Source organism: Paenibacillus helianthi (assembly GCF_001909055.1).
Classification (GTDB): Bacteria; Bacillota; Bacilli; order Paenibacillales; family Paenibacillaceae; genus Paenibacillus_AQ; species Paenibacillus_AQ helianthi.
In genome coordinates this window covers 1-115343 of the sequence record NZ_LVWI01000039.1, presented here as the reverse complement: position 1 = coordinate 115343, position 115343 = coordinate 1, and the positions used below count along the sequence as shown (strand labels likewise).

Annotated in this window: 107 protein-coding genes and 1 pseudogene; 4 read left to right on the top strand and 104 right to left on the bottom strand. The window is 48.3% G+C overall.

Features of this window, described 5'->3' with window-relative positions:
- Positions 1–151 precede the first annotated feature (151 nt).
- On the top strand, positions 152–1030 hold the full coding sequence (locus A3844_RS14320; protein ID WP_074107720.1) for a glycosyltransferase family 2 protein: 879 nt from the start codon (positions 152–154) through the stop codon (positions 1028–1030).
- A gap of 101 nt (positions 1031–1131) precedes the next feature.
- Here the strand turns inward: A3844_RS14320 and A3844_RS14315 are convergent, their stop codons facing one another.
- Positions 1132–2028 (bottom strand): LysR family transcriptional regulator, encoded by an 897-nt coding sequence (locus tag A3844_RS14315; RefSeq protein ID WP_074107719.1) that lies wholly within the window; start codon positions 2026–2028, stop codon positions 1132–1134.
- A 119-nt stretch (positions 2029–2147) separates the two neighbouring features.
- Between A3844_RS14315 and dapA (A3844_RS14310) the strand changes: the two genes are divergently transcribed.
- On the top strand, positions 2148–3023 hold the full coding sequence (gene dapA / locus A3844_RS14310) for a 4-hydroxy-tetrahydrodipicolinate synthase (RefSeq protein ID WP_074107718.1): 876 nt from the start codon (positions 2148–2150) through the stop codon (positions 3021–3023).
- Positions 3024–3159: 136 nt separating this feature from the next.
- Here the strand turns inward: dapA (A3844_RS14310) and A3844_RS14305 are convergent, their stop codons facing one another.
- The 97 genes and pseudogenes from A3844_RS14305 to A3844_RS13825 form a co-directional block, all read right to left on the bottom strand.
- Positions 3160–4671 (bottom strand): DEAD/DEAH box helicase, encoded by a 1512-nt coding sequence (locus A3844_RS14305; RefSeq protein ID WP_074107717.1) that lies wholly within the window; start codon positions 4669–4671, stop codon positions 3160–3162.
- A 247-nt stretch (positions 4672–4918) separates the two neighbouring features.
- On the bottom strand, positions 4919–10573 hold the full coding sequence (locus tag A3844_RS33750) for a rhamnogalacturonan lyase family protein (RefSeq protein ID WP_074107716.1): 5655 nt from the start codon (positions 10571–10573) through the stop codon (positions 4919–4921).
- Positions 10574–10993: 420 nt separating this feature from the next.
- Positions 10994–11566, bottom strand: coding sequence for a phosphate propanoyltransferase (gene pduL, locus A3844_RS14295; RefSeq protein ID WP_074088217.1), 573 nt, complete (start codon positions 11564–11566; stop codon positions 10994–10996).
- Between the two features lie 174 nt (positions 11567–11740).
- Entirely contained in the window at positions 11741–12706 is a 966-nt protein-coding gene (locus A3844_RS14290) for a dipeptidase (protein ID WP_074107715.1), read from the bottom strand.
- A gap of 196 nt (positions 12707–12902) precedes the next feature.
- A complete protein-coding gene (locus tag A3844_RS14285; RefSeq protein WP_036656334.1) occupies positions 12903–13163 on the bottom strand; it encodes a stage V sporulation protein S in 261 nt (86 codons plus the stop codon).
- Positions 13164–13363: 200 nt separating this feature from the next.
- Positions 13364–14158: a TIGR00282 family metallophosphoesterase gene (locus A3844_RS14280; RefSeq protein ID WP_074088234.1), complete on the bottom strand. Its 795-nt coding sequence runs from the start codon at positions 14156–14158 to the stop codon at positions 13364–13366.
- Positions 14159–14211: 53 nt separating this feature from the next.
- The gene (rny, locus tag A3844_RS14275) at positions 14212–15753 is read right to left on the bottom strand and encodes a ribonuclease Y (protein ID WP_074088215.1); all 1542 of its coding nucleotides are present in this window, start codon (positions 15751–15753) and stop codon (positions 14212–14214) included.
- Between the two features lie 309 nt (positions 15754–16062).
- Positions 16063–16797: a regulatory protein RecX gene (locus A3844_RS14270; protein WP_074103351.1), complete on the bottom strand. Its 735-nt coding sequence runs from the start codon at positions 16795–16797 to the stop codon at positions 16063–16065.
- A 123-nt stretch (positions 16798–16920) separates the two neighbouring features.
- A complete protein-coding gene (recA, locus tag A3844_RS14265; protein WP_074088213.1) occupies positions 16921–17985 on the bottom strand; it encodes a recombinase RecA in 1065 nt (354 codons plus the stop codon).
- Between the two features lie 298 nt (positions 17986–18283).
- Positions 18284–19573, bottom strand: a complete 1290-nt coding sequence (locus tag A3844_RS14260) for a competence/damage-inducible protein A (RefSeq protein WP_074107714.1) — start codon at positions 19571–19573, stop codon at positions 18284–18286.
- A 55-nt stretch (positions 19574–19628) separates the two neighbouring features.
- On the bottom strand, positions 19629–20216 hold the full coding sequence (gene pgsA, locus A3844_RS14255; RefSeq protein ID WP_074088211.1) for a CDP-diacylglycerol--glycerol-3-phosphate 3-phosphatidyltransferase: 588 nt from the start codon (positions 20214–20216) through the stop codon (positions 19629–19631).
- A 151-nt stretch (positions 20217–20367) separates the two neighbouring features.
- Entirely contained in the window at positions 20368–20859 is a 492-nt protein-coding gene (locus A3844_RS14250; RefSeq protein WP_074088209.1) for a YajQ family cyclic di-GMP-binding protein, read from the bottom strand.
- A 181-nt stretch (positions 20860–21040) separates the two neighbouring features.
- The gene (locus A3844_RS32790) at positions 21041–21205 is read right to left on the bottom strand and encodes a hypothetical protein (RefSeq protein WP_167374677.1); all 165 of its coding nucleotides are present in this window, start codon (positions 21203–21205) and stop codon (positions 21041–21043) included.
- A gap of 83 nt (positions 21206–21288) precedes the next feature.
- Positions 21289–22299, bottom strand: coding sequence for a RodZ domain-containing protein (locus A3844_RS14245; protein WP_074107713.1), 1011 nt, complete (start codon positions 22297–22299; stop codon positions 21289–21291).
- A gap of 26 nt (positions 22300–22325) precedes the next feature.
- A complete protein-coding gene (locus A3844_RS14240) occupies positions 22326–23093 on the bottom strand; it encodes a DUF3388 domain-containing protein (protein ID WP_074088204.1) in 768 nt (255 codons plus the stop codon).
- 179 nt (positions 23094–23272) lie between these two features.
- Positions 23273–23533, bottom strand: coding sequence for a DUF3243 domain-containing protein (locus A3844_RS14235; protein ID WP_074088202.1), 261 nt, complete (start codon positions 23531–23533; stop codon positions 23273–23275).
- 119 nt (positions 23534–23652) lie between these two features.
- On the bottom strand, positions 23653–24420 hold the full coding sequence (gene ymfI, locus A3844_RS14230; protein ID WP_074088200.1) for an elongation factor P 5-aminopentanone reductase: 768 nt from the start codon (positions 24418–24420) through the stop codon (positions 23653–23655).
- Complete coding sequence (gene yfmH / locus A3844_RS14225; protein ID WP_074107712.1) at positions 24420–25700, bottom strand: EF-P 5-aminopentanol modification-associated protein YfmH; 1281 nt, start codon at positions 25698–25700, stop codon at positions 24420–24422. The genes ymfI and yfmH overlap by 1 nt, the downstream gene beginning before the upstream one ends.
- Before the next feature lie 2 nt (positions 25701–25702).
- Positions 25703–26980 carry an EF-P 5-aminopentanol modification-associated protein YfmF gene (yfmF, locus tag A3844_RS14220; RefSeq protein WP_074107711.1) on the bottom strand — a complete coding sequence of 426 codons (1278 nt, stop codon included), beginning with the start codon at positions 26978–26980 and terminating at the stop codon, positions 25703–25705.
- 215 nt (positions 26981–27195) lie between these two features.
- Entirely contained in the window at positions 27196–28044 is an 849-nt protein-coding gene (gene sleB, locus A3844_RS14215; protein WP_074107710.1) for a spore cortex-lytic enzyme, read from the bottom strand.
- A gap of 195 nt (positions 28045–28239) precedes the next feature.
- Positions 28240–30897: an FtsK/SpoIIIE family DNA translocase gene (locus A3844_RS14210; protein WP_074107709.1), complete on the bottom strand. Its 2658-nt coding sequence runs from the start codon at positions 30895–30897 to the stop codon at positions 28240–28242.
- Between the two features lie 129 nt (positions 30898–31026).
- Positions 31027–31242, bottom strand: coding sequence for a YlzJ-like family protein (locus A3844_RS14205; RefSeq protein ID WP_074088191.1), 216 nt, complete (start codon positions 31240–31242; stop codon positions 31027–31029).
- Positions 31239–32018 (bottom strand): ClpP family protease, encoded by a 780-nt coding sequence (locus tag A3844_RS14200; protein ID WP_083606846.1) that lies wholly within the window; start codon positions 32016–32018, stop codon positions 31239–31241. Before A3844_RS14200 ends, A3844_RS14205 begins: the two co-directional genes overlap by 4 nt.
- A 333-nt stretch (positions 32019–32351) precedes the next feature.
- Entirely contained in the window at positions 32352–34031 is a 1680-nt protein-coding gene (locus A3844_RS14195; protein ID WP_074088188.1) for a ribonuclease J, read from the bottom strand.
- A gap of 593 nt (positions 34032–34624) precedes the next feature.
- A complete protein-coding gene (gene dapA, locus A3844_RS14190; protein WP_074107708.1) occupies positions 34625–35497 on the bottom strand; it encodes a 4-hydroxy-tetrahydrodipicolinate synthase in 873 nt (290 codons plus the stop codon).
- A 16-nt stretch (positions 35498–35513) separates the two neighbouring features.
- Entirely contained in the window at positions 35514–36734 is a 1221-nt protein-coding gene (gene dapG, locus A3844_RS14185; protein ID WP_074088185.1) for an aspartate kinase, read from the bottom strand.
- A 189-nt stretch (positions 36735–36923) separates the two neighbouring features.
- Positions 36924–37520, bottom strand: a complete 597-nt coding sequence (locus tag A3844_RS14180; protein WP_074088183.1) for a dipicolinate synthase subunit B — start codon at positions 37518–37520, stop codon at positions 36924–36926.
- Positions 37521–38417 carry a dipicolinate synthase subunit DpsA gene (gene dpsA / locus A3844_RS14175; RefSeq protein WP_074088181.1) on the bottom strand — a complete coding sequence of 299 codons (897 nt, stop codon included), beginning with the start codon at positions 38415–38417 and terminating at the stop codon, positions 37521–37523.
- A 279-nt stretch (positions 38418–38696) separates the two neighbouring features.
- Positions 38697–39143, bottom strand: coding sequence for a dUTP diphosphatase (gene dut, locus A3844_RS14170; protein ID WP_143186278.1), 447 nt, complete (start codon positions 39141–39143; stop codon positions 38697–38699).
- Positions 39121–40386, bottom strand: coding sequence for a M16 family metallopeptidase (locus tag A3844_RS14165; protein ID WP_074107707.1), 1266 nt, complete (start codon positions 40384–40386; stop codon positions 39121–39123). Before A3844_RS14165 ends, dut begins: the two co-directional genes overlap by 23 nt.
- Positions 40387–40463: 77 nt before the next feature.
- The gene (locus A3844_RS14160; protein WP_074088172.1) at positions 40464–41450 is read right to left on the bottom strand and encodes a polysaccharide deacetylase family protein; all 987 of its coding nucleotides are present in this window, start codon (positions 41448–41450) and stop codon (positions 40464–40466) included.
- 334 nt (positions 41451–41784) lie between these two features.
- Positions 41785–43887 (bottom strand): polyribonucleotide nucleotidyltransferase, encoded by a 2103-nt coding sequence (gene pnp / locus A3844_RS14155; protein ID WP_074101808.1) that lies wholly within the window; start codon positions 43885–43887, stop codon positions 41785–41787.
- 460 nt (positions 43888–44347) lie between these two features.
- Entirely contained in the window at positions 44348–44617 is a 270-nt protein-coding gene (gene rpsO / locus A3844_RS14150; RefSeq protein WP_019910460.1) for a 30S ribosomal protein S15, read from the bottom strand.
- A gap of 150 nt (positions 44618–44767) precedes the next feature.
- Positions 44768–45715 (bottom strand): bifunctional riboflavin kinase/FAD synthetase, encoded by a 948-nt coding sequence (locus A3844_RS14145; protein WP_074088169.1) that lies wholly within the window; start codon positions 45713–45715, stop codon positions 44768–44770.
- Positions 45716–45754: 39 nt separating this feature from the next.
- A complete protein-coding gene (gene truB, locus A3844_RS14140; protein WP_074107706.1) occupies positions 45755–46669 on the bottom strand; it encodes a tRNA pseudouridine(55) synthase TruB in 915 nt (304 codons plus the stop codon).
- Positions 46666–47643 carry a DHH family phosphoesterase gene (locus A3844_RS14135; RefSeq protein ID WP_074088166.1) on the bottom strand — a complete coding sequence of 326 codons (978 nt, stop codon included), beginning with the start codon at positions 47641–47643 and terminating at the stop codon, positions 46666–46668. The genes truB and A3844_RS14135 overlap by 4 nt, the downstream gene beginning before the upstream one ends.
- 21 nt (positions 47644–47664) lie before the next feature.
- Positions 47665–48018 carry a 30S ribosome-binding factor RbfA gene (gene rbfA, locus A3844_RS14130; RefSeq protein WP_020434078.1) on the bottom strand — a complete coding sequence of 118 codons (354 nt, stop codon included), beginning with the start codon at positions 48016–48018 and terminating at the stop codon, positions 47665–47667.
- A gap of 17 nt (positions 48019–48035) precedes the next feature.
- Positions 48036–50699, bottom strand: coding sequence for a translation initiation factor IF-2 (infB, locus tag A3844_RS14125; RefSeq protein ID WP_074088165.1), 2664 nt, complete (start codon positions 50697–50699; stop codon positions 48036–48038).
- Positions 50697–51015: pseudogene (locus tag A3844_RS32785) on the bottom strand (YlxQ family RNA-binding protein); the annotation flags it as partial. The gene infB and the pseudogene A3844_RS32785, both read right to left, overlap by 3 nt.
- A complete protein-coding gene (gene rnpM, locus A3844_RS14115) occupies positions 51008–51316 on the bottom strand; it encodes an RNase P modulator RnpM (protein WP_019910454.1) in 309 nt (102 codons plus the stop codon). The pseudogene A3844_RS32785 and the gene rnpM, both read right to left, overlap by 8 nt.
- A gap of 35 nt (positions 51317–51351) precedes the next feature.
- A complete protein-coding gene (gene nusA / locus A3844_RS14110) occupies positions 51352–52449 on the bottom strand; it encodes a transcription termination factor NusA (RefSeq protein ID WP_074088162.1) in 1098 nt (365 codons plus the stop codon).
- A gap of 26 nt (positions 52450–52475) precedes the next feature.
- Positions 52476–52943 (bottom strand): ribosome maturation factor RimP, encoded by a 468-nt coding sequence (gene rimP / locus A3844_RS14105; protein ID WP_074088160.1) that lies wholly within the window; start codon positions 52941–52943, stop codon positions 52476–52478.
- 244 nt (positions 52944–53187) lie between these two features.
- Positions 53188–57513, bottom strand: a complete 4326-nt coding sequence (locus A3844_RS14100) for a PolC-type DNA polymerase III (protein WP_074107705.1) — start codon at positions 57511–57513, stop codon at positions 53188–53190.
- Between the two features lie 181 nt (positions 57514–57694).
- On the bottom strand, positions 57695–59143 hold the full coding sequence (gene proS / locus A3844_RS14095) for a proline--tRNA ligase (protein WP_074107704.1): 1449 nt from the start codon (positions 59141–59143) through the stop codon (positions 57695–57697).
- Positions 59144–59281: 138 nt separating this feature from the next.
- Complete coding sequence (gene rseP / locus A3844_RS14090; protein WP_074088155.1) at positions 59282–60556, bottom strand: RIP metalloprotease RseP; 1275 nt, start codon at positions 60554–60556, stop codon at positions 59282–59284.
- 146 nt (positions 60557–60702) lie between these two features.
- Positions 60703–61842: a 1-deoxy-D-xylulose-5-phosphate reductoisomerase gene (locus A3844_RS14085; RefSeq protein ID WP_074101801.1), complete on the bottom strand. Its 1140-nt coding sequence runs from the start codon at positions 61840–61842 to the stop codon at positions 60703–60705.
- Between the two features lie 21 nt (positions 61843–61863).
- The gene (locus A3844_RS14080; protein ID WP_074101800.1) at positions 61864–62667 is read right to left on the bottom strand and encodes a phosphatidate cytidylyltransferase; all 804 of its coding nucleotides are present in this window, start codon (positions 62665–62667) and stop codon (positions 61864–61866) included.
- Positions 62668–62688: 21 nt separating this feature from the next.
- Positions 62689–63459 (bottom strand): isoprenyl transferase, encoded by a 771-nt coding sequence (locus tag A3844_RS14075; RefSeq protein ID WP_074088149.1) that lies wholly within the window; start codon positions 63457–63459, stop codon positions 62689–62691.
- A 78-nt stretch (positions 63460–63537) separates the two neighbouring features.
- Positions 63538–64092, bottom strand: coding sequence for a ribosome recycling factor (gene frr / locus A3844_RS14070; protein WP_074088147.1), 555 nt, complete (start codon positions 64090–64092; stop codon positions 63538–63540).
- Positions 64092–64820 carry a UMP kinase gene (gene pyrH / locus A3844_RS14065; protein WP_074088146.1) on the bottom strand — a complete coding sequence of 243 codons (729 nt, stop codon included), beginning with the start codon at positions 64818–64820 and terminating at the stop codon, positions 64092–64094. The genes frr and pyrH overlap by 1 nt, the downstream gene beginning before the upstream one ends.
- Before the next feature lie 98 nt (positions 64821–64918).
- Complete coding sequence (gene tsf, locus A3844_RS14060; protein ID WP_074088145.1) at positions 64919–65569, bottom strand: translation elongation factor Ts; 651 nt, start codon at positions 65567–65569, stop codon at positions 64919–64921.
- 133 nt (positions 65570–65702) lie between these two features.
- Entirely contained in the window at positions 65703–66404 is a 702-nt protein-coding gene (rpsB, locus tag A3844_RS14055; RefSeq protein WP_020434093.1) for a 30S ribosomal protein S2, read from the bottom strand.
- Between the two features lie 188 nt (positions 66405–66592).
- Positions 66593–67237 carry a hypothetical protein gene (locus A3844_RS14045; RefSeq protein ID WP_074107703.1) on the bottom strand — a complete coding sequence of 215 codons (645 nt, stop codon included), beginning with the start codon at positions 67235–67237 and terminating at the stop codon, positions 66593–66595.
- Entirely contained in the window at positions 67234–67809 is a 576-nt protein-coding gene (locus A3844_RS14040) for a hypothetical protein (RefSeq protein WP_083606845.1), read from the bottom strand. The genes A3844_RS14045 and A3844_RS14040 overlap by 4 nt, the downstream gene beginning before the upstream one ends.
- Before the next feature lie 35 nt (positions 67810–67844).
- Positions 67845–68156 (bottom strand): hypothetical protein, encoded by a 312-nt coding sequence (locus A3844_RS14035; protein ID WP_074101797.1) that lies wholly within the window; start codon positions 68154–68156, stop codon positions 67845–67847.
- A 79-nt stretch (positions 68157–68235) separates the two neighbouring features.
- A complete protein-coding gene (locus A3844_RS14030; RefSeq protein ID WP_074107701.1) occupies positions 68236–69639 on the bottom strand; it encodes a DUF342 domain-containing protein in 1404 nt (467 codons plus the stop codon).
- Between the two features lie 27 nt (positions 69640–69666).
- Positions 69667–70455, bottom strand: a complete 789-nt coding sequence (locus A3844_RS14025; RefSeq protein ID WP_074088136.1) for a FliA/WhiG family RNA polymerase sigma factor — start codon at positions 70453–70455, stop codon at positions 69667–69669.
- A gap of 50 nt (positions 70456–70505) precedes the next feature.
- Positions 70506–70925 (bottom strand): hypothetical protein, encoded by a 420-nt coding sequence (locus A3844_RS14020; RefSeq protein WP_074107700.1) that lies wholly within the window; start codon positions 70923–70925, stop codon positions 70506–70508.
- A 2-nt stretch (positions 70926–70927) separates the two neighbouring features.
- Positions 70928–71425: a chemotaxis protein CheD gene (locus tag A3844_RS14015; RefSeq protein ID WP_074088133.1), complete on the bottom strand. Its 498-nt coding sequence runs from the start codon at positions 71423–71425 to the stop codon at positions 70928–70930.
- Positions 71418–72011, bottom strand: coding sequence for a chemotaxis protein CheC (locus A3844_RS14010; protein WP_371915998.1), 594 nt, complete (start codon positions 72009–72011; stop codon positions 71418–71420). The genes A3844_RS14015 and A3844_RS14010 overlap by 8 nt, the downstream gene beginning before the upstream one ends.
- 36 nt (positions 72012–72047) lie before the next feature.
- Positions 72048–72509: a chemotaxis protein CheW gene (locus A3844_RS14005; protein WP_074088129.1), complete on the bottom strand. Its 462-nt coding sequence runs from the start codon at positions 72507–72509 to the stop codon at positions 72048–72050.
- Between the two features lie 28 nt (positions 72510–72537).
- Positions 72538–74616, bottom strand: a complete 2079-nt coding sequence (locus A3844_RS14000; protein WP_074088127.1) for a chemotaxis protein CheA — start codon at positions 74614–74616, stop codon at positions 72538–72540.
- Positions 74617–74650: 34 nt separating this feature from the next.
- Positions 74651–76051, bottom strand: a complete 1401-nt coding sequence (locus tag A3844_RS13995; protein ID WP_074088125.1) for a protein-glutamate methylesterase/protein-glutamine glutaminase — start codon at positions 76049–76051, stop codon at positions 74651–74653.
- 35 nt (positions 76052–76086) lie between these two features.
- Positions 76087–76968: a MinD/ParA family protein gene (locus A3844_RS13990; RefSeq protein ID WP_074088124.1), complete on the bottom strand. Its 882-nt coding sequence runs from the start codon at positions 76966–76968 to the stop codon at positions 76087–76089.
- Positions 76965–78386, bottom strand: a complete 1422-nt coding sequence (flhF, locus tag A3844_RS13985; protein ID WP_074107699.1) for a flagellar biosynthesis GTPase FlhF — start codon at positions 78384–78386, stop codon at positions 76965–76967. The genes A3844_RS13990 and flhF overlap by 4 nt, the downstream gene beginning before the upstream one ends.
- Complete coding sequence (gene flhA / locus A3844_RS13980; RefSeq protein ID WP_074088122.1) at positions 78383–80416, bottom strand: flagellar biosynthesis protein FlhA; 2034 nt, start codon at positions 80414–80416, stop codon at positions 78383–78385. Before flhA ends, flhF begins: the two co-directional genes overlap by 4 nt.
- 21 nt (positions 80417–80437) lie before the next feature.
- On the bottom strand, positions 80438–81532 hold the full coding sequence (flhB, locus tag A3844_RS13975; RefSeq protein ID WP_074088120.1) for a flagellar biosynthesis protein FlhB: 1095 nt from the start codon (positions 81530–81532) through the stop codon (positions 80438–80440).
- A gap of 21 nt (positions 81533–81553) precedes the next feature.
- Positions 81554–82339, bottom strand: coding sequence for a flagellar biosynthetic protein FliR (gene fliR, locus A3844_RS13970; protein WP_074088119.1), 786 nt, complete (start codon positions 82337–82339; stop codon positions 81554–81556).
- A gap of 10 nt (positions 82340–82349) precedes the next feature.
- On the bottom strand, positions 82350–82619 hold the full coding sequence (gene fliQ, locus A3844_RS13965) for a flagellar biosynthesis protein FliQ (RefSeq protein ID WP_074088117.1): 270 nt from the start codon (positions 82617–82619) through the stop codon (positions 82350–82352).
- A gap of 22 nt (positions 82620–82641) precedes the next feature.
- Positions 82642–83406 carry a flagellar type III secretion system pore protein FliP gene (gene fliP, locus A3844_RS13960; protein ID WP_074088115.1) on the bottom strand — a complete coding sequence of 255 codons (765 nt, stop codon included), beginning with the start codon at positions 83404–83406 and terminating at the stop codon, positions 82642–82644.
- A complete protein-coding gene (locus A3844_RS13955) occupies positions 83403–83933 on the bottom strand; it encodes a flagellar biosynthetic protein FliO (RefSeq protein WP_074088113.1) in 531 nt (176 codons plus the stop codon). The genes fliP and A3844_RS13955 overlap by 4 nt, the downstream gene beginning before the upstream one ends.
- Before the next feature lie 9 nt (positions 83934–83942).
- Positions 83943–84308, bottom strand: coding sequence for a response regulator (locus tag A3844_RS13950; RefSeq protein WP_019910416.1), 366 nt, complete (start codon positions 84306–84308; stop codon positions 83943–83945).
- 27 nt (positions 84309–84335) lie between these two features.
- Positions 84336–85631, bottom strand: a complete 1296-nt coding sequence (fliY, locus tag A3844_RS13945; protein ID WP_074107698.1) for a flagellar motor switch phosphatase FliY — start codon at positions 85629–85631, stop codon at positions 84336–84338.
- Positions 85621–86619: a flagellar motor switch protein FliM gene (fliM, locus tag A3844_RS13940; RefSeq protein ID WP_074088109.1), complete on the bottom strand. Its 999-nt coding sequence runs from the start codon at positions 86617–86619 to the stop codon at positions 85621–85623. The genes fliY and fliM overlap by 11 nt, the downstream gene beginning before the upstream one ends.
- 38 nt (positions 86620–86657) lie before the next feature.
- Positions 86658–87125: a flagellar basal body-associated FliL family protein gene (locus A3844_RS13935; protein WP_074088107.1), complete on the bottom strand. Its 468-nt coding sequence runs from the start codon at positions 87123–87125 to the stop codon at positions 86658–86660.
- Positions 87122–87346, bottom strand: coding sequence for a flagellar FlbD family protein (locus tag A3844_RS13930; RefSeq protein WP_074088105.1), 225 nt, complete (start codon positions 87344–87346; stop codon positions 87122–87124). Before A3844_RS13930 ends, A3844_RS13935 begins: the two co-directional genes overlap by 4 nt.
- 121 nt (positions 87347–87467) lie before the next feature.
- Entirely contained in the window at positions 87468–88286 is an 819-nt protein-coding gene (gene flgG, locus A3844_RS13925; protein ID WP_074088103.1) for a flagellar basal body rod protein FlgG, read from the bottom strand.
- 120 nt (positions 88287–88406) lie between these two features.
- Positions 88407–88790 carry a TIGR02530 family flagellar biosynthesis protein gene (locus tag A3844_RS13920; protein WP_074088101.1) on the bottom strand — a complete coding sequence of 128 codons (384 nt, stop codon included), beginning with the start codon at positions 88788–88790 and terminating at the stop codon, positions 88407–88409.
- Positions 88787–89272, bottom strand: a complete 486-nt coding sequence (gene flgD, locus A3844_RS13915) for a flagellar hook assembly protein FlgD (protein ID WP_074107697.1) — start codon at positions 89270–89272, stop codon at positions 88787–88789. The genes A3844_RS13920 and flgD overlap by 4 nt, the downstream gene beginning before the upstream one ends.
- 24 nt (positions 89273–89296) lie before the next feature.
- Complete coding sequence (locus A3844_RS13910) at positions 89297–90808, bottom strand: flagellar hook-length control protein FliK (RefSeq protein WP_074107696.1); 1512 nt, start codon at positions 90806–90808, stop codon at positions 89297–89299.
- A gap of 25 nt (positions 90809–90833) precedes the next feature.
- Entirely contained in the window at positions 90834–91781 is a 948-nt protein-coding gene (locus A3844_RS13905; protein WP_244169767.1) for a MotE family protein, read from the bottom strand.
- Between the two features lie 18 nt (positions 91782–91799).
- Positions 91800–92243 (bottom strand): flagellar export protein FliJ, encoded by a 444-nt coding sequence (gene fliJ, locus A3844_RS13900; RefSeq protein ID WP_074088097.1) that lies wholly within the window; start codon positions 92241–92243, stop codon positions 91800–91802.
- A 6-nt stretch (positions 92244–92249) separates the two neighbouring features.
- Positions 92250–93575 (bottom strand): flagellar protein export ATPase FliI, encoded by a 1326-nt coding sequence (gene fliI / locus A3844_RS13895; RefSeq protein ID WP_074088096.1) that lies wholly within the window; start codon positions 93573–93575, stop codon positions 92250–92252.
- Complete coding sequence (locus A3844_RS13890) at positions 93556–94407, bottom strand: FliH/SctL family protein (RefSeq protein WP_074088095.1); 852 nt, start codon at positions 94405–94407, stop codon at positions 93556–93558. The genes fliI and A3844_RS13890 overlap by 20 nt, the downstream gene beginning before the upstream one ends.
- Positions 94400–95416, bottom strand: coding sequence for a flagellar motor switch protein FliG (gene fliG / locus A3844_RS13885; RefSeq protein WP_074088093.1), 1017 nt, complete (start codon positions 95414–95416; stop codon positions 94400–94402). Before fliG ends, A3844_RS13890 begins: the two co-directional genes overlap by 8 nt.
- A gap of 4 nt (positions 95417–95420) precedes the next feature.
- Entirely contained in the window at positions 95421–97010 is a 1590-nt protein-coding gene (gene fliF / locus A3844_RS13880) for a flagellar basal-body MS-ring/collar protein FliF (RefSeq protein WP_074088092.1), read from the bottom strand.
- A gap of 34 nt (positions 97011–97044) precedes the next feature.
- Positions 97045–97353 (bottom strand): flagellar hook-basal body complex protein FliE, encoded by a 309-nt coding sequence (fliE, locus tag A3844_RS13875; RefSeq protein ID WP_074101793.1) that lies wholly within the window; start codon positions 97351–97353, stop codon positions 97045–97047.
- A gap of 33 nt (positions 97354–97386) precedes the next feature.
- Positions 97387–97836, bottom strand: coding sequence for a flagellar basal body rod protein FlgC (flgC, locus tag A3844_RS13870; protein ID WP_074088089.1), 450 nt, complete (start codon positions 97834–97836; stop codon positions 97387–97389).
- Between the two features lie 6 nt (positions 97837–97842).
- On the bottom strand, positions 97843–98250 hold the full coding sequence (flgB, locus tag A3844_RS13865) for a flagellar basal body rod protein FlgB (RefSeq protein ID WP_074101792.1): 408 nt from the start codon (positions 98248–98250) through the stop codon (positions 97843–97845).
- Positions 98251–98628: 378 nt separating this feature from the next.
- Positions 98629–100029 carry an ATP-dependent protease ATPase subunit HslU gene (gene hslU, locus A3844_RS13860; protein ID WP_074088086.1) on the bottom strand — a complete coding sequence of 467 codons (1401 nt, stop codon included), beginning with the start codon at positions 100027–100029 and terminating at the stop codon, positions 98629–98631.
- A 32-nt stretch (positions 100030–100061) separates the two neighbouring features.
- Complete coding sequence (gene hslV, locus A3844_RS13855) at positions 100062–100604, bottom strand: ATP-dependent protease subunit HslV (RefSeq protein WP_074088084.1); 543 nt, start codon at positions 100602–100604, stop codon at positions 100062–100064.
- 115 nt (positions 100605–100719) lie between these two features.
- A complete protein-coding gene (gene trmFO / locus A3844_RS13850) occupies positions 100720–102078 on the bottom strand; it encodes an FADH(2)-oxidizing methylenetetrahydrofolate--tRNA-(uracil(54)-C(5))-methyltransferase TrmFO (RefSeq protein ID WP_074101791.1) in 1359 nt (452 codons plus the stop codon).
- A gap of 24 nt (positions 102079–102102) precedes the next feature.
- A complete protein-coding gene (gene topA / locus A3844_RS13845; protein WP_074107695.1) occupies positions 102103–104199 on the bottom strand; it encodes a type I DNA topoisomerase in 2097 nt (698 codons plus the stop codon).
- A 32-nt stretch (positions 104200–104231) separates the two neighbouring features.
- Positions 104232–105350 (bottom strand): DNA-processing protein DprA, encoded by a 1119-nt coding sequence (gene dprA, locus A3844_RS13840; RefSeq protein ID WP_074107694.1) that lies wholly within the window; start codon positions 105348–105350, stop codon positions 104232–104234.
- Positions 105351–105553: 203 nt separating this feature from the next.
- Positions 105554–106483, bottom strand: coding sequence for a succinate--CoA ligase subunit alpha (gene sucD, locus A3844_RS13835; RefSeq protein WP_074101788.1), 930 nt, complete (start codon positions 106481–106483; stop codon positions 105554–105556).
- Positions 106484–106513: 30 nt separating this feature from the next.
- On the bottom strand, positions 106514–107671 hold the full coding sequence (gene sucC, locus A3844_RS13830) for an ADP-forming succinate--CoA ligase subunit beta (RefSeq protein WP_074107693.1): 1158 nt from the start codon (positions 107669–107671) through the stop codon (positions 106514–106516).
- A gap of 351 nt (positions 107672–108022) precedes the next feature.
- Entirely contained in the window at positions 108023–108487 is a 465-nt protein-coding gene (locus A3844_RS13825; RefSeq protein ID WP_074088073.1) for a MarR family winged helix-turn-helix transcriptional regulator, read from the bottom strand.
- A gap of 147 nt (positions 108488–108634) precedes the next feature.
- Here A3844_RS13825 and A3844_RS13820 point away from each other — a divergent pair, with 147 nt between their 5' ends.
- Positions 108635–109063 (top strand): organic hydroperoxide resistance protein, encoded by a 429-nt coding sequence (locus A3844_RS13820; RefSeq protein WP_074107692.1) that lies wholly within the window; start codon positions 108635–108637, stop codon positions 109061–109063.
- 98 nt (positions 109064–109161) lie between these two features.
- Here A3844_RS13820 and A3844_RS13815 read toward each other — a convergent pair whose 3' ends face one another.
- The 6 genes from A3844_RS13815 to A3844_RS13790 form a co-directional block, all read right to left on the bottom strand.
- Positions 109162–110832 carry a YifB family Mg chelatase-like AAA ATPase gene (locus A3844_RS13815; protein ID WP_074107691.1) on the bottom strand — a complete coding sequence of 557 codons (1671 nt, stop codon included), beginning with the start codon at positions 110830–110832 and terminating at the stop codon, positions 109162–109164.
- A gap of 199 nt (positions 110833–111031) precedes the next feature.
- Complete coding sequence (locus A3844_RS13810; protein ID WP_074088067.1) at positions 111032–111541, bottom strand: metallophosphoesterase; 510 nt, start codon at positions 111539–111541, stop codon at positions 111032–111034.
- A gap of 45 nt (positions 111542–111586) precedes the next feature.
- Entirely contained in the window at positions 111587–112003 is a 417-nt protein-coding gene (locus A3844_RS13805; protein ID WP_083606844.1) for a hypothetical protein, read from the bottom strand.
- A 132-nt stretch (positions 112004–112135) separates the two neighbouring features.
- Positions 112136–112522, bottom strand: a complete 387-nt coding sequence (locus A3844_RS13800) for a YraN family protein (RefSeq protein WP_074107690.1) — start codon at positions 112520–112522, stop codon at positions 112136–112138.
- A complete protein-coding gene (locus tag A3844_RS13795; RefSeq protein ID WP_074088061.1) occupies positions 112519–112821 on the bottom strand; it encodes an EscU/YscU/HrcU family type III secretion system export apparatus switch protein in 303 nt (100 codons plus the stop codon). The genes A3844_RS13800 and A3844_RS13795 overlap by 4 nt, the downstream gene beginning before the upstream one ends.
- Positions 112818–115034 carry a hypothetical protein gene (locus tag A3844_RS13790; protein ID WP_074107689.1) on the bottom strand — a complete coding sequence of 739 codons (2217 nt, stop codon included), beginning with the start codon at positions 115032–115034 and terminating at the stop codon, positions 112818–112820. Before A3844_RS13790 ends, A3844_RS13795 begins: the two co-directional genes overlap by 4 nt.
- Before the next feature lie 104 nt (positions 115035–115138).
- Between A3844_RS13790 and A3844_RS33110 the strand changes: the two genes are divergently transcribed.
- Positions 115139–115343 (top strand): hypothetical protein (locus A3844_RS33110; RefSeq protein ID WP_208619398.1); only part of this gene is annotated, 205 nt, incomplete at its 3' end.

The window sequence follows — 115343 nt, the reverse complement described above, 5'->3', positions numbered from 1 at the left end:
CCTCCTGCATCATTTACTATATTTAATTACACAGAGAGAAAAGGGTTTGGACTGTAAGGCCTATATTCAGGCGAATTAGTCAGATATGCAGGTCATGCACCTCAAATCTCACATACAATAATTTTAGAAAAGAAGATGGGCGGTGTAGATATTGACCAAAATATCCGTTCTTATGCCAGTTTTTAATATGGCCCCCTATATTGAAGAATCTATTTGCAGTATTTTAACTCAAACGTATACAGATTTCGAATTACTAATTATGGATGACGGATCTACGGATGGAACCTTAGATATTATTAGAAAATTTGATGACCGTAGAATTAAATTGATTACACATTCAAGAAATGTTGGATTAATCGAGACGTTAAATCAAGGCATCGATTTATGTACAGGGGAGTACATTGCCCGTATGGATGGAGATGATATCGCATTGCCTCACCGCTTTGAACGCCAAATGAATTACATGGACATCCATCAGGACTGCGGCGTTTGCGGCTCTCAGGTTTATTTGTTAGGTTTAGATGCTATTACCACGAAACCGTTACATCATGAGGAGATCAGATGCTGGCAGTTATTCCAATGTACGATTGTGCATCCAACGGTGATGATCCGCAAATCCGTACTAGAGGACCATGGGATCAAGTATTTGAATTATGTTCATGCTGAAGATTACGAAATATGGAACCGATTATCGGCAGTTACACAGGTGGTTAATCTTCCTGAAGTGTTGCTCATGTACAGACAACATTCCAATCAGATTTCCAATACTCACCAACAAGTGCAAGTCATACAATCAGAACGCATCCGCAGAGATCAATTACGTCTGCTCGACATTGAACCCACCGCTGAGGAGTACCAGACTCACTTGGATTTTTGCAATTTTAGAATACGGGTGCATGAACCTGCTCATTACTATACATGCTTGGCATGGGCTCACAAGATTTTGGAAGGCAACTTACGCAGGCAAAAATATGATCACGAAACCCTAAATTCAGTATTATCGCAGTGTTTCAGTCTATCCCGATATTAAACCAGCGAAGACAAAAAAGGTTGGAAAGACTCCTGAGTCTTATCCAACCTTTTTTTGATATATACCCTAGCCAGACTATCTTCACTTACCTACCCACAATCTCACAACGCTACAGCCTTCGCCTGAGCATCCGCTAGCAGCATCTGTATCAGGGATTGCAGCGGCAGCGATTTCCACTTCTTCGGATGGATAAGCAGCTGCAGATCGAAGTGGATTTCGGGATGCACAAACGGAAGCTCGGCCAGCGTTCCGCGTTCAATCTCTTCTTCAGCTACGATTCTCGGAAGCAGGGCAATACCGAGCCCATTGCGTACGCAGCGCTTAATGGCCTCCAGATTGGACAGCTCAAAGCCGATACGGAAGTTTATTCCATGCTCGCGCAGCAGATTCTCGAACAGACTGCGGTAGATACAGCTCTCCTCTGAGACGATCAGCTCGCATTTATTCAAATCCTGCAGTGTCACTTGGTCCAGTCTTGCCAGCGCGTGCCCCTTTGGTGCCACCAGCACCAGCGGCTCATCCCTGATGATCATACGCTCAAGCTGCGTATCTGCTGTGCTGCGGTCCAGCATCAAGCCGATATCCACCTCGCCATCTCTAATTTTGGCCACCAGATTGGCTTCCTGTTCGGTTTGCAGATGAATATTTAACCCCGGAAACGTTGTCCGAAGCTGCTGTAGAAAAGGTGGCAGGTAAAAGGCGGCCAACGAATCTATCGTCCCAATCGTCAAGGTTCCTCCAATCTGCTGGGCAATCGTTTCTTTGGAGCGGTCATATAAATCCAGAATCTCCACGAACAGCTTGAGCAGCTCTTCTCCAGGTGGGGTCAGGCGTAGTACCCGCCCATGCCGCTCCATCAGCGGAACCCCGTATTCCTTCTCAATCTTCTGGATCTGCATGGTCACACTGGACTGTGCGTAACCCAGCTCTTCAGCCGCCCGGGTAAAGCTTTGCCGCTTTGCGACCTCACGAAAGGTCCGCATATATGTTAAATCCATAAGTTCACCCCAACATCAATATTATTGATAACCCACATCATTTATTATAGCTAACGCCGATGGAATATTCCATGCTACAGTAAGATAAAAGGATTTCAACATTTTGGAGGCCGATATTCATGTTAACAGAAGAACAGATTTATGGAATCTATGTTCCCGTGGTAACCCCGTTCAATACAGCTGGAGAGATCGATCTGGAATCGTATCAGCGCTATGTGAACAACATCATCAAGAACAGTATTCATGGTCTGGTCGTCAATGGAACCACTGGAGAATCGCCGACAGTCAACATACAGGAGCTACAGACCCTCGTGAACACTTCAAGAGAGCTATTGAAATCGAGCTCGATTCCACTGGTTATTGGCACAGGGACCAATGACACCGCATCCACGGTAGCCCGCACCGAAATGGCCGCAAACTCCGGCGCTGATGCTGTACTGGTTGTAGTACCCTATTACAGCCGCCCTTCCCAGCAAGGCATTATTGAGCATTTCCGCAAAGCTGCCGAGGTAGGTATACCTGTCATGGCTTATGATATTCCGGGCCGCGCTGGAGTCGGTATGACCATCGATACGGCACGAACAATCCTGGAAATGAATAATGTTGTCGGTTTAAAAGATTGCTCTGGTTCGCCGCTGCTCGTCTCTGAGCTGTCCCGCCTGGGCTCGAAGCCGGTGCTGTGCGGTGATGACCTCCATTTCTTCGAGATGCTGGGCTGTGGAGCCGCCGGTGGTATGTTGGCCTCGGCCAATGTCCATACTGCGAAGTACCTGGGGATCTACGAGCAGTTCCGAAATGGAAAGATTGAAGAGGCCAGAGCAGAATTTGACAGGCTCATCCCGCTGATGAAGCTTCTCTTCAAGGAATCCAATCCCGCTCCGATCAAGTGGCTGCTTAATGCCTATGGAGAAATCTCCTCGGATACACTCCGCCTGCCAATGACCCCAATCAGCTCCGAGCTGCGTGAGGAATTGGGAGCTTATCTGGCCGGGTAGCACTTGTTCGATAACTGATATAATATGCCGCACAACAAGAACCGCCAAGGACAGTCTCTGACTGCACCCTGGCGGTTCTTGTTGGTATTTGTGCCTCCGTTAGGAGAGGCTTATATTGTATTCGCAAGGCCGCAGTTTATTGCGATCTGCCTGCTTTGGCAGCAGGTCTGCTGCTTGGACGGTTGCTGTGGTTGTTGCCTGATCTGCCAGCCTGACCGGTTGCAGGTCTGCTGCTCTGACCGGAGCCGTTCCGCTCGCCCGGTCTGCCGTTATAACCGGCTCCGCTGGCGGCAGCACTTCCAGGTCTTGCTCCTGCTGCTGATTTGCGGCCCGCATCCGCGCTTGGTTTGCTACCCGCACTGCTCTTACTTCCACCGGAACTGTTACCCGGACGGTTACCTTGCGTGAACCACTCCGACTTCGGCTTGCGCGCCGGATTGGTCTTCGGCTTGGCCGCCGGTTTCGCCGGGGCTTTGGCCGGGCGTTCATTCAGCAGAGCCTGAGCACTTTTGGACATTGGGTACGCATGGTCCTTCACTTCCGGAATCGTCTTGCCGATCAGCTTCTGGATATCCTTAAGGTACGGGATTTCTTCGGCTTCGCATAGAGAAATGGCAATTCCGCTCATACCGGCACGGCCGGTGCGGCCGATACGGTGAACATAGGTTTCCGGAATGTTCGGCAGATTGAAGTTGATGACATGCGACAGCTCATCAATGTCAATCCCGCGGGCGGCAATGTCCGTAGCAACAAGCACGCGTGTAGCCCCGCTCTTGAAGTTGCGCAGCGCATTCTGGCGGTCATTCTGGGACTTGTTACCATGAATCGCTTGGGCGGTAATGTTAATTCGGGTCAAATCGCGGGTCACCCGGTCAGCTCCGCGTTTTGTGCGGGTGAAGACCAGTGCAGACACAATCGATTTGTCCTGCAGCAGACGGTTCAACTGATTCTGCTTATTGCCGTTCTCCAGCAGATAGATCGACTGCTCAATTCTATCCACAGTGGAGGAAACCGGGGTTATTTCGATTTTCACCGGGTTCACCAGCAGTGTTTTGATCAAATTCGAAATTTCTGTCGGCATCGTAGCCGAGAAGAACAGGGTTTGTTTTTTGGCTGGCATTTTGGCAATAATCCGCTTCACATCATGAATGAAGCCCATGTCGAGCATGCGGTCTGCTTCGTCCAGTACAAGAATCTGCACATATTGCAGATCGACATGCTTCTGGTTGATCAGATCGATCAGCCGTCCTGGTGTAGCAATCAGAATATCTGCACCCTGGCTTAATGCGCGCTCCTGCGCTTTTTGCGATACACCGCCGACAATAGCTGTTGAACGGATGCTGGTGAATTTGCTATAGGCCTGAATATTTTCCGAGATTTGCAAAGCAAGCTCTCTGGTAGGTGTGAGAATCAGCGAACGAATCCGGCGTTTGCCGCCAGTTACAGAAGGCTGCTGGCTTAACAACTGGATAATTGGCAATGAGAACGCGGCTGTTTTGCCTGTTCCGGTCTGTGCACAGCCAAGGACGTCTCTGCCGGCCAATGCCGCAGGGATGGACTCCTCCTGAATTGGGGTGGGGGATGTATAATTTTCCTGGCTCAAAGCCTTGAGGATCGCGGGGATCAAATTCAAATCATTAAAAGTCATGTTGTCTCCTTAATTATCAATACATATATTTTCAGTTCATGAACGAACAGTATTCAGCTTATTCCTGCGTCTCCACATAGCGCAGTTGTAAGTCATAACACATAATGATACCACATATCCGCATATAAAATAACCCCGCCCATTGAGGTTATGGAATTGGAGCTAATTTAGAGGAACTCTTGTTTCATGTTTGTTACAAAAAAAGAACCTCCGCATCCTATCGATGCTGGAGGTCCATATGATCCTTCTATTGGACCGTAACCTTCATAATTACACTCTCGCTTGTGCCAGAGCTGTTGACCAGCTCCGCACGATATTCATACACGCCTGCTGTGCGGTTCAATACAGATGTCACGGCTGACTGGGCATTTGGCGTATTTGCGCTTAGAGGCTGCGTATCGACCAAGACACCATTTTCATAAAGACGGTAAATTGTCGCATTCATTCCCCACCATAGATTCATAGTCACATTATAATTCCCGTCACCATCCCAATTATCATTTGATAACACCGGAACGCCAGGAGCCGCGTCTTTCACCGTTACCACAAGCGGACTGGAAACCGTTGTTCCCCAAGAATTGATAAGCTCTGCAGTGTAGGTATAAGTCCCGTTTGCTTTTCCAGTCAGATTGGTCACCGCATTTTGCGCCTCCGGGGAGTGATCGGCAAAAGCCTTGACATCAATCAACTTGCCGTTCTCGTACAGCTTATAGCTGGTTCCGTTGTTGCCCCACCACAGATTCATTGTGATTTGGTAATCGCCATCCTGCAGTCCGGTGTCATAACCGCTATTGCTGGACAGCACCAGCTTCCCGGGTACACCCGTCGCCTTCTGCGGACCGCCTACGATCTGGATAGCCGGTGCCGGTGGCGCCTCCATTCCCGTCCCCAGATAAAAGCCCGGATGCGGCGGCTGATTATAGCCTACGTTCTGCCAGGCCACCGCCAGGCGGTAGACCGGATCTTGCATCAGCGTACGGATCCGGTAATCGGTCAGCATTGTGGTGGTGTATATCCGCAGATCCGTGCTATCGGCGGAACGCCACATGATTTCCTCGCGCCAGTCGCCATACAGGTCTGCTTGCAGGCTGGGATTGGCTTTTGTCCCGTTGTTCGAGGCCGCTCCCACGGCTTTTAACAGATTGCCTGTCGTCTGATTCGCATAGTCCCATTTATCCACCCGGTTGTCATCCATCAGCTCCCGCAAAAGATCGCCATCCCACCATACCCCGAAGTTCGTTGAAGAAGGCAGCGTATTGCTTATCAGTTCCCCCTTGGCGCTGTATATTCCGGTGACCGGAATTTGCTGCCCGTTAGTAATGGTTGCCGCCCAGACCTCTTCTCCCAAATGATTCGGATCAATGTCTGCCGACATCCCCCGGCCTGTATCAATACCTGTATACACACCCCACAGCGCTTCGCCGGTTGCCGCGTCACGCATTTCTATGCCATATTTGGAATCTACATGCTCATGTACATCAAAAACCTCCAGGCCCGGTCTTGCCGGGTCCAGATCCCCGAAGTGAATGGCATCGCCATGACCGAGCTTTGTGTTATACAGCGGCTGGCCGTCATCATCAATCGCCATGGCCCCGAACGTAATTTCATCCTTGCCGTCCCGGTCCACATCACCTATGGATAAGTTGTGGTTGCCCTGGCCCGTGTATTCCCCATTCCCTTCGTCACTAGAATCAAACCGCCATACCTTGCTCAGTTTACCATCCTTGTAGTTATAGGCAGCCAGCACCGTCCGCGTATAATAACCACGGCTAAAAATCACACTGGGGTGCTCACCGTCCAGATAGGCCACCGCCGCCAAAAACCGGTCCACACGGTTGCCGTATGCGTCGCCCCATCCGCTCACATCGCCGCGTGGCGGGTCATACTCCACCGTATCTACTGCCCGGCCCGTCATCCCATCGAATACGGTCAGATATTCATTCCCGAGCAGCACGTAACCGCTGCTGTTACGGTAATCCGCCGCGGCATCACCAATCACTGCACCTTGGCCATCGATCGTGCCGTCTGCGGTTTTGAGCATCACCTCTGCACGGCCGTCACTGTCCAGATCATAGACCATGAACGGGGAATAATGGGCCCCAGCACGGATATTCCGTCCAAGGTTAATCCGCCAGAGACGGGTTCCGTCCATTTTGTAGGCATCCATATAGACAATGCCTGTGTAGCCTGCCTGAGAGTTGTCCTTGCTGTTCGAAGGTGACCATAGCATGACAATCTCATATTTCCCGTCACCATCCAGATCCCCTACACTCGCGTCTCCGGCATTGTAGGTGTAAGGCTGGCCGTCCTTCGTATAATCATCTGCAGGCTTCTGGAGCGGCACAGACAGATACTGCTGCTGCCATACACCGAATACTTCCGAAGCGGATTGCTCTGCACCATTTAATACGGCTTTTAATATATATTTGGAGTCCACTGTTCCCTTCGCATCAAGCAGATTCGTACTGCTTGTCAGCGGTTTTACATTTACTTTTTTTCCATCACGGTACACATTGAAAGCTATCGAATCGGGATCAAGCCCCAGCATCCGCCAGCTGAGATACATTCCTTCATTCGTCTTGACCGCAACCGCCGCACGGTCCAGGTTTTCCATATTGCGGAAGAGTGTGGTTACAATCGGGGTCTCCAGCATAGCGGACAGCCCGGAAATTCCACCCGCATTGACGGAGGCCACTTTATAATAATAGGGAATCGTACTTAGAATGGTACGGTCCGTATAAGACGCCATCTTCGTCTTGCCAATCAGGACATATTCGCCGCCAGCGGATTTTGACCGGTACACATTGAACATTTTGGCATCCCCAGCTTGGTTCCAACGGAAGCTAACATCATTTTTGTGTACGGCCTGCAGCTCCAGACCGCTTGGAACAGCAGCTTTGGCTACGGATGGGTCAATCATTGATACCAGCAGAAGGTTGGAAGCCACCGACTCCAGTCCGGTGCTGTCCAGCGCAGTAACGGAGTACTGGTAATCCATCCCAATATCGGCTGTAGAGTCTGTAAAGGTCAGACTAGCTGTTTCCCCCAGAAGCTCTGCACTCTCAGCTACTGTGGCCTTTCGGTACACCCTATATTTAGCGGCCCCGTCGATACCTGCCCAGGAAAGGGTTGTTGTTACCGGATCATGGTGAAGATCCAGCTGATCCAGCTTGAGATTCGCCGGCGCCAGCATTAGTGGTGTAATCTCTACTCCGTTAAGATGAGCGGTCGTACCACTGAACACCAGATTCATCTGGCCGTCTTTGATGGAAATCTGGCTGTACTCCTTCTCGGCTATACTCCCTTTACCGGAAGAAATGGTTCCATAATCTTTCCCTTCGATCGATACGTTTGTTTTGGTAGATCCGGTCCAGTCACCGGTATATGTCTTGACGGAGTAATAACCATTCGGCATATCTACCTTGAATTCATAGGACCCGCCAAAATAAATGACGAAATCCCGGCGCAGCGCATCCGTCCCTTCCCCACGGTCACGGTCGCTCATCCCGGCGCTTGAAGTCAGGCCATAACCCAGCTCCGGCGTATAAAGTACGCTTCGGTTCACTTCAGTGTAACCTGCAGCGACTGGTGAACCGGCAGGTCCAAAATCATAACGGTACCGGGACTGCTTCGTAGTAAGTGTCAGCGGATCGGAGGGTTCCGATTCCCCCCGTCCGTTGACTGCTGTCACTCTCACTGTATAGCTCTGGCCTTCAGCCATCCCGCCTACTGAAATCGATGAAACTGTGGCAGAGCCAATCATGGTATAAGCAGATGGATCGGCTGAAGCCAGTTTGCGGTAGATTTTGTAGATATCTGCCCCTTCTACTGCATTCCATTTCAATACGGCACCTGCATTACTGACACTGCCGGCCGCCAGGCCTGTGGGCTTCACCGGAACTGCAGCAGGGGGTTCACTCTCCCGGACCTCTCCAGATAACGGGATGTCCAGAGCCGCGATGCCTCCGGCAATCAGGCGGGCCATTTGAATGGCCCCATATTCCTGGAAATGGGTATTGTCACTCGATCCAGCCGGAAAAGCCGCATAAACACCCGGGTCCGTATATAGGAATACAGCCCGCGTAGCTTCAAATCCGATTGAGTTGTAATAAGCCACACTGCGCGAGCTTAGATCTACCAGCTCTACGTTAAGCTCAGTGGCGACCTCTTTCATCGCCTGCACGTATTCCAGGAAGCTGACATTAAATTGGCCCTTCTCAGCGTTATAATCCCGGCGGCCCATTGGCGTCAGCAGAATCGGCGTAGCCCCACGCTGCCTGGTGCCTTGAACGTAGGTTTTCAGATAATTTTTGTAATCAGCTGGTGAAGCATAACGATCAGGCACGCTGATCGTAGAATCGTTATGTCCAAACTGTACGAGAAAATAGTCACCCGGCTTAATCTCCCGGAGTATCTCATCCAACCTGCCTTCCACAATGAAGGACTTCGAGCTGCGCCCCCCAATGGCATGATTATTGAACTCAACCGCTGTGGTAAAAAATTTGCCAAGCATCTGACCCCAGCCCGCCTGTGGCTTCCAGTACGGATCATAGGTCTGTACAGTAGAATCCCCGGCAATGTATACCGTAGGCTTCTCACCGGCTGTGCGTTCAGGCTGTTTTTTGATCACAAGCGCATTGAGTACGGGTCTCGTGCCGGTAAATACGAAATTCATCTGTCCGTCGACCAGCGCAATATCGAAGCTCATTTCCAAATACTCTCCCGCATTCTTGCTGGTAAGCTGTACTTTCTGCATGTTTTCTACACGGATAGCCACATTCGTACCGCCGCCGCTGTCACCGGCAATCAGAGATACCGTATAATCACCATTCGGCACATCGATATTGAACCCTGAGTCCTTAACGACTACAAAATCCGTTCTTAAAGCATCCGCCGTGCCTCTGTCAGCTCCGCTTACTTTGGACGTATCCGTGAATCCATATTTGCTGTCCTCGGAGTAGGCAGTCCCGACCTCGACCTTCAAATAACCGTCTGCTGCGGCACCCGGCCCGAAATCAAGGGCATATTCGTTTCCCTGCGGCAGCGGGGCAGGCGGTGTGTCATTCGTGCTCTCCACAATGACCGGACCACTAAGTTGCGACTCCACGCCTTTATCATTAATAGCGGTTACAAAATAGGAGTAGTGACCACCTTCAACAACTTCTTTGTCCGTATAACTTGTATCCGCCGTCGATCCCAGCTGCTGAACCGCACTGCCTGTCTCGCCGCTTCGATAGACCTCGTAATAGACCGCATTCGTAACGGTGTTCCAGTGAAGCGAGACGCTTGATCCGTCCACAGCAGTAACCGTAAGTCCTTCCGGTGCCGAAGGGGGCTGAGCACTCGCCTTTTGAATAACAAGACCGTTTAAATACCCGCCAGCCCCCGTTCCTGACACCCCTAAGGTCAATTGCCCATCGAGCACTGTGGTATGGTAGTCCGACTGATTCACCTTCTGCTTACTGGTAATCGTTCCGGCCGCGGCTCCTTCCAGGGTAAACGTGGTTTGGGTAGTGCTGGTACCCGTAAGCATATCCCCGGAATAGACAGTGACATCATACTCTCCGTTCGGCACATCTACCAGAAAAGAGTAGGACGTACCCAACACAAAATCATTGCTTAACCCGTCACCCCCCGAACTGTTTCTGGAGGCCACAGCCTGGTCTAGACCATATCCCAGCTCTCTGGTGTACAGCAAAGCTTCATGAACAGCAGTGTATCCTTCCATTACCGGACTTGATGCCGTACCAAAATCATACCGTAGCTCCAGCTGCGAGGCCTGCACCGATGCACTATCCCCCTGCTCAGCCCCATACACAAGCGCCGGAAACAAAGTGGAACATATCATCACCCATGATAAAAGAAGCATCACCGTATGGTTGCTCTTACGATTTCTACTCATCTTCTGTGATTCACCCGCTTTCAATTTTTAAAAGCCTTTGGATCACTCGCTCGAAGTGTAACCGCTTTCCAAAAACAAACCAGATGCTTCTTCTTTTGCTACTCCAGCTACGAAATTCCTACTGCTTACACTCCCCGCTGCACCCGCTCCCTTCGAGATCCAGTTCAATTGAGCTCTATGAAATGTTTTACCAGAAAGTTACAGCTTCAAATCGATACTACCATTTGCCGGTACCCCTGAACATTTAAAAATCCGATCTTTTCATACACTAAACCGATCTGTTTGCGGCCGCTCAGGACGTTTGGCTCAGCGTTGAACACAGACTTAGGCCATTGGATTCACCCATTTTCTAGTGGTGTTGCAGCACAAAAAAAGCGGAGGAATTCTCCCCCGCTCCTTCACTCTTATGAAAGTTTAAGACTAATCTACAATTTCAGCAGTATCGCCATTATTGGCACCTGCAGCATTAGCTTCGTCGGTGTCGATATGCATGTCAAGCTTGAAGTTATCGGATACGCGTGCAAGCACGTTCTCAAGTACCAGACCACGTTCGCCGCCAAGGCGTACCTTCAGCAATTGCTTGTCGGCAATGCCCCAAGCTTCAGCTTCAGAAGTATGGAAGTGGATGTGGCGTGCTGCCACGATGACGCCTGTTTCCAGCTCAACTTCGCCGGCAGGTCCTTTGATCGTAATTCCTGGGGTGCCTTCAATGTGGCCGGATTCGCGGACAGGGGCTTTCACGCCAAGGCTGAATGCATCTGTGCGGGAAACTTCCAGCTGTGATGCTGGACGGACAGGGCCAAGAATTCTGACTTTGTCAAATTTTCCTTTGGTTCCAATCACAGCTACTTGCTCGTTTGCTGCAAATTGTCCGGTTTGGGAAAGCGATTTGAACTCAGTCAATTGATAGCCTGGGCCAAATAACGCTTCTACATGCTCCTGCGTAAGGTGAATATGTCGGGCCGACACACCTACGGGTACAGTCTTGCTCATTGTAATGTCACTCCTTGTATTTTCTCTAGTATCTGTACAAGCCATTGAACATTATACATCTATTTCTTTGAAAATAAAAAGATCCGCTTCACAAAGAGAGATCTTTTTTCAGCATTTTGCGATATTGGAACAGGATTGTCAAAAAATCGCCACTTACCGGCTGAATCTTGCAGTTCAAGGGTGGCTTGGTTTCGACGGCAGATTTGTTGCAAGAAATGTCAGTGCATTCCCGTGCAGCCACCCCCGTACGTCTTCCTCAGGATAATGTGCCAGCAGCAGCTCGGCGAATTCTGCATATTTCCCCGGATGCTCAAGGCCTTCTACCCAGGCATCAATGCCGTCAAAATCCGACCCGAACATAATCTGCCTGGAACCGCCAAGAGAACAGACATGCTCGATATGACGCAGCACATCCTCAGCCTTCGCTCCTCCTCCATCCCGGACAAACCAAGGAACAAAAGTCAGCCCGATCCGCCCGTCCATAGCCACCAGCGCCCGAATCTGCTCGTCACTCAAATTGCGCGGATGTCCACATATTGCAGCAGCGTTGGAATGCGAAGCAATAAAGGGGCGTGTATTCCGCTCCGCAAGCTCCCAGAAACCAGCTGGCGCGAGATGCGATACATCCAGCAGCATGCCGCTCCTGTTGCACCATTCAATCAGCCTGCGCCCCTGTTCCGTAAAACCGCCATTCCGTGGCTCCAGTACGCCGTCCGCCGCCCAATTTGCATAATTCCAGGTTAGGCCCATAAAACGCACACCCAGCTCAAAGCATAACTGCGCATAGAATAGGTTGCCCTCCAGACCGTCCACGCCTTCCAGTGAGAGCATTCCCCATCCTGTGGGTCTATCAGCCATTTCCGTTGTCTCCTCCTTCCAGCGAAGCCACTGCAGGCCGCCTGGAGTGGCCACTTGTGCCCGGAACGATTCAATTTGTCCCAGAATTCGTTCAAAGCTCACTTTTTCCCGCTGCGCTGATAAAAAGATTGCAAAAATCTGCAGTTCGACACCACCCGCCAGCAAACGTTCCAGAGTTACATCCAGCCGGCTGTCCTTCGTAAAGTCGATATCCGGAGATGCCTGCAGCTTGCTTAGCACATCACAGTGAAAATCCGCCACTTTCATTTTCCTGTTCCTCATCCCTGTATGAACCTCGCTTTCGCTTTGGCTATAGGTCTATTACAAAGCACTATTACAAAGCATATGCTGCAACAATCCATCCTCCGACTTGGAATCCTAAATTAATTATATACAGCAAAAAACCTGCTTACCGAAGTAAACAGGTTCATTCCAAAAGTTCACGAGGATGGTTAATCCCATCCCTTAAGACTATTTATTATCTGGGTTCTACAATCAGTTTAATCGCGGTCCGATCCTCTCCATCAATCACTATGTCTGTAAAAGCTGGGATGCAGATTAAATCTACACCGCTAGGTGCAACAAATCCCCGGGCAATGGCAACTGCTTTGACGGCTTGGTTCAGTGCTCCGGCTCCAATGGCTTGCAGCTCGGCCGTTCCTCGTTCACGAAGAACACCCGCTAACGCGCCGGCGACGGAATTTGGATTGGATTTAGCTGATACTTTTAATACATCCATAGTAAGTACCTCCCCTGGGAAAATGATGGTGTTCTTCCACTACTGTAGATGTTATTCGCGCTAGAAGAATTAATTCCTTCTTTTTGCGGACCATTCCGGAGAAATTAGGACAAAAGATACTCTTTTTCGATATAATAAATATCACACTTTACCCAAAACCAACGATTTTTCCCGAAAACCCTATTTAATTGTAATTCAGCTTAACTCATTACCCATTCGCCTTCGCGCAGCCGGATCTTCTCCACACGAGTGGCTTTACCCGTAGCTTCGTCAAGGTCGGCGAACAATCCATGCAGCATCCATTTGCCTTCATCCACCACAAACCTTGCCGGAAGCTGAGTAGTAAATTTATACAGCACCGCATCCTTTTCCATACCCAAAATTCCTTCTCTTGAACCAACCATCCCGGCATCTGTCAAGTATGCAGTTCCTCCCGGCAGGATGACCTCGTCATTACTCTGGACATGGGTGTGCGTTCCAACCACAATGGAAGCCAGTCCATCCATGAAATAACCCATCGCTATCTTCTCAGACGTTGCTTCAGCATGAAAATCAACAAGGATGCATTTGTGCTTCTGCCGAAGCTCTTCCACAATCTCTTCACCAATACGGAACGGATCATCAATGGCCGGCAAAAATGTCCGTCCCTGCAGATTGACAATCGCGAGCTGTTTGCCGTTTGCTTTGATCACCGTGTACCCGCGGCCTGGCGTTCCCGGAGGAAAATTAGCCGGACGGATTAGGCGCGGCTCGTCATCAATAAATTCAAAGATATCTTTGTTGTCCCAAGTGTGATTCCCCATCGTAATGCCATGCACTCCCCAATTGAAGAATTCATTGGCAATGGCAGAGGTAATTCCCCGGCCGGCAGCAGCATTCTCGCCGTTGACGATAATAATATGCGGCTGATATTTATCCTTCAGGGAAGGCAGCATTTCGCGAAGCGCTTTTCTGCCTGTATTCCCGCAAATGTCACCAATAAAAAGTACTTTAATGATATTCTCCTCCTGAAAGAAAAAAGGCCCCGCAGAGGGGCCGATTTCCTTGGTTATTTTGCGTATTCTACAGCCCGTGTCTCGCGGATTACTGTAACCTTGATATGACCCGGATAATCCAGCTCACTCTCGATCATCTTCGTAATATCACGTGCCAGACGGAAAGCTTCTGCATCGTCAATCTTCTCAGGCTGCACCATCACGCGTACCTCGCGGCCCGCTTGAATGGCGTAAGATTTCTCCACACCTTCGAAGGATTCGGAGATCTCCTCCAGCTTTTCCAGACGTTTGATATACGTTTCCAGGGTTTCGCGGCGTGCGCCAGGGCGTGCGGCCGACAAAGCATCAGCTGCTCCAACCAGCATGGCAATAACCGAAGTAGCTTCGCAGTCGCCGTGATGGGATGCGATACTGTTGATAACCACTGGATGTTCCTTGTATTTCTTCGCCAGCTCGACGCCAATTTCCACGTGCGAACCTTCCACTTCGTGATCCAGCGCTTTGCCGATATCATGCAGCAGTCCGGCGCGTTTTGCAAGCACGATGTCTTCCCCAAGCTCACCGGCCATCAGTCCAGTCAAATAAGCAACCTCCATGGAGTGCTTGAGTACATTTTGACCATAGCTCGTACGGAATTTCAGACGGCCCAGGATTTTGATCAGATCTGGATGCAATCCGTGAACGCCAACCTCGAAGGTAGCTTGTTCACCGTATTCACGAATCCGCTCATCCACTTCCTTACGGGACTTCTCTACCATTTCCTCGATCCGAGCCGGATGGATACGCCCATCAGCTACAAGCTTCTCAAGTGCCGTACGGGCCACTTCGCGGCGAATCGGATCAAAGCCTGACAGAATAACCGCTTCCGGAGTATCATCAATGATGAGATCAATACCAGTGAGGGTTTCCAGTGCACGAATATTACGGCCTTCGCGGCCGATAATCCGGCCCTTCATCTCTTCATTAGGCAGTGTTACGACCGACACGGTTGTTTCCGCCACATGATCAGCTGCACAGCGTTGGATCGCCAAGGTAATAATTTCACGGGCTTTTTTGTCCGCTTCTTCTTTGGCCTGCTGCTCAATTTCCTTGATCATCTGAGCGGTTTCATGGCGAACTTCCTGCTCAACATTGCTGAGAATGATACTTCTGGCATCATCGATGCTCAGATTAGAGATACGTTCCAATTCAGTAACTTGATTCTTGTAAATAACGTCAATTTGCTGTTGTGTTTCGTCAATTCGTTTCTCTTTGTTAGCTACTTGTTCTTCTTTTCGTTCGAGCGATTCCATTTTTTTATCCAGCGATTCTTCCTTTTGCAGCAAACGTCTCTCTTGCCGTTGGATTTCATTCCGACGTTCACGAGTTTCTTTTTCAGCTTCGGTACGGATTCTATGGACCTCGTCCTTAGCTTCAAGTACCGTTTCCTTCTTCAGTGCTTCTGCCTCTTTCTTCGCGTTCTCTACGATGACTACGGCTTCTTTCTCAGCACTGGAAATCTTAGCTTCTGCAAGGGATTTACGAATAAAATAACCGAATCCAAAGAATAATGCAGCTACAACGAGAACGATTATGACCCAGATTGCAGTTTGCATTCTGTTCACCTCCTCGTTGGTTCCTCCAAGAACTAGGCTTGGGAATTTGTGCAGTTGTTAAACTAATCCGTTCATCACCATACAAAAAACCGGTAATACACCGATTGCCATACTGCACATGCTGCACATGCACACTGCCCGCCTTATCCGGCGATTACATTTCATATGAGTTGTACGCGAACCGCTTCATAAGAGTCTGCTTTTTGGGAAGGAAAAAGGATATCTTATTTATACCGATTCATGTTATATTTTATTATTTATAAAAAGACATTGTCAAGAGAGTCGATAACTGCATTAAAGTCAAGACAATCAGTCAGGGAAGTAAATATCCTCATCTTCGCCCTCAAAATCCTCTTCCTGACGCAAAATATTCAGCACCTGACGCACCATATCCCCGGAAAACCCTCTCCGCATGAGGAAAGCTCCGGTCTTCCTCCGCTTGTCATTCACATCACCGCGGATCAAATTCCATTTCTTCCGTCCCGTCTGCAGGGCACTTTCCAGCTCCTGTTCAGGGGTAATATTCTCCAATGCCTCAGAAATCAGCGACTTGTCGATGCCCTTCTCACGCAGTTCCTGGCGGATCCACAGCTTGCCTTTGCGTTGATTCGTCATTCGCTGCTCCGCCCATTGCTTGGCGTATAAGGGATCATCGAGCAGACGCTCCTGCTGCAGACGCAGCAGAACTTCAGCAATAATAGTCTCCCCTATTTCCTTCTCCCGTAAACGACGGGCCATTTCCTGAGACGTCCGCGGTTTGCGCTCCAAATAGCGCAAGCCCTCCACATAAGCCCGCTGCCGCTCATCAGCTACAACGATCTCCTCCAGATCGGTCTTCATGAAGGAGCTACCCGTGATCATCCTGTATTTAATCATGACATCTTCATGAACGGCCAGCTGATATGCACCAAAATGTATAATATAACGGTGGTCTGACTTCTTCTGACGCTCCACACGCGTAATTTCGAGTAATTCATCCTCAGGAAAATCCGCTAAGATCTGCTCGTCCTGCTCTTCAGGTTCAGGATTTAATTGGATTACCATAGCTGCCCTATCACCTCATTGCTGATGTAAATCATATTTATTTACGAAAAAGCGCCCTGCTATGATTATTCACAGGGCGCCTGAACTTACCTAGTATTCAATTACAAATGATTGAATATCAAGTTATTCGATTTCAAGCAGGAGCTTTTCTTCTTCCTCTTGCTCTGCTACTACTTCAGATTCCGTAGGCGCAGCCACAAGCGTTGACAAATTGCTCGCTTCACGAATTTTGTTCTCAATCAGAAGAGCAATATCCTGATGCTCCTTGAGGAACTGCTTAGAATTCTCACGGCCTTGTCCAAGACGTTCACCTTCATAGGAATACCAAGCACCGCTCTTGTTCACGATATCCATCTCTGTTCCTATATCTACAAGGCTTCCTTCACGGGAAATGCCTTCACCGTACATAATATCTACATCTGCCTGTTTGAATGGAGGAGCCACCTTGTTCTTCACGACTTTAATCTTGGTGCGGTTACCCACAACATCATTGCCCATTTTGATGCTCTCTACACGGCGCACATCCAGACGTACGGAAGAGTAGAATTTCAGTGCCCGGCCGCCAGGTGTCGTTTCCGGGTTACCGAACATCACACCGATCTTCTCACGAAGCTGGTTGATGAAGATAGCAATGGTATTGGATTTGTTGATTGCCCCCGACAGTTTCCGCAAAGCCTGGGACATCAGACGTGCTTGCAAGCCTACATGGGAATCCCCCATGTCCCCTTCAATTTCCGCTTTTGGAACCAGTGCTGCCACCGAGTCTACTACGATGATATCAACCGCGCCACTGCGCACAAGTGCTTCAGCGATTTCAAGGGCTTGCTCACCAGTATCAGGCTGGGATAGCAGCAGTTCATCGATATTTACGCCAAGCGCTTTGGCGTATTTAGGATCAAGTGCATGCTCGGCATCGATAAATGCAGCTTGTCCGCCTGACTTCTGCACTTCTGCAATAGCGTGCAGGGCAACTGTTGTCTTACCGGACGACTCTGGTCCATATACTTCAATAATACGTCCCTTAGGAAGTCCGCCTATACCTAATGCAATATCAAGTGCCAAAGATCCGCTAGGTACGACTTCCACTTTCATGTGAGTGGATTCTCCCAATTTCATAATCGAACCTTTACCGAATTGTTTTTCTATTTGACGAAGCGCCATATCAAGCGCCGCACGACGATCTGACAATCAGACCACTTCCTTCACTGTTTATAGTATTATAATAACGTGTTTTAGAGGTCTTGCCAAGCTTTTTTTCGAACATACATTCGTTTTTTTTGTCCCAAGGAGGGTTACTCCCTTTTATTGTAAGCCTCCTTCCGGATCTGACGCTGGGCCAGATTATTCATTCACCGGATGTCGGACAGTACCTTCTTACAGGGACAGGCTGCAGTTCATTACATAAGAATAAAACAAAAAACCGCAGCAAGGATATCTCAGTGCCACGGTTCTTCCGTATGAACAAATTATATACCGGACGGGAAGGTTATTGCAAGGCTGACCCTTCAAGCGGTGTAGCTACCTTACGTTCCTCCAGCCTGCGCCAGAGACGGTATAAAAGAGCCTTGACGGTTCGCAGGCGGATATTTTCGCGAGTGCCTTTAAGATTAAGTTCATAGACTTCCGTAGGCCGGCCGCGTTCAGCCAGTCCGATAAATACTAACCCTACCGGCTTGCGCTCGGAATATCCCGGACCCGCTACACCAGTAACCGACAATCCAAAGTCGCTGTCAGCGGTCATTCTCACTTGATCCGCAAGCACCTCAGCTACTTCCCGGCTGACTGCGCCCGGGGCCTCCGGACCCTCCAGCAGCGCTGCAGGCACGTTCAGCAGCTTCTTCTTCATATCATTGGAATAGCACACGATCCCTCCGAGGAACATAGACGCGCTGCCCGGAATATTTGTAATGCTCTCCATTAGAAGGCCGCCTGTACAGCTCTCCGCCGCACTCAAAGTCAGGCCGGCATCTGCCATCCAATCCACAATCAGCTGCTCAAGCGGCACATTAATATTGGCATACATGTGCTCCGGCAGAATCTCCTGAATGGACTTTTCAAGTACCTCCAGCTTCTCCATAGCTTCCCGCTCCGAAGGGGCTTTGGTGGAGATACGCACCGTTACCTCACCCTCCTTGGCATATGGAGCAATGGTCGGATCGCTCTGGTTCCGGATTAGATCAATCAGTTTATCTTCAAGAAGCGACTCCCCGATACCGGCAAACTTCAGCATTTTGGAGTATATCGGCATTTCATCCGTCAAGGCATGCTGCAGCAGCCAAGGCTTCGCCTGGCCTGTGAACATAGGCTTCATCTCGCGCGGAGGTCCTGGAAGCACAATGTAAAACTTTCCACCATCGGAAAAAGCAAGACCAACAGCCAGCCCCGCTTCATTGGGGAGTGGTGTTGTTCCATCAATAATCAGTGCCTGTTTCCGGTTGTTTTCGGTCATAATAATTTTGCGTTCATCAAAAAACCGCTGAACATGGTCCATGGCAAGCTGGTCTATATGCAGACCGCGGCCTACGGATGCAGCTAAGGCATCTTTGGTAAGATCATCTTCGGTCGGACCAATCCCGCCGGTGAACAGAATGACATCCGCACGACTGCGGGCAATTTCGATGGCTTGCTGCAAACGGCTGCTGTTGTCTCCAACAACGGTCTGAAAATAAACATCGATTCCGAGTGCGGCCAGCTCTACTGAAAGAAACTGTGCATTGCTGTTTACAATCTGTCCGAGCAAAAGTTCTGTGCCGACGGCAATAATTTCCGCTTTCATCGCTGGCTTTCTCCTCCTGAATGTACAAAATGAATGATTCTGTTGTGCAGTTTAATTAAGCGTTGTGAAGCTGCAACAAATCTTTGTTTTTCACGAAATAGTCAACACCTGAATAGATGGTAACAATTGCCGCTGCCCAGATCGCAATATCATCTACAGGAATGCTGACAAATTGAAACGGGAAATTGTTGAGCAGCAGAAGGGAAATAGCGACAATCTGAATCACAGTTTTAATCTTGCCCCATTTGCTGGCAGCAACCACTTTACCTTCGAGAAGTGCTACTTGACGCAGGCCCGTTACAGCGAACTCACGGCTAATAATGACGATAGCAATCCAAGAGTCACATCTGCCCAGTTCTACCAGGGAAATCAGTACAGCCGAGACCAGCAGCTTGTCCGCAAGGGGATCGAGCAGCTTGCCCAGATTGGTGACCATGTTGTATTTCCGGGCTATGTAGCCGTCTATTCCATCCGTACTGGCTGCAAGCAGAAAAATCACTGCCGCGATCAGATGATTAATGGAGAGCTGGAACGAGCCCCAATGAATCGGTTCCGGATAAAAGCTGAAATTCACCAGCAAAAAAAACATCATAATCGGGATGAGGCAAATTCGGGCAAGCGTAATGCGGTTAGGCAAATTCACAGAAGTTCCTCCCTTGATCCATACGAATCCGATAATCCACTATTTTCTTGAAAACTGCTTAGCAAGTATATTATAGCCCTATGTAAGTGTCAAAAAAAACACAAAGCACCCCGCAGGCGAGATAAGCGCAAGCAGTGCGGGGTACAAAATCTTACTTTAAGTTGTTGAATTGCAGATCCAGCGGCAAATCTGCTTTGCGTAGAAGCTGGATAATCTGCTGCAGATCATCACGGCTTTTGCCGGTTACGCGGATTTGGTCCCCTTGAATCTGACTCTTCACCTTCAATTTGGAATCACGGATCAGAATGTTGATTTTTTTGGCATTCTCCTGATCAATTCCCTGTTTGAGTCCCAAACGCTGCCGTACAGACCCCAGTGAGGCAGGCTCAATTTTGCCAAAATCCAGATTCTTGAGTGTAATTCCGCGTTTGACCATCTTCGACTGTAAAATGTCAATGACGGCATTCAGCTTGTATTCATCCTCTGAAGCGATGATAAGTGCGTCCTTCTCCAGCTTCAGACTACTTTTGCTGTTTTTGAAGTCAAAACGGTTATCAATCTCCTTCTCCGTCTGATGAACGGCATTGGTTAACTCCTGCATATCCATCTTGGATACGATATCAAATGAACTTTCAGAACTCATAAATCCACTTCCTTTGTTTACAAATATTCTTTTCCTATTATATGAGAAAGGATCTCTTAAGTCTAATTATGGGAGGACTGCGGGGACCCGACATACAAAACAGCCCCACATAGTGGAGCCATTCTTGTATGCACAGATGATACTCCCCATATCTTAGGGTTCGGGAGATGCTGCTTGCGGGCTACTGTCTACTGCGTGAGGGAGCCCGGAACATATCCAGAATCCCCAGCAGAACATGTGCCAGCCCAAAGCCCAGAATTCCATAACCCCAGGCACTCGGTGTCAGATAATATCCGAGGAGACTGACGATAATGCCCAGCCCTGTTACGATCCAGCTAACGGTCATGAGAGAATACACCTCACTTTGGCGTAAGAACTGTAAATCAGTCATAGGTTCTCCAAAAAGCCAAAGTCTATACCCGGGCCGCTCTATTCCGTAGTCGTGCCCTCTTGAGTAGCAGTTGTGTCCTGACTTCCCGTTGTACCCGTGTCCGTTGTACCGGTGTCCGGTGCTCCAGTCGTACCTGCAGCCGAACCGTCATTCAGCTCCAGAAGAAGCCGGGATGAAGTTTTGCCATCCGTAATTACCTGTCCATTAACTGTGATCTGTGTAGCAGGAGAGTACCCGGATTTGATATACATCCCTTCACTGTCAAGGGTGAAGCTCATATTGTCACCAGCGGCAGTATTGCCGAAGCTCAGCTTCTCTCCTTTGGAATTCTCGCCCTTGTATACCTCAAGCCAGCTCACTCCGGTCGCAGCAATCTGTACCTGAACCGCACTTCCGGCAGGGGCAGAAACCTTATACACCGTTGTTTTACCGGATTTCCTGTCCTGTGTGACCGTAACCTCCTGAGAGGATGGCGATGGAAGCGGAGTCGCTGAAGGAGCTATTGTTGTCTCCGGAGTCGCTGTACCAGTGTCTGTTCCAGCCGATGCAGAAGGTATGACCGCTCCTCCCCCCACAGCTGTCGGCGAAGGCTCAACCTTCGATGGATCTTGTGTTTCACTGGTTATGTTGGCAGGCTCTGTCTTGTCGGGATCTGATTTGTTATTCATATTGGAAGAGGCGTACAGATATATCACCACAATAATGATCACAGGAAAGGTCCACATCAAAACCGTAGGCAGCCACTTCGCATTCCGTTCCGTTTCAGGTCTGCGGCTGCGCTTCTGAATGACCGTCTCCATTGTGGTATCTACCGGAGCGGCAGGTACATTCCCATGTTCCTCCATAAGCTCGTCAGGATTCACGCCAACGGCCTCCGCATAGGTTTTGATGAATGCCCGGACATAAAAACTTCCCGGGAGCACTTTATAATCCTCCGCTTCGATGGCCTCTAAATATTTTTTGCGAATTTTCGTTACTTCCTGGACATCATCGAGGCTCATCCCTTTTTGCAGACGCGCCTCCTTCAAATGCCGGCCAAGTTCCGACATACCATCACCTCCTAAATTATGTGTGTTTATAGATCATCACTGTAGCTCGTCGTGAACGAGTCGTACAATATCTCTTCGTTCGGATTATTACGCAGCTCGATAATAATATCAAAATCATCATAGCTGTATTCTGATTCCCGCACAAAAATATCCGGGTGCTCGATCACCTTCGTGCTTGGCATGCTCATCACATTCTGGAGCAGGCTATAATGCTTCTCATTGGAGCGGATCGTGCTGACGATGCCGTCAATGATGAAGACGTTATGGGGATTCATTTCGTCCTCAGCAAGCTGGCTGCGTACCGTCTGCCGCAAAAGTGTGGAAGAAACAAATGTCCAGCGCTTCATGGCGCAAACACTGCCGGCGATGATCGATTCTGTCTTACCGACACGCGGCATGCCCCGAAGACCTATAACCTGATTCCCTTCCCTTTTAAACAGTTCCCCGAGAAAATCAACAAGCAGCCCGAGCTCGTCTCTTGTGAAACGGAACGTCTTGCGGTCATCGGAGTCGCGGTCAATATAGCGTCCGTGCCGCACCGCCAGCTTGTCTACAAGCCGCGGGGAACGTAGAGCGGTAACCGTTATATTATCCACCTTTTTGAGCATTTCGCCCATCAGCATGATTTTTTCATCGTCACTTGTTTCCAGCAGCATACCACGGGTCTTGCCTTCAACCCCGTTTATGGTCAGGATATTGACCTCCAGCATTCCGAGCATTGAAGCGATATCACCAAGCAGACCAGGTCTGTTCTTATGTATCTTATACTCCATGTACCATTGTTTATATTCCACTTGTTACACCTCATAGATTCCTTTTCCCTTAACTTTGCGCCATACGTCAAAAAAAGCCGGCTTCGGCAAAGTGTTCTGAACACGGGTCATGTTAATGATATATAAAATAAAATTGAAAGGCAAGGTCACTGCTGTAATAATTACAGAAAAGCTCCCGCGAGGGGAGCTTGTTCCGTGAGCTATGCGTTTTTCTTCGCCAGCTTGACCATAAGAGAAGCAATGGTATGCTTCTCATCCTCGTTGCCGACATCCCACAGCTCTTTGATCGCCCGGTTGGAGTAGTTGCCGGGATCGACTTTTTTATCGAGGAATTCCCCAATTTCAAAAGCCAGCTTGGAAATGGTTTCTTCACTCATCCCCATTTTTTCAGCCTGAATGACCCGGTCTCCCAGAAAGCTTTTCCAGGTATCAAAGTTTTTCACTACGGAGTCTGTTGACATCTTAAATCCTCCTCAAATTGTTTTGGGTTACGTGAGATTTAAAAGCAACAGCTATAATATGTCTCCGCGGGGATATTCTTATGCTGGAGCATTTCTCCAAGCAGCCTCATGATCAAACATCAGGTAATCCAGCCGCCGTTCGGACTGATGATCTGCCCCGTGATATACCCGGATTCAGGAAGCGCAAGAAAATAGACCAAAGAGGAGATTTCTTCGGGCGAAGCAAGCCTGCCCGCAGGAATTTCCTCTTCAAGCATCCGCAGCTCTTCCTCCTGCAGATTGGAAAGCATTGCCGTATGAACAGCTCCTGGCGCTACAGCATTGACCGTTACTCCAGAAGGGGCCAGCTCCTTGGCAAGCGCTTTGGTAAAGGCATTCACCCCGCCTTTGCTGGCAGAGTAAGCCACTTCACAGGAAGCACCGGAAATCCCCCAGACAGAGGATACATTAATAATCCGCCCATAGCGTTGGGACACCATGTACGGCATAAAAATCTGACTGCACAGAAAGGTGCCTTTGAGATTGACCGCCATAATATCATCCCATTCTTCCTCAGTGATGTCTGCCAGCATCCCGTAATGGGCCTTACCGGCATTATTCACGAGGATGTCCGGCTGCAGCCCACTGCTCTCCAGCCTTTCTGCCATGCGGACTAACTGGCTGCGGTCTTTCATATCCGCAGCCACTGTTAATACCTTGGCCCCATGCGCCATACAGCGGCGGGCCACATCATTTGCTGCTTCATGCGAGTTCATGTAATGGATGACAATGTTCATGCCTACAGATGCAAAACGCTCGGCAATAGCACCGCCGATTCCCCCGCTGCCTCCTGTAACGAGTACCGTCATTTCCCCTATTGGCTTGCTGTTCTCTCCCGAAAGTGCCATTAAGGACTCACCACAAGCGATACGGCGAGCTGTTCCCAATCCACATGCGAGCGCAGACGAGTGTTAACTTCTTCAAGTGTAATCGATTCATAAAGCGGAAGCACTTCAAACAAATCTCCTCCGCGGAACTGATAACGTGTGAATTCGTGAGCAATGCTCTCTGGTGAATTCAGCATACGAAGATAGCCTCCGATTTTCTTTTTGCGGGCCCGTTCGAAATCTTTCTCCGCATAGCCAGACTCCAGGACATGGTTGATTTCATCCTTTATCCGCTCAAGCAGCAGATCGGGGTCCTTGGTATCTCCGCCGATAGCTGAGAATGCATATTGCGGGGAACTGTTGAATTCATGCCCGAAGCTGTCAGAGATGAGCTCCTCGTCATACAGCTTCTGGTAGAGCCCTGTACTGCTGCCCAGCAGCAGGTCCAGCATCAGTTTGGTCGTCAGATCATGGCGCACCGCCTCTTCCCCTGACAAGCCTTCCACCTTCTCCTTGAAGCCAAAAAGTATCTTGGGCATAGACACAGCAAGCTTGCTTTCCTTCACTTTAGTAGCCACCTGTGCCGGCTCTTCCTCGAAGATTCTTTCGATTTCACCCTGCTTGCCGTAATCTTTGCGGCTCTGATTGGTACGGATCAACTCAAACACCTTCTCCGGATCGACACCGCCCACAATAAATAACAGCATATTGCTGGGGTGGTAAAAGGAATTGTAACAGGTATACAGCGTTTCTTTGGTAATGGTACCAATGGATTCGATGGTACCGGCGATATCAATATGGACCGGATGTTTGGCATACATCGCTTCGATTAATCCGAAATAGACACGCCAGTCCGGATTATCCGCATACATGTTGATTTCCTGGCCGATAATGCCTTTTTCCTTCTCCACGTTCTCATCAGTGAAATACGGATGCTGCACGAAGTCCACAAGCGTACTGAGGTTCGTCTCAATGTTTTCCGTTGCAGAGAACAAGTAGACCGTCTGGTCAAAGCTTGTGAATGCATTCGCTGAAGCTCCATTGGAGGCAAAGGTAGCAAAAATATCACCTTCCGGCTCCTCAAACATTTTATGCTCCAGAAAGTGAGCTATGCCGTCAGGAACGGTTGTTTCTTCTCCTCCGGCCACTTTAAAATGATTGTCCACAGAACCGTATTTGGTTGCAAAGGTGGCATAGGTTTTGAGAAAAGCAGGCTTCGGCAGCACATACACCTGCAGTCCGTTATCCATAACCTCGTGATACAGCGTTTCTTGAAGTTTCTCGTAATGGATCTTTTCCACCGCTATTCCTCCTTCCCTGTCAGGAAATAGATCGTATCCAGTTCAAAGGTGCCCGCCGCAGCCTTAACATCTTCCATACCCGTATTGTCCACCTGGACCATGAGCTCCTGGGCTGAGCGTTCTTTTCCGGATAATTGGCGGTTAAAGTCAAAGGAAATCATCTCAAACGCTGAATCCTGAATTTCAGAGAGCAGATTACGGATCATGGCTTTGGTCTGGCTTAGCTCCAGATCACTGATATTCCCAGTCTTCAGTTCATCCAGCTGCTTACGGATAATCTCTACAGCTTTGTCGTAATTTTGTGTCTCTATCCCCGATTGAATAGTTCCAATGCCCTTATGGCCGTCGTAGCGCGAGGATGCATAATAGGCCAGGCTCTCTTTCTCACGCACATTCACAAACAGTTTGGAGTGAGGGTAGCCTCCCAGAATGCCGTTATACATAAGTGCAGAAGCGTAACGGTCGTCCTTGTAGGTAATCGAGGTGCGGAGCCCCATATTTAACTTGCCCTGATTGACATCGAGCTTCTCTTCCACAGTGCGGACCTCTGTCACCGATACCGGTGTAAAGTTGGAGGAATACGCTGCAGTCTCGCCATGAGCACGGCCGAAATGACGATTGACCAGCTTTTCCACTTCCTCTGGAGTAGTGTCACCTACCACGTACAGATCAAGAATGGCTCCCTCCAGCCAGGAATTATAGGACTGATATAGGGATTCAGGGGTAATGCTGTCCAGATCAGCTCTTTGACCCAGCGGGTGAAGCCGGTAGGGTTCTTTGCGACACATTTCCTCAATACAGCGCTCAGCCGCATACCGGATTTTATCGTTGACGATGGCTTCCAGCTTCTTGCGTACAGTTTCGCGTTCAGTGGCTACATAAGAAGCACGGAAGCTCCCTTCCTCGAGCAGAGGCTTCGTCAGCACATCTCCGAGAAACGCGAACGATTCTCCCAGCAGGCTTTCCTTGCTGTGAACGAAGGAATCATTGATCGTATCCATACGAAACTGGACGATCTGATAATCCCCTCTTTTATAAATATCGAAGCCAAATCCGGCACCGTACAGTTCCTCCAGACGTTCACGGAACTGAGTGGTTTCAGGATAATTCGCAGTACCTCTTCGGAGCACAAAAGGTACCAGCGCTGTCTTTGTAACCGTACTTTCGTCAAGCGGAATGCCGGCATAGAGCGAGATGGCGAATGTCTTGAACGCCTTGGTTGGAAGCACGTGAATACGCATTCCTGCAGCGCTGCCATGTTGAAATCCAGTATTTGTCAAGTCCAAAACTCCTTTGCGGCGGGAATAACTGCTATACATTGCTGAACTTAATAATGTTGGCAATCTCTATTCTTAAGTTCACTCTCTATACAACAAGTTTATGAAGTATTATCCATTCTAAACCATTCCAAAGTAAGGAAGCAACCGGAAGCAGGTTACCGGTTGCTCATAGGTCCTTTTTATACGGAATGGCCCGACATTATGCTGCCTAACGGCTACATGCAGAAAATATGCTGGCCGATCGTCTTTACCTGCGGACGGGACCAAATCCATTTGGAAGTAGCTGTTTTCGGATTGAAGTAATAAATACAGCCACCCGAAGGGTCCCACCCGTTAAGTGCCTGCTGCACGGCTTTGCGTGCCTGTTCATTAGGCTCTAGATAAATCTGTCCATCCGCAACCGCCGTGAAGGCTCCCGGCTGAAAAATCACACCGGAAGGCGTCTTTGGAAAGTTTGGTGATTTCACACGGTTCAGGATGACTGCAGCTACGGCCACCTGTCCTTCAAAGGGTTCGCCACGCGATTCTCCATATACCGCATTTGCCATAATCTTGAGATCATTCTCCGATAAGCCCATTGCATCCCCTGATGTCAACTCGGCTGAATTCGAAGTGCCGGTATTTTCACTGGTTCCGGTCTTTTGGGCAGTACTCGTTGACGCTTCTGTTGGCTTCCAGGCTTTGGTGGCATTATACAGCTTCAGCTTTGTTTTTGCACCGACTATGCCGTCTGCTTCTATGCCAAATTTCCATTGGAACCAGGTTACTGCGTTCATGGTTTTTGTCCCGAATTGACTATCTATGGCTCCGTCATAGTATCCAAGATGCTTCAACCTTCCCTGCAGTTCATAGACATCTTGTCCAGAAGAGCCCACTCTAAGCGGAACTGTTCCGAATGCCGGCAATGCCTCTTTCTCAGACAAAGTGCTTTCCATCATTACAGATGCGTTATTATTCTGATTAGCGTAAACTGCTCCATTGGTTTTATAAAGTAAACCTGTAAACGGAGCCGCTGCCAATGCAAGGGTTAGTACGGCAAATATCCACTGCTTGTGCTTTTTCATTGGGATCGCTCTACCTTTCTCTTGTAAGTTCAGCATGGATGGCTAAAGTTATTATGACGACTGGCAGGGCATCCTATGCATTAAGAAAGATCTTCAATAAAGATACTGCTTTCCTTGATTCTCACAGTAAAGAAAATAAAACAAGCCCCTTCCATTTAAGGAAGAGGCTTCGTCCAGGAAATCCACTTACAAGATCTAAGAACTAATCCGGTTGTGCTGATACTGTTCCATTGACATCAATACCTCTCGGGGCTTGCTGCCCTCGTATGGTCCGATTACACTCCTGGCTTCCATGGCATCAATTAATCGTGCTGCCCGTGTATAGCCGACACGCATACGCCGCTGGAGCAGCGATACCGAGGCTTGCTTCGCTTCGAGCACAATCTGAACAGCTTGCTCATACAATTCATCCTGCGGCTCATCCTCTCCCATCACTGTATCATCTACCTCAGGGACAATTGATTCATCGTAATTAGCTTCACCCTGACTGCTGACATACTGAACAATAGTCTCCACTTCCTGGTCACTCATAAAAGCACCTTGAACGCGGATCGGCTTCGATGCACCCATTGGCAGGAAGAGCATATCTCCCCGGCCCAGCAGCTTCTCTGCTCCCGGCATGTCCAGAATGGTACGTGAATCCACGTTGGAGGAGACACCGAACGCGATACGGGAAGGAATGTTAGCTTTGATAAGCCCTGTGATGACATCTACTGATGGACGCTGAGTGGCAATAATCAAGTGAATACCCGCTGCACGTGCCATCTGCGCCAGACGGCAGATCGCATCTTCCACATCGTTCGCCGCGACCATCATTAGATCCGCAAGCTCGTCCACAATCACTACAATGTATGGCAATACCGCTGCAGGGTTATCTTTCATCAGATTATTGTAGCCTTCCACATTGCGTGTACCCGACTTGGAGAACAACTCATATCTTTTCTCCATTTCGACTACAATCTTTTTCAAGGCCAAACTTGCACGTTTGGGATCTGTGACCACAGGAGCGAGCAGATGAGGAATCCCGTTATATACATTTAGCTCAACCATCTTAGGGTCAACCATCAGAAACTTAACTTCATTGGGTTTAGCCTTATACAGAATACTGGTGATAATACCATTAATACAGACCGATTTCCCTGAACCTGTTGCCCCCGCTACCAGCAAATGGGGCATCTTAGCTAAATTGCCTACAATCGTCTGGCCCGAAATATCACGTCCAAAGGCAATCGACAATCTGGATTCAGCATCCTGGAAAATCTGGGTTTCCATAACCTCACGCATCGTTACTATCGACACTTCGGGATTAGGCACCTCAATCCCAATAGCTGACTTGCCGGGAATCGGTGCTTCCATTCGGATATCTTTGGCAGCTAGAGCAAGCGCAATGTCATCGGTCAGGTTAACTATACGGCTAACCTTGACCCCAATATCCGGTTGAATCTCATACCGTGTAACTGCTGGTCCTCTTACGACCTCAAGCACCTTCGCTCTTACGCCAAAGCTCTCCAATGTAGCTTCCAGCTTGCGGGCCGTCTGCATGTAATCGTTCTGGTCACCAGCCTTGGCACCGTTGTTAGGCTTGGCCAAAAGCCGGAACGAAGGCAACTTGTAAGGCTTCGGCGGAGGCGGGAGCGGTACCGGAACAGGCTCTCCGCCCTCAGAGGAGTCCAGCAGACCATTCAACTCAACCAGTGCCAGTTCTTCTGCGGACAAGGCGCCTTCCACAGACGCAACGCTGCTTTGTAAAGGTGCTGGTGAATTGGCATTGGCCTCCCTGACCGTTCCGTTACGCGCTGCTGGCGAGAACTCACTCCACTCTTCACGATCCTCCGCATTCAAACCTTCAGTCCGGATATGTTCAAAGAAATCACGAATAATTGGAGTTGCCGGCTCAACATCATCACCCAGATAATCATCATCGTCGTCCAGATAGGATACATCTCCTGCAGGCAAGCCTGACAGAATGGGGTCCGTATGTGTACCAGTCAGCACCACATCTCCATTGTTAGAATCCTCAGACTGCCCTTCGTCGGGTAAAGGTCCCGTTCTTGATCCACCACTGAACCAGCCTCCGATTCTTCTGAGGAACTGCGGCTGGTTTCGGTTAGGGAGCTGACGTTCATCCTCATCCTCATCTTCATCCTCGATAGGCTGAGGAACAGCGCTCCTCCTTGTTCTGTCCGGTCTGGCAGCCACAGGAACCGCTGCCGGGCGGTTAGCCGTTCTCTGGCGGATGTCTTCCACCAGCCTAACTAACCGGACTCTCAGAAGTGTGAACAGTTCAACATAAGAGAGATTCGTAATCAGCATGAAGCTGATGGCCATCATAACAATCATCAGCAGTTTTGCTCCCAGATTGCCGAATAGCCACAGTAATGCTGCGTACTCTAGTGCTCCAAGATAACCACCGCTAATGTCCTTGCCCAACATATACACATCACTGCCGCTTACACCAGATGAGAGCGAACCCGACAAATCATTCTGTATCTGTGCCAGTACATTTCCAGGATGCAGCATCGATAATGGACCCAATTTCTGTTGCATTGCTGAAATCGTACTCATCAGACACAAGGAAAGTACCAACAGAAGTACGCCGGAATGACGGCTGTTCCACGTAGAAGGCCACTTTCTGTGAATCATTACCATTAACCCATAACAAATACCGACAAGCGGCAACACAAAATAGAATCTCCCGAATAAATATCCTGCCATATTGGAAAGTGAGCGTCCCACTGCCGCTTCACCGGATAATGCAATGACGGATATTGTAATCAGCATGATCCCGTAGATTTCATATTTTAAAACACTGCCCAGCAGTGCTTTTTTCTTTTTCTTTCTTCGTTTAGCCACACCATCCACCCCCGGTAAAATATTATACCATATAATGGCGTGGCGTACCTATGTTCTCTTTTGTCAGAAAATGCATCTTTCTGGGACAGTGTTCGCATTACTTTCTACAGAGTCCCAGGAAAGAGAATTTCATGGATTCCAGCGGATAATAGCTCCCGGCGAAAATGCCGGGTCCAGATACTTTTCAAGGGGGCAATCAAGCAGTCTAACGATACGCGCCTGTCCGTGTTCCATAGGCTCTACCTGCATCAACATGCCTTGTATGCTGACTTCCTCCAGCGGCAGTACAAAGCTAACTGCTCCTTCGTATACCTGCTCTATCGGAATAACCGTATACAGGGTCATTGCGTCAACCCTCCTTGCACGATTTGTTCAGGCAACTGTGCAATATCTCCGGCAATCATTCCGTTCAAGCGGGACAACGCCGCACCGATTCCACCCACCTCATCCATCAGTCCGTACTTGACCGCATCGTAGCCGCCGACTGCAGTACCGATATCCCGGTTCAGTTCACCGGTTTTAAACATCAGATCCTTGAACTGCTGCTCAGAAATTCTTGAATGGGAGGTTACAAATCTCACCATTCTCTCCTGCATCCGCTCCATATACTCAAAGGTCTGCGGCACTCCGATAACCAGTCCATTCATACGGATAGGATGGATCGTCATCGTCGCGCTCTCGGCAATAAGGGAATAACTGGAGGCTACTGCAATTGGAACCCCAATACTGTGACCTCCGCCAATGACCACTGTTACCGTAGGCTTCGACAGTGAAGCTATCATCTCTGCAATCGCAAGTCCAGCCTCTACATCGCCGCCGACCGTGTTGAGGATAATCAGCAGCCCCTTCACTGTTTTGCTCTGTTCAGCGGCTACCAGTTGCGGAATGATATGCTCGTACTTAGTGGTCTTGTTATGCGGAGGCAGGACAAAATGCCCTTCAATCTGACCGATTATAGTCATGCAAAAGATGTCCGGTTCTCCGGTCGGAACCACAGTCTGACCCAGTTCCTTCACCACTCCTGCTGTTCCTGGAGGTATTGACTCACTGGTCTGCGGTTTCACCACATCCGGGAGAATCTCCTCATTTGCACTAACATTTACACCTGGTGTTATTTCCATCGTTCGCAGCACTCCCTTTTTGCTTGCAGCACTCCTCGGCTGCAGCCATACTAGCTTTGATTAGTATGACGTTACAAGGGACTCTGTTATGCACAAGGTCTTGATAAAGTATCCATAGACTCCGTCTCCGGTCCAGCCCAGTAAGACCTGGCACAGCAAAAGCCCCTCCTCCCCTGGAAACCGTCCAATATTTCCGGGAAGAAGGGGCTTTTGGCCCTGCTTATTTATTTACATAAGGATGTACGTGTATAACATCAACCATCCTTATATTTCCTGATGTCACCAATGCCGTCCTTATAGAATAGGACATATTTTTGCCTGGTTATTTCTTGATTACACTTCCATAATAATCGGAAGGATCATCGGTCTGCGGCGGGTTTGCTCATAGAGGAAACGGCCGAGTGAATCTTTGACGCTTGTCTTGAGTGATGCCCATTCATTGACCTTCTCACTCATCAGGCGCTGCAGTGTTCCGGATACAATCCGGTTCGCTTCGTCCAGAAGTCCTTCGGACTCCCGTACATAGACAAAGCCTCGGGAAATGATATCAGGTCCTGATACGATAGCGCCGTTCTGCTTGCTAAGCGTCACAACTACTACAAGAATACCGTCCTGAGACAGCAACTTGCGGTCACGGAGTACAATGTTACCAACATCACCTACGCCAAGACCGTCAATCAGCACGTTGCCTGCAGTTACCTTACCGGCTCTGCGGGCTGCACCTCCGGAAATTTCAATCACTTCACCCAGTTCAGTGATGAAAATGTTGCTTGGGTCTACACCTACGGATTCCGCCAGCAATGCATGTCTGCGCTGCATCCGGAATTCTCCGTGAATAGGAATGAAATATTTCGGTTTCATCAGATTAAGCATAAGCTTCAGTTCTTCCTGGCTTCCGTGACCGGATACGTGAACGCCGGAGTTGGAACCGCTGTAAATCACGTTGGCTCCCAGTCTGAACAGCTCATCGATGGTACGTCCGACATACTTCTCATTCCCTGGTACCGGTGTTGCCGCAATAATTACGGTGTCGCCAGGCAGGATGTCCACTTTCCGGTGACTGGAGCGTGCCATGCGGGTAAGCGCCGACATAGGTTCTCCTTGGCTGCCTGTGCACAGTACTACTACACGGTTCCCAGCCATTCTGTTCATTTCTTCCGGTTCAATCAGCATACCATCTGGAACATTCAGATACCCAAGTTCAGAAGCAATGGATACCACATTAACCATACTGCGGCCGATGACGGTAATCTTGCGACCTGTTGATTCCGCAGCGTTCACCACCTGCTGAATACGGTGCACGTTGGAAGCGAAGGTTGCTACCACTACACGCTGTTCGGCTTTGCGGAAAATATCTTCAAGAACAATGCCGACATTCTTCTCAGATGGAGTGAAGCCAGGCTTCTCCGCATTTGTACTGTCTGACATAAGTGCTAGTACGCCTTTTTGGCCGATTTCAGCCATCCGGTGTAAATTAGCGAACTGACCATTGACTGGGGTATGGTCAAATTTGAAGTCACCTGTGTGAACAACATTTCCTTCAGGTGTTTCGATACATACCCCGACGGAGTCAGGAATACTATGATTCGTTCTGAAGAACGTTACTTTGAGTGAGGTTCCAAGTTCGATCTCTGAGTCCTCATTAATTAGAATACGCTTGGTTTCCCCAAGAAGGTTCGCTTCCTTCAGCTTATTCTCCACAAGTCCCAGAGTAAGTCTTGTTCCGTACACCGGAACATTCAAGTTCTTGAGTACATAAGACAATCCGCCGATGTGATCCTCGTGTCCGTGGGTAAGAACAATACCTCTTACTTTGTCACGGTTCTCTGTGAGGTATGAGATATCAGGAATAACAATGTCAATACCGAGCATATCTTCTTCCGGGAATTTCAGTCCCGCATCCACGACTACAATGTCGTTCCCGTATTGAACCACGTACATGTTTTTTCCGATCTCTCCGACTCCGCCCAAAGCGAAAATCGTCAATTTATCGTTGTTGTTTTTTTTGGACAAATGAATCTAACCCTCCTATGATGTTGGACGTCATACTTTTATTTGTAAACATTAAGCTTCATTATTTCAGCGGCGCTGAACACATCTTCAAATTGCTGATAGCTTCCATAATTGACAAAGAAATTCCATAAATCTGTATAATTTCGCACTGCGAAAACTCCTTAATCGGGCAGTGAAATCCTTCTTGAGCGGAAAAACACCGTCAAAATTCACTGTCGCGCCCCTTGCGCGAAAATCCGGCTCCATTAGCACAGACTTATTCAAGGACCTATCCTGTCTCACAATGTAAAATACATTGACGGAAGATTACCGCATATTTAATTTTTACCGCACCCAGTCACTTAAGAACATTATACATGATTTTTTTGGCAAAAGACAAGTCATCGGCTCCGTAACCCTATTCTTTCCTTGAATTCATTGGTTTATTTGAGAAAAAAGCAGACGAAAACGTTTCACCCTCTAGGACTAAAGGGTTTTGCAGAAGGATTAAACTTAATACTGTGTTTATAATTTTGACACAATACGAACAAAAGCCGGTACTCCTTGGAAGGAATACCAGCTTAAGATTCCAGCTACTGTAAGTCCAAATATTACTACAGGAGTGCTGCAATAAACGCAGCCTCTTCTTCGCTTGGTGGTACTAGCGGTAACCGAACTGTACCAACATCCACACCGAGCAGACCAAGTGCATACTTCACTGCTGAGGGATTCGGAAGCGGCTGCGGACATTCGAACAGCCCTTTGAACACAGGGAACAGCTTACGGTGAAGCGCCCCTGCCCGTCTTACATCGCCTGAGACGTAAGCTTGGATCATTTCTGCCATTTGCTCCCCAACGACATGGCTGGCTACACTGATGATGCCATGTCCCCCCACAGCAAGTGCGGCAAGCCCAGCAGCATCATCTCCTGAATATACGCGGAAATCAGCCGGGCAAGCAGAAACAATCTGTGTAATTTGATCTACAGACAGACATTCCTTCGTTGCCACGATGTTCGGAATATCGGCAAGCCTTAGTGTCGTGGGTGTACTCATACTGATGCTGGTACGGCTAGGAACATTATAGAGAATAACAGGAAGTGACGTCTCCCCTGCTATGGCAGCAAAATGCTGATATAGCCCTTCTTGATTCGGTTTGTTGTAATAAGGGACAACCAGAAGCACGCCGTCCACACCGATTTTTTCTGCCGCTTGTGTCAGATGTATGGAATGCCTAGTGCTGTTGCTGCCTGTTCCGGCGATGATTTTACAACGGCCTGCAGCCTTTTTAAGTACATACGCGAATAACTCCAGCTTCTCTTCATCGCTAAGGGTTGGCGATTCTCCAGTCGTTCCGCAGACCACAAGCGCTTCGGATTTCTGCTCCTCAATGAGATAGTCGACGAGCCGTGAAGTGGCTTCCCAATTGATCTCTCCAGCCCTGTCAAAGGGGGTCACCATAGCGGTTATTAATCTTCCGAAGTCCACTTTGAATTCCTCCTTGTCAGCGGTGTAATTCAAACTTGGCATGTAAAGCGCGTAGAGACTGTACCATATCTTCTTTTTTGACCAGAACCCAAATGGTTGTATTGGAATCCGCTGACTGCAGAATCTGAATATTCTGTGAGCTGAGTGCTTCAACGATACGGGCCATGATGCCTGGAACCCCGTTGATCCCGCCCCCGATGACTGAAACCTTGGCGCAGCCGGACAGGCTCGAAGGTCGAAGGCCCAGCTCCTGAAGGGCAGAAATGGCCTGTTCTGACTTGTCATCGTTCACCGTATACAATGCTTCACTCGGTGTAACATTGATAAAATCCACGCTGATGCCGTTGTCAGCCATGCTTTTGAAGATCTGCAATTGCACGCCGGTTCCGTTGCCATTGGGGCATTCCACTGAAATTTGGGTAATGTTGCTGACATAAGCGATCCCTGTAACATAACGGTCTACCACTCCGTGCGAAACATCGCTAAACCCTTCAGGATGTGTCACTAGTGTTCCTTCTGCCTCGGAGAAGGTAGAGCGGACACGGACCGGAATCTGGGCCTGCATGGCAATTTCCACAGCGCGGGGATGTATCACCTTGGCCCCCTGATAAGCCATGTTGCAGATTTCCGTATAGCTGACATAGGTCAGTTGTTTCGCATCTTCGACAATCCGCGGGTCTGCCGTTAGAATACCATCCACATCCGTATAAATATCAACCATATCCGCGCGCAGTGCGGCACCCAGAGCTGTAGCTGAAGTATCACTGCCTCCGCGGCCAAGGGTTGTGAAATCACCGGCTTCGGTCTGACCCTGGAACCCGGTTACAATAACTACTTTATGCTCGCGTAATTCGCGTAGAATGCGTTCGGTCCGCACATCCAGAATTCTGGCATTACCATAGTTGTTATCCGTCAGAAAACCAGCCTGGGCTCCTGTCAGCACGGTTGAGGGAATACCCTCATGCTCCAGCAGGCCGCACAAGGTTGTGGCGGAAATGATCTCCCCGCAGCACATCAGCAGATCTTTCTCCCGGCTTGGCAAGGCATCCCCGTTCTGCACCGCCCAGTCCAGCAATGTATCGGTCGCGTATGGCTCACCCTTTCTGCCCATAGCCGACACTACTACTACAAGGCTGAATCCGTCAGCCAGCTCCCGTTTGACATGACGGATCACGTGTTCTCTGGCCGCTGGTGTGGAGAGTGAGGTTCCGCCGAATTTTTGCACCAAAATACCCATGTATAATTCCTCCATTGCTTCTCTAAGCAAGCACACTAATACGTATACACACTGTCCATTCCATAGGTCGAAAAAATCCGCCTAATGCGGGGTCACTATTCAGATAGCTGAATAAAGTGTTGAACCGCCCTCAAATATGAGGACGGCAGATGTATACCTTATGGTCAGAATGCCTGCATGAAACGTTATCTATGCTGAATGAAACCGTTCGATAATCATCGGCTGCAGCTGGTTGCCCTGCAGTGCCGCATAACAGGCCTCTGGAATGAGATCCATCTGCGCCACAAGCGAGTTCGGCTTGCCCTGCGGGTTATCCTGGCCGAACGGAACGAAATAAATATTCTTCGTCACCAAAAGCTTCGCTATATTCGATGCATTCAGCCCGAGTCCATCATTGGTGGAGATTGCCAGCACCAGTGGCCGGCCATTGCGCATTTGCGATTTGGCGGCCATCAGCACAGGGCTGTCAGTCATGGCATTAGCCAACTTACTCGTTGTATTCCCTGTGCAGGGCGCGATGGTCAATACATCCAGCAGCTTGGAAGGACCCAGCGGTTCCGCTTCAACAATTGTAGAAATGATATCATTCCCTGTTATATCTTTCAACTGTTTTAACCAATTTTCCGATGTACCAAAGCGAGTGTCTGTATTCAGTACAGATGCTGAAACGATTGGCACCACTTTGGCGCCGCCATCCATAAACCGTTGAATCTGCGGCATCACCTCGGCAAACGTACAGTGTGAACCGGTAATAGCATAGCCTACTGTTTTTCCATGCCAATCCATTTATTCGTCCCCCCTGTTAAAAGTCTCGTCCGCTATCGACTGTACCAGCGCACCTGCCATAATAATTCCGGCGCTTTTGGGAGCAACGATTCCGGGTAGTCCCGGTGCCAGCATAGCCTTGATCCCGCGTTTTTCCGCATAGCGGAAATCGCATCCACCCGGGGCGGAAGCCAGATCAATAATTACACAGTGTTTGGGGAGACGCGACAGCACCTGCGCGGTAATAATCATACTTGGTATGGTATTGAAAATAAGATCAACTTCCGGCGCATGTACCAGTAGCTCTCCAGTCATAAAGGGCTTCCAGCCCATCACTTCGGACCTCGCGTAATGTTCTTGTTTTCTTACTCCCACCTTCACAACTGAACCCAGTCCCTGCAGCGCCCTGGCCATGGTGAACCCGGTTCTGCCCATGCCCAGTACCATTGAGGTCGAGCCATGGATTGTAAAATCCGTATTCTGAATAGCCATGACCAGCGCTCCCTCCGCTGTCGGGATGGAGTTGTAAATCGCCACGTCGTCCCGGCTCAGCAGTTCCACCAGTTTCAGTGAATGCCTGGCACATAGGCCACGCAAATAGCTTTTGGCCATACCGGTATATACCGTACAACCTGGTGACAGCGCTGCAGCGTGTTCCTCCAGCAGTTGCAGCCGTTCTGTGGAAAAAAGGGCATTGATATTCCCTTCATCATCACAGCCTACCGTAGGCAGCACCAATACATCCGCACGGCTTAGCAGCTCTACCGACATCTGTTCAAGGCTCACCCCTGGGCTTGGGGTATCCCACTTGTCGAACCCGGCAGCGCTTACCGTCGCATCCATTTCCACACATTTCCGAATCACTTCAATCTGTCTCGCGTCCCCGCCCAGGAACACGATCCTGATGCCAGTAAGCATAGGGATGACGCTCCTTTCCACATACACACTATTGACTATAGAGCATCTTATGCCGTGGTGGGCGGATGGGTGATTAGCCGACAAGAATTGAACCGCATGCTCCATCCAAAACAACTTTCAAATGCAAATAAGCTGTCTCAGGTATGGACCGTAAGCAGCACTACCAATATCAGTTGATCAATATAAAAAAGCTAAGCAACCAATATCTACCGAATCCAATCCGGTGTGTATTGGTAATGCTTAGCTTGAGCTAATAATTAATGTAAAAAATAAAGCGTCCTATTTACCTGTATGTCCAAAGCCTCCGGCTCCCCGCTCTGTCTCTGACAGTTCTTCCACTTCGACCAGTGTCACAGATGGCACAGCCTGAAAGACCATTTGGGCAATCCGCTCATTGCGGGCGATGGCAAAGGGTTCCAGTCCCAGGTTGATGAGCAGCACTTTGATCTCACCGCGGTAATCGGCATCAATGGTTCCAGGTGTGTTCAGACAGGTAATACCGTGTTTCAGCGCAAGCCCGCTACGCGGCCGGATCTGCGCCTCCAGGCCGTCTGGCATGGCCAATGATATACCTGTGGGGATTAGTGCCCTCCCGCCCGGAGCAAGCACAACAGCCTCTCCCACGGCGGCATACAGGTCATAACCCGAGGCCTGTTCAGACATTTTACGGGGAAGCTCTACATCCTCATTCCCGGGAAGCTTATTAATTTGAACGTAATACGACAAGATCATCTCTCCTAACATTGGCAATAGCTTTGTCTGTTGAGCCCACCATCGCTAGTGCAAGCGGCTCCGCAAACATATGATCCAGCAAATGGTTGACATCATCCATTGTCACCTGCTGGATTTTGGCGATCATATCATCCAGTGTATCATGTCTTCCAAGCATCAGCTCGTTTTTACCGATACGGTTCATCCGGCTGCTCGTGCTTTCAAGGCTAAGAATCAGGCTTCCTTTAAGCTGCTCCTTGCCCTTTCTCAGTTCATCTTCGCTAAGCCCATGGACAGCAAGCTCAACCATCATTTCTTTAATCAATTCTGTGACCTCTTTGGTCTGCTTCGGCGCCGTTCCTGCGTATACAGTGAACATCCCGCTATCTGCCTGGGAGCTGTGATAGGAGTATACCGAATAGGCCAAGCCCCGTTTTTCACGGATCTCCTGAAACATACGTGAGCTCATGCCGCCGCCAATTGCATTGTTCAGAAGCACCATCGGATATTGCAGGGGACCGCCGCTTTGCACACCCGGCAAAGAAAGGCAGATATGGTTTTGCTCTGTCTTTTTGCGGTGGAACAGCAGCTCGCCTTGGAAAGCGGGCACTGTCAGCGCTGCGGATTCACCATGATTTTGAAAAGATCCAAAGTGTTTTTCGAGCAGCTCTGCCAGTCCATCATTAATGTTACCAGCTACGCTGATGACCGTATTTTCAATCGTATACTGAGCCTTCATATAGGCCCGGAGATCATCCGGAGTCATTTCCTGAAGACGTTCTTTGAGGCCCAGAATCGAATACGCCAGCGGGTGTTCGCCGTAGGCGGCGGCACACATCAGATCATGAACCAGATCATCCGGAGTGTCTTCGCACATTGCGATTTCCTCCAGAATGACATTTTTTTCCTTAGCCAGCTCTTCAGCATCCATACGTGATCGAAAGAACATATCGGCCAGCACATCCACAGCAATGGGCAGATGCTCATCCAAAACTTTGGCATAATAGCATGTGTATTCCTTAGAGGTAAATGCATTGACGTTACCGCCAATGGCATCGAACTGTTCGGCAATATCCTTTGCACTGTAGCGTTCGGTGCCTTTGAACAGCATATGCTCAATAAAATGAGAAATCCCGTTGTTCTGCGGAGTCTCATTGCGGGAGCCTGTTTTGACCCAGATTCCAAAGGAAACGGATCGGCCGGTGGGGATTTTTTCCGTTACCACCCTGAGGCCGTTTGATAACACTATTTTTTCCACTTCTAAATCCTCCTGGCATAGCCCTGGTTCTATCTGTATTTGGTATACGCGCTTTTATCCTACCAGAATTAAACCGCTCACTCAACATCGGCAGGCAGCACACGCTCTGAAGATAACGTTTGGCTTACTGTTCCCAGTTGCAGCCCTTTAGCTTTTATTCCCCGGATCATACCTTTCAGTGCCTGAGATGAGGAAGCTGTGGGATGCATAAGAATCAGGGTTCCAGGCTCCGTCTTGCTGCTGATTTTGGTTATGATCGATTCTGGTGAAGGATTGCGCCAATCCACCGTATCGAGCGTCCACAGTACTGTTTTCAGGCCAAGCGAGGCAGCAATTTCTACAGTTTCCTGGTCAAAATCACCGGATGGAGGTGCAAACCAAATATTCGTCACTCCGAGACTTTCCTTTAAAAGATTTTGGGTTTTCTGAATTTCAGCCGTGGCCCTAGCCCTGCTCAAAGTGCTCATATTGGGATGGGTATATGCGTGATTTTCCATTTCATGACCGCGTTTCTGCATTTCCATTGCCAATTCTTTATTATGGCTAAGCCAACTGCCATCCAGAAAAAAGGTCACCTTCACCTGTTCCTGATCCAGAATGTCCAGCATCGGGATAATATACTGGTTCCCCCATGCGACATTGATCATCAGTGATACCATCGGTTTCGCCGGATTGCCCCGGTAGATGGGCTGGGCCCCCAGGTCACTTAATGAAATCTTAGGCTGAATTTGGCGGTAGAACAGCTTCAAGCCGTCATTTGGCCCCTTAAGCCTTGCACTCCTGTAGGTCGACTCCACATCTACTTCGAGACCGTTATAACCTGGTATAGCCTTCCACACTCGGTCCACAGTCGCATCTACTGGCGGTCTGTTCAACTCGGATGCCTTGCTCTCGATAATCTTGCGCAAATCTTTCCCCGGCTCTGCCGAGACCTCATTCCATACAGCCAGTTCTGTCTGTGGCTTAAGCTGGGACAACATTTCCTTCACCGGTCCTTGGGTACTGCCGATGCCGATTACCACAGCGATGCAGGCCAGTACAAGTGCCGCTTTTTCCGTCTTCATGACGTCTTTCCTCCCCGGCAGAAACGGTTCATTTGTCGGTCCCGGCGCAGAGCAGGTGCAGGGACACTTTGTCCCAGCCTATGAACCCCCGGAGGAAAATATGACTGCAACTCAAGTAGAAACGGCTACGCCGTCCTTTTTTTAGGACGGTAGCCGTTTCAGCGAGAAATATAAGGATAATTTATTGTGTGAAACATATAAATTCTATATTTGAAAATAGCCCCACAGCGTGGAGCTTGGTTACCCGGATATACATTTAAAAAAAGAGCCAGAACGAAATTGCTTCTGTCTCTTCCCATTCATACATTTAACCTGATTTGAAGTAACAGTGAAATTACGCTTTGGCTGCGCCTTCCGAAGTCAGTACAGCTTTACGTGACAGATTGACGCGGCCCTGCTGGTCGATTTCGGTTACTTTGACAGTAATCGTATCGCCGATGGCCACTACATCCTCTACCTTGGCTACACGCTCTGTGGACAGCTGAGAAATGTGCACCAATCCGTCTTTACCCGGAATCAGTTCAACAAATGCACCAAACTTCTCGATACGTCTGACTGTACCTACATAGATTTCGCCGACCTGCACTTCACGCACAATGCCTTCGATAATTCCGCGAGCTTTTTGAATCATCGCTTCGTCTGAAGATCCGATAAAGACACGACCATCCTGCTCGATGTCGATTTTCACGCCGGTTTCCTCAATGATTTTGTTGATGATCTTGCCGCCCGCACCGATAACATCTCGGATTTTGTCCGGATTGATGTTGATGATAATGATTTTCGGAGCATATTTAGACAGGCTTGTTCTAGGTTCGGAGATGGCTTCCATCATTTTGCCCAAGATGAACATCCGTCCTTCTTTGGCCTGCTGCAGCGCATCCTGAAGAATCTTACGGTCGATGCCGTCGATTTTGATATCCATCTGAATCGCCGTAACACCTTCAGCCGTACCAGCTACCTTAAAGTCCATATCGCCTAGATGATCTTCCATCCCTTGAATATCGGTCAGAATCGAGACATGATCTCCGTCTTTGATCAGACCCATAGCTACACCGGCTACAGGTGCCTTAATTGGCACACCCGCATCCATCATTGCCAGAATACTGGCGCAGATACTCGCTTGTGAAGTTGATCCGTTGGATTCAATGGCTTCTGATACCAGACGAATCGTGTACGGGAATTCTGTTTCACTTGGGATGACTTTGGACAACGCGCGTTCACCCAGGGCTCCATGTCCAATCTCGCGGCGACCAGGTGCTCTAAGCGGACGAGCTTCCCCTACGCTGAACGGAGGAAAGTTGTAGTGGTGCATGAAGCGTTTGGTCTCAGTCGGATCAATTCCATCGAGAATTTGCACATCGCCGAGCGCTCCAAGCGTACATACGCTAAGGATCTGAGTCTGTCCACGTGTGAAGAGACCGGAACCATGTGTGCGTGGCAGCAGAGCAGTATCACATTCAATGGGACGAATTTCATCCAGCTTGCGTCCATCCGGACGGATCTTGTCATGTGTGATCAGGCGTCTTACTTCATCCTTCACGATATCATGCAGCACTTCCTTGACATCTTTCAGAAGCTCCGGTGTTTCTATGTATTTCTCTGCGAAATACTCCACCGTTTCATTGTTAATCAAATCGATGGCATCCTGACGGGCATGCTTCTCGGCGATCTTCACTGCTTCCACTAAGCGAATCTGAGCATACGCGCGAACTTCAGCATTTACATCCGCATTTACAGTATGCAGTTTCACTGCCATTTTTTCTTTACCGGCAACCGCAACCAGTTCTTCGATCACAGCTACAATCTTGCGGACTTCATCATGTCCGAACATGATGGCTTCCAGCATCACATCTTCCGGCACTTCATTGGCTTCTGCTTCCACCATCATGATGGCGTCCTTAGTTCCGGCTACAACTACATAAATATCGCTGACCGCTTGCTGCGCAACATCAGGATTAATGATGAATTCACCATTTATGCGGCCAACTGCCACGCCGCCGATTGGACCGCTGAAAGGTACGTCGGAAATACTGAGTGCAGCTGAAGTACCAATCATAGCCGCAATATCAGGTGCACAATCCTGATCCACACTCATTACCAGATTGAGAACCTGTACATCATTGCGGAATCCTTCAGGAAACAATGGGCGAATCGGGCGGTCCGTCAGACGGCTGGACAGAATCGCTTTCTCGCTGGGTCTGCCCTCACGTTTGATAAATCCACCGGGAATTTTACCAACTGCATATAGTCTTTCCTCGTAGTTAACTGTAAGCGGGAAAAAATCCAGATCTTTAGGCTCACTGGACGCTGTAACCGTACACAATACTGAAGTATCACCATAACGGACCATAACTGCAGCATTTGCCTGTTTGGCCAATCGGCCCGTTTCAAGTACAAGGCGTCTTCCGCCAAGTAGCATTTCTACACGTTTTTCCATAAAATCCCTCCTTGAATGGTAGTAGACCCGCCGTTCACGATCGCAGGTTCAATGTTAACCTTAAGTAAAACGTAAGTTATACAAGTGGAAACGGCTATGCCGTCCTAATAAGGACGGTATTCGTTTCAGCGAGAAAGAGAAGGAAATTTTATAGCGTGGAACATATAAATCCTTATCTTTTAAGAAGAAACGGCTTCACCGTATGTAAATTAAGCTCTCCTCTTTCCTCAAAAATATAAGGATCACCTATAGCACAAGGACTATAAATTCTTATATTTCAAGCAAAAACGGCTTGTCCTCAAGATGAGGTTAAGTAGCCGTTTTGTGCAAATCATATCCACTTGCTGCTTACCATAGTTTCCCCTAAATTTTCAAAAAGCAACCCGGCTGTCCCGCTGTCGCTCGTAAGAAGGACATACGGTATACAACCAGGCTGCTTTAGGGTAAAGATTATGGAAAATTAGCGACGCAATCCCAGTTTTTCGATCAGGGCGCTGTAACGTCTGATGTCTTTGTTTTTCAAATACGCCAGCAGTTTACGACGTTGTCCAACCATCTTCAGCAGTCCGCGACGGGAATGATGATCCTTCTTGTGCGTACGCAAGTGGTCAGTCAAATTAACGATGTTCTCCGTAAGGATAGCAACTTGCACCTCAGGGGATCCAGTATCGGATTCATGAGTTTTGTGCTCGTCGATCAATTGGTGTTTACGTTCTTGAGTCAATGCCATCCTGTTCACCTCCTTCAATATAATCGCCAATAGCCTCGTCACCGTCGGTGAGAACATGCAACCAAGCTAAGGTTATGATGCTGTTATTCCAGCAACGTTAATCAGTATAGCACCTTCGTAGACAAATGTAAACGGCATGTCCACTGTGAATCAGGATTGATCTTCCAGCAGACTTTTTGCCGTCTCAGCATCCTCACCAATTTGTGCGATCAAGGCGCCGATGGAGTCAAACTTTCGCTCAGGACGGATGAATGCGACCAGCTCCAACTCAAGCTCCTGTCCGTATATATCCCCCGCAAAATCAAACACATGCACCTCAAAGCTAGGCGCTGTTACTCCTTCATGGAAGGTTGGCTTCACACCAACGTTCATTACCCCGTGAAGAACTTCATCTTTATAAAATACTCTGACCGCATAAACACCCTTGGCAGGAATAACATAACGATCCTCAAGTTGCACATTAGCTGTTGGGAACCCTATGGTGCGTCCACGCTTCTCTCCATGCACCACTGTTCCCCGCAGATGATAACAGCGTCCGAACCATGTATTCGCCAGGGTAATTTCCCCATTTTGGAGACTTTTCCGAATTCCAGAGCTGCTTACCTTCTCTCCCTCAATTAGGAACGGAGGCGCAGTCACAACACTCATTGCCCCTTGACCCAGCTCTTGAAGCCGTTCAGGGTCACCCTTTCCAAGGTAGCCGAAACGGAAATCAAAGCCGACCACGGCGGTTACAATCTGAAGTGGCAGCAGCATCAATGATACAAAATCCTCCGGACTTACTTTTGAAAGCTGCTCATTAAATTCAATGATATACAAAATATCGACACCCATACCCGCAAGGATCTCCTGCTTGTCCTTTGGAGGAGTCAGATATCCATCATAGTCTCCTTTGCCCATAACATCCTTAGGATGCGGATGGAAGGTCATGACTGAAGCCGGTATACCTTCTTGACGGGCCAGAGCAACAGCGGATGCAATGACACTGGCATGTCCACGGTGCAGTCCGTCAAACTGACCCAGAGCGGCCACTTGCGGCCGTGCCCACAGTGCTGCGGTCTCCGGCAGTATCGGATAGCTTAAGGTTACGGTTCTCACGCTGTTTCTCACCTACAATTCACTAAATGAAATAAAAAGTTATACTTGTGCAAATACCTTAACGGGTGCGATCGCCCCTGTATCTTCTAATTCATAAATGCCCAGGAATTCGCCCTTAACGTCATACAGGCGAAAATGTCCATTCTGTTTCACTTCAGGCGCCACATAACGGATCGACAGACGCTGCCCCTGCAGAGCTGCTTTCTTTTTCTCATCCATCACTGTATGGCTGGGCAAATGGGAGATGGCTTCATCCGCTGCAATTAAATGTTCCCCAAGTGTACCTGCTTCTTTGTATTCAGCTATTTGCTCAAGGGTTAAGCAATGACTGGCCGCTATCCCTGCCGACATGGTTCGTTCAAGCTTAACCATGACTCCAGGAAGTCCGAGTGCCCGTCCGATATCCACACAAAGTGTACGGATATAAGTACCTTTGGAACACAGGACACGAAATGTAATATCGGGATGATTGCCGTTCCAGACCATACCAGTCATCTCAATCTCATAGATTTCCACTTCGCGGCTTTTACGCTCCACTGTTTTGCCTTCTCTGGCGAGTTCATATAGACGTTTGCCGTCAACCTTGACTGCGGAATACATGGGTGGAACCTGAGAAATCACGCCTTTGAAAGAATTAAGCACAGCGAGTACTTCAGCTTCAGTGACATGGACTTCTTCAACCGTTTCCGTAATCGTCCCGGTTAAATCCTCTGTATCACTGGATACTCCTAGTCTCAGCGTGGCTACATATTCTTTGGGGAGCTCCTGAATGTATTCAACGACACGTGTTGCCCGTCCAAGGCAGAGCGGCAAAACACCGGTCACCTGGGGATCAAGCGTGCCCGTGTGCCCGATCCGTTTCATACCGAGAATACGTCTGGCTTTGGCAACAACATCATGTGAAGTGAATCCGGCAGGCTTATACACAGCCAAAACACCTGTAAGCTCACTCATAAATGACGTCTGACCTCCTGAAGTACCATTGGAATAGCATCTTCCAGTGTGGCATCAATACGTGCACCCGCAGCGCGGGTGTGTCCGCCTCCACCAAAACTTTGCGCCAAAGCGGCAACATCTACTTTACCTGCGGAACGCAAGCTAACCTTCACGGCACGCTCATGAATAACCTTGAACAGGATTCCTACCTCCACACCACGGATATTGCGCGGATAGTTCACGATACCTTCAAGATCTTCGTTTGCGGCTTCACAATCCAGCATATCTTGAGGTGTCACTGATACCCAGGCTATTTCGCCTTCCGGCGATAGCTGCAAAGTACTTAGTGCCCGGTTCAGCACCTTGAGTTGTGCCAGGGTCATCTCCTCGAGCAGCGTTTCCGCAAGCGTTGGCCCATTTACACCGAGTTCAAGCAGCTCGGAAACTGCAGCCATCACTTTAGGGGAAGTATTGCTGTAACGAAAACCTCCGGTATCCGTTAACAGTCCGGTATAGAGAGCTGTGGCGATATCGATATCCCACTCCACCTCAAACGTCTTCAACAGATCGAACAAAATTTCCGCAGTCGCAGCAGCATCCGGTTTAATCAGCGTAACGTAGCCATAACCGTTATTCGTAGGATGATGATCTATATTCACGATGAGGGCATCGGTGGCAAAATGACGCTGGGTAAGCCCTACACGCTGAAAATCGGCACAATCAACACAAATGACATTCTGGTATTGTCGAGACAGATCGCCGTCGGCCAGGTTAACAATCTCATCAGCATGCCATAAGTATTCCATCCGTTGCGGGATCGGCCCTTCGTTCAGCATAGTATATTTTTTGCCCAGACATGAGAGAAGCCAGCCCACCGCGAGGGTGGAGCTGACTGCATCTCCGTCCGGCTGAACATGCGACACTACAAGATAATCGTCGTGTTCCAGCAGAAACTTACGGGTCTGCTGGAGACTTTGTTCATAGCTCTGCATTCGCCGTCTCCTTTATGTTTCCTAGCTTTCTTCGTTCTTGCCAATTTCACCAAGCAGCTTCTCGATATGGCTTCCGTATGCAACGGATTCGTCAATCTTGAAGATCAGCTCAGGGGTATGACGAAGGCGGATCGCTTTGCCAAGCTCCGAGCGGAGAAAACCGTTGGCTTTCTCAATCGCTTTGAGTGAACCTGTGACCTGCTCTTCATCCCCAAATACGCTCAGGTAGACTTTCGCCTGCGACAGATCGTTGGTCACGTCTACGCCGGTTACTGTCACAAACCCGATGCGCGGGTCTTTTAGACCGCTTTGGATGAGCTGGCTCAGTTCTTTTTTGATCTGTTCGCCAACCCGTCCGGCTCTGATTTTAGACATCTATATCACCTCTTCGCTTAGCGCTCTACCGTTTCCATGATGAACGCTTCGATAATGTCGCCTTCAACGACATCATTATAGCGTTCCAAAGTTATGCCGCATTCATAACCCTGCGCCACTTCTTTTGCATCATCTTTGAAACGTTTCAAGGTGTCGATCTTGCCTTGGAAAACAACGATACCGCTGCGGATCAGGCGCATTTCGGCATTGCGGGTAATTTTGCCGGAAGTAACCATACATCCTGCAATAGTACCCACTTTGCTGATTTTGAAGACATTACGCACTTCAGCATGGCCGATAACGTTCTCTTTGTAGATGGGATCAAGCATCCCTTTCATCGCACTTTCAATTTCTTCAATTACATTGTAGATGATGTTGTGCAGACGCACATCCACTTTCTCCTGTTCGGCAGCTGCTTTCGTCTGTGTATCCGGACGAACGTTGAAGCCGATAACGATAGCATTGGATGCTGCCGCCAAGGTGATGTCGGATTCCGTAATCGCGCCAGCACCGCTGTGAATGATCTTCACGCGCACGCCTTCAACTTCGATTTTGGCCAGGGAGCCTTTCAGTGCCTCTACCGAACCTTGTACGTCACCCTTGATGATCACGTTGAGATCTTTGATCTCGCCGTCTTTGATGTGCTTGAACAGATCATCCAGCGTTACGCGGGTGTTCGTGTTCAGCTCGGACTGGCGCTGAGACGTAGAACGTCTGTCAGCAATAGCACGGGCTTTGCGCTCATCTTCAAAGGCCATGAACGGATCCCCAGCCTGCGGCACTTCCGTCAAACCGGTAATTTCCACTGGTGTGGAAGGTCCCGCTTCCTTGATCTTGCGTCCCTTGTCATTGACCATGGCACGTACGCGTCCGAAGCAGTTACCTGCTACAAAGGCGTCTCCGACTTTCAGCGTACCATTCTGTACGAGAATTCGGGCAACCGGTCCACGGTTTTTGTCTAGTTCAGCTTCTATAACAGTACCGCGTGCCCGTTTGTCCGGGTTCGCCTTGTACTCATTCACTTCAGCAACGAGCAGAATCATTTCCAGCAGCTCTTCCAGGTTAATACGCTGTTTGGCCGACAGGTTGACGAAGATCGTATCGCCGCCCCACTCTTCCGGAACCAGTTCATAACTAGTAAGCTCCTGCTTCACCTTGTCAGGATCTGCGCCCGGCTTATCGATCTTGTTAACTGCAACAATGATCGGAAGTCCGGCTGCCTTGGCATGGTTGATTGCTTCCACCGTCTGCGGCATTACACCGTCATCAGCTGCTACGACGATAATCGTCATATCCGTAACCTGGGCACCACGGGCACGCATAGCCGTAAACGCTTCATGGCCCGGTGTATCAAGGAATGTGATTTTTTTGTGGTTAATTTCGACTTGGTATGCTCCGATATGCTGTGTGATTCCGCCTGCTTCACCGCCGGTTACGTTCGTGGAACGAATGGCATCGAGCAAAGTTGTTTTACCATGGTCAACGTGACCCATGATCGTTACAACCGGAGGACGGGCCTGCAGATCATCTTCGGAATCATTTTCTTCCACAGTTTCAAAGCTATCTTCATCCACCGGGATCTTCACTTCAACTTCAACACCGAACTCGCCGGCCAGAAGCAGAATAGTATCGATATCAAGTTCCTGATTGATTGTGGCCATAACGCCCATGGAGATCAGCTTCTTGATCACTTCGGAAGCATCCTTGTGAAGCAGCTTAGCTGTTTCACCGACAGTCATGCTGCCGCGTACAATGATCTTCTTCGGTGTGTTGTCGATTTTTTCACGGTATACCGTCGGCTGATTTCTGCCGCGGTTGTTCTTGCCGCCACGGCCGCGGAAATTGCCGCCTTTACCGTCTTCAAAACGTTTCTGGCCGCTGTTGTTATTGGGTCTGCCACCAGTTGTGTTCTTTTTGGGACCTTTGTCGCCGCCGCGGGAGAAATCACCGCCACCTTGACCTTGTGGACGGCTGTCAGCCGTACGTGCTCCACCTTGACCTTGTGGTGCGCCAGTACGTGGTGCACCGCTGCCTTGGCCTTGTGGGCGGCTACCTGTGGAACTGCCCTGCGGACGGCTGCCACCGGTGGAGCTGCCTTGCGGACGGCTGCCGCCGGTAGAACTACCTTGCGGACGGCTGCCACCGGTGGAACTGCCTTGCGGACGGTTGCCACCAGTGGAACTGCCTTGTGGACGGCTGCCACCAGTGGAGCTGCCTTGCGGACGGCTGCCTGTGGAGCTGCCTTGTGGGCGATTGCCGCTAGTGGAGCTCTGCGGACGGGAATTCTGTGTGGAACCTGTTGTTGCTCTGCGGGAATCTTGTCCGCTTTGGGGCCTTGGGGACGTCGTCGATTGGTTGTTGTTTTGGTTACTGTTCATACCTACCTGCTTTTCCGGTTGATTTTTGTTGGCATTCTGAGCATTTTGGGGATCGGCGGTTACCGTTCCGGCAATTGCCGGACGGCTGCTGGTTCCGCTGTCCCGCTTAGCTGCAGCGTTTGACTTGATATCCTTGAAGAACTGTTCCACTTTGTTCACGGAGCCATTCTCCATGACACTCATATGATTATTCACAGGGACATTCAAACGCTTCAGAATTGTAATAATTTCTTTACTGCTCATATTAAGCGATTTCGCGTATTCATACACGCGCAGCTTATCCTTATTGTCTTCTTTAGTCAATAACTCCACCTCCGACAGTATCTCCAAGCACTCTGGAGATCATTTCCGCGAATCCTTTATCCGTAACGGCCAGCACAACGCGCCGGTCCTTACCAATACTTGCACCGAGTTCATCCCGGTGAAATGCGATTACTAGTGGAATATCGTAGGTTCCGCACTTGTCACGGAACTTTTTCTGAGTATTTTCTGAAGCGTCACCTGCGAGGACGACCAGCTTCGCCTCCGAAGACCGTACTGCTTTGAGCACAGCTTCGTCGCCGGTGACAATCTTGCCTGCTCTCATGGCAAGCCCTAAATAAGAAAGTGCCTTACTCATTGTCCTCACTATCCTTTGCTGCCAGAAACTGCTCCTCGACGGATGCAAAATCCCGTGCAAGCTGGGCATAGATTTCAGGACTCACTTGACATTTGAGTGCACGGTCAAGTGCTTTATTCTTTTGTGCCAGCTTAAAACATTCCAGTTTGCCGCAAATATAAGCTCCCCGGCCCGACTTTTTGCCAGTCAGGTCTATCAGCACTTCGCCCTCAGGCGTTCTCACCACGCGAATCAGCTCTTTCTTGGGCATCATCTCCTGGCTTGCAACGCATTTGCGCAGCGGTACCTTACGCTGTTTCATGTCAATCGCCTCCCCTCTAAAATAGAGCAGGTTGATTAGTCAATGGAGACGGAATCCTGATGCATTTCATCATTAGAAGTTCTTGGTCTGCCGTATTCCTGCTCTGCCTGGCTTTCGCTCTTGATATCAATTTTCCAGCCGGTCAGCTTCGCGGCGAGACGGGCATTCTGTCCCTTGATGCCGATTGCGAGCGACAATTGATAATCAGGAACAATGACACGAGCCATCTTTTCCGCTTCAAAGACTTGAACCTCAAGCACCTTAGACGGGCTAAGCGCGTTGGCTACATACTCCTGAACCGCTTCGGAATAACGGACGATATCAATCTTCTCGCCGCGCAGCTCCGTAACGATCGTCTGAACTCGTGTGCCTCTAGGGCCTACGCACGAACCGACTGGATCTACTTCAGGATTGCGAGAGAAGACAGCAATCTTGGAACGGAAGCCAGCTTCGCGGGCTACAGAACGAATTTCGACAACACCGTCAAAAATTTCCGGAACCTCAAGCTCGAACAGGCGTTTCAAGAGGCCGGGATGACTGCGCGACAGCATGATCTGCGGCCCCTTAGTCGTGTTCTCAACCTTAGTGATATATGCCTTGATACGCTCACTTTGCTTGAACTTTTCTCCCGGCATCAGCTCGCTGAGCGGCAGAACTGCTTCGATTTTACCAAGGTCAACGTAGATATTGCGCATGTCCTGACGCTGTACAAGGCCGGTAACAATGTCATCTTCCTTGTCGATAAAAGCGTTATAGATGAGTCCGCGCTCTGCTTCACGGATACGCTGAGTCACCACCTGCTTGGCCGTCTGGGCGGCAATACGGCCAAAATCACGCGGCGTTACTTCAAGCTCGGCGATATCCTCCAATTGAAAATGAGGGTTGATCTCCCGGGCAGACATCAGCGAGATCTCAGTCCGGGTATCCAGTACCTCCTCAACAATCAGTTTGCGGGCAAACACCTTGATTACGCCTGTGTTGCGGTTCATATCCACACGCACATTCTGCGCCGCATTGAAGTTGCGTTTATAGCTGGAGATCAGCGCAGCTTCGATGGCTTCGAACAGCACATCTTTACTGATGCCTTTCTCCCTTTCCAGTTCATTCATAGCTTCGATAAAATCCATACTCATGAAATTCCGGTCCCCCTTTCAAGACGTTAAAAAATGATGGCCAATCTCGCACTGGCGACTTTGGCATACGGTACAACATGTTCTTTTTTGCCCGCGGAGATGAGCAGTTCCTCGTTCTCGAACGAGAGCAAACGACCTTCGAATTCCTTAAGTCCTTGAATCGGCTCATACACCGTTACATAGACGTCCTTGCCAACCGCTTTGGCGACATCCGCAGCTTTTTTGAGCGGGCGTTCAGCACCCGGTGAGGATACCTCAAGGAAATAAGCCTCAGGTATAGGATCATTCTCATCCAGCTTCTGACTGAAATATTCGCTGATGGCACCACAATCATCAATATCAATGCCGCCTTCTTTATCTACGAATATGCGCAAAAACCAGTTGGAGCCTTCCTTCACATATTCAACGTCCACCAGTTCGAAACCATTGTCCTCGAGATAGGGCCCAAGCATCTGCTCTACCGTTTGTTTAATTTGGGATTTAGGTGTGCTCAAAAGAAAATAACCTCCACGAACTTGTCTTTTGCTATATACCAAAGATAAAGAGTGGGTTTCCCCACTCTTTACACAACGGACTTATCTCATTATTACCAAAAAAATTATACCATAGTGCATCAGCACTGACAAGTGCCAGCCCTTGACTGCCTCATGTAACAAGTCGTAAAAACCTGCTGTCTCCTTGTTTCGAAGGGGGCTTTTTATAGGATTACCCTTTGCATTACTCCACTTGTTGCGGCTGTTAGAACAACGAAAGCTGGTTGCTCTCCGGTAATCCGCGGAAGCAGCCCATATTGTTCAGCAGTTCGATAACCGTCTTGCTCGCCTTGGATTTCTGCTGGAAATCTTCGATGGACAGAAATTCCCCGGCATTCTTGGCAGCCGCAATATTGATCGCTGCGTTATCGCCAATTCCAGCAAGTGAAGAGAACGGAGGAATCAGGCTATTGCCATCAACGGTGAATTTGGTTGCATCGGAACGGTACAAATCGATATTTTTGAAGGTGAAGCCGCGTGCGGTCATCTCCAGAGCCATTTCAAGCACAGGCAGCATCGCTTTTTCCTTCGGAAGTGCCTGGAAGCCTTTTTGCTCAATCTCAACAATTTGCCGGGCAATAGCCTCATAGCCCTTACAGCACAACTCAATGTCAAAATCAGCTGCCCGCACCGTAAAATAAGTCGCATAATACTCAATAGGATGGTAAAGCTTGAAATAGGCGGTCCGTACTGCAGAAATTACATAGGCGGCAGCATGTGCCTTCGGGAACATGTACTGAATCTTCAGGCAAGAATCAATATACCACTGTGGAACCTTGCATTTCTTCATTTCCTCTATCCATTCGGCAGACAACCCCTTGCCCTTACGAACACTTTCGGTAATTTTGAAAGCCAGGCCTGCATCCATTCCCGCCTTATAAATTAGAAAGAGCATGATATCATCGCGGCAACCAATAACTGTCTTAATATTGCAGGTGTTGTTCTTAATAAGCTCTTGAGCATTACCAAGCCAAACTCCGGTGCCGTGGGATAAACCCGAGATCTGCAGCAAGTCGGCAAAGCTGGACGGCTTCGACTCCACTAGCATCTGGCGGACAAATTTGGTCCCCATCTCAGGTACTCCGTAGGTTGCCACAGGTGTCCGGATCTGATCGGGCCTTACCCCCAGCGCTTCGGTAGAGTTGAACATGCTCATGACCTTCGGATCGTTCATCGGAATGGTCGTTGGGTCAACACCAGTTAAATCCTGGAGCATACGCATCATCGTCGGATCATCGTGGCCCAGTATATCGAGCTTTAGCAGATTGGCATCAAACGCATGGTAATCGAAATGGGTCGTCTTCCATTCTGCGGTGACATCATCCGCCGGGAACTGAACCGGGGTGATATCTTCAATCTCCATATAATCCGGCAAAACAACGATACCGCCGGGATGCTGCCCCGTACTCCGTTTCACACCGGTGCAGCCTGCCGCCAGGCGCCCGACTTCGGCTCCGCGCCACCGCTTCTGATGATGCTCCTCGTATTTTTTTGTGAAGCCAAAAGCTGTCTTTTCTGCAACAGTACCAATGGTGCCGGCACGGAATACATTGTCCGGTCCAAACATGGTCTTGGTGAAGTTATGCGCATTCGGCTGATACTCACCCGAAAAGTTAAGGTCGATATCGGGAACCTTGTCTCCCTTAAAACCAAGGAACGTCTCAAACGGAATATCCTGCCCCTCGCCTTTGAGTTTGCCTCCGCAGTTTGGGCATGTTTTATCTGGAAGATCGAAGCCGCTCGGCACACTGCCGTCAAGAAACCATTCGTTATGCTTGCACTCCAGATTTGTACAGATATAATGGGCAGGCAGCGGATTTACCTCGGAGATTCCGAGAAAGGTTGCCACCACAGATGATCCTACGGAACCACGCGACCCTACCAGGTAACCATCCTGATTGGATTTCTTGACAAGCCGCTCAGAAATTAGATAGTTGGCAGAGAAACCGTATTTAATAATCGGCGCAAGCTCCTTTTCGAGCCGGGCAACGACAACCTCCGGCAGTTCTTCACCATAGATCGATTTTGCCGTATTGTAGCAGGTTTCCCGGATCTCGTCGTCTGCCCCTTCAATTATAGGTGTGAACAGGTCGCTTGGAAAAAGCGGATATTCCTCAAAACGCTCAGCTAAGGCTACGGTGTTAGTAACAACAACCTCCATCGCTTTCTCCGCACCCAGGAATTCAAATTCAGCCAGCATCTCATCCGTAGTGCGGAAATGGGCGTCCGGCTTACGCTGATCCTTCAGCGGGCTGAAGCCGGTAATTCCATGAATCGTTATATCACGGAACAGTTTATCCCTTGGCTCCAGGTAGTGCACATTTCCAGTGGCAATAACCGGCTTGTTCAACTGCTCGCCAATTTCACAGATTTTACGCACCACTCCCCGTAAATCCTCTGGACTGGCAACAAAACCTTTGTCTACCAGATGCATATACATGGTCAGCGGCTGAATCTCAAGAACATCATAAAACTGCGCAACTTCCATTGCCTCTTCCACAGTCTTGTTCAGCACCGCCTCAAAAAACTCGCCCCGTTCACAACCGGAAATCACCAGCAGACCGTCTCTATACTGTTCTAGCTTGGACTTTGGTATACACGGTACCCGCTTGTAAAATTCGGTATGAGACATGGAAATCAGCTTATACAGATTCTTTTTCCCCACTGGATTCAGCGCATAAATACCGCAGTGAAACGGCCGGGTGTTGGAGAGATCATTACCGACATAATCATTCAACCGGTCCAGCCGGGTAAGGTTCTTGAGCTTCTCAGCATCAGCCAGCAGGCCGTTTAGGATTCCCCCCAGCGCAACGGTATCATCTACCGCACGGTGATGGCTCTCCAGCAGTACTTTATACTTGTCTGCTAATGTATTCAGCCTATGATTTTTCATGCTCGGGAACAACAGACGCGCCAGCTCCAGAGTGTCCAGCGAAGGGTTTGGTAATATCGGTTTGCCCAGCTTTGTTAGTGATGCCTGAATGAATCCCATATCGAATCTTGCATTGTGGGCAACTAGGATGCTATCACCTACAAAATCCACGAATTCCTGTAGCACAGGCTCCAGATCCGGTGCATCCTTCACCATTTCATCCGTAATATTGGTCAGTTGCTGGATATGATAAGGAATCTTTTCATGCGGGTTCACAAATGTTGAATACCGGTCAAGCTCCTTGCCTTCGCACATCTTGATCGCTGCAAGCTCGGTAATATTGTTGCGAGTAATTGATAAACCCGTGGTCTCTATATCAAATACAACGTAGGTCGCTGTCTTCAGTTCCAAGGGCTGCGGATTTTCTACAATATTCACCGAGTCATTGACAACATTGGCTTCTACGCCATAAAGCATTTTGATTTTGTGCTTATGGGCCGCGTGATCTGCATCAGGGAAGCTCTGAACCACACCGTGATCCGTGACGGCAATTGCGGGGTGACCCCATTTCGCGGCTGTTTTAACATACGCATCGATCGGTGCGACCGCATCCATTGTACTCATTGTCGTATGCAGATGGAATTCAACACGCTTCACTGGGGCTATATCTTTACGGGCAGGTGGTGCCTGAACCTCGGACAGATCCGAAGGAATCATCACCAGTTCAGGAACTTGCATGAACCGGTCATATTCTACTTTACCGCGTGCTCTGACCCATTTGCCGTTAGCCAGTTGTCCCATGACCTTCAGATCTTCTTTGGTCTTGGCAAACATTTTGATTTGCAGAGAGTCCGTAAAATCTGTAATACAGAAAGTGAACAGCGTATTTCCGTTGCGAAGCTCCTTGCTCTCAAGACCAAAAATAGTCCCTTGTATCGTGATCTTCTTTTCCTCATCCTGAATCTCAAGAATGGGCACAGCCTGCTCCTTAATCTCATAACCGACCTGGAGTTTAATAACCTCGTTCGGATCCCCTTCCTCTACAGGCTCATCAGGTTCACTGGCCATCATCATCATTTCCACCAGTTCACGCTGTTCTTGCTGCAGTTTCTGCTGGAATTCCTCATAGGCATCCGCTTTGCTCTCACTCTCGGCAATCTGGAGCTTAACCTTCAGGGGGAGACCGAAGAATTTATCGTAAAATTTCACAATCGCGCCTTCGATCCCTTTTTTGCGGGCCAGCTCCAGGGACATGGAGTCATTCAGGCTCAGTAAAAGTGTACCGTCCTGCAGCTCCTGGCTGGAGCGTGTCAACCAGCCATTGACAGAAGGGATTTCACGCTGCGCCCATTCCAGAAAAAGCCCCCAATATTCCTGCACAAGCTCCGCTCTGCTGATTTTGTCATCATATAGGAACAAGAAGCTGACTTTGGCAATATGCTGCAGCTTCTCACGCATTCTCAGTACAAAGGTCCGGTACGTCTGGGCCGGAACCAAACTTTCTTTGACAATAACGATATGCCAGTCATGATTGCCTCGGCTGATTTCCACACGTTCAATATATCCATCCAAGAAGTAAGGATCAATAATCGCGGGCGGAATTTCACCTTGCTTCATCAAAAGCTCGAACCGCTTTCTTCTCTCCACGTTCAGTTCCATGCTTCCCCCACCTAACTTACGCAATAATAAAAACGTCTGATTTCAGCAAATCATAAGAATGAGACAGATTTTAAAAAGCTTCCGGGTCAAAAAGCTTTGGGTTCTTTCGGCCCGCCGACTCCTCTCACCAGAAGCTAGATTAACGTACTAGAATCTTTATCATAAACAATGCTGAAACAAATTAATAGGCTTTGGCAAAAACAACCGTATGCGCTGCTGGTTTGCCGCAGCAAATGCACACTTGCTTCGTCTCGGCAGGATTGAAAGGAATGTTGCGGCTTGTAGCACCCGTCTCTTCCTTCACCTTGGATTCGCACGCCTCGGAGCCGCACCAGCCTGCCAGTGCAAAGCCTCGTTTCTCCTCCATGGAAGCCTTCATTTCATCGAGTGTATCCACCGAATAGAAGTGATCCTCACGGAATTTCAGCGCGCGCTCGAACATTTCGTTATGCACCTGCTCTAGCATCGTCTGTACTTCTTCCACCAGATTCGCTTGCTGGATGACCTTCTTCTCTCCGCTGATACGCGAGACCAGCACACAGACGCCGTTCTCCATATCACGTGGCCCCAGCTCAAGACGGATTGGCACTCCGCGCATTTCATACTCATTGAACTTCCATCCTGGGGTTACATCCGCCCGGTCATCCACGCGTACGCGAACACCTGCGTTTTTGAGTTCCTTGAACAGCTCGTCTGTTCGGCCGATGACAGCGTCACGAGTCTTAGGCGGTCCGATCGGTATCATAATAACCTGTGTAGGTGCAACTTTCGGCGGCAACGCGAGGCCCCGGTCGTCACCGTGAACCATAATCATGGAACCGATCAGACGTGTGCTTGTTCCCCATGAAGTGGTATGTACATGCTCAAGCACATTCTCCCGGCTCAGGTACTGGATTTCAAAAGCAACTGCAAATTTGGTGCCCAGGTAATGCGATGTTCCCGCCTGTACAGCTCGTCCATCCTTCATCATGGCTTCAATGGAATACGTATCTACCGCGCCGGCAAAACGCTCCGATGGGGTCTTTTGTCCGGTAATTACCGGAATCGCCAGATACCCTTCTACAAAATCCCGATAGATCTCCAGCATCTGCATCGTTTCTTCACGAGCTTCAGCTTCATTCTCATGAGCGGTATGTCCTTCCTGCCAGAGGAATTCACTCGTGCGAATGAATGGAAGTGTACGCTTCTCCCAACGGACCACGTTGGCCCATTGATTGATCAGAACCGGGAGATCACGGTAAGACTGAATCCATTTGGAATACATATGCCCAATCATGGTTTCCGACGTAGGCCGGATTGCCAGACGCTCTTCCAATTTACCGCCGCCCGCTTCCGTGACCCAAGGCAGTTCAGGATTAAAACCTTCGATGTGGTCCTTTTCCTTTTGGAAAAAGCTCTCTGGAATGAACATCGGAAAATAAGCGTTACGATGTCCTGTTTCCTTGAAGCGCCGGTTCATTTCTTCCTGGATATGCTCCCAGATTTCAAAGCCATCCGGTTTGAACACAATACAACCGCGGACCGGTGAGTAGTCCATCAAATCCGCCTTTTTAATAACATCAATGTACCAGCGTGAGAAATCCTCGCCCTGCGGCGTAATCTCTGTAACGAACTGCTTATCTTTGGCCATGTAGTGAAACTCCTCCTAAAATAGCCCCACAAAGTGTTGAATATTCATCAAAACTGATTCAGGTGCTTTGCGGGGACCCCCAAAAGTGTAGACCCAAGTGAAAAACGTAATGATAAAAATTAAGTGAAACAAGGAAAATCAACCGCTTATAAGACGCAATATATCATTATACGTAACAGCAATCATTACCAGGAACAGCATCGCAAAGCCAACGAAATGGACCATACCCTCATGGCCAGGATCAACCGGCTTGCCGCGCAATGCTTCTACACCAAGGAAGACCAGCCGGCTTCCGTCCAGCGCAGGAATCGGCAGCAGATTAAATATCCCTAAATACAGGCTTAGAATAGCCGCCCAATAGGTTAAATACTGAATCCCCTGCTGAGCGATCTGGCCGGTCATTTTTGCTGTACCAACAGGTCCTGAAATATCATCCATGTTAAAATTATTGATTAATTGTTTAAAGCCCATGAATATCGCCTTGGTCGTATCCACCATCGCTATACCTGATTTGGAGAACGTCTCCCCAAACCCGGCCTGACGAGTAGGCAACTCCGGAGTAATACCTACTTTACCGCCTTCTTCTCCCTCCATACTGCGGGGAATCATAGCCACATTATAGGTTTCTTCACCACGCTGTAATGTCCACTGCATCTCTTTGCCTTTGGAAGCGGAGGTTAACGAGATCATCTTTTGATAATCCCCGCCGATTTTCTCCCCGTTTACAGATACGACGATATCGCCTTTCTGCAGTCCGGCCTCTTCTGCGGGCATGTTGGCACTAACATCACCGATTTTCACATACGTAGGATTTTCGATGGGAATTCCCGCCATTTGCAGATGCAGGGCAAACAGCACAAAGGCGAGAATAAAATTCATCACCGGTCCGGCAAAAATAGCAATCGCACGCTGACCAACGGTTTTACTGCCGAATTGGCGGTCCTTAGGTGCAATTTGTGTCTGCTGGGTACCTTTAATGAGCATTGCTTGCGGATGAACATCATATACGGTTACTTCCCCGTCTACGTCCAGACGGATCTTCAGTTCGTTCTCCAGATCCGTGTACTGCGCTTCCCCGCGAATCACATTTCTGCGCGTGTCGAGAGAATCCAGGTATATGTTCTTAACCTTGTTATCTTGTCCCAGCCTAACAGCAATAGTTTGTCCAGGACCAATCTCAATAATCTCCGGATCTTCACCGGCCATCCTAGCATAACCCCCAAAGGGCAGCAAACGAAGTGTGAACTGGGTTTCATTTCGTTTATAAGAAAACAGTTTCGGGCCGAAACCGATGGCAAATTCCCGCACAAGAATACCGGCGCGTTTGGCAAAATAATAATGTCCCCATTCATGCACTGTTACCAGTACAAAAAACATGAACACCGTTAAAAAAACGACTCTTACCATTTCCATGCGTAACTTTCCCCCTTTAGGTGTAAGACCGAAGTATGTCCTCTTAATTTATCATTATTCCAAGACCCTGCACAAGAGAATCAACAGCCCCAGCCTATTTTTCAGGGTAAAGCAAAAATCCACGGATATATCTTATTTAGAGGGGATTACAACTTACTTGCAAGTTCACGTGTTGTATAGTCGCAATACTCAATTTGTTCCAGATCCGGGAATGCAACCGTTACATGATGCTGCAGTACTTCTTCAATAATCTCTTCAATCCGTAAGAAAGGAATCTCATGACGCAGGAAGCGGGCAACTGCGATTTCGTTAGCGGCATTAAAGGCAGTAGTGTTCGTCCCTCCGGCCTTCCCGCATTCTATCGCAAGCTTCAGCGCTGGAAAACGCACATAATCCATTTCCCTGAAGGTTAGTTGACCGACTTGAGACAGAGACAATCGTTTGGCCGGTGAAGCCCACCGGTCCGGATAGGTGAGCGCATACTGGATAGGAACGCGCATATCCGGGTTACCCAACTGAGCTATTATACTGCTGTCCCGGAACTCCACGTAAGAATGGATAATGCTTTCCGGATGCAGTATTACCTGGATTTGTTCATACGGCAAACCGAACAGCCAATGAGCTTCAATTACTTCCAAGCCCTTATTCACCATAGTGGCCGAGTCAATCGTGATTTTGGACCCCATGCTCCAGTTCGGATGCCGCAGGGCATCTTCAACCGTAACCTCCTTAAGCTGATCCCGGGAATAGTCCCGAAATGAGCCGCCGGAGGCAGTAAGCGTAATATTGGCAATATCCTCACGGTTTTCACCATTAAGACACTGGAATATAGCAGAATGCTCACTGTCGACTGGGAGCACTTGAACGCCTTTTCTCACGGCACGCTCAGTCACCAGATGTCCGGCTGTAACGAGTGTTTCCTTATTGGCTAAGCCAATATGTCTTCCAGCATCAATTGCCGCAAGCGTGGACTGTAACCCGACACTACCCATTACCGCTGTTACCAAAGTATCCGCATCTCCGCCTGCAGCGATCTCAACCAGTCCTTCATTCCCGCTAAAAAGCTCCACGCCCTCAGGAAGACTCGTTCTGATCTCCTCAGCCAGCTCTTTGGAGGACACAGAAACGCGGCGTGGCTTGAAACGTTGAATCTGCTCTAACAGTAGGGCAGTATTGCTTCCAGCGGCCAGGCCCTCCACTTCAAAGGCATCCGGGTGCATGGCGATTACATCCAGCGTCTGTGTCCCGATCGAACCCGTGGAGCCGAGAATACTTATTCTTTTCACAGTAGAACCTTCTCCCTGGCGTTAGTAGTATGGCATAAGCATTACGATATGTACGAAAGGAAATACGATAATCCAGCTGTCGCAGCGGTCAAGAATACCTCCATGACCAGGCAGCAGCGAGCCTGAATCCTTAATACCGTACACCCGTTTATAGGCAGATTGTACAAGATCACCCAGCTGACCCAGAACCGCGCATGAAATTCCGATAAGAAGCGCACGTCCTATAGTCAGGAGATCAGGAACAAATAAAGCAAAACCAATTGCAATCAGAATGGAGATCAACACCCCGCCAAGGGCTCCTTCCACGGTTTTGTTGGGACTTATAGCTGGCCACAGCTTGTTTTTGCCAAAGCTTCTGCCTACAAAATAAGCACCAGCATCACTGCCCCAGATACAGCACAGCAGCAGGAAAGTCCAGATCAAACCATGCCCGTCCCCCGCACCACGTGCAATAGACATATAGGAAAAACCCATTCCTATGTATACAATTCCAGTAAACAATGTAGCTGCTATTTTAATATCCAACTTATTCTTGCTGATTACTGTAAGCAAGAGGAACACCAGCATTAATAGCCAAATCCCTTGCTCCCAAGAAAACCATTCAGAGATACCGATTAAATCCCAAGGGATCATAAAACACATTACGGACAGATAACCTACAATAGCGGTACCACCGAAAGTCTGTGTGCCTGTCATTTTCAAAAATTCATAAAAACCGATGAGAGCCATAGCTGTCAGCAACAGCTGGTACGGCCAGCCTCCCCAAAAGCACAATCCTAAAAATACCGCGCCGGCTATAATTCCGGTAATCAATCGCTGCTTCAATGGTTCCCATCTCCCATCAGGCTACTTCAGTCCACCATAACGGCGTGTACGTCGCTGATACTCCGCTACAGCCTGCAACAAATGCGACTTATCAAATTCCGGCCAGTATGCATCTGTAAACCAGAACTCACTGTAGGCAACCTGCCAGAGCATAAAGTTGCTTAGCCGCATCTCTCCGCTTGTACGGATAAGAAGGTCAGGGTCAGGCATTCCTGAACTCAATAGTCTGCTGTCGATCAGTTCAGATGTAATATCTTCTGGTGATAATACTCCATCCTGAATGTCCTGTCCCAATCCCCGCATGCAATCTTCTATTTCTTTGCGCGAACCATAATTTAAGGCAAAATTCAAAATAAGGCCTGTATTGTGCTTAGTACGGTTGACTGCTTCCTCCATAGCCTTACGGGTATGAGATGGCAGTGCGTCAGTATCGCCCATCACACGTACTTGCACATTTTTTTCAATAAGTTCGTCAAGCTCTAGAGCCAGAAACTCGACTGGCAAGCGCATTAAAAAATCCACTTCTTCCTTCGGCCGTTTCCAGTTTTCGGTAGAGAAAGCGTACATGGTCAAGAACTCCACACCCAGATCATTCGCAGCAATTGTAGTACGTTTGACTGCCTTCATCCCGTTCTGGTGGCCAACGATCCGCGGTAATCCTCGACGTTTAGCCCAGCGGCCATTGCCATCCATAATGACAGCCACATGACGGGGAATGTTATCCGGTGAAATCTCAATTGGCTCCTGCTGCCTGTCTTTACGGCTCAGCCACGCTTGAATCCGTTTGATCATTTCCGTTTCCTCCAAGCTCTTATCAGAAAGAGACAAACCCCACCATATACGGAGGGGCCTGAAGTCTCTTGAATTTCATTATACTTCCATAATCTCTTTTTCTTTGGCCAAGAGCACTTTATCAACTTCGGCTATGAACTTATCCGTTGACTTCTGAATGTCTTCTTGGTGCCCATGGGACTCATCTTCCGAAATACCGTTTTTCTCCATCTTTTTGATGTCATCATTGGCATCCCGACGGATATTGCGGATGGCTACCTTGGCCTCTTCACCAAATTTCTTGGTGAACTTCACAAGTTCACTGCGGCGTTCTTCAGTAAGCGGCGGAATAGAAAGGCGAATAATAGTACCGTCATTGGCTGGAGTAATCCCAATATCCGATTTCATAATCGCGCGTTCGATGTCCGACATCGAGGTTTTATCCCAAGGCTGGATCAGCAGGGTCCGTGAATCTGGAGTACTGATATTGGCCAACTGGTTGATTGGAGTAGGCGCACCGTAATATTCTACCTGAATACGGTCCAGGAGTGATGTAGAAGCACGTCCTGCCCGCAGTGTTGCCAAGTCCCGTTTCAGAGATAAAATCGCTTTTTCCATACGCTCTTCGGCATTCTTCTTAACCGATTGTGGCATTAATCTACACTCCCTTTAACAATCGTTCCGATCTTCTCACCGAGAACGACACGTTTGATATTGCCTTGCTCTGTAATAGCAAACACAATGAGCGGTATATTATTATCCATGCACAGAGAGGAAGCGGTGGAATCCATAACACCAAGATTTTTGTTGAGCACATCCATATACGTGAGTTGCTCGTATTTTTCGGCTGTACTATCTTTGAATGGGTCAGCAGAATATACACCATCTACTTTATTCTTCGCCATTAGAATGACTTCCGCTTCAATTTCGGCTGCTCTTAGAGCTGCCGTTGTATCCGTGGAGAAGAACGGATTACCCGTACCCGCTGCAAAAATAACCACACGGCCCTTCTCTAAATGCCGAATAGCACGGCGGCGAATATAGGGCTCAGCAATCTGCTGCATGGAAATTGAAGTCTGCACCCGTGTCGGCACATCAATTTGCTCCAACGCATCCTGAAGTGCAAGCGAGTTCATAACCGTGGCGAGCATCCCCATATAATCAGCTGTAGCCCGGTCAATTCCACTTGCGCTGCCCGCGATTCCACGCCAGATATTGCCTCCACCGCACACAATGGCAACCTGAACCCCTAGCTCAACGACTTCCTTGACCTGTTCCGCGATGGAAATAATCGTCTCGGCATCAATGCCATATCCGTTTTGTCCTGCGAGTGATTCACCGCTAACCTTAAGGACTACTCTCTTAAATACCGGCTGTTCCAATTGTATACCCTCACTTTCTTACAAAAGGCGGAACACTACGTGTATGTGTTCCGCTCTTTTGATGCTTGCCTTTATTCAATTCTGTATGCAGATTACTATTATTGATTCACTTGAGCCATAACTTCTTCTACAAAGTTGTCGACTTTCTTTTCCAGGCCTTCGCCCAGTTCGTAACGGACAAAACGACGGATAGAGATATTTTCACCGATAGTGCTGATTTTTTCGTTCAGCAGTTGGGAGATTGTCTTTTCATGATCTTTAACGAAGGTTTGTTCAAGCAGACAATATTCTTCATAGAACTTGCTGATACGTCCTTCAACCATTTTTTCGACGATTTTCTCAGGCTTGCCTTCGTTCAGAGCTTGAGCCTTCAGAATTTCCTTTTCTTTTTCCACAGCTTCAGCTGGTACTTCTTCACGACGAACATACAGCGGATTTGCTGCAGCGATCTGCATAGCGATATCGCGTGCAAATTCTTTGAAGGAATCCGTTTTACCTACGAAGTCAGTTTCACAGTTGATTTCTACAAGCACACCGATACGTCCGCCAGCATGGATATAAGACTCAACAACGCCTTCTGTAGCAATACGTCCAGCTTTGTTAGCAGCGGCGGAAAGACCTTTTTCACGAAGCAAATCTGCTGCCTTCGAAATATCGTTGTTAGCTTCTTCCAGCGCTTTTTTGCAATCCAGCATTCCCGCGCCTGTTCTTTCGCGAAGTTCTTTTACTGCTTTTGCATCTACTGCCATTGTTAATTCCCTCCAGATAATTGTCGTTATGTTACACGTTTCATGTCTATTATCCTAAAAAAAGGGCAGTGAGAGGTTATCCACCTGCCAACCACCCTTTTCATTTAAGTTCTAGTTAAGTTCCGGCTACTACTTAAGCTGTAGTTGTATCTTCGCCCTGGTGAGCTTCTACAACTGCATCAGCCATTTTACCAGTAAGCAATTTCACGGCGCGAATCGCGTCGTCATTGCCCGGGATCACGTAGTCGATTTCATCCGGATCACAGTTAGTATCAACGATAGCTACGATTGGGATACCCAGTTTACGAGCTTCCGCAACAGCGATGCGCTCTTTACGCGGGTCAATGATGAACAGCGCACTAGGCAGACCTTTCATGTTCTTGATACCGCCCAGGAATTTTTCAAGACGATCTTTCTCTTTGCGGAGAAGGATTACTTCTTTCTTAGGCAGAACTGCGAAGGTACCGTCTTCTTCCCAAAGTTCCAATTTTTTCAGACGGTCAATCCGTTTCTGAATAGTTTGGAAGTTAGTCAGGGTACCGCCCAGCCAACGTTGGTTAATGAAGAACATACCCGAACGTTCAGCTTCTTCTTTCACGGAATCTTGTGCTTGTTTCTTTGTTCCTACGAATAGGATTGTGCCGTTGTCGCCAGCGACGCTCTTTACAAAGTTGTAAGCTTCCTCTACCTTTTTAACCGTTTTTTGCAGGTCAATAATGTAAATTCCGTTTCTTTCAGTGAAGATATAACGATCCATCTTTGGATTCCAACGACGAGTCTGATGACCGAAGTGAACCCCAGCTTCGAGAAGCTGCTTCATGGAAATTACTGCCATCTTCACACACCTCCTAGTATTGGTTTTTTTGTGTGTCTCCTCCGCCGCGTGTCATCTTTCTACAAGACTTTCTTCAGAAGAAAGCACCCCTTGTCGAAATCAACCGGCGTGTGTTTTAACACCGTTTATTACTATACCATATTAAAATAACGTATGCAACGCTTCAAATAAATTTCCTCCGCAAATAGCTACTTTACGGTGATCAGTTTGTCAATGATAGAATTAATACCCTCACCTTTTATAAAGCTGTAACCGCCATATTGAATTTTAGTATTAGCTTTGCGGTTGTTGGCACTCTTCAAAAACTCAGCTTTATCATCAATGACACCTGCCTTTGCCAAAAGGTCAGCAGTCTCGGAGAGTGTAATTCCCGTAGGAATCTTAACAGATATGGTGCCAGCAACCGCAGGAGCAGGTGTAGCAGGCGTACTCACCGTCGACGAAGTTACCTTTGGCTTAACTGCAGCTGAAGAGGATGGTTTGGCGGGAGCTGAAGGCTTCACTGGTTTGTTAGCATCTGTTGGCTTAGCCGCAGCCTTAGGTGAAGCTGCAGGAGAGGCTTTCGGTGAAGCAGATGGCTTGGGAGATCCGGCAACTGCTGTAGTATCATTTTCTTTGGCAGTCCCATCTGTTCCCTGCGCAGGATCAGTTCCGTCTTCAACTGATGCTTTTGCGGCAGGATCGTTAACGGTTAAATTAAGTTTAGCCGCTTCCTTGACCAGCTCATCTTTGGTCATGGGTGCAGCTCCTCCGGAGAGCATTAACTGCAGCAGCAATGCACCCATAATCAGCCCGGCACCCAATCCCAACATGAACGAACGATTCTTGATCATACCGACTCCTCCTGTTTGGCAAGCTGCAAGATCAGCTGAACTTCACCACGCTGAAGACCTGCCGTCTTGGCAATAGAGTCAATAGATTTTCCTTCTTCATGCAGCTCAAACAACCTTGGATAACGCTGTTTGATTGAACTGACCGGTTTCGGTTTGGGAACAGGTGCATCGATTACAGACTCGGTATGCATATTCTGACCTGTGGCTGGTGAAACAGCCGCATTCCCTTTGCCAAAAGCCGCTGATAACTGTAGTAGACTTTTTTCCTCAGCTGTCAGCCTCGCGTCAAGCAACATTGAGTTTTTTTGCAACTCAGCTACTTGCTCCTTCAATCCGGCAATCTCCTCTTGAAGCGCAGCCCGGTTGTTTGTCGACTGTTGTTTGATACTGCCGACCAGCTGCAGCATATTGTCATGATCACGCTCGATGTCGGCCATATACAATTCAAGCGCGGCTTCCGTTTCTTTCAGACTCTGTCTGTCTGCTGACTCGTCTTTAGCACGTACTGGTAGTCTCAGGGCATAAACGATAGCGACAGCGCCTACCAGCACGATGTATACCCATGGTTGCAAGTGCATATCTCCTTTAGAAGTTCAAATCAAGAATATTATAGACTGAGGTCAATGCGATGCCCCTTATAAGGGTGTTCGGCATCATGACTGGTCTCCGGCTTCTGATGTTTGTGAGGGGGGGGATGACTGCCAGATTGATGTTGTCCGCTTCGGTCATCACGTAAAGCAGATTCAGCGGACTCATCTACTTCGCTGCTCCGCTGAGCGAGTTGCTCCGTTTGTTTCACATTCTGCCCTGCCAACTGCTGCTGATCCAGTGCAGGCCGATGCTGCAGCCCATTTTGAATCTTTCCTGCTTCAGTTGTCCGGGGCAAAGCAATTTGAAGTTCCACCGGTTTCAGACTCATAAATACCCTCTCCTCACTGAAGTGGTTACAAAACCGGTTTTCCAAAGCAACGTCAATCAGATAAGTATCGTCCTCATTTTTAAATATTAGGACTCATAGAGATATCCCCATCACTGTAGATGAAGGTAACCCTTTCTGTTGGGTCCTTGACGAAGCGGGTATACCTGCCAATCACAATTTTAGAACCTCCATAGATGGTTTTAATAACCTCTACTCTGGCTCTGCCTGTATCCTCAAGCATTTTTTCGATCTCGAGCACGCGCTCTTTGATCTTCTTCTCATCACGCATATGAGATTGCTTCGTTGCGTTCAGTTTCACGCGAAGCGCCACCTTGTCTGGAGAGAGCTGGCCGTTGTTTGCAAGCTGATTAAGCAGATACAGCGCTTTGTTGGTCTTATCTTCATTCTCAAGGAGATGGCGCAGATCTTGACGTAGTTCGTTAATCTCATTTCTCAGTTCGGGTACTACGCCTACCTCTATAGCCGTTGCTGTCGACATTGTGTTACCGATGGTCCGTGCCACTACACGTTCACCAGCCTGCACTACGCCACCAACAATCAAACCCTTTGTTCCATTGCATAAAACATCCTTGCCAGCTCTGATATTAGAATGCATTACGCTCTGTGACACGATAACATCCTCACCTGCCACTACATTCCCATCCTGGATGAAGGAAACCTTCACATTTTTCCCTGCACTCACAAGACCCTTGTTATAGCCTATGATTCCTCCGGTAATTTCGATTGAACCGCCCGAGATCAACTCTGCGCCTTCAACTCCTCCAACTACACGGATATCGCCTGCAGATTTAACGGTGAAGCCCGTCAATACGTTGCCCCGAATCACAACCGTTCCGACAAAATCAATATTACCCGTGCTGTAATCAACATCACCATTGACTTCATATACCGGGAAAACATTGATCTTTCCCTTGTCTGTTAAAGTCACTAGACCATCAATAGCCGCATACATAGCCGTCTCTTCCTGATCAACAAGCACATTCTTCCCGACTTTGAAATGAGCTTCTTTGCCCGGTTTGGACGGCAGTTCTTCACCGGTAACCATCATGCCGGTTTTTCCTGGCTGAGGCGGAATGACTTTGGCGATAATCTGACCTTTTAGAACATTATGAAGCCTTACCAGGTCCTTGTAATCTACTTTCCCATCCGCCATCTCCAGCGGTTTGCGGTCCTCTTCCAGATCGACAGTGAGTACTACTCGGCCGTCTGTACCATTCACAGAAGGTTGTCCTATTGCTATAGGCACCCTGCTGAAAAAGTATTCCTCTGGATTGCTGCTGATACGTTGAACGATGTCCCGCTGAATCCCGTAGCGAATGTTGTGACTATGCAGGAAGCTTTCCAGATCTTCAATCGTACAAGAGAAATTTTCATCCTTCTTAGAAAACTGAAGGTAAGCAATCCCCTTATCCTCCGAAAAGGTAATACTAATATACTGGCTCAAAGCATAATGACCGATCAATTTCTGCTCCCCCTCACCGTCGCCCGGTTAGTCGTTTTGCATGAGAAGATCACGGTTTTTTTCAAGTGTTCCTCTCAGCCGCAAAATAGCTTTCGAATGAAGCTGCGAAATCCGTGAAGGCGACAGTGACATCACCTCGGCGATCTCGCTCAAAGACAAATCTTCATAATATAAAAGGGACACGACTGTCCGTTCTTTCACTGTTAGTTTCTCGATGCCTTTGGTCAGGGTATCACGTAAATAAAATTCATTTACTTTTCGATCTGGATTCTTAGCCTTATCATCCACCAATATTGACATGCGGGTCTCTGATTCTTCTTCACGGATAGGATCTTCAAGTGAGCATAGTGACATGACTGCCACGTCCTGTAGCATATTTTGAAATTCCGGCTCTGTAATGTTCAGATATTGGCTCATTTCCTCGTCACTCACAGATCTCAAGTATTTCTGTTCAAGCTGTTGGTAGGCGTCCTCGATTTTCTTTGCTTTTTCCCTGACCGATCTGGGAACCCAATCACTTTGGCGCAAAGAGTCAAGAATCGCTCCACGCACCCGCCAGGAGGCATAGGTCTGAAACTGCAGCCCCCGTTTGTAGTCGAATTTCTCTATAGCATCAATCAAGCCCATCACACCATTGCTGGCCAAATCATCTTTGGAGACATTCTTGGGTAACCCAACTGCCAAGCGGCTGGACACATAATCAACAATATGGAGGTAACTCTCAATCAGTTTCTTCTTGGCATCAGGATTCCCGTGTTCTTTCCACTGTTCCCAGAGCCCGTCAGTTTCCGATTGAGAAGCTTTATGCTCGTTCAACGGCTTTCACCCTTCCCAAAGTTTAGTCAGCGGGCATAAGCAGAACCCGCTTATTCTTCTTTCAGGTGACGAACGGCCTTGGCCAATTCTTCAGGATCTTTCATAGAAACCAGTTTGGGAGGTTGAAGCGGTGTAAAGTCCTCCACATCCCCACTCCCTTGTTGTTCCGGTTTCTGTTTTAGCATATTGATTAGTTCTTCATCTTCGCCCGGAGTGCTGATATCGAAATTACTACCGAGGTTCTCACTCCCATCCATGGAAGCTGTCTCGCCGTTCTCCGGAGAACCCGATTGCTTAACAATAAAACCCAATACCCATCTTAAGAGAAAGGCAAGCAGAAACCAGACAATAAATCCAAAAATTCCTCGAATCAAGCTGGTTCCCAATAAGTTATGCCCATAGTTAATTAGAAAGGTAAAGCCAAAGCCAAGCAATCCAAACAACAGACTTAATAGAAGTTTACCATTCATCGCTATATTTCCTTAGTGCCTTTTTGAACACTGCGAATATACAATATTCCGGTGCTACAGGCAATTTCTATCGTTCGGCCAAAATTTCCACCTGTGTCCTCCGCAAGCAGCGGAATATTCAAGGCTTGAAGAGCAATCTTGCAGGATTCCACATTACGAGGCCCGATCCTCATGGTGTCACTCCCCCCGGCAAAAGCGAACATCTGTGAGCCGCCAGCCATTTTGGCTACAAGACGGCTCCGGACGGCGCCAAGCGCAAGCAAGCGGGATAATAGCTCCGGCAAAGCGGTATCCGCAAATTTGGCGATATTCATTTGTCCTTCCCGGGCGATCTCAGATGAAGGCAACATAACGTGTGCCATCCCTGCAAGCTTTTTCCCAGGATCGAACAAGGTTACTCCTACGCAGGAGCCAAGTCCAGTTGTACGGACAAGACTTTCTTGACTGCCTACGTTAAGATCCGCCATGCCTACTTTGATGATGCTTTGTTCTTCAATCATTCTCGAATGGTACTCCTAATGATTTGAAGATTTTCGGGAAAGATTCCGGATCGGGAATAAGGAAAAATTGCCCTTCAATTTCGTTCTGCCCTTCAAGAAAAGTCGTATCAATCAGCAAAGCGTCATCCCCCATTTGCCCAAATTGCAGCAGGCCATAGCTCAATATCGCGCCAGCCATGTCCATAGCAAGTGCAGGTACAGTCGGGTACATAGACAACGAAGTGAAATCTGCAAGAGAAGATAAATAGGAACCCGCGAGAATATTGCCGATTTCGTTCAGCGCGGATAGTTCCATCTCTCCCAATTCGTCACCCTCCATTAGCTCAATGCCGGCAATTCGGCTAAGCAGATTAATAGCTGCCTCTGGTGTGAGTATGAAGAACAAATTACCTGGTGCTTCACCTTCCACTCTTAGGAACACGGCATATACCAGTTCTTCAGCACCACCGACTTTGTCAGTAATTTCATCAAAATTCAGAAGTTGCACCTTAGGGACAGCCATATCAATCGGTTTGCCCAGAAGCTGCGACAACGCGGTGGCTGCATTGCCAGCTCCAATATTCCCGACTTCCTTGAGCACATCCATTTTAAAATCCTTAAAGTTTTTGAATAGCTCCACAGGTTAGCCCTCTAGACTTTCCAATTGCACGATTTCGTTCTTGTTCAGCACTTCGGATAAGTTAAGCATAATCAGCAAACGGTCTTCTCCGATTTTGGCCACCCCGTCTAGATACTTAGCTTTGATGCCCCCCACAACGTCTGGAGGTGTATCAATGGAATCCCGGTTCAGGTCAATGACATCATTAGCAGAATCAACAATAAAGCCAACTTCCATTTCATTAACGTTTACAATGATCACACGGGTCTGATCCGTATGTTCCGCCTCCGCAATGCCAAAACGGCCGCGCAGATCAATAACCGGAATAACTACACCACGTAAGTTGATCACCCCTTTGATGAAGGAAAACGTCTTGGGTACACGGGTAATCGGCATCATACGCTCGATCGTTTGCACCTTTTCCACTTCAATGCCATATTCTTCAGTTCCGAGTTTAAACACAATCACCTTGATGTCTTCAGCCATGGAATGAACCTCCCTGTTCTATCCTAAATTATTTAATAAAAGCGTTCGGATCGATAATGAGTGCAACTTGTCCGTCACCGAGAATAGTAGCACCTGAAATGCCTTGAACCTCCGGCAAATACTTGCCCAGATTCTTGATCACAATTTCGTTCTGCCCAATAAAATCTTGAACTGCGAGGGCGACCAGACGTTCTCCCTTGCGAATCACCACGATTTCAGTCTCCTCTTCCGTGCTTTCATCATAATCCGGTATAGAGAAGATCTTGCTAAGCGAAACCAGCGGAATGTGGCTGTTGCGGAATTCCAGCATTTTGTTACCGTGAATTGTCCTGATCTGGGACTGCTTCACAATGCCAGTTTCTACAATGGACGAGAGCGGAATTGCATATTTCTCTGAACCCAAACGCACAAGCATTGCTGCGATAATGGACAAAGTCAGTGGGAGCTGAACAGAGAAATTGGTACCTTTACCTTGAGTGGAGTAAATCACCACATTCCCGCCCAATGAGGTGATTTTTGATTTGACGACATCCAGTCCCACACCGCGGCCCGACACATCGGAGATAACCTCTGCGGTACTGAATCCCGGAGCGAACAAGAGTTGTATTGCCTCATCATCGGAATAATTCGATGCTTGTTCTTGGGTAAGAATGCCTTTTTTTATCGCCGACTGCAAAATCTTTTGCGGATTGATTCCAGCGCCGTCATCTTCGATTTCGATAAATACATGGTTGCCACTATGAAATGCCCGCAGGTTAACTGTTCCTGTATCGGACTTACCGGCAGCTAAACGTTCCTGTATACCTTCAACACCATGATCTACAGCATTTCGCAGCAAGTGTACTAGTGGATCGCCGATCTCATCGATAACCGTGCGGTCGAGTTCAGTCTCAGCACCAGTAACCACCAGATCAATTTTCTTATCCAATGATTTGGCCAGATCCCGAACCATGCGCGGAAAACGGTTAAATACGGTATCAACAGGAACCATGCGCAACTTCATAACAATGTTCTGAAGATCACCGCTGACCCTGCTCATGTGTTCGACCGTTTCTGTCAGGTCTCCGTTCTGGACTTCTGAAGCAAGCTGTTCTAGCCGAACACGGTCAATCAAGAGTTCGCTGAACAGATTCATCAATACATCAAGGCGTTCAATGTCTACACGGATGGTCCGTGAAGGCGCGCCTCCAGTTCTCGCTGGAGCGGCTTTGCTCTCTTCTTTGGCATGAGCAGCAGCTGCAGGAGATGCATTCCCGTTGCCCACAGCAGGTTCTGATGCTTTGACAGGTGCAGGTGCTTCTGAAGTAGCTGCCACCGTTTCCTGACCCATTTGACGTAGTGATTCTTGATCAAGTGCAACCGCAGTGACCTTCTCGATCTCAGACAGATTCAGGATCATCGCCTGAATTTCACTTGCTTCCTTCTGGGTTATGTAATAGAGGGAGAAACTATGTTCAAATTTCTCCTGCTCTATATCCTGAACCGAAGGGAAGGATTTGACCACCTCGCCCGAACGTTCGAGAAGATCAAAGACCATATATGCCCGCACTGCTTTGAGCTGGCAGTCCTTACGGATTGCAACATCAACGTACAGCACCTTGTGGCCTTCCTGGAGCGACTGCTCCAGGACCGAGTATTGAAACTCATCAAGGAATACGGGAGCGTCTGCAGCCTTTGGAGCCGCTGCTGCTGTAGCTTCAGACGCAGCACCGGCAGCAGTCGGGATCTCACCGCGGACAATTGCCTGCAATGAAGCGACAATAGCCGATACATCGGCTTTGCCTGCTCCACCACCCGTAATATCCTCAACCATGGATTCAAGGGCGTCCAGACTCTTGAACAGCGTGTCAAAAATGAAATCCTGCATCCGCAGCTTGTTATTGCGCACTAAATCCAGAACATTTTCCATTTGGTGTGTAAGTGAAGCCAAATCTTCAAAGCCCATTGTAGCTGCCATACCCTTTAAAGTATGTGCTGAGCGGAAAATGACCTGCACAATGCTCAGGTCTTCAGGATTTGCTTCAAGCCCCATCATACTTTCGTTCAATGACTGCAGATGATCATTTGACTCATCAATAAACATGGATAAATACTGGTTCATGTCCACTAACGAGCACCTCCCCTTCAAGTTCACTTTTCCGTTATTTAACGGCTTGTACCAGCCTTGGAGCAATTTCTTGCAACGGCAGGATATGTCTTACACAATGCAACTCCACAGCGGAACGCGGCATACCGTAAACCACACAGGTTTCTTCGCTCTCAGCAAAGGTGGAGGTTACACCCGAATCATAAAGAGATTTCATCATTTTGGCACCATCGCTTCCCATCCCTGTCATAATCACTGCGTGCCGCTCCAGTGAGGTATAAGGGAGTATGGATTCGAAGAGTGTATCCACTGAAGGACGATGTCCATTTCGGGCTTCTCCCAAAGTCAGATCAATCGAATACTGGCCTCCTGCTGCCGGAACAACCCTCATATGATAACCGCCGGGAGCAATATATGCCGCCCCCTTACGCAGAATCATTCCCTGTTCTGCTTCTGAAACTTCAAGGGGGCTGAACGTATTGAGCCTTTGTGCCAGCGACTTGGTGAAATTGGGCGGCATATGCTGCACAATAACAATCGGTGCTGGGAAATCAGCAGGAATATGTTCGAGGAATTCTTTTAAAGCTCTTGGTCCTCCTGTGGAACAACCAACAGCAACCAGCTTGCTCAAACCTGTATACGAGGACTTGCGGTCCCCAGCAACGGAAGGAGGGTCATTCCTGGCACCGGTTGATGTCTGAGGTACCGGTTTTGAATCCGGTAATGCCGGTTTAGCTTCCTCCTTGGAACGGTTTTTCATTGTATCAGATGCCGGTTTAGAAAGTGCAGCCGCCGATTTGGCCCCCAATTGCGGAGAACCACTCTCTGGAGCTGTTCTTCCAGGTGAACTTTTGCCCTTGTTCTTGTCTGGTGCAAGGTTCATTTCCGGCTTTACCTTTGGTTTCTCCACTAATTTACTTGCAGGATCCGGAAACTTCTTGATCGGCTCCATTATCCGTTTGGCAGGACTCTGCATCGGCTCAGGTACTGAAGGCACATCTGCAGCCGGAAGCTCAGGCGTCTTATATGCAGAAGCTCTGGCTTCCCGCTGCTTACGGGCAAGCATAGCCTCATTCATTTGCTCCCTGAGCGCTACTCCCACAGAAATAATATCCTGTGAGTTCGAAATGGACGGTTTGCGTATAAAGTCAAATGCCCCCCATTCCAGAGCCAGAATGGTTTCCTTCATCCCCTCTTCATTGATGCCAGAGAGCATAATTACCGGCAACGGACGCTGTGCCATGATTATTTTCAGCGCCTCCAGGCCATTCATCTCCGGCATTTCAACATCCATGGTTACAAGATCCGGAGAAAGCTCATTTACTTTGTCAATGGCTTCACGGCCGTTAGCAGCCGTAGCCGCTACCTGAAAGTTAGCATCATTTTCAATCAAATCGGAAATAATTTTGCGCATAAACGCAGAATCATCAACAACCAAAACTCGATATGGCTTCATACCATTTCCACCTCTGTTCCTCAAATTCAGAACAATTAATGTTTTCGCTTCAACCACCTGCTGATAAATCCCTTGATGCCTTGTACTTTAGTGGTGTCTGCCGAATCTGCGGCCAAATAGCTTAGCGCAAGCCGGTGTACATCTTTGGCTGCCGCACTGTTCGGAAAAGCCACTGAGAATGGAATTTGCTTCTTCACTGCCTGTACCACATGAGTATCACTGCTGATAAATCCGAGAAAAGTAATCTCCAGCTGCAAAAAACGGCTGGCTGCCATGCGAATTTTATCGCTGGTTCCAGTTGCCTCTTTCTCATCCCCTGCCTGATTAACTATCAGCTTAAATGAAACATCAGGATATGAGTTATTCACTACCTTAATCAGTGCATAAGCATCAGTTATTGCAGTTGGCTCAGGTGTAGTCACCACTAGGCAGTCGTCTGCTGAAGTGATGAATTTCATCGTCTCTTTAGAGAGTCCGGCTCCAGTATCAAACAGGATAAAATCCATCGAGTCTGCAATCCCGGCAATCTGGTCTGTAAAATAGCTTAAGTCACCCTCGGAGAGCGAAAAAAGCTCATCCATTCCCGAACCGCCTGCGATAAAAGGAAGCCCACTGGGGCCTTTCTGAATGATCTGGCTGATGTCCGCCTCTCTTTTCAGTAAATGATAGAGATTATATCTGGCTGACACCCCCATAAGCACATCTATATTGGCCATACCAATATCGGCATCGAACAATAACACTCTCTTGCCCATCGCTTGAAGTGCAAGCGCAAAGTTCAAGGTGAAATTCGATTTTCCGACACCACCCTTCCCACTGCAGACGGTGATGATCCGGGCTGATGTTCCTCCACCGGATGATCGTTTGGGCTCCTGGCTGGACACAAGCTGTCTCAGGGATTGCGCCTGATCCATCATACGCCTCCTGTTCCCAAAATCATCCCGCTGATCTGCTCTTTGGTAGCCAACAGCAGATCATCAGGAACATTCTGACCGTTGGTAATATATGAAAGCTTAAGCGGAAAATCATTCAAAACATTGAAAAGCGGGCCATAGGTTCCAGTCTCATCAAGCTTGGTAAAGATGACTTTATCCAGCTGATATCGGCCGAAATGCTCGGCAATTTTCTTCATATCGCGGCTTTTTGATGTAAGACTGAGCACCAGAAAAGTTTCACTCTTAAGCTCCCTGGCCAGCAGGCTCTGAAGTTCTGCAACCAGCATTTCGTTACGGTAATTGCGGCCTGCCGTGTCCATTAATACCAGATCGCAGCCTTCCAAACGGAACAACGCCCTCTGCAGATCACCCGGTGACTGAACAACTTCTAGAGGCATATTCAATATAGCCGCATAAGTACGAAGCTGCTCAACTGCCGAGATACGATACGTATCGGAGGTTATTAAACCTACCTTACGCCCTTGCTTGAAAAGCTGCTCTGCAGCTAACTTAGCAATCGTAGTTGTTTTCCCCACGCCCGTAGGTCCTGCGATGTAGACAATCCGTGTATCAGGTGCAATTCCGTTTGCAATGCGTCCGGACAAAAATCCTTCCACCTGAGTTTCAAGCATCTCAGCAAACTGTTGCGGAAGCCAAGTACGGCCTTCCTCACTCCATCGCTCAAAAATATTACTGATCCATTCATCTACCAGAACGACATCTGTCTCCTGTTCAATCAGTTGATCCCTCAGTTGCTCCAACTGTTCTGGAAGCTCAACAGCGCCTGAAGAATACCGGGCGATCCGCTCCATCCACTGTTTCATATCGCGAATTTCCTTGAGCACATCACCCTCCAAGCCAGTTGATGTTGCTACAACAGTATCCTTACCCCTTGCCTCATCTATAGACGACATGCTGGGATAATTGTTAATAGGCAGAGCAGATTGAGGTTCAATGAAGATTCCATCCTCTTCGTCTTCAACGGCAGGCAGTACTGCTACAGCCCCTCTATTCTCTGATGCATCAGACAAGGCAGCGGCGATCTCGGCAAATGCCCGTTTCGCTGCTGCCTCGTTCGCCGAGGAGGATGCCAAAGCCACAGATTCATTTGCACCACCTGCTGCTACTGCAGAAGAAGCTGCAGCGGCTTTCAGATATGCTTGCGGAACTGCGCTACGCGGAATGCTCTGGGGAGCTACCGGTTTTTTCCCAGATGCACCCGGCTTTTGAGCGTCCTCAACAGCCGCGACAACCTCGATCTTTTTCTTTTTGAACATTCCCATGAAACCGCCAACTTTGACCTCTTTGGTACTTAGGATGACGGCGTCGCTTCCCAGCTCGGTGCGGATGGAATGCATGGCGTCAGGCATCGTATCGACCACATAACGCTTCACTCTCATAGATTCACCACCCCAACGCTCTGAATTTCAATATTAGGCTCCAGCTCACTGTAAGATAATACTGGAATGTCCTGCATTGTCCGTTCAATCACTTGACGCAAATACATCCGTATCGTTGGAGAAGTGAGCACGATAGGCTGCTGTCCGGATTGAAGAAGACGGTTAATTTGTTCAGTGAGGCGCTGGTACACTGTCTGTGTCGAGACTGGATCCAGCGCAAGATAGCTACCCTGTTCCGTCTGCTGCACACTTTCCGAAATTTTCTTTTCCAGATTGGGTCCGACTGTGATGACCCGCAACGTCTCTCCAGCCTGTGAGAATTGTTGGGTAATTTGTCTGGACAACGATTGACGGACATACTCTGTCAGAATATCAGGATCTTTGGTATAGGTACCATAATCAGCTAATGTTTCGAAAATAGTTACCAAATCGCGGATGGATATTTTCTCACGCAGCAGCTTGCCTAATACCTTCTGTACATCCCCAATAGCCAAAACAGAAGGAATCAACTCATCCACAAGTACTGGATAATTCTCGCGGAGATTGTCCACCAATTGTTTGGTCTCCTGTCGTCCAAGCAGTTCGTGCCCATAACGTTTGATAAGTTCAGTCAAATGAGTAGCTACTACAGAAGGGGGATCCACTACCGTATATCCCGATAATTCCGCCCTTTCCTTGACAGACTCGTCAATCCACAACGCTGGCAATCCAAATGACGGTTCCACTGTCTCGATGCCATGAATCGACTCATCATCATACCCAGGACTCATAGCCAGATAGTGATTAAGTAATAATTCACCACCGCCAACGTTATTTCCTTTAATTTTTATAACATATTCATTCGGTTTTAGTTGAATATTGTCGCGAATGCGAATTACAGGAACTACCAGACCCATCTCTAAGGCACATTGCCGTCTGATCATGATAATCCGGTCTAGCAAATCGCCGCCTTGTCCTGTATCAGCCAGAGGAATAAGTCCGTATCCAAACTCAAATTCAATCGGATCTACAGTCAGTAAGTTGATTACACTTTCCGGACTGCGTACTTCCTCTATCTGTTTTTCTTCAACCAGCTGTTCTTCTGCAATTTGCTTGCGGTTGGCTTTTTGGCTCATGCTATAAGCTGCATATCCCATTAAGCCAGCAAGCGGCAGTGTAGACATCACGGTAATAGGTGTGAAGAATCCCAGAAAAGCAATGGTTACAGCAACAATGTACAGAAGCTTAGGGTAGGACAGGAGCTGACCCGTCAAATCCTCTGCCAGATTGCCCTCAGATGCCGCGCGGGTAACAATCAGACCCGAGGCAGTAGAGATAAGCAGTGCCGGAATCTGGCTGACCAGACCATCCCCGATCGTAAGTACAGAGTATGTTGACAGTGCATCCTTAAAAGGAAGTCCGTGAATAGATACTCCGATAATAAACCCGCCGATCAGGTTGATCAGCAGGATAATTATACTGGCGATAGCATCACCCTTGACGAATTTACTCGCACCATCCATTGCCCCGAAGAAGTCCGCTTCACGTTCAACATTACGTCTGCGCTCTCGGGCTTGCTGTTCATTAATCATCCCCGCATTCAAATCAGCATCAATACTCATCTGTTTACCGGGCATTGCATCGAGTGTAAAGCGGGCGCCTACCTCAGCAACCCGTTCTGAACCCTTAGTGATAACTATGAACTGAACTACCACCAGAATAAGAAAGACAACAAAACCTATTGCAATTTGTCCCCGGGCAATCCAACTTCCGAACGTGGCTACTACCTCACCTGCATGACCACTGGATAGAATCAGTTTGGTCGTAGAAATGTTCAGCGCAAGCCGGAATAGTGTTGTGATCAACAGCAGCGAGGGGAAAATCGAGAACTGCAGCGGATCCTTTGTATTCATTGCTACTAAGATGATGGTTAAGGCAATTGATATATTGATAATTAGCAGAACATCCAGAAGCCAAGCCGGGATGGGCAGAATCATCATAAGCACAATACCGATAACACCCAGTAGAACTGTTAGATCTCTAGCTTTCAATGTCCGTGAACCTCCCCCGACTTATCTCCTTTTACCTTTAAGCTTGTATACATAAGCGAGTACTTCTGCAACCGCCTGGAATAGGTCTGCAGGAACTACATCACCAATCTCCGCTCTTTGAAACAACGCCCGCGCGAGCGGTTTGTTCTCCATAGTCATAACACCATGCTCTTTGGCCAACTCACGGATTCGAAGCGCTACATAATCCTGGCCTTTAGCAATAATCTGCGGAGCTTCCATTTTAGAACCGTCGTATTTCAAAGCGACTGCAAAGTGCGTAGGATTGGTAATAATAACATCCGCTTTGGGTACCTCTTGCATCATGCGCTGCATAGCCATTCTTCGCTGACGTTCCCTGATCTTGCCTTTGATGATGGGATCGCCTTCCATTTTTTTGTACTCATCCTTGATATCCTGCTTTGACATCTTAAGACTTTTTTCGTGCTCATATTTCTGGTAGATATAATCAAGAGCCGCCATGATTAACAGAGCCGCTCCAATTTTGATGCCGAGGCTCATTACGAGCTTGGCAGCGAACCGATACACGCCTTCGGCATTGACATGAGACAATGCAGCAAAGCTCTCCTTTTGTCCCCAAAGTGTACTGTAGACCAGATAAGCTATCAGCATGAGTTTGAAGATGGATTTCAAAAACTCCACAAAGGAACGCATGGAGAAAATATTTTTGAAACCTTTTATCGGATTGATTTTGCTGAATTTGGGAGTAATTCCTTCCCCCGTTGCCATAAAACCAACCTGCGCCAAATTTGCCACCAGAGCCAATACAAACGTAATACCCAGCAAAGGAGCCAATAAAATCAAGATTTGAATGCCATAGTGATTGAACATATCAGATACATTTTCCGGAGTCACTTCCATCATCATCCGGTTCTGAAAAACGTCTGTATACAGTGTGATGAACCGTTCTTTCATGAAGCCGCCAAACAAAGACAAAGTTAACAATGCAGATAAAAGCACAACTGCCCCAGACAGTTCGGCACTTTTGGCCACCTGACCCTTTTTACGGGCGTCTTGCCGTTTCTTCGGGGTAGCTTTTTCCGTCTTGTCTCCCCCAAAATGCTGAAGATTAAGCTTATAACGTCTCGTCTTCGGCATAGCTCTCCCCCTATCAGCCACCTAAGGACTCTTCCCTATCAGGCCCAGCACATTGTGCATGGACTCAAACATAATGTCGAAGAGATTCTGGAACAGCATAGCCAGACCCGGCATCAGAATAAGAAGCAGCGCAAGGCCAACAATAATTTTGAGAGGCACCCCGATGACGAATACATTATATTGCGGTGCGGTCCTAGCCAGAAATGCAAGCCCCACATCTGTAAGAAATAAAGCCGTCACTAAAGGTGCTGACATCTGGAAAGCCAAAATAAAGGATTGTGCAAATGTACGGACAAAGAACTCCGAAAGGCTTCCATCTATCATTTTAATGAACAGATCATTATCTATCGGCACCCATTTGTAACTGTATACGATCGCGTCCAACAGGTAGTGATGACCATTCATACTCAGGAACATCAGCAGAGCAATCATATACTTGAAGTTACCGATAATCGGTGCGGACGCTCCAGTCATAGGATCAATTACATTCGCAATCCCGAATCCAATCTGAATATCAATGAATGAACCAGCGGTTTGAATCGCCATAAACATCAAATACCCAATAAAACCCAGCAATAGTCCGATTAAAACTTCCCGGGCAATTAACAGAATATAAGTGAGATCCTGCGGCACGGTAATTCCTGTTCCACCTGAGCTAAAGACAACCATGGCTACAAAAAAAGAAAGCCCAATTTTGAAGGTGGGTGGCACACTTTGAGAAGAAAATACCGGTACTACAACAAAAAAAGCGGAAATTCGACAAAAAATCAACAGAAAGACGGGAATACTTTGCAGCAAGGTTTCCATATTCATCTAATTAACCGATGTACATATTGAGATTGCCCAAAATTTGGCTGGTGAAATCCACCAGTTTCGTGATAATCCACGGTCCGAACAAGAGCAGAGCAAGCAGCACAGCAACAATTTTGGGAACAAACGCCAAGGTCTGCTCCTGAATTTGCGTTGTTGCTTGAAAAATACTGACAATCAGTCCTACCACCAGACCAAGAATCAGCATGGGAGCACTGGTTTCGAGCACCAAATATACGGCTTGGCCGGCTAGACCGATAATAAAGTCCGCATTCATCCCTTATGCCTCCTCTTGAATCTCAGGTGTTAAAACTTAACAGAAGTGATTTAACGACTAAGTACCACCCGTCTACCAGTACAAAGAGCATTATTTTGAATGGTAATGAAATCATTACCGGAGGCAGCATCATCATCCCCATAGCCATCAGGGTGCTGGCTACCACAATATCTATAATTAGAAAAGGTATAAAAATCATAAATCCCATAGTAAAAGCTTTTTTCATCTCTCCGATGGCAAAGGCAGGCACGATCACCGTCAATGGGATGTCGCTGTATGACGCAGGCTTAACCGAAGCATTGTTGCCGGTATAATTCATGAATAACAACAAATCTTTGGTGTTGGTCTGTTTGAACATAAACGCCTTCATTGGATCTGCTGCTTTGTTAAGCGCCTCGGTCTGGGTAATTGTCCCCTTCATGTACGGCTGCAGCGCCGTCTCGTTGACCGTTGCAAGAGTCGGTGACATGATGAATAGCGTTAAGAACAACGCCAATCCTACAAGCACCTGGTTGGGAGGCATCTGTTGAGTACCGAGCGAGGTTCTGACAAAGCCCAGAACAATGACAATCCGAGTGAAACTAGTCATTAGCACTAGAAAAGCCGGAGCCACACTCAGAACTGTTACAAGAAGCAGTATAGAGATGGAACTGGTACCGCCGCTAGAACCGTTACTGCCTCCAACCTTAATATCAATGTTAGGAATAGGATCAGCATGAACGGGGTGCATTAGCAGAGCACTGAATGCAACAAGCAGTATAAATGAAAGAATCAGTTTATTTTTCATAAATCCCTCGACTCATCCTTGAGTACATCATCACGAAGCAGCTCTTCCATTTTCTCCTTACGTTCAGGTGCCAGCGCAAGTTTGGATTGCAGTGTCTCGTAAAAAGAGGATGTTTCACTAAGTTCAATTTCCTGTGATGGTACTTCTCCACGGAATTTGGCTCTTATCTTGGCCACGAGCGGCGCAAGAAAGTTATTCTGTCCTGAAGTTTGATCCTCAAATGCCGAAATGATCAACGCTACCTCAGCCGGGTCGGTGATTTTATCCATCATGGATATATTCTCACCGACCCCGATCAGATAGAGGCTGCCTCCGAGCTCAATAATTTGTATGGACTTGTTAGGTCCAAGACCCAAAGCGCCTAGTGTACGGATGGAACGCCCACTCATCAGAGTCTGATTACGGCGTCCCAGAAAACGGATAAGCAGCACTATGAGCACAACAATTACCGCAAGGACAAAAATAACATTTAAAAGATTCAGCAGATTGTTACCTGTTCCCAGATGCGGCTCTACAGTGACTGGCATGATTTCTTATTACACACCCAGTGTTTTATTAATCGCTTCAATAACACGGTCTGCCTGGAAAGGCTTCACAATAAAGTCCTTGGCACCCGCTTGAATTGCATCAATAACCATAGCCTGCTGACCCATGGCAGAACACATGATGACTTTGGCGTTGGCATCTACTTTTTTGATTTCTTTAAGGGCGGCAATTCCGTCCATTTCAGGCATGGTGATATCCATCGTGATCAAATCAGGACGCAGTTCCTTGAATTTCTCAATAGCCTGCGACCCGTCCTGGGCTTCACCCACAACCTCAAATCCGTTTTTCGACAAAATGTCACGGATCATCATTCTCATAAATGCTGCATCGTCCACGATTAGAATTCGGTTAGCCATTTTTACAAAATCCTCCCTAAGTATGCTTTATTGTAATTTTTGAATTCGGTCCCACTGGCTGACGATATCCGTAACGCGAACTCCGAAGTTTTCGTCGATAACTACGACTTCCCCTTTGGCAATAAGCTTGTTGTTAACCAGGATGTCTACAGGTTCACCGGCAAGTTTGTCCAACTCAATGATTGAGCCTTGCGACATTTCCAGAATATCTTTGATCTGCTTCTGGGTCCTTCCTAATTCTACGGTTACTCTCAGTGGTATGTCCATCAATAAATTTAAATTATTTTCATCAATATTACCAAAGGCGCCGTTGCTTAAGTTGGCAAACTGCACCGGTTGTACATTTACATTGCGGTTAGGAGCGGGCTGCTGGGGCGGAGCCTGTTGGTATGGCATACCTTGAGGTGGCATTCCATAAGGCGGCATTCCATAAGCTGGCATTCCTGCTGGAGGATAATAATAACCTCCCTCCGGCATTCCCGGATACGGCGGCATACCCTGAGGTGGATATGGCGGTGGAACTGCTCCAGGCTGTACTGGAGGGGTTTGCTGCACCGGAGGCGCTACCGGAGGTTCCGGAGTTGCTGCTGGCTTAGGCGGTGCTTCTACCGCTGCTGCTGCCGTCTCCTGATCCGATTGCGACACATCTCCCAGAAGCATAGTCACCATATCTTTGGCGAATTGCACCGGGAGCAGCTGCATAATGGTGGAATCAATCAAATCCCCAATCTTGAGCCGGAATGAAATCTGTATAAGTGTCTCATCATCCGGAAGACTGCCTACGCCTTCTCCGCTGGACATATTTAAAATGTCGATTCCCGGAGGGGAAATATTCACGAAGCGATTGAAGATAGTAGACATGGATGTAGCCGAAGAACCCATCATTTGGTTCATCGCTTCCTGAACAGCACTGATGTGAATTTCATTCAGCTCTTCATCCTTTGGATCCCCTTCACCACCAAGCATCAGATCAGCAATAACCTGTGCATCCCTGATTTTAATGACCAATGAATTGATGCCCTGAAAACCATCTACATATTGTACATGTACCGCAACATGAGGTTTTGGAAAAGCCTCTTCGAACTCTCCGCGGGTGATAATGGATACTTCAGGAGTGGTGATATCTACTTTCTTACCCAGAAGGGTGGACAGCGCTGTAGCTGCGCTCCCGAATGTGATATTCCCGATCTCTCCCAGTGCGTCCTGTTCAAAGGGTGTCAAGTAATCATCCACCGACTTCGTCGAGGGAGCTAGCGATCCTTCTGCAGACTGTCTGAGCAGAGCATCTATTTCTTCTTGGGACAAATAATCTTTACTCGTCAAAATCTTCAACTCCTTCGCTGACTATCTCGTCTATTTGCACAGCTACACGCTCTTTAATCATCCCAGGACTTCCGATGAATTTCAGCTTGTCCCCCACCTTGATTGACAGTCCTGAATCCACAGTCCTGTTGAGAGAAATCACGTCGCCGACGCTGAGCCCGAGAAATTCAGCAATGGATAGACTCGATTCACCCAACTCTGCCACAATCGGCAGCTGCGCTCTATGAACTCTCGCCCGGATTGCCTCAAGCTCAACTTCATCACGCGCCTTTTTTTCAGAAACAAACCATTGGTGTACCGACAGCCTGGACATGATAGGTTCAAGAACAACGTGAGGTATACACAGGTTGATCATCCCCGTTGTATCGCCAATTTTGGTACTTAAGGAAATAAGTGCAATGGTCTCATTGGGCGATACGATTTGCATGAATTGAGGATTTGTCTCCAAAGCCTCCATGCGGGGATTGATATCAAGCACTGTCTTCCAGGCTTCCTGCAGACTTTCAAAGCATCTGCTGAAAATCCTCTCCATTATAGTGGTTTCAATTTCAGTCAAAGCATTGATCTTGGAAGGTGCCGTACCAAAGCCGCCTAGCAGTCTATCCAGCATGGCAAAGGCTATATTCGGATGCACTTCCATTACCATCCGGCCTTCAAGCGGTTCAGCTTCAAAAATATTTAAGATCGTCATCTTCGGAATGGAGCGGATAAACTCATCATAAGGGAGCTGCTCTACTTGAACGACATTGATCTGTACGAAGGTGCGCAATTGGGCCGAAAAGTAGGTCGTAAGATAGCGGGCAAAGTTATCGTGTATCCGGGTTAAGCTTCGGATATGGTCTTTTGAAAAACGTACAGCCCGTTTGAAATCATAAGAGCGGATTTTTTTCTGGGTTTCTTCTTTTTTAAGTTCGTCAGCATCCATTTCACCGGATGAAAGAGCGGCAAGCAGAGCATCAATTTCGTTTTGTGATAGTACATCAACCAATTCAATCACCCCCCTATCAAAGAATAATCCTTCAGCAGCTACATGGAAGCCAAAATGAATTTAGTGAATTCGATCTGGGTTATAGTGCCTTCGGTCAAATTCTTATTTATTATATTCACCAGCTTGCTGCTGAATTGATCTTTGCCGCTTGCCCCATTTAGTTCCTCAGGCTTGGTATCGGCAATCGCCTTGATAATTAGCGGCGTAATTTTTATAGCTTTTATCTTTTCGAATTCTTCCTTGGACTTCGCTGAATCCAGTTGGAACGCGATGTCTACTGAAAGGATATAATCGGGATCGGCAAGATTAGTTTTGATGTCAGTGATTTGTGCAGTCAATTCGACGATCTCATCAGCGCTGAGTTTTTTGGTCTCAACCTTCTGAACTGCCGTATTCACGTCGTTCGAATCACTCGGAAAGATCTTATCCATAAGTAAAAATGCAGCTACTACGATAAGAGTTATTGCTAATAGAATTGTAATGAGCCACGGCAGCATCTTTTTCATGAAAGCTCCTCCATTGACTGGACTTTAATGGTGGCAGCATATGTGCCAATGTCCCTGTTATACTCACGGATCTTACGGATGACTTCATCGGCCTTTTCCAGCACGATCAGCCTTTTTCCAGTTACGAGCGTAATATACGTATCCGGACTTTCTTCTACCATTTCTACCAATAAAGCATTTAAAAACATGGGTGTTCCATTCAATCTGGTTACCGAAATCATAACAGGCCTCCTAACAAAAAATAGGGGGAGGAGTTCCTCCCCCACGACTTCGCAATAACCTTTGCACCAGAAGGTGAAACGTTACTATTGTACAGCAAGTTTTTGATTATGGCCTTTCAAATTAACGCTTGAGGTTCACGACTTCCTGCAACACTTCGTCAGAGGTCGTAATAATGCGGGAGTTGGCCTGGAACCCGCGCTGGGAAACAATCATTTCTGTAAATTCACTGGTTAGATCCACGTTGGACATTTCCAGTTGGCCGGATACAATGGCTCCCGTCCCCGCTTCAGCATTGTTCGCAGTAGTCGGGGTAAGTTCTCCATCAGCATTGGCATTCATCGTCATCCGATACAAGTTGCCGCCAATCTTTTCAAGACCTTGAGGATTACTTACTTTGGCTACGCCGATTTGCACACCAGCTTGAGTAGTACCATCTGCCATTGTCTGCATAATTGTACCATCAGAACCAATTGTGAAAGCAGTAACGTCTTCACCTAATTGAATGGCTTGGCCACTGGAATCAAGCACATGCAGTCCATCCGAGGTCAACAGGTTGCGGCTGGCATCCATGTGGAAGTCACCGGCACGTGTAAGGAATGGTGTTTCCTGTGCATCGGAGAGCTTAACAAGGAAAAAACCGTCACCATCAATTCGCAGATCTGTCGGATTATTAGTGGTCATAGCGCTACCAGCCAAATGCATGGTATCAACAGAACCAATACTAACTCCAAGCCCGATCTGCTTGGCATTCACACCACCCTGACCTCCATCAACAGGTGCTGTTACCCCGGATACCGTCTGGCTCATGATGTCTTTGAACATTACTCGGCCTGATTTGAAGCCAATGGTATTTACATTTGCAATGTTATTGCCGATAACGTCAAGCTTTGTCTGAAAACCGCGCATACCTGAAACACCTGAGTACATTGATCTTAACATTATTGAATTCCTCCCGGATAATGGAGTTCTTAGACTCCGTATTTGTATGAAACTTGTTTTGAGCTATGGCCGCGTCAGTCGGTCGGCGGTCATTCCGGCTCTCCAGTAAGGACCGGCCGGTCAAGAAATGATAACTGCACTATCTATTTGTGTGAATACATTGTCCTTCATGGAACTTCCATCCATAGCAGTCACTACTGTTCGGTTCGCCACACTGACTATTAACGCCATGTCTTTCATTAATATAAGTGATTCTTTGCTGCCTTTGGCGGCTGCCTTATCGACTGCGGAAGAGATTTGATCCAATTGGCGGCTGCCAAGCTCTATTCCTCTTTGTTCCAATCGTTTGGCTGCATGATTGCTGAACTTCAGCATATTCTTCTGCAGCACACTTTCAAATGAAACGTCTGAATTCACAGTGTTCTTAGCGTTTGCTGACCGCTGAAGTGTTGTCGGGTGCACACTGGCTGGATACAGCTGGCCTATTGTAAGTCTGTCGCTCATGATGTCGCCCCGCCATCTGCAGAACCGGTATTGTCAGCCGCTTTCTCCACTGGCGTTACAGGATTCTTAATTTGCGTGACGTCGGATAATGCAACTCTGTCTTTGCCTACAACAGCGTACTGTACACCACTGCTGACTACTATAGACTCTACATTCCCTGATTTGGGCTGCTCCGTTGTTGCATCCGTCCAGGTGATATCCTTACCAATCAGACCAGATACCGCACCAAGAGACTGATTCATCGCTGTCATTTGTGTTGAAATATTCATTAGCTGTTCTACAGACGAGAATTGGGCCATCTGGGCAATAAATTCCTTATCCTCCATCGGCTGCATAGGGTCCTGGTTCTGAAGCTGCGTAATGAGTATCTTCAGGAACTGGTCCTTGCCGAGTGTTGAATTACCGGTAGTTTTTTTCGAGCTGTCAGGGACTTGATAATTCCATTGATCCTTTGTTGATATAGGATTAGTTGATGATGCCATTTTTTTCACCTCGCTTGTCTTAAGTTATGCCTTGGCTGAGAAACCTCCGCCCTGTGAGCGGTTTTCCTGTTGGGTGTTTGCAACCCATTCATTCCATTCACTGTTCAGCTCAGCTGCAAGTACCGCATCTCCAATTTCCTCTGTACGTTCCTTGGAACGTTTCTCTTGCTGTTGACCACCAGAACCAGTTCCACGACCCTGCTGACTACCATTATACTGAGACTGCAAAGGTGTGTTATTCTGAGTGACCTCCAGCTTCTCAACTTGAAGCCCTTGAGACTGAAGGGCTGATCTCAACTGGCTCATCTGTTGTTCCAGCATATCTTTGGCACCCGTATGCTGCGTTAAGAACTGGGCTACTAAATGGCCGTTTTGCATAGTGATCTTTACATCGACTTGTCCGAGATTCTCCGGAAACAGCGTAATCGAAGCCTCAGCCACCCCGCCTTTTTTAACAATTTCCAGTTTACCAGTAATAAACGAAGTCATCTCTTGCGCGAACTGGTGGACCGGAACTGGTGGTGTCTCTGCCTTAAGTGGTGCGGTAATCCCACCCCGCAAGGATAACTGTCCTGCAGTGACGACTTCATTATGTTCTTCAACCGGCTTTGCGCCTGGTATCGATTCTGCAATTGCCCCGTTCTTAGAAGCTTCAGTTGTTCCAGTTGCTTTGGTTAGTGGCGTTGCAGTGAGTTCTGCAGCAGCATCTTCCGTTGCCGTTATAACAGGGGTAGCAGTTGTAGCATTTTCAGTCTTTACTGTAGCTGTCTGAATTGTACGAAGGTCTGTAAAAACCGGAGCTTTCGCTTTTGGATCAGCTTTGGATTCCGTTTCGGACAATGGTGTCAAAACCACTGGCGAGGTTTCTGTGCTGACTGCTGTTTTAACCGGCTTACCTTTTACATCTGGAACCTGCGTTTCTGCAAGGATTGCTGTGAAATTGTTCAACATTGCAATTCCTTCTGAGGCTAATTTCGCATCCCCCCCAGCAGCAGATTGCTGGATCAGGCTAACAAGGCTGTTAAGCTCATCTTGAACAGCAAACCGCAAAGTCTCCGGGTTCTGTGCTAGTGGGGATAATGCTGCTGTAGAGCTGTTCCCAGCTTCTGCATCGACTTTTCCATTAGCAGGAGTACTACCAGACAATAAAGCCGATACCTGGAGCAACCATCCTTGCAGCGCTGCTATCAAAGAAGGATCACTGCTGATGCTGTCATCCAGCTTCTCTACATCCTCTGCAAGTGCTTGTATCTGCCCGGTACTATTCGCAGTATCTTCCGCACCTGTACCTGTTTTTTCGCCAGCTGCTTGTACAGCGTTCATAAGTCCTTGCAGCAAGGAAGCCAAATTCCCCAAAACTGCGGGCATTGACGTTTCTTTGGTCTGTGCTCCACCCATGCTCTGAACAAGAGTCTGAGCAAAAGGGAGAACTGGTGTGGTCCCACCGGCGGCCGCTGTTCCCGCGTTTGCCGCAGATGGCGTTCCGTTAGTCACAGCAGTGTTACCGCCACTCATTGATTGAACGACTAAACTCATTCTTTTTCACCTCCTCTCAAGTGGATTATTTGCCGCCCATCAGCCGGTTAACTACCTTAGCGGTCTGTTCACTATTTTTCTTAGTCATCTCCCCAAGAATGGAGGATCGGACACTGTCACTTACCGTATTAAGAATTGTGATCACTTTATCAGGGTTAATGGTATACATAGACCCCAGCAGCGATGCAGCATCTGCAGCAGGCATTGTAGTAAAGGTCTGACTTAGTTTCTCTTTATCCAGGTTGCCTGTTGTTTTGGCCGTCGTTGTTGCAGCCGCGTCCTGCTTCAGTCTGGATTGAAGGGCTGCAATAGCCATATCGGTTGAATTCGTAGTTTCCTTTAGCTTCACGGATACATCCGCTGCTTTTTTGGGATCCATTTTTTCTAAAATCGCCGTTTTGCTCGCATTATTCATTACACTGAAGATTTGCACCATTTCATCCGTGGTTAAATTCTCCATGATTGGAGCAGCTTTGGAGGCTTTCATCCCAGCATACAGCTTCGCCAGCTCAGTCACCTGTTTCACATAGGGATCTTCTGATTCCCCTGTTTTTGCTTCCGCAGCTGCAGCTTCATCTTTCATGCTGTCAATCTGTTTTTGCAGCGCTTCTGTCTTGGCAACTTGATCGGTCTTGTCTTCATTAGACTTCTTGAGCTGCTCCGCCTGAGCCGCTAACTGACTTTTCAATTCCTTAATCGTAGTTGCCGAGCTCGTTGCCTGTTCTTTCAATTGCTTCTGCGGATCTGTTTTTGCACCATCTTCAGTCGTTGGCTTAGGATCAGGAACCCACTTCTCCACAAAAGGAATCTTATTCGCAATCGAAAGCACATTTTGGCGGATATCCATATTGAACAGGGTCAATAGTACTCCAAGCAGCACAAGTGTAAAAATAATTGGTATCATTAAAAATAAAAACCGTTCAAATTTACTGGCTGACCCTTCGTTATCAAATTCCATTTCATTTTTAGCCACTAGCAGAAACCTCCTGGGTTAGAGGGATTTCATCGCGAAGCGGACGGTAGCCATCTCATCCAGTTCGTTTTGTTCCCGTAAAGTCATGTTCTGCTGAAAAGCGGTCTGTGCTTTGTCTTTGGCCTTCAGCCACACCTTTTCATCCAGAACCTTCGTGCTGAGGTGGTCCTGCTTATGCTGTACTTCAACATGCGCACGGCTGATATCTGAATGCTTCCGGGCTATGCAGTGATCCAGGTAATCCACATAATCCTGCATTTCTCGTAGCTTAGACAAGGGCGTTTTTTGTTCAGCGGCTTGCTGAAGTGACTGCATTAGCTCACGGCGTTGCTGAATTAAGTCTTCAAGACTTTTCTCCTGGGCCTGCAGTTCTCCGAGTGCGCTTGAGAGCAACCACTCTGCCTGTGTTTTTTCATTTGCTTTCAAGTCCACAACTTTTTGAAAAGTATAATGGAATCTCACTATCAATCAACTCCTTGAGAACTGAGAAATTAAAGACTCTTGGACTTCGGCTAGCGTGACCTTCTCATTCACCTTCTGCTTGGTGAAATTCCAAATGCTGTCGATATAGTGCATTGATTCGTCGATTTGGGCATTGGAGCCTCTCTGATAGGCACCGATGTTAATTAAATCCTCTGAATCTTTATACACAGCCATAAGCCGTTTTACATTCTCGGCTGCAGCAATCTGTTCCTCGGGAGCGATATCCTTCATCACTCGGCTGATGCTTGAGAGTACATCTATGGCTGGGAAGTGACCCTTATTGGCGATATTCCGGTTCAACACAATATGACCATCCAGAATCCCTCTAACTGCGTCTGCAATAGGCTCATTCATATCGTCACCGTCTACAAGAACTGTGTAGAATGCAGTGATCGATCCCGAAGGCCCTGTTCCGGCTCTTTCTAGCAGCTTCGGCAAACTTGCGAATACTGAAGGGGTATAGCCCCTCATCGCAGGAGGTTCACCAACTGCCAGCCCAACCTCCCGCTGTGCCATGGCATATCGTGTGACCGAATCCATCATCAGCATGACATTCAAGCCGCGGTCACGAAAATATTCAGCAATCGTTGTGGCAATAAGGGCACCCTTGATGCGGATAAGTGCGGGCTGGTCAGAGGTAGCGACAACAACGACTGAGCGCTGGAGACCCTCTGGTCCAAGATCGCGTTCAATGAAATCCAGCACCTCTCTGCCCCGTTCTCCGATCAAGGCAATCACGTTTACGTCAGCTGACGTATTGCGTGCAATCATACCCATTAGTGTGCTCTTGCCAACCCCTGATCCCGCAAAGATACCCACCCGCTGGCCTTTACCTATGGTAAGCAACCCGTCGATCGCTCTAACTCCGATACTGATGGGTTCATGAACCCGTGGGCGGTTTAATGGATTCGATGGAATGTTGAATGTTGAGCTGTGTGGCATTCGTGCCGGTATAAGTGAACCATCAAGCGGCTGTCCCAAACCGTCAAGCACCTTGCCAAGCAACTCAGAACCCACTTGTACACTAAGCGGTTTGCCAGTTCCCACCACATCACAGCCTGGTCCGATGGCTTGCAGCTCTCCGAGCGGCATCAGCAGCACCTTGTTATCGCGAAAGCCAACAACTTCAGCCTGTAGCGGCTTATTGCCTTTGGCCGGGTAGATGTAACATACATCACCTATGCTGGCATCCGGCCCTTCCGACTCGACCATTAGTCCAATCACCTGGGTGACTTTCCCGTTGATTCTGACAGGGTCAAAATTCCGCAATTGCTCCTTATACCGTCCGCTGTCAAGCATCCTCTTCCCCATTTCTGTTCTCATCGGTATCCAGTGCTATTCGAATCAGTTCTTTTTTGATTTCGGCAAGCTGTGTATCAATTCGTGCATCAATACTGCCAAAAGATGAGCGGATTACACAACCATGATCCCTAACGGTTGAATCAGGGAGTATTTGCAGTTCCGCCTGCGAATCAACCGCCATAGCCAGTTCTTCCCTAGCTGCATTCACAAAGGAGAACTGCGCAGGTGACACACATAGGGAGATCAGCCCCTGCTCGCGCTTGCGGGCAAGATTCTTGCGGATCAGATCCATTGCAAATTGCGGCTCCACAGTCAGTTGCTTGTCCACAATTTTCTCAGCTATATCACAGCTGAGTTCTACCAAAAAGGGCTCAGCCTCTTGAATAATAACTTCTTTGGCGCGGTAGGCATCCTGAAGGACTTGTCTTGCTTCCTCCATGATTTCAGCCAGCTTAAGCGACATTTCCTGTTCAGCCTGCGCAAGCCCTTCCTGATAACCCTGCTGATAAGCCTCGGATTTGACAGCCTCTACAAGATGCTCATCCTGCTCCCTGCGCTGCCGCCACCATTCTTCAGCCTCTGTCCGAGCCGATTCCACAATATTCTCTGCTTCCTGCGCTGCGTTTCTGACCTGTCCTTCAGCAAACTCCTGTGCATCCTTCAGCATTTGCTTACGGGCCTGTTCCGCCGCTTCTTTGGCAGAGTCCTGAATATGCACCTCACCTGTCGCTTCATCAGAGGCAGTGGGCTCCTCATCCAGACCTGCATGCTGTCTGGCTTGTTCCAGCCGTTTCAGTACATCAACCGGAACATATTGTGAATGTTTGATCAGCCTAGACAATGATGTCATCTCCTCCACCACGGGCGATGATTATTTCACCTGATTCTTCGAGTCTGCGGATCGTTCCTACGATGCGGGTCTGAGCTTCCTCAACATCACGCAGCCGTACCGGACCCATATATTCCATTTCCTCGCGGAAGGTTTCGGCCATACGCTTGGACATGTTGCGGAAAATAACATCCCGTACTTCCTCGCTGGCCACCTTGAGAGCCAACTGCAAATCCGCATTTTCGATGTCGCGGATAATTCGCTGGATCGAACGATTGTCCACATTGACGATATCCTCGAACACGAACATCCGTTTCTTGATTTCTTCGGCAAGCTCTGGATCCTGAATCTCCAGTGAATCCAGAATCGTGCGCTCTGTACCGCGGTCAACACCATTCAGGATCTGGACGATCGATTCTATACCGCCGGCATTAGTGTAGTCCTGCGTTACTGTAGCAGACAGCTTTTGCTCCAGCACCCGCTCAATTTGTGTGACTACCTCAGGAGAGGTGCTGTCCATAATTGCAATTCTTCTGGCCACTTCAGCTTGCTTCTCCTGTGGAAGCGAAGACAGAATGGATGCCGCCTGTTCAAATTGCAGATAAGACAACACAAGCGCTATCGTCTGTACATTTTCATTCTGGATAAAGTTCAGGATTTGGTTCGGATCAGCCTTACGGGCAAAATCGAACGGCCGTACCTGAAGTGTTGCCGTCAGGCGGTTGATAACCTCCATCGCCTTAGTCGAGCCAAGCGCTTTCTCCAAAATCTCTTTGGCGTAATTGATACCGCCTTGCGATATATATTCCTGAGCGAGACAGATTTGATGAAACTCAGCCATAATGGACTCTTTTTCCGAACTGTCTACCTTGCGGACATTGGCGATTTCCAGAGTCAGCTGTTCGATCTCCTCGTCCCTCAGATGTTTAAATATTTGCGCCGATACCTCGGGCCCAAGTGTGATTAGCAGGATAGCCGCCTTTTGACGGCCGCTAAGCACCTGCTGAGCGGCTTTTGCCATTATTTCACCTCTGTTCGTCTGCTAGCCATGTACGCAGCAGATTTACGAATTCATCCGGTTTCTTCTTCGCCAGACTTTCCAGTTGCTTACGAACCTGACTTTCGTTCGTCACGCTCTCCATATTAATTGATGGGAATTCGGTAGGAATCTGAAGCGGAATATCTTCTTCCACTTCTTCTTCTGCCTTCTTCTTACGGCTGCGGTAGATAAGGAACCCGCCTCCTGCACCAACCAGTAAAGCAGCGGCGGCAATAGCCCAAATCATCCATGTTGCAAGTCCGCCTGCAGCTGCATTAGCATCCGTACTTCCGAATTGTTGGGAATATACCGAAACTTTTTTAGCTAAGTCTGCGTCTGTATAAGTGACACCAGAATCAGCAAGAGATGCCCGAACGATATTCACCAAAATGTTCTGAATGGCTGCCGAAGTAGTAGCATCCAAAGTTGTTTGTCCTGCAGGTGGTTCAACCGCAACATTTATGGTTAAATCTTTAACAGAATATGGACTTGCAATAATATCCTTAGTGATATGGTTCACTTCAAAGTTTCTCGTCTCCGAAGACTCCTCAGAAGAAGAATTTCCTGAACCTGTATCCGCTGGATAACCCGCGACATCTTGAGAGCCTGTACCTGCAACCCCTCCGGTAGTGTTTCCCTTACCTGAATAGGAATTGCTGATAATCTGCGAGCTGATCTCAATCCCTTTCATATTCTCCGTATCTACCGGCGTTACCAGTTTCTCCTGTCTGTTCTCCTTATCAAAATTCAATTGGGAGAAGACTAGAACATCAACTTTATCCGGACCCGTGAGTGTACTCAGGAACTGCTTTACATTCTTTTTAACTTCCTCTTCAAATTTCTTTTTGAGAGTGAAATTTTCTTCAACCTGACTAGAAACTCCCGCTTGCCCGCCTTTGGCCGTTGGCATTAATTCAACTTCATTATTGGCAATCGTAATGTTGTCAATCGGCAGGTTTGGCACAGCAGTCTTCACAAGGTTGAAGTAACCATCGATATTTTCCTGGGATGGTCGAAATCCAGGGTCAAAACTAAGCACCACGGAAGCAGAAGCCTTTTCTTGATCCTCCTGTGAGGCAAAAACAGTTTCCTTGGGCAGATTGATCAGAACCTTGGCATCTTTAATGCCCTGCATTCTTCTCATTAGCTGCTCTACTTCACCATTCAAAGCATTGTTGTACTTCACATTAAACTCACTGTCCGTTGTACCAATCATCGACGATGATTCATCAAAAACCTTGTATCCGATTGAACCCCCCTGTACAATCCCCTGCGAACCAATGTCCACTTTGACCCGGGCGGCATCTGTACTAGGGACGGAGATGCTTTTACCGTCAGGACTCAGGCGATAAGAAACTCCAGCTGTGTCCAGGTAACTCATTACTCCGGCTGAATCGGTACTATCTAAATCTTGAAAAGCCACTTCGTATTCCGTCTTCGATAATTGCATCGATAAAACTACGATTATGATTATGATGATAAACAGTGTGGAAAAAAATAATATTTTCTGTTTACCGCTGAATCTGTTCCAATACTGGGTAATTTTTTCCCGGTACTGGGCAAATCTTTCATTCACAGTGTCACCCCATCCGAAACTAAGCTAGGATTATTTAGATTTGAGTTCTCATAATTTCCTGATAGGCTTCAATCACTTTGTTCCGGACTTGTGTAGTCAACTGCAAACTCAGCAATGCCTGTTGGGAAGAAATCATTGCTTGATCAACATTGACTTCACCCAGGACGAATTTGTTATTCATATCTTTTGCCTGCTGTTCTTGACCCGCTACCTGATCCAAAGCATTCTGCAAATAAGAACTAAAGCTCTGGCCTGAACCTTCAACGGTTGTTGACTCAGCAGCTGGGGTTTTCATAGCTAACGGCTTGATTGCCTGCGCCCCGATACTTAAATTTTGTATCAACTGTTTCCCTCCTGATGTGTTTTATATTTTATTTTACCGCCCGATTTCGAGCGCTTTGCTTACCATGGATTTGGATGCATTCAGCATCGTGAGATTAGCTTCGTAGGATCGAGTCGTAGACAGCATATCCACCATTTCTTTGGTGATATCCACGTTTGGCATGTACACATACCCATCGGCATCCGCATCCGGATGACTCGGATTGTACACCGGCTTCAGTGGTGATGAATCTTCAATGATAGACTGTACCTTAACCCCTTGGCTTCCACCACTATTCATTTTCGAATGCAGGATATTGGAGAAGCTGTCATTCTGGGCTGTTTCAAGTACAACCATCTTTCGCCGGTAAGGAACGGCTTTTCCATCAACCACAGAGGCTCTTGTTGTCTCTGCATTTGCAATGTTAGAGGAAATCACATCCATTCTTAAGCGCTGGGCGGTTAATGCTGAAGCGCTGATCCCAAAGCTGCTACCAAAGTTCATTTCTCATTATCTCCCTTCAACCACTGTACGCATCATTGTAATCTGGCTGTTCAACTGCTCTACATATGCATTGTATCTGAGCTGATTCTCAGCGCTTAGCGCCTGCTCACGATCCATATCCACATTATTGTCGTTATTGTTCATTGATGTAGTTTCATCTGTACTGACTACTGCTGCTGGTACTATAGTACCTGTTCCGAATTGGAAGTGCCGGGAATCTGTCACCTTCGCATTAAGTGTTGACTGAAGTCCACTCTCCTGTTGCTGTAAAAAGCTCTCAAAATTGACATCAGAGCGTTTAAAATTAGGAGTGTCAACGTTGGCTACATTATTAGCCAGAACACTTTGTCGTTTGGTGGCGGCATCTAGGCCTCCCTGCAATCTTTGAAAACTGACACTGTTCAATAAACCCAATGGAAATCCCCCTTCCAAAACCTTTGTGATGAAAAGAATTCCACAAACGCCTTACGAATTCCTGCTTGATTCGACAAAAAAAGCTAAAATTCTTCCACACTTGCCGAATATAGGTCGAAAGTTGTCGATGGACAAAAATAATGTCAATCTCATATACATTGATTCTCTTAGAATTTGTATATTATTACAATAAGAAATAAGCCCTATCTTTTCTGAAAAGAGAGGGCTTACAGCATGTTTTTTCTATTTTTTTACTTTTCAATGCCATGATATGACTGCTTTTAACATATAATTACATAAATACCCCCGATTAAGGGGGTATTTTGTATATAGCTAATTCCAAATACCTAAATTTGAATTGTCCCAAGTCTCAATGTACTACAGGATATATTGGCTTAAGTCGCGATCCTGTGCGATTCCTACCAATTTTTCACGAACATACTCTGGAGTAATGACCATTGTATCCAAAGTAAGCTCAGGAGCTTCAAAAGATAGGTCTTCCAGCAGTTTCTCTAAAATAGTATGCAGTCTACGCGCACCTATATTCTCCATATTCTGGTTTACTGAGGCTGCAATCCTAGCGATCTCATAAATCGCTTCTTGCTGAAACTGAACTTCGATATTTTCCGTTCTCAGCAGATTGACATATTGTTTCGTTAGAGCGTTCTCCGGTTCAGTCAGAATAGAGACAAAATCCTCAAGTGTCAGACTGCTCAGTTCCACACGGATTGGAAACCGGCCCTGCAACTCAGGTATAAGGTCCGAAGGTTTGGCAACATGAAAAGCTCCAGCAGCCATAAACAATACATAGTCAGTCTTAACTGGACCATACTTGGTCATTACTGTAGAACCTTCAACGATAGGCAAGATATCACGCTGTACCCCTTCTCTGGATACATCAGGTCCCGAGCCTTTGCCTTGACTGGCTACTTTGTCGATCTCGTCGATAAATATAATCCCAGACTGTTCGGCACGTGATACCGATTCCTGAATGACATCATCCATATCGATCAGCTTTGCGGCTTCATCCTGGATCAGGACTTTCCGTGCTTCTCTGATCGGAAGTTTACGCTTCTTGGTCCGCTTAGGTAAAAGACTGCCGAACATTTCCTGCATGTTCATACCCATCTGATCATTACCTTGTCCAGCGAACATGTCGAGCATATTAGGTGCCGTATCCTCAACATCCACCTCGATGATGTCGTCCTCCAGCTGTCCTGCAAGCAATTTGAACTTGACTCCACGGCGGCGCTCACTAAGACTGCCATCCTCCGCTTCTTCTTTGGTATCATCGCTTCCGCTGTTGTTACCGCCAAAAATCATCTCAAACGGATTCCGTTGTGATTTATTTTTGGATCCCCCAGGCACCAGAATAGACACAATCCGGTCATTGGCCATTTCTTCAGCTCGGTCCTTTACTTTCTCGGTCCGCTCCAGTTTCACCATACGAATAGAGGTTTCCACCAAATCACGGACCATTGACTCTACGTCACGCCCCACGTAACCAACCTCTGTAAACTTGGTGGCCTCCACTTTAATAAACGGGGCATTGACCAGCTTGGCCAGACGCCGTGCAATCTCAGTCTTGCCGACACCAGTAGGTCCGATCATCAGAATATTCTTCGGGACAACCTCATCCCGCAGGTCTTCAGACAGCAGCGAGCGGCGATAACGGTTGCGGAGCGCAACAGCCACTGATTTCTTAGCCTGCTTCTGGCCTACAATATATTTATCTAGTTCTGCTACGATTTGCCGGGGTGTAAGCGATTGATTCACCATTGTGACTTCCTCCCTTTTCTGTGGCACCGTGCCTACAGTTCTTCGACAATAATATTTGAATTGGTATACACACATATCTCGGATGCAATCGTCAGCGCTTCTTTGGCTATTTCTGCAGCGCTTAGATTGGAGGCATGACGTTTCAAAGCACGTCCTGAAGCGAGCGCGAAATTACCTCCTGAACCGATGGCAAGCACATCATCATCCGGCTCAATAATTTCTCCATTTCCGGAAATCAGCAGCATACCTTCTTTATCCATCACAATCATCAGCGCTTCCAGCTTCCGCAAAATGCGGTCCTGGCGCCAATCCTTGGCCAGTTCTACTGCCGCACGCTGTAAGTTTCCATGATGCTCCTCCAGCTTGCCCTCGAACTTCTCGAACAACGTAATCGCATCCGCCACGGATCCCGCAAAGCCGGCGATAACCTGCCCCCTATATAAACGACGTACCTTTCTGGCCGTTGTTTTCATAATAACACTCTCGCCAAATGTAACCTGGCCATCTCCTGCTATTGCCGCATGGCCATTATGTCTCACCGCACAAATTGTAGTTGCATGAAAGCTAGGTAACATAATTTAAGCAACCTCCTAAAAGTTTTGTGAGCGTTACTGCCAGGAATCATCTACGTACAAAACTTGCTTCGAAAGCATAACCCTAAGCTTTATGAGTTTTGCTGCATATCTTCTTTTATTGAGAAGTCTGATCCGCATTCTCCGGTTCATTGTGCGGAAGGCCCGTATGAGCGGCGTACGCGGCGAGACTATCCAGGGCACGATGAGCAAGAAACTCATTTTTTTCTTTTTTGCTGCGGATTCTTTGCGCAAGCTTGGGCAATAGACCAAAATTGGCATTCATCGGCTGAAAATGTTCCGGATCGGCAGACGTGATGTAAGCAGGCATACTGCCCAGCACGGTCTCCTGAGGGAAGATGAGGCCTTCATCCCCAAGCGCTGCCCTCGCAGCATTCACGCCAGCAATCAGCCCCGATGCAGCGGACTCTACGTAACCTTCAACCCCCGTCATTTGACCGGCAAAAAAAAGTCTTTCCCGGCCCTTCATTTGATAGGTAGGATGCAAGAGCTTCGGAGAATTAATAAATGTATTACGGTGCATTACTCCATAGCGGACATACTCGGCATTCTCCAGGCCCGGAATCAGTGAGAATACCCGTTTCTGCTCGCCCCACTTCAGATGTGTCTGGAAGCCAACCAGATTATAAAGCGTTCCGGCAGCGTTATCCTGACGTAACTGTACAACCGCGTAAGGAAGTTTACCTGTATGAGGATTCAAGAGCCCCACCGGTTTCATGGGTCCGAACAAGGCGGTCTGTTTGCCGCGCTTCATCATGATTTCAATCGGCATACAGCCTTCAAAATAAATCTCTTTCTCAAAATCTTTGATTGCTGCAGTCTCTGCAGAAATTAGCGCATCATAAAAACGGTCAAATTCCTCTTCCGTCATCGGACAGTTCAGATAAGCCGCCTCACCTTTATCATAACGGGAGGCCAGATATACCTTGCTCATGTCGATGGTATCCTTTTCCACGATCGGAGCGGCGGCATCATAGAAGTAAAAGTACTCTTCACCTAACAGGCCTTTGATCTCGGCGGATAATGCCGGAGAAGTCAACGGACCGGTAGCAACCACAACGATCCCTTCCTCCGGTATATGCGTAAGTTCTTCATTTATGACTTCTACTAGGGGATGATTGTGCAGTTTGGCAGTAATTTCACCGGAGAATCCATCACGGTCAACAGCAAGTGCTCCGCCAGCAGGAACTGCGTGACGGTCGGCTGCACCCAGCACCAGTGAATCCAGACGTCGCATTTCTTCCTTAAGCACCCCAACCGCATTACCCAGTCCATTGGCACGCAAAGAGTTGCTGCATACCAGTTCTGCAAATTGATCGGTATGATGCGCAGGAGTCTTCACAACAGGTCTCATCTCATATAATCTAACCGGAACCCCCCGGGAAGCTATCTGCCAGGCCGCTTCGCTCCCTGCGAGGCCGGCCCCTATTACTGTAACCTTAGCTAATTCTGTCAATTTCCTTTCCTCCTGTAGAGACATTTATTCTGCCAGTTCTTCGCCTTCAAGTACAGCCTCGGTATGATCGCAAGAAGTGCACTGGAGCTTTGTCCCCTGCTTATTACGCTTCTCAATCATCCAGGAGCCGCAGACGGGGCATGGTTTAATGGATGGTCTGTCCCACGATACAAAATCACAGCCAGGGTATTGATCGCAGCCATAGAAGACACGGCCTTTTTTACTACGGCGCTCTACGACTTTACCTTCATGACACTTCGGACAACTTACCCCAATATCCTTGACAATCGGCTTGGTGTTCCGGCAATCCGGGAATCCGGAGCAAGCCAGAAACTTACCGAACCGACCAAGCTTATATACCATCGGTTTGCCGCATTTCTCACACAGCTCATCCGACACTTCATCTTCAATTTCAATTTCCTTCATTTCTTCCTCAGCAAACACCAGCCGCTTCTCAAAGGAAGTGTAGAATTCAGATAATACTTTTACCCAATCCTCCGCGCCTTCTTCAACATGGTCAAGATCGCCTTCCATATGCGCCGTGAATTCTACATCCAGAATCTCAGGGAAAAACTGTTCCATCTGCTCGATGATTAATTCTCCAAGTTCTGTCGGCATGAACTTCTTCTCTTCAATCGCCACATAACCACGCTTTTGGATCGTTTCCAGTGTAGGGGCATAAGTACTTGGACGCCCTATTCCCAGCTCTTCCAACGTTTTGACCAGCCGTGCCTCTGTGTATCGCGGAGGCGGCTGTGTGAAATGCTGCTTCGGCTCAATCTCATGTTTAACCAGGTCATCGCCGGCTTTGAGCGGAGGTAAATACTTTTCCTCATCCGTGGTTCCGTCATCATTGCCTTCGACATATACCTTCATAAAACCCGCAAAAGACACTTTGGAACCGACGGCCCGGAACACGGCAGCGCCTGCGGTAATATCTACCGAGAGCGTATCCAGAACTGCAGAAGACATCTGACTGGAAACAAACCGCTCCCATATCAGCTTATACAGCCGGAATTGGTCACGGCTCATGTATTCTTTAACCATCTCAGGCTCACGAAGTGCAGAGGTAGGGCGGATAGCTTCATGTGCATCCTGTGATCCGGCGGCTTTTTTGGAATACTGACGAGGTGTCTCAGGGACGAATTTCTCACCGTATTTGGATAAGATCAATTCCTTGGCTTCATCCTGCGCGGTTACGGATAGACGAGTGGAGTCGGTACGCATATAAGTGATCAAACCGACCGTTCCTTCTTTGCCGAGCTCGACACCCTCATACAGCTGCTGAGCCACTGACATGGTTTTGGCTGCGCGGAAGCCCAGCTTTCGTGCTGCTTCCTGCTGCAGGGAGCTCGTCGTGAAAGGTGCGGAAGGATGCCGTTGTCTTTCTTTTTCTTTTACTTCACTTACCTTGAAGGCAGCATCTTTGATTGCTTTCAGGACTTCCTGAACATCGCTTTCCTGACCAAGTTCTTTCTTATCGCCGTTCAGTTTGTGGAACTTGGCTTCGAAGAGTGAATCCCGAACGCCCAGCTTCGCGGTAATACTCCAATATTCCGTAGGTACAAATGCCGAAATTTCATTCTCGCGGTCCATAATGATTTTGACGGCAACAGATTGCACACGGCCGGCGGACAAACCTTTTTTGACTTTCTTCCATAATAGCGGGCTAATCTTGTAGCCGACCAGACGATCCAGAATACGCCGTGCCTGCTGAGCGTTAACCAGATCCATATTAATCTTGCGCGGTGTCTTGAAGGCATCTTTTACAGCCTGCTTCGTAATCTCATTAAAAACGACCCGGCATTCCTGTGTGTTGTCCAGATCCAGCGCATGCGCCAGATGCCAGGCAATGGCTTCACCTTCGCGGTCCGGGTCAGCCGCCAGATAGACTTTTTTCACTTTTTTGCTGGCGTCCTTAAGTTCCTTCAAAATCGAACCCTTACCGCGGATCGTAATATACTTGGGATTGAAGTCATTTTCCACTTCTACACCAATCTGACTCTTCGGCAAATCCCTGATATGTCCCATAGAAGCCTTTACGATATATTTACTTCCTAAATATTTGCCAATTGTCTTCGCTTTTGCCGGCGATTCGACAATAACCAATGCTTCCGCCATAGGTTGTTCCTCCTAAAAGTGTTCCTTCTATATTAAATTACCTTATAAATTGCCCCTGGTAATTGTGATACCGCTTTTTTTATGATTAAAGATAACAGAACTGAATGCAAATGTCCAAAATCCCATCCCGTTCTGAGCAGCAGCTCATCCAGTGTAAAAGGGCCTTGATGCAGTATATGGTATAGGTGAGACTCCTCACTTGTCAATTTCTTTTCCCTGAGCCTGTCTTCCCCTACCGGCTGCAAAACGGCCCTTTCTGTATCTCCTATAGACTTTGAAGGCACGTGCGACAGGTATTCTTCAATAATATCAGAGGCTCCGGTTACGAGTTTTGCCCCTTGCTTAATTAAGTCTAGTGCTCCCCGGCTTTTGGGTGAAGTAATCGGTCCCGGTACGGCAAACACATCTCTCCCGGCTTCAAGGGCGGCGTCAGCGGTAATCAGTGAGCCACTCCGGGCATCCGCTTCGACAACCAGCGTTCCCAGTGTAAGTCCCGCAATAATTCGATTCCGCTGAGGGAAAAGTCCGGGATGGCTTTTGGTTCCCAGCGGATACTCACTGAGTACCAGGCCTTCACGCGAAATCTGCCGCTCCAGCTCCCTATTCTCCGGAGGATATATCCTGTCGAGTCCTGTAGCAACCACAGCAACGGTACCGCCTTTGCTCCCCAGCGCAGCTTCATGACAGACACTGTCAATGCCCCGGGCAAGTCCACTTACCACTGTGAAGCCTGCCGCACTTAGCTCTGAAGCCAGCATTTCACCAACCTTACGCCCATAGGCCGTTGGCACACGGGTTCCAACCATTGCGATTGAAGGACAGGAAGCGAGCTTCAGATTGCCTCTGTAATACAACACCCAAGGGGGCTGCGGCGTTTCTTTAAGTCGCTCCGGGTAATCTTTATCCAACAGAGTAGCCGCCTCTACACCGCTTTCCTTCATTAAATTGCAGCGGGTACAAATCCATTCTTCATTAAAATCAGCAGCGAGCTTCTGAGCAATTTTCGCAGGGATCCCCGCTTTTACCCAATCCTCATAGCTACACAAAAATGCATTTTCCGTCAAAAGTCCCGCTTGGAGAATTCTGTCGATGGTTTTCCAGCCAACACCCTCTACTTCATTCAATCCGATCAACAGTCCGCGTCTTTCCATATGTACTTCTCTCCTTTAGATGAAGGCAAGCCTTCTAAATAAAATAAGCCATCCCACCTGAGGTAAGGTATAGCAGGAATTCTCCTTGTAAAATAAGGCCGAACGCCAAAAAAGCAACCTTTTATCCCCATGAAAGAGAACAAAAGGTTGCTTACCTTATAAGCTGATTATACCTAATCTGGACGCAAATGTATTGTGAAATATCAGTGAGTCGTAAAAGCGTTCAGAATGCCGCGTTCTTCCAGGACGCTCACAAGGGTAGAGCCCATTTCGGCTGGAGTTGGCGCAACTTTGATACCGCAGGATTCCAGTACAGCAATCTTTTCGCTGGCCGTCCCCTTCCCACCAGAAATAATAGCTCCGGCGTGCCCCATCCGTTTACCCGGAGGCGCGGTTACACCTCCAATGAAGCCGACAACTGGCTTGGTCATATGCTCTTTGATCCACTCCGCCGCTTCCTCTTCCGCTGTACCACCGATCTCTCCGATCATAATAACAGCCTTAGTTCCAGGATCCTCATTAAACAGCTTCAAAATATCGATGAACTCCGAACCTTTTACAGGGTCACCACCAATACCGACTGCTGAAGACTGTCCGATTCCGCGCTCAGTCAACTGGTGTACCGCTTCATAGGTAAGCGTTCCACTGCGGGACACAACTCCCACGTAACCAGGCATATGAATATATCCCGGCATGATGCCTATTTTACACTCCCCTGGTGTAATGACACCCGGACAGTTAGGGCCGATCAGCACGGTAGGACGTCCTTCCATATAGCGTGAAACTTTTACCATATCCAGCACTGGGATTCCTTCAGTAATACAGATGACCAGCTCAAGGCCGGCATCCACTGCCTCCATGATTGAGTCCGCAGCAAAAGCTGGCGGCACATAAATTACACTTGCCGTCGCACCCGTAGCTGCCTTGGCAGCTACAACCGTATCGAATACGGGCAGACTGACCTCACTGCCATTGTCTAAAGTAATATTGACAGTGGTCCCGCCTTTGCCCGGGGTAACCCCGCCTACCATCTGGGTACCGTAATCCAGGGCTCCCTTGGTATGGAACAAGCCGGTCGAGCCTGTGATCCCTTGCGTGATGACCTTCGTATTTTTATCTACAAGAATGCTCATCTATAGTCACATCCCTACTTAGAATTGTCTTTACACAAGAGCTACAATCTTACGGGCTCCATCCGCCATGGAATCCGCAGCTACGATATTCAGCCCAGACCCGGCAAGAATCTGCTTGCCCAGTGCAACATTGGTGCCTTCAAGACGGACAACAAGCGGCTTGGTCAGTCCAAGCTGTCTTGCAGCTTCAACTACTCCGCTGGCGATAACATCACAACGCATGATTCCGCCGAAAATATTGACGAATATTCCATTTACTTTGTCGTCGGACAAAATAATTTTGAATGCCTCAGTAACCTTTTCGGTGGTGGCACCGCCCCCTACATCCAGGAAGTTAGCCGGCTCACCGCCATAGTATTTGATAATATCCATCGTGGCCATGGCCAGTCCGGCACCGTTCACCATGCATCCAATGTTGCCGTCCAGGGCGATGTAGCTCAGATCGAATTTGGAAGCTTCAATCTCCTTCGCATCCTCTTCGTCCAGGTCACGCAGCTCCAGAATATCCTTATGCCGGAACAAGGCATTGGAATCGAAATTCAGCTTCGCATCAAGTGCCATAACGTTTCCATCCCCCGTAACCACGAGAGGATTAATCTCAGCAATGGAGCAATCTTTATCCACAAAAGCCAAATAGAGCGCTTGCATCAACTTGACAGCTTTATTAACCAGTTCTGTTGGAATCGCTATACTGTACGCTAATTTCCGGGCTTGAAACGTCTGCAATCCTACCGCCGGATCAATAATCTCCTTGAAGATCTTCTCAGGATGCGTAGCCGCAACCTCTTCAATCTCAGTTCCGCCTTCCTCCGATGCCATCATCACCACACGGCCGGAGCCACGGTCAACAACAAGTCCAATATAGTATTCTTTTACAATCTGACAGCCTTCCTCAATCAGCAGCCGTTTTACTACCTTACCTTCCGGCCCGGTCTGATGGGTAATCAGCGTCTTTCCGAGAATCTCTTCCGCATATGCACGAACCTCTTCGCTTGTTTTGGCGACCTTTACGCCTCCGGCTTTGCCGCGTCCGCCAGCATGAATCTGCGCTTTGACCACTACAACCGGGGTACTCAGCGACGCTGCGGCTTCTACCGCTTCCTCCACTGTATAAGCTACTTTTCCGTTCGGTACGGCCACGCCGTACTTCTTAAGTACTTCTTTTCCCTGATACTCGTGGATATTCATACCGGAAGCCTCCTAAAGTATTGCGGTGGCGAAGCAGGCAGCCTGCTGCCATTCCGCTTTCCGTTTTGATTGTCCAAAGCCGGGTCCAGACCGGTAAAATATAGTAATATCCCGGTACATACAGAATACCCGTGCCGGAATCATTTGAAATCGGCACAGGTTTCTGTCTATGACATCCGGGACGAAAATATCGTTTTGAACCGATTTCCGCCCAGCGCCATAATATGAAACCCAGAATATTGTAACATGTTTTAAAAACGCTTTCCTTAAAAACTTTCATGATTTATACATACATTTTCGCTCGATTTCATGCCGGAATGCGAACGATTGCATTGACTTTACATAAACAAGCTATTTTACGGCATTGGTATTGGCTTCGTGTACACGGGCAAGCAGGTCCTTGAATTGCCCCAGCAGACCCACAAATTCATCTGCCGATAACATCGTACCTTCCGCCATTTTTCCGGGGATGCATGCTGCTTCACCCCGTAGAGCCTTACCCTGTTCGGTTAAGGAGATCAGTACCTTCCGTTCATCCTGAAGTGATCGTTCGCGAAGAATCAGACCGGCAGCCTGCAACCTCTTCAGCAGCGGCGTTAATGTGCCTGAATCCAAAAAAAGCGCTTCTCCCAGCTCTTTAACTGTACACTGGTGTCGTTCCCACAGTACAAGCATTACAAGGTATTGGGAATACGTTAGTCCAATCTTGTCCAGATGTGGCTGGTACAGCTTTGTGAATTCACGTGAACAGGCATAAATGGTAAAACACAGTTGATTCTCAAGCAGCAGCTCGGGGGTTGTAGTTGTCTCTTGCATATCTTCTTCACCTGCCTTTGTGACATTATTTTATCACAATTTCTAATTAATATCATGTTAATAGCAAAAAATATATTGACTATTATTTTTATTGTGTTAAATTAAATTGTGTACAATACATTAGCAAATGAACGGGAGAGATTAATAATGATGACTATCCAACAGAAAATGTACGAAACCACAGTAAAAGCAGTAGGCGGAAGAAATGGATATATAGAATCCGAAAGCCCAAAACTGAATCTCACCATCAGCACTCCACGTGAAATGGGCGGTGCCGGCGGCGAAGGCACCAATCCGGAGCAGCTGTTCGCAGCTGGCTATTCCGCTTGCTTCGACAGTGCACTGAACATGGTAGCCCGTATGGGAAAAGTAAAAATCGAAGGCAGCGAAGTCACGGCTACCGTCAGTTTCGGAAAAGTTGAGGATGGCGGGTTCGGTATCGCCGTTAAAATGGATGTCCTTGTTAAAGGCGTCGATAAAGAAACCGCAGCACAATTGGTAGAAGCTGCTCATGGTGCGTGCCCTTACTCCCGCGCAACCCGCGGTAACATTGCAGTCGAGTTGAATGTGCTGTAAGAACTAATTGCACATCTCGTTAACATAGCACAGGCCGTCCGGTCTCCCGGACGGCTTGTTTGTATAGGTAAACTGTGAGGCTCTGTAAACTTACAGAATCACTCATCTACTACAACTTGCCTGTCCAAATTACGGTATTGGACAGCTTCGGCAAGATGGGAAGAACCGATATCTGCCTCCCCTTCAAGATCAGCAATAGTACGGGCCAGCTTAATGATCCGGTCATGCGCCCGCATACTTAAACCGAGACTTTCCAGAATATCATTCAGTAATTGTCTCCCGTCTTTTTGAAGCCTTGCATAGCGGCGCAGAGCAGTCCCTGAAAGCTCGCTGTTCCATGAGATCGGCAGACCTCTGTAACGTTCCTTTTGAATAGCTTGTACCTTAAGAACCTCGGTGCGCATCTCCGACGAAGATATCGAGGCCCCCTGCCCCTCCCAGTCTCTCGGACGGGGAACATCAACCTGCATATCAATCCGGTCCAGCAGCGGTCCGGAAATTTTGCCGCGGTATTGGGCGATCTTTGCCGGACTGCAGGTGCATCGCTTCGTCGTCCCTATGCTCCCTAAATATCCACAGCTGCAAGGATTCATTGAACATGCGAGTAAAAATTGTGCCGGAAATGTAAATGCAGCCCGGGCGCGGCTGATCGTTACCACTCCATCCTCAAGGGGCTGACGGAGTACTTCAAGCACATTGCGGGAGAACTCGGGCAGCTCGTCCAAAAAGAGTACACCTCGATGTGCCAGGCTCACCTCTCCCGGCTTGGGAATCCCCCCGCCACCGATCAGTCCTGCAGCTGAGATCGTATGATGGGGGGAACGAAACGGGCGGCTGCGCAATAATCCGCTGTTCGCTTCCTTCAATTTGCCTGCAGAACTGAAGATTTTGGTCACCTCCAGCGACTCATTATCATCAAGTTCCGGAAGTATGCCTGGAAGCCGTTTGATCAGCATGGTCTTTCCCGTTCCCGGCGGTCCCATCAGAACAATATTGTGCATCCCGGCAGCAGCTATCATCAAGGCGCGTTTCACATGATTCTGCCCGAGAACATCACTATAGTCCTCCGCCATCATATTCACTTCGGAGCTTCCTGAATCAGTGTGCGCATAATCAGGAATGAATCTAAGATGATTCAGAGATAGCACTTTAACTGGTGGGCGATCTTTTTCAGTCTGGCTTGTACTAACCGTAACTGGAAAAGGAAGCTCACCCAGTTGCGAAGAAAAAGTAGATAAGGGGCGAACAGTTAATAGCTCCCTATCTGCATCCGGTGGCGGCAGCTGTCGTAAATGCTCCGCTGTATATACGGTCATTCCGCTGATTAATGACGCTTCGGCGGCATTTCCTTTCGGAACGAGTACACCCTTCATGCCGTTGCGGCGAGCTGCTTCTACCATAGACAGCACTCCGGTAACGGGCCGCAAACTTCCGTCCAGCGCCAGCTCACCAATTAATAACAGTTGTTCTGCTTCAGGCATATCCAATTGCCCGCTTGTAGTCAAAATACCAAGAGCAATGGCAAGATCGAATGCAGATCCTTCCTTACGGAGGTCAGCTGGAGCCAAATTTATGGTGACCCGCTGCTGCGGATAACGGTAACCACAATTTTTGACGGCGGCACGTACTCTCTCTACAGCTTCCCGGATCGCCGAATCAGGCAACCCAATGATGCTCGTCTGCGGCAGACCATTGGCCAGATCGATTTCCACACCAATCATGACACCCTCTATCCCATACAGGCACGCACTGTGCATTTTCCCATACATAACAAAAACACCTCTTCTCTTGAAATACGCCCATGACGGGCGGACTAAATTCAAGAAAAAGGGTGCTTCCTCATTTTCCGGTTATTCTTTTATCCTTAGTATACTTATATTCCATAGGCTTAATCAAGGGTTACCGATATGAAAATGGATATTGCCCCAAATTGCATAAGTATGCAAGCTTCGAAATACAAAAATTTCGTTATCCTTCCTCATTCACCACAACATAATCTCTGATTTGGGCAAAAGATAAAGGGGTATAGTCCCAGTGTTCTACGCAAATGTTGAAATAGTTCTTCCCCTCATACTTCTGGCTATGAATGTGGCCGTGCACATTTACGTAAGGCATATGCTTATTCATATACATGGGTTCGTGTGAAAGAAAAAAGAAATCTTTATATATTACAGGATACTCACTGACTTCATTAAATCCGGCTTCAAGCCACCAGTTCCGGCCTCGGCTGCGGTCATGATTGCCTAGAATCAGGATTTTATAGCCATTGAGAGCAGATACAATCTCCCGTGTTTTTTCCAGGTTCAAGAAAGAAAAATCCCCCAAGTGAAAGACTGTATCTTCTGTACCGACCACAGAATTCCACTTCTCGATCATCACCCGGTCCATTTCTTCCACACTGCCAAAGGGACGGGACTCAAAATCAATAATCAGTTTATGCCCAAAATGTTGATCTGAGGTAAAAAAAATATTTGACATCCCTATCCCCTTCTTCTGTACTCAGAAATAGCTTCTACGAACACTTCAATCGTTCCAGTTCCGTTTGGAAGAACGCTGACTGTTCGTATCCAGCTTAATCAACTCCGCTAGCGGAGGCACTTCCTCATGCTCTATAAGCCAGTGCCGCATCTCTTTGATGGCTTCTACCTGCCCGTTTCCTTTGTCGCGCCAGGTCAGCAGTTCAATCACCCGGATGACTAGCGACAAAAGGCTGCTATTGCTGCTCTGGGTTTTTTCGGCCCGGATTTTTTGGAATAATGCTTCATTTTCCCAATCAATCAAAATCTCCTCCGCTATGGCTGGCCGCATAACGGTAAAGGTCTTGTTACACTTGCTGCAGCAAATAACGGACACAGGCTCTCCGCCAAGCTCTACTGCAATTTTGGTGTTACAATATTGGCAAGTAAAATTCACCTGTATATCCAACGGTTGATTGCTCACTCGGACAGCCCTCCTCATGGTGGCATTAAAAGTTACAATAATGTTTACCCATTTCCTTGGAGAAATGACCCATAGTACGGAGGGTATGTCAAGACTGTATGTTTGAAAAGTCAACAAAATGTATAAAAACTTTCAAAAAGCCTCCCGTATATGATGCAGCGATGCAATACTCCTACCCTCATTCAGCATCACCGTGATGACGTCAAAAGAGACCCGGTGTTCATATGCATTCTTCATATGCATGTATACCTGGGCGGTCGCACGCACCTGACGAATCTTCCGCTCATCCACAGATTCTTCCGGGGTACCCTGAAGAGGACTTCCACTGCGACTCCGCACTTCAATAAAAACAAGCACTTCACCGTATTCAGCAATTATATCCAGTTCCCCGCTGCGGCAGCGCCAGTTACATTCTATGATCCGGTAACCTTGTGCAGTTAGGTATTGTTGAGCGGCTTTCTCGCCATCAGCACCTTTTTGCTTGCGGGTATAGGGTTCTTCAGACGAAACCTCACTCACATCTGCCTCCGTTCTCCCGCAGAGCGGTCACTCTGGTAAACAAAGCTAAGAATTTCCGCTACCAGCTGGTAGAGCTGTGGAGGAATCTGCTGGTCCAGGTCAAGCTTGGAGAGGACTTCTACCAGGGCAGCATCCTCTTGGACAGCAACCCCGCTGTCCTTCGCCATCTGCAGAATCTTATCTGCTACCGCACCTTGTCCTTTGGCGACTACGACCGGCGCTTCACTTTGACCGGGCGAATATTTAAGAGCAACCGCTTTTTTCAGGTTTTGAGAAATTTCATCGGCGGACTCACTCATATGCGGTAATCCACTCCTTTGTAGGAATCAGGCACATAATCTGCCAGTCTGCCCGCGCCGCCCGCAATGGCTGCAGATGCCGCACTAGGCTGCGGGAGGGGTTCTGTCCTCAAGCTGGACAGCTGATAGCCGATCGATTCCACTGCTGCTCCAATCTCATCCTTACGTTCTTCAAGCAGCTCTAATACCCATGGTGTATCGTTATGCAGCTTCAGACTTACGATTCTGTCCACCACCTGCACATCTACCAGTGTCTGTCCCAGCTGCTTCATATCCAGGTCAAACCACAGGCGGCAGTTCGATGCATCGAGTTCGCCCTTACGGCCCCGTCTCGACTGGATATGGACAGAAGCTGTTTCCTGCCCGTCCGGACCGTGCAGCGGCAGGAACATCGTTACTTGTGCAAACGGAGCCGTCCGATCCGTATTCAGGAGCAGTTGCTGCCCCGTCAACTGCTGCACCAGCTGGCCCGCGGCTTCTTTGACCGCGGGCGGCACTTCGCTGCTGCCCAGCACCTGCAGCAGCACGCCTTTCAGCGTATCGGCAGCCGTATCATCGCCGATAGCAGCACTCGCCAGCGCCGCCTGAGGCAGCGCTGCCTCACGCCCTGCCGCGGCTGCCGGCACTGCCGCGGCCCGCACCTCTGCGGCGGCATGCCCGCCGCCGCGAACGGCCTGCTGCTCGTGCTCTGCACCGAGCAGCTTCAGCACCCGCCCCACCCACGACTCCATGTCGCGGGTGGCTGCGGTAACCGTCTGCTGCGCCGCCGCCGCAGACGGTCCTTCCCCGCGCTGCCCTGCAGGCGCGGGGGCTGGCTCTTGCCCCGCCGCTGCTGGCGGGGCTGTAGTGCCCTGCGGCGGCTGTGCGGCCGCTGGGGCAGGGACTTGCCCCGCCGCGTCAGCGCGCGGGGCAGAAGCAAGCTGCGGCAGTGTGCCGCGCAGCTCGGTGAGCACACCCTGCAGCTTCGCGAGCAGGGCGGTACCTTTGCCAGCAGAGTTCTCTGCTGCTGGCAATGCCGTTCGTTCCGGCTGCGTACCGGAACGAACATCAGTCCCTTCTGCCTGCTCTGCAGAAGGATTACCCGCTGCGGCTCCAGATCCCGCTGCGGCAGGCTGGACATTACCAGCCTTTGGAGTGTTGTCTGTCTTTAGTGCAGGGCCTGCATCAGCAGCACCCACTTCTCCATCCAGCGAAGCAGGAGCGGTCCCTGTTTGGCCAGCAAAGGCTGCAGCCGATGGTTCCGCTGCACCAGCAGATGTATTGACCGCCACTGCTGCAGCTTCGTTCCCGGCAGGCTGCATGGTTTTCACAATGCCACCAGAAGGCGTTCCGGGAACGTCAGCCCCTTCAATAGCCAATGCTGAATCGGATGCAGCCGCTGGCACCGCTGCTACATCCGTCCCACTTACTTTAACTGCAGCAACTTGATTTGCTGCAGTATTAACAGGAGCCGCCGAATTTCCGTTTCCGGGAATTTCTGCTGCCAAAGAAGTCGCAGCGCCTCCGTTCACAGGTGTTCCTGCTGCCGGAGGAGTCGCTGCTCCTGGAATAACAGCCGAGGCAGGCGGAGTGGAGGTATTCGGTGAAGCAGTATTTCCACCCGCAGCATCGTTTTCCTGCTGAGCCCATTGGCCGATCGCCGTTTCAAGCTGAGCTACAAGCTGATGCAGCTTAGGCCCGAACACCGCTTGCTGTAGACCTTTCACACTTTCCGCCGTGACAGGAAGTCCACGTTTTACCGAAATGACTGCCGCCTCCAGCCACTCTGACACCGGAATATTTGGCGGTTTAGCATTCATTACTGCATCCAGCTTCGCTGCTGTTTCCTTGGTCAGAGCGACGCCGCCAGATACCATAGCCTGAATGATTTCCTTTCCTGCCTTGGAATCTGTAAGTCCCAGCGATTCAAGTGCTTCCCCCATACTTTGCGGCGAAGCCAATGCTGCCTCACCGGAGGAGACCGGTTTTAATACGGGCAAGCCGCCTTCTCCCGGAGGAGCAACCTGCAAATTCAACGTTTGTCCAGGCTGCAGCGGTGTCTCCAGCTCCGCACGGACAGGAGTACCTTGAATCTGTACTACTGCCTCTTTACCGGAATCCGACACACTGAGCACCACACCGCGGACCACCTGCCCTTCCTTTAGCTCTACCGCCTTGGGCTCACCCGGTTTATTGTCTCCAAGTAATCCGCGAATCAAAGATCCGATGTTCATGCCTATCTCCCCTCCCACTATAAATTAATAAATACTCTTGTTTACTCACTCGTTCTAAGATTTTCAGCCATAGACAGATTGAGAGCTGGAGAAGTCATGTAAGGATGACATTATTTTCTGGTGAAGCCGGTGGCGGGAATAGAGAGCGGGGGATTCATCCCCAACCCAAGGATACGTTCTGTGATCGCACTTTGGATATCCACACCTGTCTCCTGACGGCTTACCCTCCCATGTCACGCGGGGTCTTTGCCCTTACATTCCTTCGTTCGGCCTCTCAGGAGGTGGACGCCGTTTCTTGCTCCTTTACAG

What these genes read in the sequence shown, in the direction of transcription:
- A3844_RS14315 (WP_074107719.1), bottom strand. Translation starts at nt 2,028, where the DNA reads ATGGATTTAACATATATGCGGACCTTTCGTGAGGTCGCAAAGCGGCAA.
- dapA (WP_074107718.1), top strand. Translation starts at nt 2,148, where the DNA reads ATGTTAACAGAAGAACAGATTTATGGAATCTATGTTCCCGTGGTAACC.
- A3844_RS14305 (WP_074107717.1), bottom strand. Translation starts at nt 4,671, where the DNA reads ATGACTTTTAATGATTTGAATTTGATCCCCGCGATCCTCAAGGCTTTG.
- A3844_RS33750 (WP_074107716.1), bottom strand. Translation starts at nt 10,573, where the DNA reads ATGAGTAGAAATCGTAAGAGCAACCATACGGTGATGCTTCTTTTATCA.
- pduL (WP_074088217.1), bottom strand. Translation starts at nt 11,566, where the DNA reads ATGAGCAAGACTGTACCCGTAGGTGTGTCGGCCCGACATATTCACCTT.
- A3844_RS14290 (WP_074107715.1), bottom strand. Translation starts at nt 12,706, where the DNA reads ATGAGGAACAGGAAAATGAAAGTGGCGGATTTTCACTGTGATGTGCTA.
- A3844_RS14285 (WP_036656334.1), bottom strand. Translation starts at nt 13,163, where the DNA reads ATGGATGTATTAAAAGTATCAGCTAAATCCAATCCAAATTCCGTCGCC.
- rny (WP_074088215.1), bottom strand. Translation starts at nt 15,753, where the DNA reads ATGCAAACTGCAATCTGGGTCATAATCGTTCTCGTTGTAGCTGCATTA.
- A3844_RS14270 (WP_074103351.1), bottom strand. Translation starts at nt 16,797, where the DNA reads ATGGTAATCCAATTAAATCCTGAACCTGAAGAGCAGGACGAGCAGATC.
- A3844_RS14260 (WP_074107714.1), bottom strand. Translation starts at nt 19,573, where the DNA reads ATGAAAGCGGAAATTATTGCCGTCGGCACAGAACTTTTGCTCGGACAG.
- A3844_RS14250 (WP_074088209.1), bottom strand. Translation starts at nt 20,859, where the DNA reads ATGAGTTCTGAAAGTTCATTTGATATCGTATCCAAGATGGATATGCAG.
- A3844_RS32790 (WP_167374677.1), bottom strand. Translation starts at nt 21,205, where the DNA reads ATGACCGTTAGCTGGATCGTAACAGGGCTGGGCATTATCGTCAGTCTC.
- A3844_RS14245 (WP_074107713.1), bottom strand. Translation starts at nt 22,299, where the DNA reads ATGTCGGAACTTGGCCGGCATTTGAAGGAGGCGCGTCTGCAAAAAGGG.
- A3844_RS14235 (WP_074088202.1), bottom strand. Translation starts at nt 23,533, where the DNA reads ATGTCAACAGACTCCGTAGTGAAAAACTTTGATACCTGGAAAAGCTTT.
- ymfI (WP_074088200.1), bottom strand. Translation starts at nt 24,420, where the DNA reads ATGGCACTTTCGGGAGAGAACAGCAAGCCAATAGGGGAAATGACGGTA.
- sleB (WP_074107710.1), bottom strand. Translation starts at nt 28,044, where the DNA reads ATGAAAAAGCACAAGCAGTGGATATTTGCCGTACTAACCCTTGCATTG.
- A3844_RS14205 (WP_074088191.1), bottom strand. Translation starts at nt 31,242, where the DNA reads ATGACCCTGTATACGGTTATTCCGATAGAGCAGGTATACGAAGGAGCA.
- A3844_RS14200 (WP_083606846.1), bottom strand. Translation starts at nt 32,018, where the DNA reads ATGGAAATAACACCAGGTGTAAATGTTAGTGCAAATGAGGAGATTCTC.
- dapG (WP_074088185.1), bottom strand. Translation starts at nt 36,734, where the DNA reads ATGGGTATTTTGGTGCAAAAATTCGGCGGAACCTCACTCTCCACACCA.
- A3844_RS14180 (WP_074088183.1), bottom strand. Translation starts at nt 37,520, where the DNA reads ATGGATTGGCATGGAAAAACAGTAGGCTATGCTATTACCGGTTCACAC.
- dpsA (WP_074088181.1), bottom strand. Translation starts at nt 38,417, where the DNA reads ATGCTTACTGGCATCAGGATCGTGTTCCTGGGCGGGGACGCGAGACAG.
- A3844_RS14160 (WP_074088172.1), bottom strand. Translation starts at nt 41,450, where the DNA reads ATGAAGACGGAAAAAGCGGCACTTGTACTGGCCTGCATCGCTGTGGTA.
- pnp (WP_074101808.1), bottom strand. Translation starts at nt 43,887, where the DNA reads ATGGAAAAACGTGTAGAAATGCTACTTGGCGGAAGACGCCTTGTACTT.
- rpsO (WP_019910460.1), bottom strand. Translation starts at nt 44,617, where the DNA reads ATGGCATTGACTCAAGAACGTAAACACCAATTGATCGACGAGCACAAA.
- truB (WP_074107706.1), bottom strand. Translation starts at nt 46,669, where the DNA reads ATGAGTGAGCTTACAGGTGTTTTGGCTGTGTATAAGCCTGCCGGATTC.
- A3844_RS14135 (WP_074088166.1), bottom strand. Translation starts at nt 47,643, where the DNA reads ATGCAGAGCTATGAACAAAGTCTCCAGCAGACCCGTAAGTTTCTGCTG.
- rbfA (WP_020434078.1), bottom strand. Translation starts at nt 48,018, where the DNA reads ATGTCTAAAATCAGAGCCGGACGGGTTGGCGAACAGATCAAAAAAGAA.
- rnpM (WP_019910454.1), bottom strand. Translation starts at nt 51,316, where the DNA reads ATGAAACAGCGTAAGGTACCGCTGCGCAAATGCGTTGCAAGCCAGGAG.
- nusA (WP_074088162.1), bottom strand. Translation starts at nt 52,449, where the DNA reads ATGAGTATGGATTTTATCGAAGCTATGAATGAACTGGAAAGGGAGAAA.
- A3844_RS14100 (WP_074107705.1), bottom strand. Translation starts at nt 57,513, where the DNA reads ATGGAACTGAACGTGGAGAGAAGAAAGCGGTTCGAGCTTTTGATGAAG.
- proS (WP_074107704.1), bottom strand. Translation starts at nt 59,143, where the DNA reads ATGGCCAAAGATAAGCAGTTCGTTACAGAGATTACGCCGCAGGGCGAG.
- rseP (WP_074088155.1), bottom strand. Translation starts at nt 60,556, where the DNA reads ATGGAAATGGTAAGAGTCGTTTTTTTAACGGTGTTCATGTTTTTTGTA.
- A3844_RS14075 (WP_074088149.1), bottom strand. Translation starts at nt 63,459, where the DNA reads ATGATCAAACGGATTCAAGCGTGGCTGAGCCGTAAAGACAGGCAGCAG.
- frr (WP_074088147.1), bottom strand. Translation starts at nt 64,092, where the DNA reads ATGCCACAATCGGTTAAGAAGAATGCCGAAGAGCGTATGGAAAAAGCG.
- tsf (WP_074088145.1), bottom strand. Translation starts at nt 65,569, where the DNA reads ATGGCAGTAGATGCAAAAGCAGTAAAAGAACTTCGCGAAAGAACAGGC.
- rpsB (WP_020434093.1), bottom strand. Translation starts at nt 66,404, where the DNA reads ATGGCAGTAATTTCCATGAAGCAGCTTCTCGAAGCTGGGGTTCACTTC.
- A3844_RS14045 (WP_074107703.1), bottom strand. Translation starts at nt 67,237, where the DNA reads ATGATCAAGAATCGTTCGTTCATGTTGGGATTGGGTGCCGGGCTGATT.
- A3844_RS14035 (WP_074101797.1), bottom strand. Translation starts at nt 68,156, where the DNA reads ATGAGTCTGAAACCGGTGGAACTTCAAATTGCTTTGCCCCGGACAACT.
- A3844_RS14020 (WP_074107700.1), bottom strand. Translation starts at nt 70,925, where the DNA reads ATGAATGGTAAACTTCTATTAAGTCTGTTGTTTGGATTGCTTGGCTTT.
- A3844_RS14015 (WP_074088133.1), bottom strand. Translation starts at nt 71,425, where the DNA reads ATGATTGAAGAACAAAGCATCATCAAAGTAGGCATGGCGGATCTTAAC.
- A3844_RS14010 (WP_371915998.1), bottom strand. Translation starts at nt 72,011, where the DNA reads ATGGATGTGCTCAAGGAAGTCGGGAATATTGGAGCTGGCAATGCAGCC.
- A3844_RS14005 (WP_074088129.1), bottom strand. Translation starts at nt 72,509, where the DNA reads ATGGCTGAAGACATCAAGGTGATTGTGTTTAAACTCGGAACTGAAGAA.
- A3844_RS13995 (WP_074088125.1), bottom strand. Translation starts at nt 76,051, where the DNA reads ATGAAGCCATATCGAGTTTTGGTTGTTGATGATTCTGCGTTTATGCGC.
- A3844_RS13990 (WP_074088124.1), bottom strand. Translation starts at nt 76,968, where the DNA reads ATGATGGATCAGGCGCAATCCCTGAGACAGCTTGTGTCCAGCCAGGAG.
- flhF (WP_074107699.1), bottom strand. Translation starts at nt 78,386, where the DNA reads ATGAGAGTGAAGCGTTATGTGGTCGATACGATGCCTGACGCCATGCAT.
- flhB (WP_074088120.1), bottom strand. Translation starts at nt 81,532, where the DNA reads ATGCCGAAGACGAGACGTTATAAGCTTAATCTTCAGCATTTTGGGGGA.
- fliR (WP_074088119.1), bottom strand. Translation starts at nt 82,339, where the DNA reads ATGGAAACCTTGCTGCAAAGTATTCCCGTCTTTCTGTTGATTTTTTGT.
- fliQ (WP_074088117.1), bottom strand. Translation starts at nt 82,619, where the DNA reads ATGAATGCGGACTTTATTATCGGTCTAGCCGGCCAAGCCGTATATTTG.
- fliP (WP_074088115.1), bottom strand. Translation starts at nt 83,406, where the DNA reads ATGAAAAATAAACTGATTCTTTCATTTATACTGCTTGTTGCATTCAGT.
- A3844_RS13955 (WP_074088113.1), bottom strand. Translation starts at nt 83,933, where the DNA reads ATGCCAGTCACTGTAGAGCCGCATCTGGGAACAGGTAACAATCTGCTG.
- A3844_RS13950 (WP_019910416.1), bottom strand. Translation starts at nt 84,308, where the DNA reads ATGGCTAACCGAATTCTAATCGTGGACGATGCAGCATTTATGAGAATG.
- A3844_RS13935 (WP_074088107.1), bottom strand. Translation starts at nt 87,125, where the DNA reads ATGAAAAAGATGCTGCCGTGGCTCATTACAATTCTATTAGCAATAACT.
- A3844_RS13930 (WP_074088105.1), bottom strand. Translation starts at nt 87,346, where the DNA reads ATGATTTCGGTAACCAGATTGAATGGAACACCCATGTTTTTAAATGCT.
- flgG (WP_074088103.1), bottom strand. Translation starts at nt 88,286, where the DNA reads ATGTTAAGATCAATGTACTCAGGTGTTTCAGGTATGCGCGGTTTTCAG.
- A3844_RS13920 (WP_074088101.1), bottom strand. Translation starts at nt 88,790, where the DNA reads ATGAGCGACAGACTTACAATAGGCCAGCTGTATCCAGCCAGTGTGCAC.
- flgD (WP_074107697.1), bottom strand. Translation starts at nt 89,272, where the DNA reads ATGGCATCATCAACTAATCCTATATCAACAAAGGATCAATGGAATTAT.
- A3844_RS13910 (WP_074107696.1), bottom strand. Translation starts at nt 90,808, where the DNA reads ATGAGTTTAGTCGTTCAATCAATGAGTGGCGGTAACACTGCTGTGACT.
- fliI (WP_074088096.1), bottom strand. Translation starts at nt 93,575, where the DNA reads ATGGGGAAGAGGATGCTTGACAGCGGACGGTATAAGGAGCAATTGCGG.
- fliG (WP_074088093.1), bottom strand. Translation starts at nt 95,416, where the DNA reads ATGGCAAAAGCCGCTCAGCAGGTGCTTAGCGGCCGTCAAAAGGCGGCT.
- flgC (WP_074088089.1), bottom strand. Translation starts at nt 97,836, where the DNA reads ATGAACTTTGGTAGCAGCTTTGGGATCAGCGCTTCAGCATTAACCGCC.
- hslU (WP_074088086.1), bottom strand. Translation starts at nt 100,029, where the DNA reads ATGGTGAATCAATCGCTTACACCCCGGCAAATCGTAGCAGAACTAGAT.
- hslV (WP_074088084.1), bottom strand. Translation starts at nt 100,604, where the DNA reads ATGTTACCTAGCTTTCATGCAACTACAATTTGTGCGGTGAGACATAAT.
- topA (WP_074107695.1), bottom strand. Translation starts at nt 104,199, where the DNA reads ATGGCGGAAGCATTGGTTATTGTCGAATCGCCGGCAAAAGCGAAGACA.
- dprA (WP_074107694.1), bottom strand. Translation starts at nt 105,350, where the DNA reads ATGGAAAGACGCGGACTGTTGATCGGATTGAATGAAGTAGAGGGTGTT.
- sucD (WP_074101788.1), bottom strand. Translation starts at nt 106,483, where the DNA reads ATGAGCATTCTTGTAGATAAAAATACGAAGGTCATCACGCAAGGGATC.
- sucC (WP_074107693.1), bottom strand. Translation starts at nt 107,671, where the DNA reads ATGAATATCCACGAGTATCAGGGAAAAGAAGTACTTAAGAAGTACGGC.
- A3844_RS13825 (WP_074088073.1), bottom strand. Translation starts at nt 108,487, where the DNA reads ATGCAAGAGACAACTACAACCCCCGAGCTGCTGCTTGAGAATCAACTG.
- A3844_RS13820 (WP_074107692.1), top strand. Translation starts at nt 108,635, where the DNA reads ATGATGACTATCCAACAGAAAATGTACGAAACCACAGTAAAAGCAGTA.
- A3844_RS13815 (WP_074107691.1), bottom strand. Translation starts at nt 110,832, where the DNA reads ATGTATGGGAAAATGCACAGTGCGTGCCTGTATGGGATAGAGGGTGTC.
- A3844_RS13810 (WP_074088067.1), bottom strand. Translation starts at nt 111,541, where the DNA reads ATGTCAAATATTTTTTTTACCTCAGATCAACATTTTGGGCATAAACTG.
- A3844_RS13795 (WP_074088061.1), bottom strand. Translation starts at nt 112,821, where the DNA reads ATGAGTGAGTCCGCCGATGAAATTTCTCAAAACCTGAAAAAAGCGGTT.
- A3844_RS13790 (WP_074107689.1), bottom strand. Translation starts at nt 115,034, where the DNA reads ATGAACATCGGATCTTTGATTCGCGGATTACTTGGAGACAATAAACCG.